99 protein-coding genes and 7 tRNA genes (1 of these 106 running past the window's edge) are annotated in these 113,669 nt (G+C 60.7%); 58 read left to right on the plus strand and 48 right to left on the minus strand.

The window, feature by feature from the left end:
* Window positions 1-31: 31 nt before the first annotated feature.
* The 3 genes from ACB028_RS16380 (at window position 32) to yjjG (ending at window position 2,469) form a co-directional block, all read left to right on the plus strand.
* Window positions 32-108 (plus strand) — tRNA-Met (locus tag ACB028_RS16380).
* A 169-nt stretch (window positions 109-277) separates the two neighbouring features.
* Window positions 278-1,777 carry a leucyl aminopeptidase family protein gene (locus ACB028_RS16385; RefSeq protein WP_371144807.1) on the plus strand — a complete coding sequence of 500 codons (1,500 nt, stop codon included), beginning with the start codon at window positions 278-280 and terminating at the stop codon, window positions 1,775-1,777.
* A 14-nt stretch (window positions 1,778-1,791) separates the two neighbouring features.
* Window positions 1,792-2,469: a pyrimidine 5'-nucleotidase gene (gene yjjG, locus ACB028_RS16390; RefSeq protein WP_201939791.1), complete on the plus strand. Its 678-nt coding sequence runs from the start codon at window positions 1,792-1,794 to the stop codon at window positions 2,467-2,469.
* Window positions 2,470-2,651: 182 nt separating this feature from the next.
* Here yjjG and ACB028_RS16395 read toward each other — a convergent pair whose 3' ends face one another.
* Both ACB028_RS16395 and dusC read right to left on the minus strand, forming a co-directional pair.
* Entirely contained in the window at window positions 2,652-3,020 is a 369-nt protein-coding gene (locus ACB028_RS16395) for a TraR/DksA C4-type zinc finger protein (protein WP_026457127.1), read from the minus strand.
* A 97-nt stretch (window positions 3,021-3,117) separates the two neighbouring features.
* Window positions 3,118-4,062: a tRNA dihydrouridine(16) synthase DusC gene (gene dusC, locus ACB028_RS16400; protein ID WP_371144750.1), complete on the minus strand. Its 945-nt coding sequence runs from the start codon at window positions 4,060-4,062 to the stop codon at window positions 3,118-3,120.
* A 176-nt stretch (window positions 4,063-4,238) separates the two neighbouring features.
* On the opposite strand from dusC, the gene ACB028_RS16405 reads away from it, so the two are divergent.
* The 5 genes from ACB028_RS16405 to nfo all read left to right on the plus strand — a co-directional run bounded on the left by ACB028_RS16405 (window position 4,239) and on the right by nfo (window position 9,661).
* The gene (locus ACB028_RS16405; RefSeq protein WP_371144751.1) at window positions 4,239-4,616 is read left to right on the plus strand and encodes a YbaN family protein; all 378 of its coding nucleotides are present in this window, start codon (window positions 4,239-4,241) and stop codon (window positions 4,614-4,616) included.
* Window positions 4,617-4,746: 130 nt separating this feature from the next.
* Window positions 4,747-5,292, plus strand: a complete 546-nt coding sequence (apt, locus tag ACB028_RS16410) for an adenine phosphoribosyltransferase (RefSeq protein ID WP_042027371.1) — start codon at window positions 4,747-4,749, stop codon at window positions 5,290-5,292.
* A 173-nt stretch (window positions 5,293-5,465) separates the two neighbouring features.
* A complete protein-coding gene (gene dnaX, locus ACB028_RS16415; protein ID WP_371144752.1) occupies window positions 5,466-8,060 on the plus strand; it encodes a DNA polymerase III subunit gamma/tau in 2,595 nt (864 codons plus the stop codon).
* Window positions 8,061-8,174: 114 nt separating this feature from the next.
* Window positions 8,175-8,504 (plus strand): YbaB/EbfC family nucleoid-associated protein, encoded by a 330-nt coding sequence (locus tag ACB028_RS16420; protein WP_041210739.1) that lies wholly within the window; start codon window positions 8,175-8,177, stop codon window positions 8,502-8,504.
* Window positions 8,505-8,818: 314 nt separating this feature from the next.
* A complete protein-coding gene (gene nfo, locus ACB028_RS16425; protein ID WP_371144753.1) occupies window positions 8,819-9,661 on the plus strand; it encodes a deoxyribonuclease IV in 843 nt (280 codons plus the stop codon).
* A 104-nt stretch (window positions 9,662-9,765) separates the two neighbouring features.
* Here the strand turns inward: nfo and ACB028_RS16430 are convergent, their stop codons facing one another.
* Window positions 9,766-10,671, minus strand: a complete 906-nt coding sequence (locus tag ACB028_RS16430) for a LysR substrate-binding domain-containing protein (RefSeq protein WP_371144754.1) — start codon at window positions 10,669-10,671, stop codon at window positions 9,766-9,768.
* A gap of 102 nt (window positions 10,672-10,773) precedes the next feature.
* Here ACB028_RS16430 and ACB028_RS16435 point away from each other — a divergent pair, with 102 nt between their 5' ends.
* From ACB028_RS16435 to ACB028_RS16450, 4 genes are all read left to right on the plus strand, one after another.
* Complete coding sequence (locus ACB028_RS16435) at window positions 10,774-11,754, plus strand: TDT family transporter (protein ID WP_042027365.1); 981 nt, start codon at window positions 10,774-10,776, stop codon at window positions 11,752-11,754.
* Between the two features lie 187 nt (window positions 11,755-11,941).
* Complete coding sequence (gene lpxM / locus ACB028_RS16440; RefSeq protein ID WP_042027363.1) at window positions 11,942-12,934, plus strand: lauroyl-Kdo(2)-lipid IV(A) myristoyltransferase; 993 nt, start codon at window positions 11,942-11,944, stop codon at window positions 12,932-12,934.
* 153 nt (window positions 12,935-13,087) lie between these two features.
* Window positions 13,088-14,074 carry a lauroyl-Kdo(2)-lipid IV(A) myristoyltransferase gene (locus tag ACB028_RS16445; RefSeq protein ID WP_371144755.1) on the plus strand — a complete coding sequence of 329 codons (987 nt, stop codon included), beginning with the start codon at window positions 13,088-13,090 and terminating at the stop codon, window positions 14,072-14,074.
* Between the two features lie 161 nt (window positions 14,075-14,235).
* A complete protein-coding gene (locus ACB028_RS16450; protein ID WP_371144756.1) occupies window positions 14,236-15,096 on the plus strand; it encodes a PA4780 family RIO1-like protein kinase in 861 nt (286 codons plus the stop codon).
* A 98-nt stretch (window positions 15,097-15,194) separates the two neighbouring features.
* On the opposite strand, the gene ACB028_RS16455 is transcribed toward ACB028_RS16450, so the two are convergent.
* Window positions 15,195-15,686 (minus strand): prolyl-tRNA synthetase associated domain-containing protein, encoded by a 492-nt coding sequence (locus ACB028_RS16455; RefSeq protein ID WP_225632563.1) that lies wholly within the window; start codon window positions 15,684-15,686, stop codon window positions 15,195-15,197.
* A gap of 198 nt (window positions 15,687-15,884) precedes the next feature.
* Between ACB028_RS16455 and ACB028_RS16460 the strand changes: the two genes are divergently transcribed.
* Both ACB028_RS16460 and ACB028_RS16465 read left to right on the plus strand, forming a co-directional pair.
* Window positions 15,885-18,314 (plus strand): DNA polymerase II, encoded by a 2,430-nt coding sequence (locus tag ACB028_RS16460; RefSeq protein ID WP_371144757.1) that lies wholly within the window; start codon window positions 15,885-15,887, stop codon window positions 18,312-18,314.
* Window positions 18,315-18,401: 87 nt separating this feature from the next.
* Window positions 18,402-18,653: a DinI family protein gene (locus ACB028_RS16465; protein WP_026456204.1), complete on the plus strand. Its 252-nt coding sequence runs from the start codon at window positions 18,402-18,404 to the stop codon at window positions 18,651-18,653.
* A gap of 225 nt (window positions 18,654-18,878) precedes the next feature.
* Here ACB028_RS16465 and ACB028_RS16470 read toward each other — a convergent pair whose 3' ends face one another.
* The 5 genes from ACB028_RS16470 to dcuC form a co-directional block, all read right to left on the minus strand.
* Window positions 18,879-19,679 carry a DUF2927 domain-containing protein gene (locus tag ACB028_RS16470; RefSeq protein WP_371144808.1) on the minus strand — a complete coding sequence of 267 codons (801 nt, stop codon included), beginning with the start codon at window positions 19,677-19,679 and terminating at the stop codon, window positions 18,879-18,881.
* 58 nt (window positions 19,680-19,737) lie between these two features.
* On the minus strand, window positions 19,738-20,241 hold the full coding sequence (locus ACB028_RS16475) for a YgjP-like metallopeptidase domain-containing protein (protein WP_371144758.1): 504 nt from the start codon (window positions 20,239-20,241) through the stop codon (window positions 19,738-19,740).
* A gap of 131 nt (window positions 20,242-20,372) precedes the next feature.
* A complete protein-coding gene (locus ACB028_RS16480; RefSeq protein WP_371144759.1) occupies window positions 20,373-22,016 on the minus strand; it encodes a hypothetical protein in 1,644 nt (547 codons plus the stop codon).
* A 147-nt stretch (window positions 22,017-22,163) separates the two neighbouring features.
* Window positions 22,164-23,819, minus strand: a complete 1,656-nt coding sequence (locus tag ACB028_RS16485) for a bifunctional UDP-sugar hydrolase/5'-nucleotidase (RefSeq protein ID WP_371144760.1) — start codon at window positions 23,817-23,819, stop codon at window positions 22,164-22,166.
* A gap of 87 nt (window positions 23,820-23,906) precedes the next feature.
* Window positions 23,907-25,259, minus strand: a complete 1,353-nt coding sequence (dcuC, locus tag ACB028_RS16490) for an anaerobic C4-dicarboxylate transporter DcuC (protein ID WP_026456207.1) — start codon at window positions 25,257-25,259, stop codon at window positions 23,907-23,909.
* A gap of 277 nt (window positions 25,260-25,536) precedes the next feature.
* On the opposite strand from dcuC, the gene ACB028_RS16495 reads away from it, so the two are divergent.
* Window positions 25,537-25,920, plus strand: coding sequence for a hypothetical protein (locus tag ACB028_RS16495; RefSeq protein WP_338609947.1), 384 nt, complete (start codon window positions 25,537-25,539; stop codon window positions 25,918-25,920).
* 181 nt (window positions 25,921-26,101) lie between these two features.
* Window positions 26,102-26,701 (plus strand): DUF922 domain-containing protein, encoded by a 600-nt coding sequence (locus ACB028_RS16500; RefSeq protein WP_026456209.1) that lies wholly within the window; start codon window positions 26,102-26,104, stop codon window positions 26,699-26,701.
* Window positions 26,702-26,785: 84 nt separating this feature from the next.
* Here the strand turns inward: ACB028_RS16500 and mnmC are convergent, their stop codons facing one another.
* Complete coding sequence (gene mnmC, locus ACB028_RS16505) at window positions 26,786-28,804, minus strand: bifunctional tRNA (5-methylaminomethyl-2-thiouridine)(34)-methyltransferase MnmD/FAD-dependent 5-carboxymethylaminomethyl-2-thiouridine(34) oxidoreductase MnmC (RefSeq protein WP_371144761.1); 2,019 nt, start codon at window positions 28,802-28,804, stop codon at window positions 26,786-26,788.
* Window positions 28,805-28,894: 90 nt separating this feature from the next.
* Here mnmC and fabB point away from each other — a divergent pair, with 90 nt between their 5' ends.
* Window positions 28,895-30,106, plus strand: a complete 1,212-nt coding sequence (gene fabB / locus ACB028_RS16510) for a beta-ketoacyl-ACP synthase I (protein WP_026457872.1) — start codon at window positions 28,895-28,897, stop codon at window positions 30,104-30,106.
* Between the two features lie 238 nt (window positions 30,107-30,344).
* Here fabB and ACB028_RS16515 read toward each other — a convergent pair whose 3' ends face one another.
* Complete coding sequence (locus tag ACB028_RS16515) at window positions 30,345-32,030, minus strand: aspartate:alanine antiporter (protein ID WP_042026458.1); 1,686 nt, start codon at window positions 32,028-32,030, stop codon at window positions 30,345-30,347.
* A 536-nt stretch (window positions 32,031-32,566) separates the two neighbouring features.
* Between ACB028_RS16515 and ACB028_RS16520 the strand changes: the two genes are divergently transcribed.
* On the plus strand, window positions 32,567-32,749 hold the full coding sequence (locus tag ACB028_RS16520; RefSeq protein ID WP_156140831.1) for a hypothetical protein: 183 nt from the start codon (window positions 32,567-32,569) through the stop codon (window positions 32,747-32,749).
* 54 nt (window positions 32,750-32,803) lie between these two features.
* On the opposite strand, the gene ACB028_RS16525 is transcribed toward ACB028_RS16520, so the two are convergent.
* Window positions 32,804-32,879: transfer RNA gene (locus ACB028_RS16525), tRNA-Asn, on the minus strand.
* Window positions 32,880-33,012: 133 nt separating this feature from the next.
* On the opposite strand from ACB028_RS16525, the gene uvrB reads away from it, so the two are divergent.
* The 3 genes from uvrB (at window position 33,013) to ACB028_RS16540 (ending at window position 36,082) form a co-directional block, all read left to right on the plus strand.
* Window positions 33,013-35,025, plus strand: a complete 2,013-nt coding sequence (gene uvrB / locus ACB028_RS16530; RefSeq protein ID WP_371144762.1) for an excinuclease ABC subunit UvrB — start codon at window positions 33,013-33,015, stop codon at window positions 35,023-35,025.
* Window positions 35,022-35,279: a YkvA family protein gene (locus tag ACB028_RS16535; RefSeq protein WP_371144763.1), complete on the plus strand. Its 258-nt coding sequence runs from the start codon at window positions 35,022-35,024 to the stop codon at window positions 35,277-35,279. Before uvrB ends, ACB028_RS16535 begins: the two co-directional genes overlap by 4 nt.
* Window positions 35,280-35,431: 152 nt before the next feature.
* Entirely contained in the window at window positions 35,432-36,082 is a 651-nt protein-coding gene (locus ACB028_RS16540) for a DedA family protein (RefSeq protein WP_201977851.1), read from the plus strand.
* A gap of 104 nt (window positions 36,083-36,186) precedes the next feature.
* On the opposite strand, the gene dsbB is transcribed toward ACB028_RS16540, so the two are convergent.
* Both dsbB and nhaB read right to left on the minus strand, forming a co-directional pair.
* Window positions 36,187-36,708 (minus strand): disulfide bond formation protein DsbB, encoded by a 522-nt coding sequence (gene dsbB / locus ACB028_RS16545; protein WP_042026041.1) that lies wholly within the window; start codon window positions 36,706-36,708, stop codon window positions 36,187-36,189.
* Between the two features lie 99 nt (window positions 36,709-36,807).
* A complete protein-coding gene (nhaB, locus tag ACB028_RS16550) occupies window positions 36,808-38,388 on the minus strand; it encodes a sodium/proton antiporter NhaB (protein ID WP_371144764.1) in 1,581 nt (526 codons plus the stop codon).
* 332 nt (window positions 38,389-38,720) lie between these two features.
* On the opposite strand from nhaB, the gene fadR reads away from it, so the two are divergent.
* From fadR to ACB028_RS16575, 5 genes are all read left to right on the plus strand, one after another.
* A complete protein-coding gene (fadR, locus tag ACB028_RS16555) occupies window positions 38,721-39,434 on the plus strand; it encodes a fatty acid metabolism transcriptional regulator FadR (protein ID WP_042026044.1) in 714 nt (237 codons plus the stop codon).
* A gap of 275 nt (window positions 39,435-39,709) precedes the next feature.
* Window positions 39,710-39,850, plus strand: a complete 141-nt coding sequence (locus ACB028_RS16560; protein WP_082037484.1) for a TIGR02808 family protein — start codon at window positions 39,710-39,712, stop codon at window positions 39,848-39,850.
* Window positions 39,851-40,029: 179 nt separating this feature from the next.
* Window positions 40,030-40,587: a YaeQ family protein gene (locus tag ACB028_RS16565; protein WP_216992421.1), complete on the plus strand. Its 558-nt coding sequence runs from the start codon at window positions 40,030-40,032 to the stop codon at window positions 40,585-40,587.
* 12 nt (window positions 40,588-40,599) lie between these two features.
* Window positions 40,600-41,484 carry an AEC family transporter gene (locus ACB028_RS16570; RefSeq protein ID WP_371144765.1) on the plus strand — a complete coding sequence of 295 codons (885 nt, stop codon included), beginning with the start codon at window positions 40,600-40,602 and terminating at the stop codon, window positions 41,482-41,484.
* A gap of 180 nt (window positions 41,485-41,664) precedes the next feature.
* Complete coding sequence (locus ACB028_RS16575) at window positions 41,665-43,500, plus strand: sigma 54-interacting transcriptional regulator (protein ID WP_371144766.1); 1,836 nt, start codon at window positions 41,665-41,667, stop codon at window positions 43,498-43,500.
* 130 nt (window positions 43,501-43,630) lie between these two features.
* Here the strand turns inward: ACB028_RS16575 and ACB028_RS16580 are convergent.
* The 7 genes from ACB028_RS16580 to ACB028_RS16610 all read right to left on the minus strand — a co-directional run bounded on the left by ACB028_RS16580 (window position 43,631) and on the right by ACB028_RS16610 (window position 46,019).
* Window positions 43,631-43,707: transfer RNA gene (locus ACB028_RS16580), tRNA-Val, on the minus strand.
* A 32-nt stretch (window positions 43,708-43,739) separates the two neighbouring features.
* Window positions 43,740-43,816, minus strand: a tRNA-Val gene (locus ACB028_RS16585).
* Between the two features lie 32 nt (window positions 43,817-43,848).
* Window positions 43,849-43,925 (minus strand) — tRNA-Val (locus ACB028_RS16590).
* 17 nt (window positions 43,926-43,942) lie between these two features.
* A tRNA-Val gene (locus ACB028_RS16595) sits at window positions 43,943-44,019 on the minus strand.
* Between the two features lie 11 nt (window positions 44,020-44,030).
* A tRNA-Val gene (locus ACB028_RS16600) sits at window positions 44,031-44,107 on the minus strand.
* A gap of 171 nt (window positions 44,108-44,278) precedes the next feature.
* A complete protein-coding gene (locus ACB028_RS16605; RefSeq protein WP_026457485.1) occupies window positions 44,279-45,658 on the minus strand; it encodes an MATE family efflux transporter in 1,380 nt (459 codons plus the stop codon).
* A gap of 154 nt (window positions 45,659-45,812) precedes the next feature.
* The gene (locus ACB028_RS16610; RefSeq protein WP_026457486.1) at window positions 45,813-46,019 is read right to left on the minus strand and encodes a YaeP family protein; all 207 of its coding nucleotides are present in this window, start codon (window positions 46,017-46,019) and stop codon (window positions 45,813-45,815) included.
* A gap of 132 nt (window positions 46,020-46,151) precedes the next feature.
* On the opposite strand from ACB028_RS16610, the gene ACB028_RS16615 reads away from it, so the two are divergent.
* Window positions 46,152-46,769: a riboflavin synthase gene (locus ACB028_RS16615; RefSeq protein WP_026457487.1), complete on the plus strand. Its 618-nt coding sequence runs from the start codon at window positions 46,152-46,154 to the stop codon at window positions 46,767-46,769.
* Window positions 46,770-46,913: 144 nt separating this feature from the next.
* Here ACB028_RS16615 and ACB028_RS16620 read toward each other — a convergent pair whose 3' ends face one another.
* The 4 genes from ACB028_RS16620 to ACB028_RS16635 all read right to left on the minus strand — a co-directional run bounded on the left by ACB028_RS16620 (window position 46,914) and on the right by ACB028_RS16635 (window position 50,430).
* Window positions 46,914-47,117 carry a CPXCG motif-containing cysteine-rich protein gene (locus ACB028_RS16620; RefSeq protein WP_026457488.1) on the minus strand — a complete coding sequence of 68 codons (204 nt, stop codon included), beginning with the start codon at window positions 47,115-47,117 and terminating at the stop codon, window positions 46,914-46,916.
* A gap of 370 nt (window positions 47,118-47,487) precedes the next feature.
* A complete protein-coding gene (gene hxpB / locus ACB028_RS16625) occupies window positions 47,488-48,147 on the minus strand; it encodes a hexitol phosphatase HxpB (protein WP_371144767.1) in 660 nt (219 codons plus the stop codon).
* 128 nt (window positions 48,148-48,275) lie between these two features.
* Window positions 48,276-49,454: a formate-dependent phosphoribosylglycinamide formyltransferase gene (gene purT / locus ACB028_RS16630; protein WP_371144768.1), complete on the minus strand. Its 1,179-nt coding sequence runs from the start codon at window positions 49,452-49,454 to the stop codon at window positions 48,276-48,278.
* Window positions 49,455-49,542: 88 nt separating this feature from the next.
* Window positions 49,543-50,430 (minus strand): DMT family transporter, encoded by an 888-nt coding sequence (locus tag ACB028_RS16635; protein WP_223380458.1) that lies wholly within the window; start codon window positions 50,428-50,430, stop codon window positions 49,543-49,545.
* 225 nt (window positions 50,431-50,655) lie between these two features.
* Between ACB028_RS16635 and ACB028_RS16640 the strand changes: the two genes are divergently transcribed.
* Complete coding sequence (locus ACB028_RS16640; protein WP_216992415.1) at window positions 50,656-51,243, plus strand: FMN-dependent NADH-azoreductase; 588 nt, start codon at window positions 50,656-50,658, stop codon at window positions 51,241-51,243.
* Between the two features lie 138 nt (window positions 51,244-51,381).
* Here ACB028_RS16640 and ACB028_RS16645 read toward each other — a convergent pair whose 3' ends face one another.
* The 4 genes from ACB028_RS16645 to ACB028_RS16660 form a co-directional block, all read right to left on the minus strand.
* The gene (locus ACB028_RS16645) at window positions 51,382-51,555 is read right to left on the minus strand and encodes a hypothetical protein (RefSeq protein ID WP_167335313.1); all 174 of its coding nucleotides are present in this window, start codon (window positions 51,553-51,555) and stop codon (window positions 51,382-51,384) included.
* Window positions 51,556-51,724: 169 nt separating this feature from the next.
* Window positions 51,725-51,913 (minus strand): DUF4250 domain-containing protein, encoded by a 189-nt coding sequence (locus ACB028_RS16650; protein WP_042026057.1) that lies wholly within the window; start codon window positions 51,911-51,913, stop codon window positions 51,725-51,727.
* 2 nt (window positions 51,914-51,915) lie between these two features.
* Window positions 51,916-52,380: a MarR family winged helix-turn-helix transcriptional regulator gene (locus ACB028_RS16655; protein WP_026458376.1), complete on the minus strand. Its 465-nt coding sequence runs from the start codon at window positions 52,378-52,380 to the stop codon at window positions 51,916-51,918.
* A gap of 170 nt (window positions 52,381-52,550) precedes the next feature.
* Window positions 52,551-53,765: a YecA family protein gene (locus tag ACB028_RS16660; protein ID WP_223377835.1), complete on the minus strand. Its 1,215-nt coding sequence runs from the start codon at window positions 53,763-53,765 to the stop codon at window positions 52,551-52,553.
* A gap of 231 nt (window positions 53,766-53,996) precedes the next feature.
* Here ACB028_RS16660 and ACB028_RS16665 point away from each other — a divergent pair, with 231 nt between their 5' ends.
* Both ACB028_RS16665 and ACB028_RS16670 read left to right on the plus strand, forming a co-directional pair.
* Window positions 53,997-54,851, plus strand: a complete 855-nt coding sequence (locus ACB028_RS16665; RefSeq protein ID WP_223377833.1) for a S1 RNA-binding domain-containing protein — start codon at window positions 53,997-53,999, stop codon at window positions 54,849-54,851.
* The gene (locus ACB028_RS16670) at window positions 54,852-55,163 is read left to right on the plus strand and encodes a DUF1289 domain-containing protein (RefSeq protein WP_042026060.1); all 312 of its coding nucleotides are present in this window, start codon (window positions 54,852-54,854) and stop codon (window positions 55,161-55,163) included.
* A gap of 48 nt (window positions 55,164-55,211) precedes the next feature.
* Here the strand turns inward: ACB028_RS16670 and ACB028_RS16675 are convergent, their stop codons facing one another.
* Window positions 55,212-55,535, minus strand: a complete 324-nt coding sequence (locus tag ACB028_RS16675) for an HI1450 family dsDNA-mimic protein (protein ID WP_026457797.1) — start codon at window positions 55,533-55,535, stop codon at window positions 55,212-55,214.
* Window positions 55,536-55,681: 146 nt separating this feature from the next.
* Here ACB028_RS16675 and ACB028_RS16680 point away from each other — a divergent pair, with 146 nt between their 5' ends.
* Window positions 55,682-55,810, plus strand: a complete 129-nt coding sequence (locus ACB028_RS16680; RefSeq protein ID WP_267884078.1) for a hypothetical protein — start codon at window positions 55,682-55,684, stop codon at window positions 55,808-55,810.
* Between the two features lie 3 nt (window positions 55,811-55,813).
* On the opposite strand, the gene mtgA is transcribed toward ACB028_RS16680, so the two are convergent.
* From mtgA to minC, 5 genes are all read right to left on the minus strand, one after another.
* Complete coding sequence (mtgA, locus tag ACB028_RS16685; RefSeq protein WP_327786504.1) at window positions 55,814-56,521, minus strand: monofunctional biosynthetic peptidoglycan transglycosylase; 708 nt, start codon at window positions 56,519-56,521, stop codon at window positions 55,814-55,816.
* Between the two features lie 53 nt (window positions 56,522-56,574).
* Window positions 56,575-56,901: an HI1450 family dsDNA-mimic protein gene (locus ACB028_RS16690; RefSeq protein ID WP_042026064.1), complete on the minus strand. Its 327-nt coding sequence runs from the start codon at window positions 56,899-56,901 to the stop codon at window positions 56,575-56,577.
* Window positions 56,902-57,094: 193 nt separating this feature from the next.
* A complete protein-coding gene (minE, locus tag ACB028_RS16695) occupies window positions 57,095-57,361 on the minus strand; it encodes a cell division topological specificity factor MinE (RefSeq protein WP_042012553.1) in 267 nt (88 codons plus the stop codon).
* A gap of 2 nt (window positions 57,362-57,363) precedes the next feature.
* Window positions 57,364-58,176 carry a septum site-determining protein MinD gene (gene minD, locus ACB028_RS16700; RefSeq protein ID WP_042026066.1) on the minus strand — a complete coding sequence of 271 codons (813 nt, stop codon included), beginning with the start codon at window positions 58,174-58,176 and terminating at the stop codon, window positions 57,364-57,366.
* An 18-nt stretch (window positions 58,177-58,194) separates the two neighbouring features.
* The gene (gene minC / locus ACB028_RS16705) at window positions 58,195-58,902 is read right to left on the minus strand and encodes a septum site-determining protein MinC (RefSeq protein ID WP_371144769.1); all 708 of its coding nucleotides are present in this window, start codon (window positions 58,900-58,902) and stop codon (window positions 58,195-58,197) included.
* A gap of 107 nt (window positions 58,903-59,009) precedes the next feature.
* Here minC and ACB028_RS16710 point away from each other — a divergent pair, with 107 nt between their 5' ends.
* The gene (locus ACB028_RS16710) at window positions 59,010-59,288 is read left to right on the plus strand and encodes a YcgL domain-containing protein (protein ID WP_042026070.1); all 279 of its coding nucleotides are present in this window, start codon (window positions 59,010-59,012) and stop codon (window positions 59,286-59,288) included.
* 613 nt (window positions 59,289-59,901) lie between these two features.
* Here the strand turns inward: ACB028_RS16710 and ACB028_RS16715 are convergent.
* From ACB028_RS16715 to ACB028_RS16725, 3 genes are all read right to left on the minus strand, one after another.
* Window positions 59,902-61,272, minus strand: a complete 1,371-nt coding sequence (locus tag ACB028_RS16715; RefSeq protein WP_042026072.1) for an L-serine ammonia-lyase — start codon at window positions 61,270-61,272, stop codon at window positions 59,902-59,904.
* Between the two features lie 273 nt (window positions 61,273-61,545).
* Window positions 61,546-62,931, minus strand: a complete 1,386-nt coding sequence (locus tag ACB028_RS16720) for an L-serine ammonia-lyase (protein WP_061477496.1) — start codon at window positions 62,929-62,931, stop codon at window positions 61,546-61,548.
* Between the two features lie 150 nt (window positions 62,932-63,081).
* On the minus strand, window positions 63,082-63,366 hold the full coding sequence (locus tag ACB028_RS16725) for a pyrimidine/purine nucleoside phosphorylase (protein ID WP_042026075.1): 285 nt from the start codon (window positions 63,364-63,366) through the stop codon (window positions 63,082-63,084).
* A 271-nt stretch (window positions 63,367-63,637) separates the two neighbouring features.
* On the opposite strand from ACB028_RS16725, the gene ACB028_RS16730 reads away from it, so the two are divergent.
* Window positions 63,638-64,879 (plus strand): dicarboxylate/amino acid:cation symporter, encoded by a 1,242-nt coding sequence (locus ACB028_RS16730; RefSeq protein ID WP_338609892.1) that lies wholly within the window; start codon window positions 63,638-63,640, stop codon window positions 64,877-64,879.
* A gap of 430 nt (window positions 64,880-65,309) precedes the next feature.
* On the opposite strand, the gene ACB028_RS16735 is transcribed toward ACB028_RS16730, so the two are convergent.
* The 4 genes from ACB028_RS16735 to elyC form a co-directional block, all read right to left on the minus strand.
* Window positions 65,310-65,597 (minus strand): hypothetical protein, encoded by a 288-nt coding sequence (locus ACB028_RS16735; RefSeq protein ID WP_371144770.1) that lies wholly within the window; start codon window positions 65,595-65,597, stop codon window positions 65,310-65,312.
* Window positions 65,598-66,299: 702 nt separating this feature from the next.
* Window positions 66,300-67,271 carry a 6-phosphofructokinase gene (gene pfkA, locus ACB028_RS16740; protein ID WP_026457843.1) on the minus strand — a complete coding sequence of 324 codons (972 nt, stop codon included), beginning with the start codon at window positions 67,269-67,271 and terminating at the stop codon, window positions 66,300-66,302.
* 147 nt (window positions 67,272-67,418) lie between these two features.
* Window positions 67,419-68,174 (minus strand): triose-phosphate isomerase, encoded by a 756-nt coding sequence (tpiA, locus tag ACB028_RS16745; protein ID WP_026457842.1) that lies wholly within the window; start codon window positions 68,172-68,174, stop codon window positions 67,419-67,421.
* Window positions 68,175-68,309: 135 nt separating this feature from the next.
* The gene (elyC, locus tag ACB028_RS16750; protein ID WP_082037486.1) at window positions 68,310-69,095 is read right to left on the minus strand and encodes an envelope biogenesis factor ElyC; all 786 of its coding nucleotides are present in this window, start codon (window positions 69,093-69,095) and stop codon (window positions 68,310-68,312) included.
* 84 nt (window positions 69,096-69,179) lie between these two features.
* Here elyC and cmoM point away from each other — a divergent pair, with 84 nt between their 5' ends.
* From cmoM to ACB028_RS16780, 6 genes are all read left to right on the plus strand, one after another.
* Window positions 69,180-69,956 (plus strand): tRNA uridine 5-oxyacetic acid(34) methyltransferase CmoM, encoded by a 777-nt coding sequence (gene cmoM / locus ACB028_RS16755; protein WP_371144771.1) that lies wholly within the window; start codon window positions 69,180-69,182, stop codon window positions 69,954-69,956.
* A gap of 185 nt (window positions 69,957-70,141) precedes the next feature.
* Entirely contained in the window at window positions 70,142-71,476 is a 1,335-nt protein-coding gene (mukF, locus tag ACB028_RS16760; protein WP_371144772.1) for a chromosome partition protein MukF, read from the plus strand.
* Window positions 71,457-72,176: a chromosome partition protein MukE gene (gene mukE / locus ACB028_RS16765; protein WP_026457138.1), complete on the plus strand. Its 720-nt coding sequence runs from the start codon at window positions 71,457-71,459 to the stop codon at window positions 72,174-72,176. Before mukF ends, mukE begins: the two co-directional genes overlap by 20 nt.
* Window positions 72,177-72,179: 3 nt before the next feature.
* Complete coding sequence (mukB, locus tag ACB028_RS16770) at window positions 72,180-76,607, plus strand: chromosome partition protein MukB (RefSeq protein ID WP_371144773.1); 4,428 nt, start codon at window positions 72,180-72,182, stop codon at window positions 76,605-76,607.
* Between the two features lie 156 nt (window positions 76,608-76,763).
* Window positions 76,764-77,153, plus strand: coding sequence for a septal ring lytic transglycosylase RlpA family protein (locus ACB028_RS16775; protein WP_185378217.1), 390 nt, complete (start codon window positions 76,764-76,766; stop codon window positions 77,151-77,153).
* A gap of 199 nt (window positions 77,154-77,352) precedes the next feature.
* Window positions 77,353-77,799: an N-acetyltransferase gene (locus tag ACB028_RS16780; RefSeq protein WP_223380456.1), complete on the plus strand. Its 447-nt coding sequence runs from the start codon at window positions 77,353-77,355 to the stop codon at window positions 77,797-77,799.
* A 350-nt stretch (window positions 77,800-78,149) separates the two neighbouring features.
* On the opposite strand, the gene ACB028_RS16785 is transcribed toward ACB028_RS16780, so the two are convergent.
* Window positions 78,150-78,353, minus strand: a complete 204-nt coding sequence (locus tag ACB028_RS16785) for a hypothetical protein (protein WP_026457241.1) — start codon at window positions 78,351-78,353, stop codon at window positions 78,150-78,152.
* A 941-nt stretch (window positions 78,354-79,294) separates the two neighbouring features.
* Here ACB028_RS16785 and ygeW point away from each other — a divergent pair.
* From ygeW to ACB028_RS16815, 6 genes are all read left to right on the plus strand, one after another.
* On the plus strand, window positions 79,295-80,482 hold the full coding sequence (gene ygeW, locus ACB028_RS16790; protein WP_026457240.1) for a knotted carbamoyltransferase YgeW: 1,188 nt from the start codon (window positions 79,295-79,297) through the stop codon (window positions 80,480-80,482).
* A 159-nt stretch (window positions 80,483-80,641) separates the two neighbouring features.
* Window positions 80,642-81,841, plus strand: coding sequence for a diaminopropionate ammonia-lyase (gene dpaL / locus ACB028_RS16795; RefSeq protein ID WP_201939671.1), 1,200 nt, complete (start codon window positions 80,642-80,644; stop codon window positions 81,839-81,841).
* A gap of 143 nt (window positions 81,842-81,984) precedes the next feature.
* On the plus strand, window positions 81,985-83,202 hold the full coding sequence (locus ACB028_RS16800) for a YgeY family selenium metabolism-linked hydrolase (RefSeq protein WP_371144774.1): 1,218 nt from the start codon (window positions 81,985-81,987) through the stop codon (window positions 83,200-83,202).
* 98 nt (window positions 83,203-83,300) lie between these two features.
* Window positions 83,301-84,713 carry a dihydropyrimidinase gene (gene hydA / locus ACB028_RS16805; protein WP_371144775.1) on the plus strand — a complete coding sequence of 471 codons (1,413 nt, stop codon included), beginning with the start codon at window positions 83,301-83,303 and terminating at the stop codon, window positions 84,711-84,713.
* Between the two features lie 142 nt (window positions 84,714-84,855).
* A complete protein-coding gene (gene arcC, locus ACB028_RS16810) occupies window positions 84,856-85,788 on the plus strand; it encodes a carbamate kinase (protein ID WP_223377811.1) in 933 nt (310 codons plus the stop codon).
* Between the two features lie 187 nt (window positions 85,789-85,975).
* A complete protein-coding gene (locus ACB028_RS16815; protein ID WP_223377809.1) occupies window positions 85,976-86,899 on the plus strand; it encodes a DMT family transporter in 924 nt (307 codons plus the stop codon).
* Between the two features lie 69 nt (window positions 86,900-86,968).
* Here the strand turns inward: ACB028_RS16815 and yqeB are convergent, their stop codons facing one another.
* The gene (gene yqeB, locus ACB028_RS16820) at window positions 86,969-88,561 is read right to left on the minus strand and encodes a selenium-dependent molybdenum cofactor biosynthesis protein YqeB (protein WP_371144776.1); all 1,593 of its coding nucleotides are present in this window, start codon (window positions 88,559-88,561) and stop codon (window positions 86,969-86,971) included.
* A 42-nt stretch (window positions 88,562-88,603) separates the two neighbouring features.
* Window positions 88,604-89,437, minus strand: a complete 834-nt coding sequence (gene yqeC, locus ACB028_RS16825; RefSeq protein ID WP_371144777.1) for a selenium cofactor biosynthesis protein YqeC — start codon at window positions 89,435-89,437, stop codon at window positions 88,604-88,606.
* A 73-nt stretch (window positions 89,438-89,510) separates the two neighbouring features.
* On the opposite strand from yqeC, the gene ACB028_RS16830 reads away from it, so the two are divergent.
* From ACB028_RS16830 to xdhC, 11 genes are all read left to right on the plus strand, one after another.
* Window positions 89,511-90,095, plus strand: coding sequence for an NTP transferase domain-containing protein (locus ACB028_RS16830; protein ID WP_371144809.1), 585 nt, complete (start codon window positions 89,511-89,513; stop codon window positions 90,093-90,095).
* 411 nt (window positions 90,096-90,506) lie between these two features.
* A complete protein-coding gene (ygfK, locus tag ACB028_RS16835) occupies window positions 90,507-93,629 on the plus strand; it encodes a putative selenate reductase subunit YgfK (RefSeq protein WP_371144778.1) in 3,123 nt (1,040 codons plus the stop codon).
* 30 nt (window positions 93,630-93,659) lie between these two features.
* The gene (ssnA, locus tag ACB028_RS16840; RefSeq protein WP_371144779.1) at window positions 93,660-94,988 is read left to right on the plus strand and encodes a putative aminohydrolase SsnA; all 1,329 of its coding nucleotides are present in this window, start codon (window positions 93,660-93,662) and stop codon (window positions 94,986-94,988) included.
* Between the two features lie 80 nt (window positions 94,989-95,068).
* Complete coding sequence (gene ygfM / locus ACB028_RS16845; protein ID WP_225632509.1) at window positions 95,069-95,845, plus strand: molybdopterin-dependent oxidoreductase FAD-binding subunit; 777 nt, start codon at window positions 95,069-95,071, stop codon at window positions 95,843-95,845.
* Window positions 95,842-98,739, plus strand: coding sequence for a molybdopterin-dependent oxidoreductase Mo/Fe-S-binding subunit (locus tag ACB028_RS16850; RefSeq protein ID WP_371144780.1), 2,898 nt, complete (start codon window positions 95,842-95,844; stop codon window positions 98,737-98,739). The genes ygfM and ACB028_RS16850 overlap by 4 nt, the downstream gene beginning before the upstream one ends.
* A 94-nt stretch (window positions 98,740-98,833) precedes the next feature.
* The gene (locus tag ACB028_RS16855; protein ID WP_371144781.1) at window positions 98,834-100,336 is read left to right on the plus strand and encodes a nucleobase:cation symporter-2 family protein; all 1,503 of its coding nucleotides are present in this window, start codon (window positions 98,834-98,836) and stop codon (window positions 100,334-100,336) included.
* Between the two features lie 36 nt (window positions 100,337-100,372).
* A complete protein-coding gene (gene guaD, locus ACB028_RS16860) occupies window positions 100,373-101,689 on the plus strand; it encodes a guanine deaminase (protein WP_371144782.1) in 1,317 nt (438 codons plus the stop codon).
* Window positions 101,690-102,048: 359 nt separating this feature from the next.
* A complete protein-coding gene (locus ACB028_RS16865; protein WP_042026467.1) occupies window positions 102,049-103,374 on the plus strand; it encodes an NCS2 family permease in 1,326 nt (441 codons plus the stop codon).
* 400 nt (window positions 103,375-103,774) lie between these two features.
* Entirely contained in the window at window positions 103,775-106,093 is a 2,319-nt protein-coding gene (gene xdhA / locus ACB028_RS16870; RefSeq protein ID WP_371144783.1) for a xanthine dehydrogenase molybdenum-binding subunit XdhA, read from the plus strand.
* Window positions 106,086-106,964: a xanthine dehydrogenase FAD-binding subunit XdhB gene (gene xdhB / locus ACB028_RS16875; protein ID WP_371144784.1), complete on the plus strand. Its 879-nt coding sequence runs from the start codon at window positions 106,086-106,088 to the stop codon at window positions 106,962-106,964. The genes xdhA and xdhB overlap by 8 nt, the downstream gene beginning before the upstream one ends.
* Window positions 106,961-107,449, plus strand: a complete 489-nt coding sequence (gene xdhC, locus ACB028_RS16880) for a xanthine dehydrogenase iron sulfur-binding subunit XdhC (protein ID WP_223377784.1) — start codon at window positions 106,961-106,963, stop codon at window positions 107,447-107,449. Before xdhB ends, xdhC begins: the two co-directional genes overlap by 4 nt.
* A gap of 80 nt (window positions 107,450-107,529) precedes the next feature.
* Here xdhC and ACB028_RS16885 read toward each other — a convergent pair whose 3' ends face one another.
* Complete coding sequence (locus ACB028_RS16885) at window positions 107,530-108,069, minus strand: glycine zipper 2TM domain-containing protein (protein ID WP_268854534.1); 540 nt, start codon at window positions 108,067-108,069, stop codon at window positions 107,530-107,532.
* Between the two features lie 446 nt (window positions 108,070-108,515).
* Here ACB028_RS16885 and ACB028_RS16890 point away from each other — a divergent pair, with 446 nt between their 5' ends.
* Complete coding sequence (locus ACB028_RS16890) at window positions 108,516-108,704, plus strand: hypothetical protein (protein ID WP_371144785.1); 189 nt, start codon at window positions 108,516-108,518, stop codon at window positions 108,702-108,704.
* A gap of 53 nt (window positions 108,705-108,757) precedes the next feature.
* Here the strand turns inward: ACB028_RS16890 and ACB028_RS16895 are convergent, their stop codons facing one another.
* The gene (locus tag ACB028_RS16895) at window positions 108,758-110,284 is read right to left on the minus strand and encodes a YfcC family protein (protein ID WP_371144786.1); all 1,527 of its coding nucleotides are present in this window, start codon (window positions 110,282-110,284) and stop codon (window positions 108,758-108,760) included.
* A 658-nt stretch (window positions 110,285-110,942) separates the two neighbouring features.
* Between ACB028_RS16895 and ACB028_RS16900 the strand changes: the two genes are divergently transcribed.
* Window positions 110,943-112,562, plus strand: coding sequence for an acyl-CoA synthetase (locus tag ACB028_RS16900; RefSeq protein ID WP_371144787.1), 1,620 nt, complete (start codon window positions 110,943-110,945; stop codon window positions 112,560-112,562).
* 45 nt (window positions 112,563-112,607) lie between these two features.
* Here ACB028_RS16900 and ACB028_RS16905 read toward each other — a convergent pair whose 3' ends face one another.
* Window positions 112,608-113,669, minus strand: partial view of a diguanylate cyclase gene (locus ACB028_RS16905; RefSeq protein ID WP_216992387.1) — the 3' portion only. The gene runs 222 nt beyond the window's last position; 1,062 of the gene's 1,284 nt are visible here — the last part of the coding sequence; its start codon lies beyond the right edge, outside the window — the gene reads right to left on this strand; it ends in the stop codon at window positions 112,608-112,610.

Raw genomic sequence — 113,669 nt, forward strand, 5'->3', positions numbered from 1 at the left:
CATCTGCTCGGTCTGCTGGTGACAATTCGGACGCGGGGTGGAGCAGCTCGGTAGCTCGTCGGGCTCATAACCCGAAGGTCGTCGGTTCAAATCCGGCCCCCGCAACCAACTCCTTCTTTATTTTCTTTTATCAATTCCCTCTGATGACGCAACGCCCACGATCTCGCTGTCGTGCAGGCGAATATTGTCGTTTTCGGCCGATGGTCAGGACAAAACTGGCCGCAGCCGCCCTTTGTTCGGTATCATCAGGCATCTCTTATGGATGAGGCGCCTTCCCGTGATCACTCCCTTTACCTATCTTCCTCCCGCTATCGATACCCTGGATGCCAACCTGAGCGAAGTGCTGGCACAGCCCCGGCCGCTGCAGCTGCTGCTTCTCGCCGAGGAGCACAAGGAGTCGCTGCTGGCTCGCCCCGAACTGGCCGGTCTCGCCACCCAGCTTGCCCTTGGCAAGAAGGCCCCTTTTACCCTGATGCAGGGTGGCAGCCTGCTGCAGATCTGCTTCGTGGCCGGCAATGTGGCGCGGGATCATCGCCTGTACAAGCAGATCCGGGAGTGGATGAGCCCCTTGTCCGGACTTAAAGTCGAGCGGGTCGGCCTACATCTGGAGGGGTTTGCCCCCGCAGAGTGCACCATGCTGGCCGAGCTGATGCTCTCGGCCTTGCTGGCCGCCAATGTCCCGCTGCCCACCAGCAAGAGCCGCAGCGAGGGGGGCTGGGCCTATCAGCAGATCCGGGTATCCCCAGCGGTGGTGCTCGATCTGGCTCGTCTTTACAGCGAGGCCGGGGGCAACGGGCTGGCGCGCCATCTGGCGGTGCTGCCGGCCTCCGAGCTGACCGCCGCCAGTTATCGTGAATTCGTCAGCCAGCTGGCCCAGGAGGAGGGGTGGCAGTGCCATCACTATGATCAGGCCCAGCTGGCCGAGCTGGGGGCGGGGGCATTTCTGGCCGTGACCCGCGGCTCGGAAGACAACCAGGGGGCCCTGGTCAAACTCAGTTATTGCCCGTCCCAACCGGTGCGGCGCCTGGCCTTGGTGGGCAAGGGAATTTGCCACGACTCCGGCGGCTACAACCTCAAGGTCTCCGGCAGCATGTATGGCATGCATCTGGACATGGGGGGCAGCGCGGTGGCACTGGGGGCGCTCTACGCCATCAGCCGGGCCCGCCTGCCCTACGAGGTGCACTGCTGGCTGGCCATCGCCGAGAACCACATCGGCCCTCATGCCTATCGGCCGGGAGAGGTGGTGACGGCCAGCAACGGCATCACCATCGAGGTGGTGGATACCGATGCTGAGGGGCGCATGGTGCTGGCGGATGCTCTGGCCATGGCGGTGCAGGACACCCCGGATCTGCTCATTGACTACGCCACCCTGACCGGTGCCTGCAAGCGGGCACTCGGCAGCCGTTACAGCGGCGTTTTCACCAACCGCAACGAATGGCTGACGCCGCTGATCGGCCTGGGGCAGCACAGTGGCGAGCGGGTCTGGCCCTTCCCGCTGGATGAGGACTATGACGACAACATAGAGAGCGAGTGGGCGGATCTGCTGCAGTGTGCCCCCGGCAGCTCGCCGGATCACATCGATGCGGCCCGTTTCCTCGCCCATTTCGTGCCCGAGCAGACTCCCTGGGTGCACCTGGATCTGAGCGGTTTTCGCAGCAAGGGGGGCAATGGCGTGGTCGCCAGCGAAGTAACCGGGTTTGGCGTGCGCCTGACCCTGGATCTGCTGGCAAGCCCCCTCGGCAGGGCACAGGCCCGCGCCGCCACACAACCTGAATGATGACAAGGATCCCCGTGAAACAACCAAGTTATGACTGGGTGCTGTTCGATCTGGATGAAACCCTGCTCGATTTCCCGGTGGCCAAGGCGCTGGAGCAGACTCTCCAGCACTATGGCGTTACCCCCGATGCGGCCGATATGGCCCGCTATCACGAACTGAACCATGCCCTATGGCAGCAATACAACAGCGGCGAGATTGATGCCGCGACCCTGCAGCAGACCCGTTTTTCCCTGTTCGCCGGGCAGGTGGCGGTTGACCCCATGGCGATGAACAACACCTTCCTGACCCGGATCATCGCCCTGAGCAACCCCCTGGATGGGGTGGTCGAGACCTTGCTGCAACTCAAGGAGCGGGTCCGGATGGGGATCATCACCAATGGTTTCAGCGTGCCCCAGCGCGGTCGCTTGGACAAACTTGGCTGGGATCAGTGGTTCGAACCGCTGGTGATCTCAGATGAAATTCAGGTGACCAAGCCGGCTCCCGCCATCTTCCAGCACACCCTGTCCCTGATGGGGCAGCCGGATCCGGCGCGGGTCTTGATGGTGGGCGACAATCCCAAGACGGATATTGCAGGAGCGGCGGCGCAGGGGCTGGCGACCTGCTGGTACAACCCGGCCAAAGCGTCGCATCCGTGCGAGGCAACCCACGAAATTCATCACTTCTCCCATCTCTCCCGCATCGTGCTGGGGTAACCCGGACGGACAACCAGCAAGCGGGGAGGCCAGAGGGTCTCCCCGTTTTTTTCGGGTGCCAGCGAGCCCGGCCAGCCATGCGAGATGGCAGCAGGGGTGTTCCTACGCAGGACGAGGCGAGCGGAATGGATTGGGGATGGGATCGCGATGGCGGTCGTGAAGGTGCACCCTAGGTGCATCCCTCACAGTTCGTGGGCGTGGAATCCCTTGCGATAACGGGCTTCACAGCGGGGACAGCGTTGCAGGGTTGGATCCTGCTCCAGCTGTTCGATGGCCAGAGGTTCTTCGCAGTCGGAGCAAAGACCATAGAGGCCGAGATCCATCTGGCAAAGCGCCGCATCGATCCGCTTGAGGCGCAGCACGCTCTGTTCCACCTTGGGCAGATCCAGCCGGCTGGTGAGTTCGACCAGCTGATCCTGTTCGCAGTGATCGACCCGTTCTGCCCAGTCGTCACGGCGTGAGGCTTTAAGCTGAGCGATCAGCGTTTCACGTTCTTGAGCCCAGTCGGACAGCAGGCGATTACGCCAGACAGCCAACTGTGCTTGCGTCATTTCACACACATTATCCCCCACAGGACATACCACAGATGCGAGGCAGTATAGGGAACGGATAAAGCTATCAAGATGACATGCGTCAAGTTAAACGTGGTTAGCCGTGGGTTTTGGCCGCTTGCAGCAAGGCATCGCGAATGGGGGCAGTCTCTTTCAGCACCCGGATATCACGAAACAGCAGATCGGCCTGCGGGTATTCTCGCTTGAGATAGCTGAACCACTGCTTGATGCGGCTGGGATAGTAGTCGGCCTTGTCGCTGGCCAGATCCTGCTCGGTGTAGCTCACCATCAGCTGCAACACTTCGCCCCAGCTCATGTGGGCGCATCCCGTCTTCATCACGTTGGCGAGGTTGGGCAATGAGATGGCGCCGCGGCCCACCATGAGGGCATCACAGCCGGAGACCCGGGCGCAGGTCAGGGCATCAGCATGGTTCCAAATCTCGCCGTTGGCGGTGACGGGGATGGGCAGGGCGCGGCGAATGTCGTCCACATATTCCCAGTGGGCGGGGGCCTTGTAACCTTCGCGCTTGGTGCGGGCGTGGACCGCGAGCTCGTCGGCGCCGGCCTGATAAACTGCCCGGGCATTGTCCAGGTAGAGTTCCTTGTCATCGTAACCGAGGCGGATCTTGGCGCTGACCGGCAGATGAGCGGGCACAGCCTCTCGCACCGCCTTGACGATGCGATAGATGGTCTCGGGTTCTTTCAACAGCACGGCGCCCCCCTTGCTCTTGTTGACCGTGGGGGCGGGGCAGCCGAAGTTGAGATCCACCCCGGGGGAGCCGAGCTCGATGGCGCGCAGCGCATTTTCGGCCAGCCATTCGGGGTGCTGTCCCAGCAGCTGAACTCGCACCGGGGTGCCGGCGCGGGTCTTGCCATCCTGCAACAGCTCCGGACAGAGGCGGTAGAACACCTTGGCGGGCAGCAGCTGATCCACGATCCGGATAAATTCACTGACACACAGGTCGTAATCATTGACGGAGGTGAGCACCTCCCGCATCAGGTGATCCAGCACCCCCTGCATGGGGGCCAAAATAACGCGCATAACCAGTTCCGAAGGCAAGAATAAAAAAGAGCGCAGATTGTAGTGGGAATGGGGGGCGCTGTCAGCCGTTGGCCGGCGAGAAAACCCGCACCTGCATCGCGAGGCGCAGGCAATTGTGCCAGCCGTGAGTCAAACTCTGTTAGGCTTGCACCGGGCAATTGATATGAGGGGTTTGCATGAAACGTTGGTGTCTGATGGCATTGGGCTGGCTGGCATTTGTGACCGGTATCGTCGGCATCGTCTTGCCGTTGCTGCCGACCACCCCCTTCATGTTGCTGGCGGCGGCCCTGTTTGCTCGCTCATCGCCGCGCTTTCATCACTGGTTGCTGACTCACCCCTGGTTCGGCCCGCCTATCATCGACTGGCAGCAGTATCGCGCCATTCGCCGGCACGCCCGGCGGCGGGCCGTGCTGTTCATCCTGCTCACCTTTTCGGTCTCCCTCGCCGTGGTGCCTCTGCTGTGGGTCAAGGGGCTCCTGCTGGTCATCATGGCTGTCCTGCTTACCTGGTTAATGCGCCTGCCGGTGCTGGAGCCAGTTGCAATGGCGAAGTGAAGTCCCTAAGCTATTGCGGCAATAATGCTTGGAGTCGGCCCGTCATTTTTGCATGACGGGCCTTTTTATTTTCCCGCAGACGGGAATTGAGAAACGGCCACTCCTGGGTCAAAAAATAAGCGGTTAACAAATGAATCCGGAAACTCTGAAATTTATCGAAGCGAGCATCAAGACCATCCCCGACTATCCGAAGCCGGGCATCATGTTTCGCGACATCACCAGCCTGGTAGAGAACGCCGAGGCGTTCAAGGCCACCATCGATCTGCTGGTCGAGCACTACCGTGATCAAGGTTTCACCAAGGTTGTCGGTACCGAAGCGCGCGGTTTCATCTTTGGCGCGCCGGTTGCCTGTGCGCTGGGCGTCGGTTTCGTGCCGGTCCGCAAGCCGGGCAAGCTGCCTCGCGAGGTGATGGAAGAGTCCTACGAGCTCGAATACGGCACCGATACCCTGCAGATGCACACCGATGCCATCGTGGCCGGTGACAAGGTGTTGGTGGTGGACGATCTGCTGGCCACCGGCGGTACCGTCGATGCGGCCGTCAAGCTGATCCGCCGCGCTGGCGGTGAAGTGACCGATGCTGCCTTCGTTATCTCCCTGCCTGCGCTAGGTGGCGATGCCCGCCTGACCGCCGCCGGCGTCAAGGTGCTCTCTCTGGTCGAATTCGACGGCGAGTAACCTCTCTTCGGGCCCAACCTGCCGGTTCGGGCCCGGTTGCAAACCGGTGCCTTGGTGGCATCGGTTTGAAAATCAAGCGATCCCTCCCGCCTCGGCCGATAGCCGATACAGCAGGCCCCGCATTTGTGTTAGCATCCGGCCTCAATGCCCTGTCTTCCCAGCATGATGGATTTATGAGCTATCAGGTTCTGGCGCGTAAATGGCGCCCCCATACGTTTGAACAAGTGGTAGGCCAGCAACATGTGCTGACCGCCTTGACCAACGCCCTGGATCAGGGACGACTGCATCACGCCTATCTGCTGAGCGGTACCCGCGGGGTCGGCAAGACTACCATCGCCCGCATCCTGGCCAAGAGCCTCAACTGCGAGCAGGGGATCAGCAGCCACCCGTGCGGCGTGTGCGACACCTGCCACGAGATCGATCAGGGCAACTTCGTCGACCTGCTGGAGATCGACGCGGCCTCGCGCACCAAGGTGGAAGATACCCGCGAGCTGCTCGACAACGTGCAGTACCGCCCAGCCCGTGGCCGCTTCAAGGTTTACCTCATCGACGAAGTGCACATGTTGTCGCGCCACAGCTTCAACGCCCTGCTGAAGACCCTGGAAGAGCCGCCCCCCTATGTGAAGTTTCTGCTGGCGACCACGGATCCCCAGAAGCTGCCCATTACCATTCTCTCGCGCTGCCTGCAGTTTCATCTCAAGAGTCTGGATCAGACCCAGATCGCCAAGCAGCTCGAGTGGGTGCTGGATCAGGAGGGACAGCCCTTCGAACCGCGCGCCTTGCTGGCCCTGGCCAAGGCGGCCGACGGCAGCATGCGCGATGCCCTGAGCCTGACCGATCAGGCGCTGGCCCACGGCAACGGCAGCGTGCGTCTGGACAGCGTACTGGCCATGCTGGGGACCCTGGATCACCGTCATCTGCACCAGTTGCTGGAGGCGATCCTGCGCCAGGATGCGCCGGCCACCATGGCCAAGATCACCGAAATCGCCACCCTGGGCCCCGATTTTGATCAGCTCCACGCCGAGCTGGAAGGGCTGCTGCACCGCATCGCCATGGCCCAGCTGCTGCCTGCCAGCGTGCAGGAGCAGGGAGCGGATGCCGATGCCCTGCTGCAACTGGCCAAGGCCATGAGCCCGGAAGAGGTGCAGCTCTGCTACCAGATCGTGCTGGGGGGGCGCAAGGACTTGCCCTGGGCCCCCGATGGCCGCACCGCGCTGGAGATGACCTGCCTGCGGATGCTCGCCTTCTCGCCCCGGCGCGAGGTGCTGCATCCTGCCAGCCTGAGCGCCTTGCCGCCCTCCATGGCGCCCGCGCCAGTGGCTGAGATGGGAACCCTGCCGGGAAAGCTTCCGGCCGCTGAGCATGGGGCGCTGCCAGCCGCCAGCGAAGCGGCGAGCGTTGCTGCACCCAACCCGCCGGCTGCGGCACCGGTTGTCGAGCCTGCTGGTGCCACCGATGCGAGCGAGGTCGCGAGCTTTGAGGAAGAGGCGCAGGCCGCCGAGCTCTTCAGCCAGCAGGATGAATTGCTGCGCGAAGCGGCCGGAATGGGGTATCAGCCTGATGCGATTCTGGCGGATGACGCCGTTTCTTCGGGCGAACTTCAGGCTCCGGCTCACGGGGATAACCCGGGGGAAGGGATGGAGCCTTTGGTTAGCGGCCCTGCCGGTCAGGTGTCGGCGATGGCTGCACCTGTGGCCTCGGCGGCTCCTCAGGTTGAGGCCGAACCGGCTCCCGTGTCGATGGTTTCGAGCATGCAGAGCCTGCTTGGCAAGCGCAACATGCTGCGCAGTCGCCAGCGGGGTCAGGATCCGGTCGCGACGACGCCCGCGCCACGAGCGGTGCCCGTGGCCCCGGCTCGCTCAGCCGCCGTGATGCCTGCCGCGCCAGCTATCCCGCCGTCGCAGCCTGCGCCTCAACCTTCACCTCAATCCCAAAGCCGTCAGTCGGCCGCTCAGGGGGGGCCCGCCATGGGTCAGTATGGGGAACTGCCGCCGGTGGATCTCTATGCCGATGGCTATGACGAGGGGGGTGATAACGGAGACTATGAAGAGTATCTGAGCCAGAGCTTTATGGCTTCGCCCATGCCGGCACCTTCTGCGGCTCCTGCCGGTGGAAACGCTGTTGTCCAGGTCAGTCAGTCGGCTCAAGCGAGCGATCTGCCCCCCTGGGATCTGGAGGGGCAGCCAAGCTATCAGCCGGGCGGGCAGGTCGCACCTGCCGCCGCCGAGGTGCCGCCGCCTGCGGCAGCCACGCCGGCACAGGTGGCCGGCAGCGAAGCGGCCCAGCCAGTGATGGAGGCCATCGACTGGGATGAGCTCGAGGGCGACGATATCCCGCAAGAGGGGGAGGCGAGCCGCCTTATCCCTTCCTCCCTGCTGAGCAATTGCGGCGACCCCTGGGCCGAGCTGATTGCCCACACGCAAGTGGGTGGACGGCTGCGCCAGCTTGCCATCAACTCGGTGATGACCCGGGAAGGGAACAGGGTGCTGCTGACCCTGAAACCCGAGCAGCGCCACCTGATCAGCGACAAGGCGCGCGCCGATCTGGCCGAGATCATCGGCCCCGCCCTCGGCCAGCCCGTGCAGGTGGAGGTGACCCTGGGTGTGGTGCCTGAGCAGGAGACGCCTCTTGAGATCGAGCATCGCCTCTATCTGGGGGTACGCGAACAGGTGACCCGGGATCTCGAGCAGGATCCCAATATCCAGTTTCTGATCCAGCGGTTTGGTGCCGAGCTTCACAGAGAGAGCATCGAGCCCCTCAACCGCTAACTTCCATGGCCGGGAGCCTGCTCCCGGTTGAAAAGCCGCTTGGCTGTCCCCATCTAGGACAGACAAGCCCACAGCCCGGCGCTGGATGCCGGATTTCAAGACGAGAGACGACATATGTTTGGTAAAGGTGGAATGGGGAACCTGATGAAACAGGCCCAGCAGATGCAAGAGCGCATGCAGAAGATGCAGGAGCAGCTCGCCCAGATGGAAGTGACCGGCGAAGCCGGCGCAGGCATGGTCAAGGTCACCATGACCGGCAGCCACAGCGTGCGTCGCATCGAGATCGATCCCTCCCTGATGGAAGATGACAAGGAGCTGCTGGAAGATCTGGTCGCCGCTGCCTGCAACGATGCCGTGCGTCGTGTAGAAGAGCAGAACAAGACCAAGATGGGCGAACTGACTGGTGGCATGCAGTTGCCGCCAGGCTTCAAGATGCCGTTCTAAGGCGCTTCTCGCCACGCATTCCCACTCCCCGTCGTGACCAGCCGAGGCTGGACAGCATAGGAGGAGATGGCCGAGAAGAGAGGAACGCAGCCACCGCCGCGCAAGCGACAGGGCTGCGTTTTTTATGCCCGCTCACCGGATTTGGCCGTTGGCGCCGCCGTCCAACCTGCATTGCCGATGCCGGCTATCGGATATCCCGGTTTGGCGAGGGCGGACGGGATCGGCATAATGACGCCTTATCAGAGAGGCCCCATCCTCCCCATGCCCGTTTGCAGGCGCAAGAGAGGATGGACAGCCACCCCAGAGGAGATCCCATGAAATATATCGGAGCCCATGTCAGCGCCAGCGGCGGGGTGGAGAACACCATCGCCCGCGCCCAGGCCATCGGCGCCAATGCCTTCGCCCTGTTTACCAAGAACCAGCGCCAATGGCAGGCGGCCCCCCTGTCCGAGGCCAGTATTCGTGCCTTCAAGGCGGCGTGCGAGAAGGGCGGTTTTCTCCCCGAGCAGATCCTGCCCCACGACAGCTACCTCATCAATCTGGGTCACCCCGACCCCGATGCGCTGGCCAAGTCCCGCGACGCGTTTCTCGACGAGATGAAGCGTTGCGAGCAGCTGGGCCTTTGCTACCTCAACTTTCATCCCGGCAGCCACCTCAAGCAGATCCCGGAGGCCGTGAGCCTGCGACTCGTGAGCGAGTCTATCAACTGGGCACTGGAGCGCAGCCAGGGGGTGACGGCGGTGATCGAGAACACCGCGGGGCAGGGCACCAACCTCGGCTGGTCGTTCGAGCACCTCGCCACCATCATCGAGGGGGTGGAAGACAAGAGCCGGGTCGGAGTCTGTTTCGATACCTGTCACGCCTTCGCCGCCGGTTACGATCTGCGCACGCCAGAATCTTGTGCCGAAGTCTTTGCCGAGTTTGAGCGGACGGTCGGCTTTCGGTATCTCAAGGGGATGCATATCAATGGCACCAAGTGCACCTTTGGCAGCCGGGTCGACCGCCATCACAGCCTGCGTGAGGGTAATCTCGGCGAGGCGGTGTTCCATCACATCATGAATGACGATCGTTTCGATCGTATTCCACTGATCCTCGAGACCATCGACGAGTCCATCTGGGGTGAGGAGATCAGCTGGCTGCGCAGTCTGGCGAAGTGATAGTCAGCGAGAGCGAATCAAAGAGAGGGAGCCGTGGCGCCCTCTCTGCTTTTTGCGTTTCCGCCATTAGCGTGTTGGTTTGCCACCAGAGCTCTGGTCAGGCGTTACTCTGCTCGGATCACCTCGGCATTGTTCACCTGAGTCCGGCAGAAGTGGATAAAGTGGCGCAGGGAGGCGGAATGGTATTTCTGCTTGTGCCAGATGAGGGAGAGCTGGCGCGGGAAGCGCTGCTCGAGGGGCAGCACGACCAGACGCCCCGCCTGCAACCGGTCCGAGACCGCGAGGCGGGAGATGAAAGAGATCCCGAGCCCCTTTTCCACCGCCAGCATCACGGCCTCCAGGGTGTTGAGTTCGAGCCCGGCCTGCCAGCGGGGCAGGGCAGGCTGGATCTGCTGGATAAACTGTTCGCGGCTGCCCGATTGCAGCTCCCGCAGCACCCAGGTTTCGTCAGCCAGCCGGGGCAGGGTGAGGGTACCCTGGTTGGCGAGGGGGTGATCCGGATGGGCCACTACCAGCATTTCGTCCTGCAGCCAGGGTTCGGCGATGAGATCCGAGTGATGGTTCTCCCCCTCGATCAGCGCCAGATCCAGCTCGAAGTTGGCCAGCGCATGGCAGAGTTTGTGGGTATTGGTGATGGTCACCTTGGGCGGCAGCCCCAGCTCCTGCTTGCGGCTCGCCAGCAGGGTCGGCAGCAGGTAGTTGCCAATGGTCTGGCTGGCACCGAGGCGCAACTGGCCGCTCGGTTTGGCATCCGGGCTGAACAGGTTTTCGATATCCTGCATCCGGGTCAGCAGCTCTTCGGCGGCGGGTTGCAGCAGACGTCCCTCGTTGTTGAGCTGCAATCCGGGATGGATGCGATCAAAGAGCGGGGTACCCAGCTGGCGTTCCAGCTCCTGCAACGACTGGGAGACGGCGCCCTTGCTCAGGCAGAGCTCGTTGGCGGCGAGTCCCAGGTTGCCGTAACGGGCGATGGTGGCGAAGACCTTGAGTTGTTGCAGGGTCAGCTTCATGGTGTTTGATCTTCCTGAACATATGATTCAATTCATTTGGATATCCTAAACGACATACGGCCATTATCCTATCGCCATCGTCTGATAGAGAAAGGTGTCGTCATGATCGCAAGAACCCGTAAATCCTTAGGCAAAGCTCCGACCCCCATGGCGGGTCTGGCGCTTGGCATCGCCAGTCTCGGTTGGTGTTGGGAAAATGCCGGTCAGTTCGATGGGCGCATGCAGCTGCTGGGTGCCGCTGTGGCCGCCGTGCTGCTGTTGATCCTGACCTTCAAGTTTTTGCTTCATCCCCGTCTCTTATGGCAAGACCTGGCTCACCCCGTGGTGGGTAGCGTGGTGCCTACCTACGCCATGGGGACCATGGTGGTGTCAAAAGCGCTGGGGATGATGGCGCCGCAGGCGGGTGAGGCACTCTGGTTGTTTGCCGTGGCCATTCACCTGATCTTCCTGGCCACCTTTATCTGGCACCGTGCCAAAGAGTTCGAAATTCACCACATGGTGCCGAGCTGGTTCGTGCCGCCGGTGGGCATTATCGTGGCCGATGTCGCCTTCCCGGGTGGCCAGTTTGCCGCGCTGGCCAACGGGTTGCTCTGGTTTGGCATCATCTGCTATGGCCTGATGCTGCCGCTGATGCTCTATCGCCTCATCTTCAGTCATGAAGTACCGGACGCAGCCAAGCCGACCATCGCCATTCTGGCGGCCCCTGCCAGCCTCTCCCTGGCCGGTTACCTGACCGTCAGCCAGGATCCCTCCCTGCTGCTGGTGGCCGTGCTGCTGGGGATCGCCATCCTGATGACCGGCATCATCTATCTGGCCTTCATCAAGTTGCTGCGCCTGCCGTTTTCCCCCGGCTATGCAGCCTTCACCTTCCCGATGGTGATCGGCGCCACCGCCTTGTTCAAGGTGGCCAACCTGGTCAGTGGCTGGCCGCAGGCAGCACACTATGTGGAGCAGATCAGATTGCTTGCCCACGTCGAGCTGGGAATTGCGACCGTGATCGTCGGTTATGTGGCTCTGCGTTATCTGATGTTCTTCCTGCCGCAGCGGGAGCCCGCAGTCGAGGGAGGCATGGCGCATCGCTAACCCCGTTTGATGCTCTGCCGCCCCTGATGAAACAATCGTCAACATGCCCCGCCAAGCGGGGCATTTTTCATTATTTTGTCGCAGATTAATGAATTCACGGCACTTTTATTCGTTTGTCTGAGAATTCACTGGTATTACCTGTCAGGCCAACTACAATGCCTCACCACTTTTCGCTTGACTCCAATCGATGACCGTCCAAGAAGACCCCGTATTTCACGCCTCTTTCAAACCCCGTTTGTTGCATCCCCGTTACTGGTTGAGCTGGCTGGCGCTGGCGATCTTGATGGTGCTGGCCTTTGTGCCGGTTCGTCTGCGGGATCGCCTGGCCGAAGCTTTGACGCCCCTGGTGTTCCGCTTTTCCAAAAAACAGATCTATATCGCCAGAACCAACCTGGCTATCTGTTTTCCCGAGAAGAGTGCGGCCGAGCGGGATGCCATTGCGATGACCTCCATCCGGGTCGGTCTCAAGAGTCTGCTGGGATTTGGCGAGTTCACCGTGCGCAGCCCCCGTTACCTGATGAAGCGGATCCAGGTCAGCGGCTGGGAACATATCGAGGCCGAGCGTCAGGCCGGCCGTCCGGTGATCCTGGTGGTACCCCATACTTGGCCGGTGGATGCGGCCGGTTACTGTTTCACCCAGCGTGGCGTGCCCATGTGCACCATGATGAAGCGGGCCCGCAATCCGGTGTTTGACTGGCACCTCAACCGGGCCAGGGCCAAGAATGGCTGCCGGGTCTACGAGCGCAGCGCCGGGATCAAGGCGGTGATCAGAACCATCAAGGGGGGGCATAGCTTCTTCTACCTGCCGGATCAGGATCACGGGCGCGAGAAGAGCATCTTCGTTCCCTTCTTCAACTATCCCAAGGCGACCCTGCCCGCCCTGCCACGACTGGTGCAGGTGAGTGGTGCCAAGGCCGTGCCGCTGCTGGCTGGCTACGATGAAGCCGCTCACTGTTACCGCTTGGAGATAGAAGCACCGTTTGACAACTATCCCACCGAGGATGTGATAGCGGATACCCGGCGGATGAACGATATGGTGCAACAGCAGCTCACTCGCCACCCCGGTCAGTACATGTGGTTTCTCAAGATCTTCGATACCCGCGAACACCAGGAAGGGCCGGACGGCCTCTATGAGGCGGGGATCCAGCGGATCCGAAAGGGGTTGTCACCCCAGCCCTGATTTACTTCGTTGCAAAAATGGCCCCATGTGGGCCATTTTTAATTATTACTAGTCCGATCAGTGCCTTGCCATCGGCGATGAGGTGCCCCCGGAGTAGAAAAAAATGTCAGGATAACTACAATAACCGTTTGTTTTTATGAACCGAGGGCAGGTATGTCCGCATCCGATCCGGTATTTGATACCTCATTCCAAACCCGCCTGCTGCACCCCAAATGGTGGGGCAGCTGGTGTGCCCTGGGACTGCTCTCCCTGCTGGCCTTCATCCCTGCCAGATGGCGGGATCGCTTCGCCGATCTGGTCGCACCGACCCTGCTGCGGGTCTCGAAAAAACAGGCCTACATCGCCGATACCAACCTCAAGATCTGCTTTCCCGAGCTGGACGTGGCCGGGCGCCAGGCGCTGCTGCTCAAGTCTATTCGGGTCGGCCTCAAGACCTTCATGGGCTTTGGCGAGCTGACCTGGCGCAGTCGTGCCAGGTTGACCCACCGCATCAAGGTGAGCGGCTGGGAACATGTCGCAGCCGAGCAGGCAGCAGGCCGGCCAATGATCCTGGTGGTGCCCCATACCTGGGCGGTGGACATGATTGGCCGCTACTTTTCCCTGATGGGGATAGAGATGTGCACCATGATGAAGAGCCCCAAGGATGCGGTATTTGACTGGTACATCAACCGCGAGCGGACCAAGGGGGGCAAGGTGTACGAGCGTAGCGTCGGCATCAAGCCCGCCATCAAGGCGATCCGCAGCGGGGCCAGCTTTTTCTACCTGCCGGATCAGGATCATGGCCGCGAGGCGAGCGTGTTCGTTCCGTTCTTTGGTCACCCCAAGGCGACCCTGCCGGCCCTGCCCAAGCTGGTGAAACTGGCCGGTGCCAAGGCCGTGCCCATCTTTGCCAGCTATGACGAGGATGCCGGTTGCTACCTGCTCGAAATTGAGCCGCCGTTCGACCCTTATCCCGGCGACGATCTGCTGGCTGACGTCAACACCATGAACCGGATGGTAGAGCAACAGGTGGCGCGCCATCCCGAGCAGTACATGTGGTTCCTCAAGATCTTCGAAACCCTGGAACACCAGGAGGGGCCCGATGGCCTCTATGAGGCGGGGATCCGGCGCATTCGTGAAGGCTTGCCGCCCGACCCTTGATCCCATGGCCCGCTTGCGGGCCATTTTTGTGGCCAAAGGTGTGCGCCGCAGTGGACAGCAAAGGGTCAAACAGGGGATAACTGTGGCCCACGAACAATCAAGGAGCGGGGAAAGAGGCGAGATGCTCTCTTTCGGCGCGCAAATAGGGTGAAAGGGCGGTCATGAAAATTCCGAATCGAATCCAGCCCCTGGTGGATGATGGCCTGGTGGACGAGGTCGTCAGCCGGCTGATGAGCGGCAAAGAGGCCGATGTTTATGTGGTGCGTTGCGGCGACGAGATCCGTTGCGCCAAAGTCTATAAAGAGGCGTCCAAGCGCAGCTTCAAGCAGGCTGTGGTCTATCAGGAGGGGCGCCGGGTGCGCAACAGCCGCAATGCCCGGGCCATGGAGAAGGGCTCAAAATACGGTCGCAAACAGCACGAGGAGGTGTGGCAGAACACCGAGGTGGACGCTCTGTTCAAGTTGGCAGCCGCCGGCGTGCGGGTACCCAGACCCTATGTCTGCCTCGATGGCGTCTTGCTGATGGAGCTGGTGACCGACGCCGACGGCAATGTCGCCCCCCGCCTCAACGATGTGGCCCTCTCCCGCGAGCAGGCACTCATCGATCACGGCAAGGTGATCCGCTACGTGGTGCGCATGCTCTGCGCCGGCCTCATTCACGGGGACCTCTCCGAATTCAACGTGCTGGTGGACGAACAGGGCCCCGTCATCATCGATCTGCCCCAGGTGGTGGATGCAGCCGCCAACAACCAGGCCAGGGCCATGCTTGAGCGGGACGTCAACAACATGCGCAACTACTACGGCATGTATGCCCCCGAGCTTCTCAAGACCCAGTACGCCGCCGAGATGTGGGCGCTGTTTGAAGAGGGAAAATTGACTCCGGATAGCGAGCTGACCGGCCTGTTTGAAGAGAGCACGGCTGCAGTCGATCTCGATGCCGTGCTGCACGAAATCGAGAGCGCCGAAGAGGAGGCGCTGGCGCGCCAGGCGCGGATGCGAGCCGAGCAGGAGGGGAGTTACTGACCCCAGCCTTGTCACCTAAAAGAGCGCCATCAGGCGCTCTTTTTGTCGGGAGTGTCACGGGCAATTGACGTCTAGACAAGATCACATTGCGAAGTGTGTCAGTCAGCCCGCTCGGGCAGTGCCATGACATTCGCCTGACGCCCCAGGTGAGCCAGCAGGCGGCGCACATCGTCGAGCTTGAGGATCAGGGTGGCGGTATTGACCAGCGGATGGCACTGCACCTGCTCGGCCTGCCAGATGGTCTCGTCCACCACCAGCTCCACCGCTTGTTCCGTGTCGCGCACCACGGCCAGCAGGGTCACCGAGCCCGGGGTGAGGCCGAGGGCGGCCTCCAGTCGCTCGGGGGAGCCAAAACTCAGGCGCTTGACCCCGAGGCGAGCGGCCAGCGCCTTCAGATCGACTCGGATCGCCTCCGGGGCCACCACCAGAAACAGCCGCTCGCTTTTCGGATCGCGCAGGAAGAGATTCTTGGTCTTGGCGGCGGGCAGGTCGGGCAGCAGGTCGCTCGCCTCCTCGCAGGTGAAGACGGGGGCATGGTCGAAACGCTGGTAGGGAATGGCCAGCCGATCCAGCAGGGCATAGAGGGCCACAATGATCTCCTTGTGTTTGAGGGTACCGATAGCTGAATACCAGAGCCGGGCAGGGGGACGCAGGCAACCGTGCCGACGTCGCAGGCGAAAGACCAGCTTACCAGCTCGCTTTTTCGCGTGCAGCCGCTCTGGCGATTGCGGGCCGATACTGTATGAACGTACAATACTCCCATTCCAGGACAGACCCCGTTAGCTTGCATGACCGAGTTCCAGCCCACGCCTCCGGCGATGCCCCCCCAGGAAGGTTTTATCCTGACCCGTCACGGGCGGGATGTGCGTGGGCGCGGCGCGCAGGGGGAGCGCACCGAAATCGTGATGTGGCTCTGGAGCGAGCAGGGGCCGGTGCGGCTGGTGGTGCCTGGGCAGGAGCCGGTCTTCTTTCTGCCGCAAAGCCATATGGCGGAGGCCGCCGAGCTGTTCAAAGGGGCCGGAGTGAGCGGGCGGTTTCGCCGCCTGCCGATGCACACCTTCGATGGTCGTGCCGTGGTGGGCTGCTACTTTGCCACCCTGAGCGCCTTCCATCGTGCCATCGAGCTGCTGCTCATTCGCGGTCTGGAGCACTTCGAGGCGGATATCCGGCTGCCTGAGCGTTTTCTCATGGAGCGCTTTATCACCGCCGGGGTGCGCTTTGGCGGCAAGGCTGTGAGAAAAGGGGGCAAACAGGGTTACTGGGAGGTGCAGGAGGCGCGCTGCGCCCCTCAAGCGGTGACGCCCGCCCTCTCCTGGGTGTCGCTGGATGTGGAGTGCGCCATGGACGGGGCGCTGTTCTCGGTGGGGCTTTACAGCCCCGAGGATGCGCGGGTCATCATGATAGGGGCCCCCGAGGCCGGTGCCGAGGAGTGGGAGACCCGTATCGAATGGGTGGCGGATGAGGATGCCCTGCTCAGCGCTCTGGAAGGGTGGTTCAGCCGCCACGATCCGGATCTGGTGATCGGCTGGAACGTGGTCAACTTCGACTTTCGCCTGCTGCTGCGCCGGGCCGAGCTCAACAAACGGCGGCTGAGGCTCGGGCGCGGGCGCGAGCTCTGCTTCTGGCGCTCCTCCCGCAGCGATCCCCAGACTGGCAACGTCATCATCCCGGGGCGCATGGTGCTGGACGGCATCGATACCCTGAAAAGTGCCACCTGGCAGTTTGCCAGCTACAGCCTGGATGCGGTGGCGAGCGAACTGCTCGGGCGCGGCAAGGATATCGAGGATGTGGCCAACCGGGGGGAGAAGATCACCGAGCTGTTTCACTCCGACAAGGAGGCGCTCGCCCGCTACAACCTGGAAGATTGCAAGCTGGTGTGGGAGATCTTCGATTTCTGCCACCTCATCCCCTTTGCCATCGAGCGGGCCTCCCTCACCGGCCTGGAGCTGGACAGGGTCGGGGGCTCGGTGGCGGCGTTTACCAATCTCTACCTGCCGCGACTGCATCGCGGCGGCTACGTGGCCCCCAATCTGCCCGCCGACGGGGGGCTCGCGAGCCCTGGCGGCTATGTCATGGACTCCAAACCGGGCCTCTATCGTCACGTGCTGGTGCTCGACTTCAAGAGCCTCTATCCCAGCATCATCCGCACCTTCTGCATCGACCCCATGGGGCTGGTGGAGGGGCTGCAGCATCCCGATCACGCCATTCCGGGTTTTCGCGGCGCCCTGTTCTCCCGCGAGCGGCACTTCCTGCCGGGTCTTATCGCCACCCTGTGGGCGGCGCGGGATCGGGCCAAGGCGGCCAGCAACAAGGCGCTCTCCCAGGCCATCAAGATCATCATGAACTCCTTCTACGGGGTACTGGGCTCGGGGGGCTGTCGCTTCTACGATCCGCGCCTTGCCTCTTCCATCACCTTGCGCGGTCACAGCATCATGCAGCAGACCCGGGAGTGGATAGAGGGGCAGGGGTTCGAGGTGATCTATGGCGACACCGACTCCACCTTCGTGCATCTCGGGCGCGAGACCAGTGCCGAGCAGGCGGACGAGATCGGCCGTAGTCTGGCCCGGATGATCAACGACAACTGGACGGCGCTGATCAGGCGCGAGTTCGATTTGCCTAGCCACCTCGAGATCGAGTACGAGACCCACTACCGCCGTTTTCTGATGCCCACCATTCGCGGGCTGGAGAAGGGCAGCAAGAAGCGCTACGCCGGCCTGGTGGCGGCGCCAGGAGGTCAAGAGGCTGAACGTCTGGTGTTCAAGGGGCTCGAATCGGTGCGCACCGACTGGACGGCGCTCGCCAAGCAGTTCCAGACCCGCCTCTATGAGATGGTGTTTCACGATGAGGATCCCGGCAGCTATGTGCGCACCATGGTGGACGAGACCCGGGCCGGCCGGCATGACGATCTGCTGGTCTATCGCAAGCGACTGCGGCAAAAACTCGAGGAGTACCAGAAAAACGTGCCACCCCATGTGCGGGCGGCGCGCCTTGCTGATGAAGAAAACCTGCGCCGCGGTCTGTCCCAGCGCTACCAGCACAGGGGCACCATCGCCTACCTGATGACCCTTAACGGCCCCGAGCCGCTCGAATACCGGCGCAGCGCCATCGACTACGAGCACTACATCGACAAGCAGCTCAGGCCCATCGCCGACGCTATCCTGCCCTTTATCGGCGAGTCGTTCGAGCGGATCTGCGGCCAGCAGCTGGACCTTTTCTAAGGGGCATTTGCCCCTTTCTCTACCAGGCTCTTTACTTTCCAAAAATACTGTATAAAAATACAGTTAATCATCATGGAGAAGTATCCTATGCGTCTGGAAATCATCATCGACAAGAAACATCAGATCCCGACCTCCACCATGGAAGCGCTGCGCCAGGAGCTGCTCAAGCAGCTGGGGGAGAAGTTCCCGGATCTGCATGTACGGGTTGCCCCGGGCAGCACCATGTCCCTGACCGTCAGCCGCGCCAGCAAGGAAGAGAAAGAGCTGGCCGAAGCCATGGTGCAAGAGGTGTGGGAGAACGCCGACAGCTGGATGCCGGAGGAGAGCCTCGCCTCCTGAGCGGGCAAACGGCCTGGCTGATGCAGGGGCTGCATGGAGCTGAGATCAAAGCGTAAACAGAGGAAAGCACAACGAACGGAGACGCCTGCGGGGCGGTTGGTGTTGTCATACGGGTTTCTCGCACCCGAGGGCGCCCCTGAGACGACATCCCTGAAACAAAATAACGCAGCCATGGGCTGCGTTATTGTTTTGAGCGGATGGGGCGGGACACGGGTTGATGGTGACTCAGAGTCCGGCCCAGCTTTTCAGGCTTTGCTGCTGTACCCGGCGGTTGGCCTCGCTTATCTCCCCCTGGGCGCGCAGCGCTTTGATGGCCACGGGCAGGGCGGCTCTGACTTCCTCGCGGTTCATTCCCGCCTTGAGCGCCGGGTGGTAGGCGAGCTTGAGCAGCACATAGTCAAGGCCGGTCAGGAAGCTGTCGACACTGTGGTCGTTGAAGATGGAGGGAAATACCTTGTCGGAGTCGTTGGGCAGCCCCATCACCTGGGTGAACTCCTCCACCACGCAATCGAGAAAGCGCCCCTTGGCCCGGCTGTAGTCTACCGGAATGATGATAGTGGCACGGCTGATCTCGTGCTGCTTGTTGGTGGCGAAGTTGGCCAGGCAGAGCCCCTCCTTGAGGGCCATGTTGACGGACGGATCTCCGCCCATGGTGCGGTTTGCCCAGCTTCTCATCCGTTGGTAATCGGTCATGATCAGGGTCAGGTTGGGATTGTCGCTGACCAGAGTGATGGGGTGGCCCGTGATGCGGGCCAGATGGGCGGCCTGCACCCTGACCACCTCGGCCTGCAGCGGCTTGTCACCCGACTCGTTGACAAGCTTGAGGCGCACGGGTTGTTGCCAGCGGGCGAAGCGGGTCTGTTTTGCCTCGCCATACTCCCGCTCCATGGCGATGGTCATGAAGCTCTCGATAAGGTAGCTATCGCTTTGCCAGCGCTCGGTGGCGCTCACGTGGGGCCAAGGCAAGGAAAGCAGTAAGGCAGGCAGCAGGGCGAGCCTGCACCACCCTCTGTGGTGAAGGGTCATCACTCGTTTTACACCGCACATCAATGCCATGATCACCCCCAGCCCTCTGCCTGGCTGATCAGCGCCCGGCCCGCTCCAGATCCCGCCAGGTGAGCCAGAGCCTCAAATCAAACTCCAGTTGATGATAGTCCGGCTCCATGTGCTGGCAGAGCTGGTAGAAGCCCTTGTTGTGAGCCTTCTCTTTGAGATGAGCCAGCTCGTGCACCACTATCATCTTCAGGAAGGCGGGATGCGCCTCCTTGAACAGGGCGGCGATGCGGATCTCGTTTTTGGCTTTGAGCTTGCTGCCCTGCACCCGGCTGACATAGGTGTGCAGGCCGAGGGCATCCTTGATGACGTTGATCTTGCCATCGAACACCACCTTGGCCAGCGGCGCCGAGCTCTTGAGGTAGCGATTTTTCAGATCCATGGTGTAGGCCAGCAGCGCCTTGTCGCTCTGGATCTGATGACTGTCCGGATAGCGCTTGGCCAACATTTCCCCGAGTTTGCCCGCCGCGATCAGCTGCTGCACCTGGGCCTTGAGAGGCTCGGGATAGCCCCCCAGATAGGTCAGTTCCACCATGTGTGTCACCCGTTACATCCAAAAAGAGCGCCATTGTAGTCATCGCGAGCCGGCTTGCCTACCGCCGGCAGGCCGCGAAACGCAATGAAAAGGGCGGCCATCATGGCCGCCCTGGTTGTATCTGAGAGCCGTCAGCGTCTGCGATAGAGCCCCGGTTCCACCTCTTCATACCGGCTTGTCAGGTACTGATAGAAGGCGAGGTGGGAGGGGGAAGTTGGCTTTTTCAGCTCCTCGCTCACCCGTTCCGGCTTGGCGATGATGAACTTGGGTTGCTGGCGCTGGATATCGGCCAGCACCCGCTCGCGCACGTCATAGGGTGGATTGACGTTGGCGAAGAAGAGGTAGGCGGATGCCGGCTGGCGATCGGTCCAGAGATAATATTGCGGCTGGATGCCGTCGACCCAGATCTTGTCGCTGGGGGTTGTTTCGGCTTTGATCCGATCGACCCGCACCTGGGCCGGTGGATTGAAGGGGCGCCCCTTCTGGGTGCCTTCCCAGGCGTTGTTGATCATCAGCATCAACATGGCCAGGGTGGCGAGCCAGGGAGTGGCGCTGCGCACATCCCAGGCACGCCACAGGGGCACCAGGATCAGCACAGGCAGCGCCCACAGCAGGCTGTTGCCAAGCACTTCGTTTACCCGCGCAAGGGACCACTCCTTGGTGCTCCAGCCATAGCCGAGCTGCTGGGCAAGCAGCCAGCTGGCGGTGAGCACCACCAGCGAGATGCACAGCAGTCCCATGGCATCTGCCTGCTGTTCGCTGCGATCCAGCAGCACCGCCAGCGGCAGCAGACCCAGCTGCAGGTAGAGCACATCGTAGTGATCGAACACATGGCCGGAGACCGAGTTGGCGATCAGGGTGAACAGCACGCCGAACAGGGTGACCAGCAGCACGGGGAGGTACCACTCCTGGCGGCGGCCCAGCATCAGCAGGATGAAGGGGGGCAGCAACATGATGAGGCCGGTGCGAAACAGCCCGACGGCCCCGACGGCGGGGGAGACGCCGTTGCCGTAGCTCCCCTCGAAGAAGATATCGAAGGCGTAGTATTTGAATGCAGCCAGCAGATCGTGCTGCTGGAAGTAGGCGTAGAGCGGGCCGCCGATGAGCGCCAGCCCCAGCAGGCTGGAGAGCAGCAGCAAGAGGGCGTCGCGCCACTTCTCGTGCAGGCACCAGTGGCAGAACAGCACCAGATACCAGCCACCCCAGAAGGCGCCATTGTTGGTGCGCATCCAGGCGACGATGGCGAAGGTCAGCGCCGCCACCAGAGCGGGCCACCACTCGAAGCGCTTGTCCAGCAGCAGGGTGATGAAGGCCCACTGGGCGATGAGGGCCAGATGAAAGGTCCAGTCCTCGGTCATGTTGCCGTAGTAGTAACGAGTGCCGTAAAGCGCCAACACCGCCAGCATGGAGCCGAGGCGCGCCCGAAACGACAACCCCAGCTGGGCAAAGGCCTGCCAGCTTGCCAATAGCCCAAGCCAGCAGAGCCCCCACTCCAGCGCCCAGATCCCGACAAAGCCACCGAGGCGATAGCCCAGCGCATCGAGGGCGAAAATCATCGGCCCCTTGATGTCGATCATGTCCCGGTAGAGCACGCCCCCCTCGCTCCACATCTTGCCCATGACCGCAAACAGCGAGGCGTCAAATCCTGGCGCCATGGCGTAAAACAGGGGGTTGCGCAAACTGAAGAGCAGCGCCAGCAGGGCGGTCATGAGCACCACGACGGATTTGACGCCCGGGTTGACGCGAGGGGGAGTGAAACGAATGGAGTGAGTCATGAAGTCGCCTGCTCCTGCAGCTGGTCTTGAAAGCGGGCCTATCTTGCCGAGGCCGCGAGTCCGATGCAATGGGGCAGGCCCGTGCAGGGCAAATATTCTCATAAATGGCCTGATCCAAAGGCGGATCAGGCCATGACTCCCCGGTTGTCAGGGTGTAGCTGTATGGTATTCCACCAGTGGTGGCTGGATGGCGAGGGTTGACAGGTGACGGGCCCAGCGGATGAAGGCGTCCGCCAGGGTGATGCCCAGCTCTTGATTGTGCTGGGTCAGGGTACGGGCCAGCGCCGTGTAGCCCTCCTTGCCGGAGGCGGTATAGGCGCTCGATACCCCGCGATAGATCTCATCGGCCTCGATTGGCAGCCAGTTGCCGGGGGAGTGCTCCCACTCCAGCCGGGTGATGCGCGCCCCCTTGGGCCGCTCGGCCCGGTAACAGAAGCGCACCCCGGCAGTGTAGGGGAAGCTGCCGCTGCCATTGCCGGCCACGCCGTTGTTGGTGGCGTTGTCAATCGCCCCCTCCAGTGCCTCCGCCAGCTCGTGACCATGGACCCGATAGAGGGTGAGGGGGATGGCGAAGGGGAGCAGACGCCCGGCGATATCGGCCTCGCTAAGGGGGCCCTGCTCCAGCGAGCAGCGCACGCCCCCTGCATTGTGCAGGGCAAAATCCACCTGACCGACCTGCTCGCGCGCCGCTGCCAGCATGGCCCGGGCGACCAGTGGCGCCACCTGGCTGCCGTTTGGCAGCAGGGCATCCGGCAGGCGCTGATGCAGCAAAGGAGTGTCGAGGTGGGTGACGATGCGTTGGGTCATGGTCTCGATCTCCGGCCGGTAGCGTCTGGCCAGATGCTGTTCCACCCTGGCATCCGGCTCGCAAAAGACCAGCCCGGCGGGGACGTCACCCGCAAACGGCCAGGGCTGCCAGGGCAGCCACTCCAGTTGCCCCCGGCTTTGTACCACGCGGCCCGCCTGGTCGAAGGCCAGTTCGCACACCCCGAGACAGAGGGCACTGTGCCCCGCATGCAGGATGGCGACCCCGTTTTGCATCAGGGGATACTCCCCTTCGCTCGGCAGTCCCAGCGGTGCCAGATCTCCCAGCAGGCTGTGGGTGTGGCCGCCGATGATGAGGCTGAGCTGGGGGAATCTCTCGGCCAGCAGTTTGTCCTGCTCCAGCCCGAGATGGCTCAGTAGCACGATATGGTGGATCCCCTCTTCCTTTATCTCGCGCAGCACCCGGATGAGGGTGTCGGCCACGGCATGGAAGCGGGTGTGGGGATCCGGGTTGGCGATGGCAGCCATCTGGGGCAGGGTGATGCCGAGCAGGGCAAACGGCACGCCGCCCAGTTCACGGCGATGCCAGGGCTGGTGCGCATCATAAAGGTGGGGCAGATCCCAGAGCCCCAGGGGCGTGTCGTCGGGCTCCTGGCTGTTGTCCAGGTTGGCAGCCAGCACAGGCAAATCGAGTTGGCGCAAAAACTCCACCAGGGGGCCATTGCCCAGATCGAACTCGTGGTTGCCGATCACCATGGCATCGGGTTGCAACATGGCGAGCAGGTCGGCGTTGGCGCGACCTTTGAAGCGGTTGAAATAGAGTGAGCCCTGAAAGGTATCGCCACCATGCAAGAAGAGGCTGGCCTGGCCTTGGCTGGCGGCCTTGGCACGCAGTTGGGTGAGCCGGGTCAGGATCCGTGCATAACCGCCGCACTGGGTGCGCCACTGGGGGTGACCGACGGGAGAGAAGCTGATCGGTGCGCCGTCGAAATGGGAGTGGCAATCACTGAAGTGGGCAAGTTGAACCGTAATACTCATCTCGGTCCTCCTTAGGGAAAGAGGCACCGAGTCTACTGCAACAGGGGGGCAAGATACCAGCCCGGCAGGTGCCGGGCTGGTAGGGGATCAGGCGGGGACCATGATCTGGGTGGCGAGGATCACCACCAGCAGGCCGACGGCGACCGGCATGCTGGTGCGTTTGACCACCTCGAACGGGGAGAGCTTGCCCATCCCTGCACAGGCGACCACCACGCCGGAGACCGGCGAGATGGTGCGGCCCAGGTTGGATGCCTGCAGCATGGGGATCACCAGATACGCCGGGTTGATGCCCAGGCTGCTGGCCAGGTTGGGAATAAGCTCCACAAAGGCGTAGAAGGGGGCATTGCCCGAACCGGTGGTGAAGGCCGCCAGGGTGGTGATCACCACCAGGGAGAGCATCATGATCAGGCCGCCCGAGCCCAGATCTTGGGCATGAGTCAGCAGGGTGTCGATGAAGCCGATGGTCATCAGGCCCTGGGCAAAGACGCCGGCACCCACCAGCAGCATGACCACGCCGGCGAAGGCATCCGCCATGTTGCGCCAGCACACCTGCAGGCCGTCCAGCAGCTCCTTGCCATTGCGCACACGGATCAGCTCCAGCAGGCTGGCCAGCACCATGCACATGACGATGATGGTGACGATATCGAGCTGCGGTCCCCATTTGCCGTCAAACACCAGCACCCCGATGATGGGAGTGAAGGGGAGGATGGCGTAGAAGGCGGGAGCCGAGGTGATCAGATCACCCGGTGCCACAGGTTCATTGTGTTCGCCGGATTTCTGATCGAGGTAGCGCTGCCAGAAGAAGTGAGTCACCGCCATGCAGGCGATGGCCACCAGCGAGATGGGCAGGGTCAGCTTGAAGGCAAAGTCCAGCAGCGGCATGTTGGCGGCCTGGGCCGCCATTACCACGTCACCTGAGGTGGGGGCCAGAATGATGGCGGCCGGGGAGGCGCAGACGGCCGCCGCGGCGCCACGGGAGATCCCCATGTTGACCATCAGCGGGAACAGGGTCGCCATCAGCAATACCCCGAGACCGGTGGCCGAGCTGACCGCCAGGGACATGGCGCAGGCGACCAGATAGGCGGCGACCAGCAGGATGTAGGGGGACTTGATGAAACCGAGGGGCTTGCTGGCCAGCTTGACCAGTATGGTGTTGGCGCCAATATGGCTCATGTAGCCGGCAAAACCGCACAGCACCATGATCAGCATCCCCAGTCCACCCCCACGGTCATTGAGCAGGAAGCGGACGTATTCGAAGATGTCGGTTGCCAGGTAGCCGGTGCTGGCGACCTTGCTTGGCAGGACGGGTTTGCCCATCAGGGCGGTGACCAGCAGCAATAGCAGGCCACCGCTGAGCAGCACGCCGGTGGCGGAGTATCCCTTGAAGATGGCACGGCCCACCACCAGGGTGACCAGGGTGCCGATAACGAGTTCCAGCATATATAGCCTTATTGGGTAGGTGAAAGTGGCATAAGTCTATTCCTATGGGGGTAATCCCGCGACAACAAGCCGGTAGTAGTTTGCTCCACATCAACATTTCCCAGTGGAAACAGCATTTTAAAAGGATAAAAGCACTTTACCTGGTGGTTATGACTGCCTAATCTGACTCTCATTGTGTGGTTTTTAGGGTTTATGTATTTTGAAGTTACAGTTTTTCAGAATTAAACTCTGCTTAATTTGTGCTTGCTTGATGTTTATGCCAAATCGAGTGTTGGCAATGAACAACGACGGTTTTCACCAGACGGGTCCTTGTCAGGCGATCGCCATGCGACACCTGACTGCAGCCCGCGCCTACGGCGTGCTGATGGTCGCCGTGGGAGAGGGTCCCCGTTTCGCGGCCCTGATCACCGGCATGACGAGTGACGATTGTCTCTCCCGGCAGGCCATGCGAGTGGATGGGGTGGTGCTGTTGACCATCCCCCAATTTTATCCCCGGCGAGGTAAGCTTGGACTTTGCGAGTTGTGGTTAAGAGATCGGGCAGATCGCCGCTTTTTTGCCAACCGCATTGAAAATGATCATTTCATTCAGATAGATGGTCATGACATCAATGTGAAAAATTATCACCTTAGCTGGCGCAGAATAGCCGGATCCAGGCGATAAAATTGTCAATTTCACCCTTGGCGCCCAGGTGACTCACGGAACCTGTGAGCGGGCTCAGATTTCTGAACAATCATGGTATTGCGCAGCATCCTGGTCGCACATAGGCTATAGCGTTATCTATGTGGCACCCGTTTCTGCACGGTTGCTGTTTCGCCCGTGCAATCAAGGAAGGTAGTCTGGCATGGTCAGCAAGTTTCATAACATGGTGGTAGGGATCGGGTTGTTGTTGCTGCCGCTGGCGAGCCAGGCGCAAACAGTCAGGCCGCAGGTGGTGCCCGAATCCCGCATCAATGTGCGCTTTTATGACGTCAATGCAACCAGCCCGGACCAACTGGCCAGCGCCATCGTTCAAAGTGCCCCCAGGGTGAATGGCAAGGTGGTACTTGGTAAGGCAAGTTATCAGGTGGATTGGCAGCTCGAGACGGAGCAGCTGCCGGGGCGCTGCCAGCTTACCCAGGTCACTGTCCTGACCCAGGCGACCGTGCTGCTGCCCCGCTGGAGCCAGAGCCGCAACAGCACGGGATCTGCCCGCGACGACTGGGCCAGGGTACTCTCCAGCATGTTCGAGTATGAGTCCCGCTTCAAGGAGATGGTACAGCGGGGCAGCAGCCTGGTGGGCGGTGCCATCGCGGCCCTGCCGAGCCACGGCGATTGCCAGGCCTTGCGCTATGCCGCCTGGGCGGCGGGCAGCAAGGAGATGGAGAAGATCAGGGAGCGCATCGATGCGTTTCAGGAACAGACCGGTTATGGCGAGCGTTTTGGCGTGCGCTGGCCCAATTAATGGATTGATATCAATGGATTGGTACCGACGACAACAAGGCCGCCCATTGGGCGGCCTTGTTGTTTATGGCTGGCAGTGCGGGATTCAGGCCAGCGACTTGCCCTTGAGCAGCTTGCGCACCCAGTAACGGGCCGGGTGGAGCGCCTCCAGCAGATCGGCTGCCAGGGGGAGGGGATCGCCACAGATCTCGCTGGCCAGCAACTCGCCGCACAGCGGTGCCGAGCACAGGCCCCGGGAGCCGAGGGCGCCCAGTACATAGAGACCCGGGTAAAGTGGCAGCGGCGCGGCATCTTGTCGATCCCCATGCAGCCCGGCGTAGTGATCCGCCAATCCCTGCAATCTGGCCACGGGGCCGACCACGGGCAGGTGATCCCGGCTGGCGCAGCGTACCCCGACCCGCGCCTCGTTACCGCTTACGTCTACCTCATCGGGCCAGGGCTGGCCAGGCAAGCAAGCTTGCAATCTGGTCCGGTTCTGGACCTGTTCATCGGTGCGAAATTCCAGACTGGTCTGGTTGCGACCATAGCTGGCCCCGATACAGTGATGCGCGTTGTGGGCCGGCGTGAGATAGCCGTCGTAGCAGAGCACGGTCTTGAGCTGGCCGAGCGCTGGGCTGGTCGGAATATGGCTCACCTGACCGCGCACCGGATAGAGCGGCAGTTCGGCAAAGGGGAGCAGGGTGGGCAGCTGGTGGCCGGCGGCCACCACCAGATTGGGGGCCTGCCAGTGGCGACCGTCATGGCTCATCACTTGCCAGCCGTCGCTTTGCTCGCCGACGCTTACCACCCGGGCGCCGTATTCCACCTGTAGCAGGCCGCTTGTTTGGGCTTCCTTGATGGCGGCGCGGGTGAGATCGGCCGGGCAGAGCCAACCTCCCAGTGGATAGCTGACCCCAGCATGACCCGAGGGCAGACCACAGGCTGCTTCGCACTGTGCCGTAGAGAGGGGGTGCATCAGCTCGGGCGGGAAGGGGCCCTGGCTCATCTTGGCCAGCTTGGCGGCGGATTTGTCGTCATAACCGAGCTGGGTCACGCCGCACAGCTCAAAGGCGATGGGGTGACGTTCTGCCAGGGCCAGCAGCCGGTTTCTGGCATGGCCAAAGGCGAGCGAATAGAAGCGCGACAACGCGTCGTGCTCGCCGTTAAGGAGCGGATACAAGGCCCCTTGCCGGTTGCCGGAGGCGCCGCAGGCCGGCTCGCCATCTTCGCACAGGAGCGTCACCTTGCGGCCTCGCTCCACCAGGGAGAGCGCCGTCATTGCCGAGGCGATGCCGCCGCCTATCATCAGCACGTCCCCCTCCCGCCCGGCCGGGCGGGCATACCAGGGAGCTATGGTCTGCTGTGGCTGCTTGTCTATCCGCTCGCCGGCCAGCATTTCCCGCTTGCTGCCGTGCCCCTTCACCTTCTTCATGGCAAAGCCGGCGGCGATGAGTCCCCGGCGCACGAAACCGGCGCAGGTAAAGGTCGAGAGGGTGGCGTTGGGGCGGGCGAGGCGGGCGAGGCCGTCGAACAGATCCTGGGTCCACATTTCCGGATTTTTGGCCGGCGAGAAGCCGTCGAGGTACCAGGCATCCACCAGACCGTCGGCCTGATGGGGCACCTGCGGCAACATGTCCTTGATATCGCCGAACCAGAGATCGAGGCAGATGCGTCCGCTGGCAAAGTGCAGGCGGTGGCAGCCGGATACCGGCAGGGGCCACTGTTTGACGAGATCCTGGCTGAAGTGTGCCAGCTCGGGCCAGGCGTCCAGCGCCTTGCGCAGATCGTCCCGGGTCAGGGGGTATTTTTCGAAACTGATGAAGTGAAGACGCAGGGCGTTACCGGATTGGGACGTCTGTTCCAGGAAGGCTTTCATTGTCGCCAGAAAGTTAAGACCTGTACCGAAACCTGTTTCACCGATCACGAAAGTGTCACCATCATGGTGCGAAAATCGCGCTGGCAGCTGATTTTGCTGCAAAAAGACGTAGCGGGTTTCACTTAGACCGTTATCATTGGAAAAGTACACATCCCCGAAGTCACTGGAGACTGGAGTACCCGCCTCGTTCCAGTCCAATCGGGCATGATGTAAGGATGTTTGACTCACGTTTTCCTCGGCTCGCGTCACAAAATCGCGGGCATTCTACGTGAAAGCAGACCAGTTTGGCAGCCGAAAGCGGGTAGACTTGGCGCCAGTTTTTCCAGACGAGATGAATTAATGAGAAGAGCAGTGATCACCGGTATCGGCGTCATCTCCAGTATCGGCAACAACAAGGAAGAAGTGCTGGCCTCCCTGAAAGCAGGCAAATCCGGCATCACCTATTCCGAGCAGTTCGAGCAACACAACCTGCGCAGCCGTGTCTGGGGTAACATCAAACTCGATCCGTCTGAACTGATCGACCGTAAAGTCATGCGTTTCATGGGTGACGCTGCGGCCTACGCCTATCTCTCCATGCAGCAGGCCATCGCAGATGCCGGCCTGCCGGAAGATCAGGTCTCCAACGAGCGCACCGGCATCGTGACCGGCTCCGGCGGCGCCTCCGGCAAGAACACCTCCGAGTCTTGCGACATCGCCCGTGAGAAAGGAGTCAAGCGCGTGGGTCCCTACATGGTGCCGCGCACCATGTCCTCCACCACCTCCGCTTGCCTGGCTACGCCGTTCAAGATCAAGGGTGTCAACTACACCATCAGCTCCGCCTGCGCGACCTCTGCCCACTGCATCGGCCACGCTCTGGAACTGATCCAGCTTGGCAAACAGGATATCGTCTTCGCCGGTGGCGGCGAGGAGCTGGACTGGTCCTCCACCATCCAGTTTGACGCCATGGGCGCGCTGTCTACCAAATACAACGACTCCCCGGAAAAAGCGTCCCGTACCTATGATGCGGATCGCGACGGTTTCGTCATCTCCGGTGGCGGCGGCATCCTGGTGGTCGAGGAGTTGGAACACGCCCTGGCCCGTGGTGCCCACATCTATGCCGAGATCACCGGTTACGGTGCGACCTCCGATGGTTACGACATGGTGGCCCCGAGCGGCGAAGGCGCTGTGCGTTGCATGAAGATGGCGATGCAGAGTGTCGGCAAGGTGGACTATATCAACACCCACGGTACCTCTACCCCGGTCGGTGACACCAAGGAGCTGGAAGCCATCCAGACCCTGTTTGGCAGCAACGCGCCCAAGCTTTCCGCCACCAAGGCGATGACCGGCCATGCGCTGGGTGCCGCCGGTGTGCACGAGGCCGTCTACTCTCTGCTGATGCTGCAACATGGCTTTATCGCCCCCAGCATCAACATCGAGAACCTGGACGAGAAGGCCGAAGGGCTGCCCATCGTGCGCGAGTACGAAGAGGCTGACCTCGACACCGTGATGTCCAACAGCTTCGGCTTTGGCGGTACCAACGCCTCCCTGGTGTTCAGCAAGTTCAAAGCCTGATCATCCGGTTGATATAAAAAAAGCGCCTCAGGGCGCTTTTTTTTTTTTGTGGCTGCGATTTGTTTGGCTGTTGCAGAGCAAGCAGAGCTTGTCATATGCCGGTCTGGGCGGGGGGGTTATGCGGTGAGTGGTCCTGCTCATGCGGTGTCACTTCATGCCAGGGTTTGATGATGACAAGAAGGGGAGCCACAGGCTCCCCTTCTTACGCTAATTGGTTGCAATGACAAGATAAGGGCGGCTAGAACCAGAAGCCGATGATAAAGGAGCCCGCCAGGGTCAACATCACGTTGGCCACCGCATAGGTGCCGGCGTAGCCGAGCGCCGGAATGGAGCTGTTGGCCGCTTCGTTGACCACATCCATGGCCGGAGCGCAAGTACGGGCCCCCGTGATGGCGCCGAGCAGCAGCGCCGGGTTCATCTTCAGCACCCAGACCCCGAACAGATAGCCCACCAGCACCGGCAGGGTGGTCACCAGCATGCCGGACAAGAGCACCACGCCACCCACTTCGCTCAGGTGGTCCAGAATGCCGCCACCGGCCTTGAGACCCGTGCTCACCATAAAGACGGCGAGGCCGAGATCCTTGGCCAGACGCAGGGCGCCCGGCGGCACATAGCCGACCGTGGGGTGGTTGGCCCGCAGATACCCCATCAGGATCCCGGCCAGCAGCAGGCCGACGGCGTTGCCGAGGCCAAACTCGATCTGGCCGAATACCAGGGAGACGGAGCCAATCAGCAGCCCCAGCACAAAGAAGGTGGTAAAGGCCACCAGATCCGTGGTCTGACTATGGATGCTTATAAAGCCGATCTTGTTGGCCAAGAGCTTGACCCGCTGCTTCTCGCCGCTGATCTGCAGCACGTCGCCTTTTTGCAGCATGATGTTGCGATCGAACGGCATCTCGATCTGGGAGCGCACCACCCGGTTGAGGAAGCACCCCTTCTCGGTGAGATTCAGCTCCACCAGATGGCGACCCACCACGGCGTCGTTCTTCACCACTATCTCTTCGGTGACGATCTGCAGGTCAAGCAGGTTGCGGTCAAACACCTCCTTGCCGTTGCGATAGTTGACGTCGAGTTTCTCGTGGCTTTCGGGGTAGCCCACCAGGGCGATCTCGTCCCCTTCCTGGATGACGGCGTCACCATCGGGACTGGCCAGAATGCCGTTGCGGCGGATCCGCTCCACATAGCAACCGGTGTGGGGATAGATGCCGGTCTCGCGCAGAGTGCGGCCGCCAATCCAGGCAGCGAGCTCGGGGCCGACCCGGTAGGCGCGAATGATGGGCAGATAGGTCTTGCGATTGTCGCTGTCTGAGAGGCCCCGCTCACGGGCAATCTTCTGCGCCTCGGTATTGAGGTCGAGGCGTGCCAGCGAGGGGAGATAGCGCACCACCAGCATCAGGCCCACCAGTCCCACCAGATAAGTCAGGGCGTAGCCGATGCCCATGTTGTCGAGCACCGACTGCATGTCGGTCTGGTGAGGGAGGTTAAGCAGGCCGCTGCGCAGGGCATCCTGGGCACCGACCAGCGCCGGGGTCGAGGTGAGCGAGCCCGCCAGGATGCCGGCGGCCATGCCTGGCCCCAGATTGAAGAATTTGGCCAGCCCTACGGTCAGCAGCAGTGCCGAGAGCAGGATCACCAGGGTCAGGGTGATGTAGTGGATGCCGTCGCGAAGGAAGACGCTGAAGAAGTGGGGTCCGGCCTCGATACCCACACAGAAGATGAACAGCATGAAGCCGACGTTTTCGGTGGAGGTGGAGAACTGGAAGCCCATCTGGCCAAACAGCAGGGCGGTGAAGAGCACCCCAATGGTGTTGCCAATCTGGAAGTTGCCGAGGCGCACCTTGCCAAGCAGCAGGCCGAAGGCCAGCACCACGAACAGGAGCAGGGAGTCGCTTTGATGTAGCAGTGTCACGAAATCTATGGTCATGCCCGGAAAAACCGAGGAAAAAAGTGGGGCGGACATTGTGCCGGATCTGTCACCAATAAAGAAGCGCAAGGAACCGATTAATCAACAGTTACGAGGGGCTGTGACGGCTTGCCAGAGAGGGATCGGGAGCGTATCGGTGCAAAGGTGGCGATTTTTGCTGTTCAGGCCCGTGTCAATGAGTGAAAAATGCTGACGCAAGGGGGAGCTGGACAGTGAGGAGGATAAGTTTAGATTCTGCTGTTGGCCCGCTTTGGAAGGAGCGGTTTCAGCAGATTCAACCGGTAGCGAAACAGGGTGATCTGGGAAGTAAACGACCATCATGTTGGCTGCTCGCCCAGCACTGCTGGGGTAGACAAAAGATATCTGCAAAAAGGAACAAAAGTGTCGTTTGGGCAGGGGAGAGAGGGGTATGTACAAAACAGCATAAAATCAGGTTGCCCCTCGGAGCATGGCCCGAAAAGCCGTGATAACGGGTGAACCCGCATCGGGACAGGGTTTGCTGCAGTTACCCACAGAATCTGTGGATAACCCTGTTTATGAATCCTGTTCATCGGCCCGAAAGCCGCGCCAATACTGGGCTGCAAGGGCTGTACAAAAAATACCGCATGAAAAATGTTTACATTAAAATCAAATACTTAGATGCAACAGAAGAAAACTCTGAAGAGCCGTGTGCGGTGAAAAAGGGGATCGTCAGCAGCAAGAAGGATCTTGTGCATTAAAATTGGCAGAAGAGAGCACTAAAGTGGATAACTTGCACCGGGATGGTGAGGAATTGGCTCCCCCGACTGGACTCGAACCAGTGACATACGGATTAACAGTCCGCCGTTCTACCGACTGAACTACGGGGGAACATCAGGCAAGGAGGAGCATCATACAGAAGGTGTCTTCACCGGTCAAGCCACCGACGGCATCATGGTGCGGGTGTACCGGTGCGGATCACTCGGTTACACTGCTCTCTTGCTGTTTCGTGTCGGGAGTCTCCATGAGCAAGTTGTTCAAATTAGCCAGCCAGTTTCAACCCGCCGGGGATCAACCCAAGGCCATTGCCCAGTTGCTCGACGGTATCGAGTCTGGCCTTGCCCATCAGACCTTGCTCGGGGTGACCGGTTCGGGCAAGACCTTCACCATGGCCAATGTCATCGCGACTCTCAACCGCCCGACCATGATCCTGGCTCCCAACAAGACTCTGGCGGCCCAGCTCTACGGCGAGATGAAGGAGTTCTTCCCCGACAATGCGGTGGAGTATTTCGTCTCCTACTACGACTACTACCAGCCCGAGGCCTATGTGCCGACCACCGACACCTTCATCGAGAAGGATGCCTCCATCAACGATCACATCGAGCAGATGCGGCTGTCGGCCACCAAGGCCTTGCTGGAGCGGCGTGACGTGGTGATTGTCGCCTCGGTGTCTGCCATCTATGGTCTGGGAGATCCGAAGGCCTACCTCAGCATGATGTTGCACCTCAAAGTGGGGGATGTGATCAACCAGCGGGACATCCTGCGCCGTCTTGCCGAACTGCAATACACCCGTAACGACATGGCCTTCCAGCGCGGCACTTTCCGGGTAAGGGGGGAGGTGATCGACATCTACCCCGCCGAATCGGACAAGCTGGCCCTGCGAGTTGAACTGTTTGACGAGGAGGTGGAGCGCCTCTCCCTGTTCGACCCGCTGACCGGCGCCATCGAGCAGACTGTGGTGCGCTACACCATCTATCCCAAGACCCACTACGCCACTCCGCGCGAAACCATCCTCGATGCCATTGAACATATCAAGGAGGAGCTTAAAAGCCGTCGTGAGCAGCTGTTGTCGCTCAACAAGCTGGTGGAGGAGCAGCGGATCAGCCAGCGCACCCAGTTCGACATGGAGATGATGCAGGAGTTGGGCTATTGCTCGGGCATCGAGAACTACAGCCGCTACCTCTCCGGCCGTGCGCCGGGGGAGCCGCCGCCCACCCTGTTTGATTACCTGCCGGGGGATGGCCTGCTCATCATCGACGAATCCCACGTCACGGTGCCGCAGATCGGCGCCATGTTCAAAGGGGACAGATCCCGCAAGGAGACTCTGGTGGAGTACGGCTTCCGGCTCCCTTCCGCGCTCGACAACCGTCCTCTCAAGTTCGATGAATTCGAGGCCCTTATGCCGCAGACGGTGTTTGTCTCGGCAACCCCGGGCCCCTATGAGCTGGAGAAATCTGGCGGCGACGTGGTGCAGCAGGTGGTGCGTCCTACCGGTCTGCTCGATCCCGAAGTGGAAGTACGCCCGGTGACCACCCAGGTGGACGACCTGCTCTCCGAGATCCGCCAGCGGGTAGCGCTGGCGGAACGGGTGCTGGTGACGACGCTCACCAAACGGATGGCCGAAGATCTGACCGAATATCTGGCGGAGCACGGCGTCAAGGTACGTTACCTACACTCGGACATCGACACCGTGGAGCGGGTGGAGATCATTCGCGATCTGCGTCTCGGTACTTTTGATGTGCTGGTGGGGATCAACCTGCTGCGCGAAGGCCTCGACATGCCGGAGGTGTCCCTGGTGGCCATCCTGGACGCGGACAAGGAGGGTTTCCTGCGCTCCACCCGCTCCCTGATCCAGACCATAGGGCGTGCGGCCCGCAACCTCAACGGCAAGGTCATTCTCTACGGGGATACTATCACCAACTCCATGAAGGTGGCCATCGAAGAGACCGAGCGGCGCCGCGCCCTGCAGCACGCCTACAACCTCGAGCACGGCATCACCCCCAAGGGGCTCAACAAGGCCATCGGCGATGTGATGGACATGGGGGGCAGCCGCAGCGCTGGCAAGGGCGGCAAGGGGAGTCGTAAGGCGGCCGAGCCACAAGGGGAGTACCATGTCCGCTCCGCCAGCGAGATCGCCAAGGAGATCAAGCGGATGGAAGAGCAGATGTTCCAGCATGCCCGGGATCTGGAGTTCGAACAGGCGGCGGCACTGCGGGATCAGATCCAGCAACTGCGCGGCGAGCTGATCGAATCATGAGTACTCGACGCTGGCTCATCTGGCGGCGCGTGCGCCGCCTCTACCTCGGTTTTCGCCACCCGTCCACCCCCTGGTGGGCCAGGGGGCTGGTGATCCTCATCCTGCTCTATGGCTTGAGTCCGGTTGATCTGGTGCCGGATCTGGTACCGCTGGTTGGCTGGCTCGACGATGCGACCCTGCTGCTACTCCTGTTGTGGGGCTGGGAACGCTGCTTGCCGGCCTCGGTACGTGATGGTCTGGAGGAGGGATCCTGACGGGCTTGTAACCCGTATCAATGCGGCTTGGGAGCCGAAAACGGTTTTGTCTGGCTTTTTTGCGAAAGGGGAAGAATGAGACCTGTCTCGTGATTGTGACCCTGCATGGGTTGGCGTAGACTCCACGCCGTTCACTTCACGAGTATCAAAAAATGGATCTGATCCTGTTTGCTATCGACTTTATCCTGCACGTCGACGTTCATCTGAAAGAGCTGTTTGAAAACTATGGCATCTGGGTATATGCCATCCTGTTCCTGATCATCTTCTGCGAGACCGGACTGGTAGTGACGCCGTTTCTGCCCGGCGATTCCCTGCTGTTTGCCGCCGGCGCCCTCACCGTCGACAGCGTGCTGGATGTGCACACCCTGGCTGGTGTGCTGACTCTCGCCGCCGTGCTCGGCAATGTGGTCAACTACACCATTGGTCACTTCTTCGGCGAGCAGCTGTTTCGCAAGCCGGATTCGAAAATCTTCAGGCGGGACTATCTGGAGAAGACCCGAGGCTTCTATGCCAAACATGGCGGCAAGACCATCATCATTACCCGTTTCCTGCCGATTGTGCGTACCTTTGCCCCCTTCGTGGCAGGCATGGGGGCCATGACCTATCCGCGCTTCCTGGCATTCAATCTGGTGGGCGGACTGCTGTGGGTGTTGTCGTTTGTCTATGCGGGCCACCTCTTTGGCAACCTGCCGCTGGTGCGCCACAACTTTACCCTGCTGATCTTCGGCATCATAGGCATCTCCCTGCTGCCCATGGTGGTCGGGGTGATCCGTGCGAAAATGAGCCCGGCGCAGGCGAGCTGAGTCGTCTCATCATAGTGCCTGGGCCAGCAAGACAAACAAAATAGGGGAGCCATAAAGGCTCCCCTATTTCTGTGGTACTTGTTCTGGCGCGCAGGCCGGATGCCTCAACTACAGCAGCGACCCTTCACCAGATTGCCGATGGCCACTACGGTAAACACCAGCAGGTAGGCGGCGAAGATGGCCACCAGCCACTGGGGCATGGAGAAGCTCAAGAACTGCCAGGTGATCTCGCCGCAATCCCCATCCGGGAAGAAGAGCCAGGGGATCCATTGATCGAGCGGCGCCCAGCTCGGGAAGTCGGCATAAGGGCTGCAGACGTTGAACGGGGAGGGGTTGACCTGATAGTCGACATGTTGCAGCGCCAGCTGGAGACCGCGAAAGGCGCTGTAACCCCATAGCAGCATGGCACTCCAGCGCAGGTACCACTTCTCTGGGGCAATCATGCCGAGCAGACCGGCGCAAAGGACACCCAGTGTCGCAAGCCGTTCGTAGACACACATCACGCAGGGATGCAGTCCAAGTATGTGCTGGAAGAAAAGCGCACACAGTTCGAGGAACAGGGCGGAGGCCGCCAGCAGTCCCCAGGCCAGGCGGTTGCTGGCCAAGCGGCGGAGAAACGCGATCATCTCATTGATCTCACAGAAGAAACAGTGGCTGAATTAGAGCAGAGCAGGGGACAAAAGAAAAGGGCCCTGGCGGGCCCTTGTCATTGGAGTACGACAGGATCAGTGTAGCGCCGGGGCGACTACGGCAGCCCCCTGCGGAACAATCAGCCAGCCCTGCTGGTAAAACCACTCGGTCAGGGGCGTCAACACGGTTTCCACTGCGGCGAAACCGACCAGACCCAGCACCAGGGTGTAGGGCAATGCCATCCACACCATGCGGCCATAGGAGAGGCGAAGCAGGGGGGCCAGCGCCGAAGTCAGCATGAACAGGAAAGCAGCCTGACCGTTCGGGGTGGCCACAGATGGCAGGTTGGTGCCCGTGTTGATGGCCACCGCCAGCAGATCGAACTGTTCGCGGCTGATGGCTCCATTGAGCAGGGCCGTTTTCACTTCGTTGATGTAGACGGTGCCGACGAAGACGTTGTCACTGACCATGGAGAGCAGGCCGTTGGCCATATAGAAGAGCGCCAGCTGGTGATCCGGATCTGCCGAGAGCACCCACTGGATCACCGGCTTGAACAGCTCCTGATCGATGATCACGGCCACTATGCTGAAGAAGACGGCGAGCAGGGCGGTGAAGGGGAGCGCCTCTTCAAACGCCTTGCCGAGGGCATGCTCTTCGGTGATGCCGGTCAGGGAAGTGGCCAGCACGATGACGGTGAGACCGATAAGGCCCACGGCCGCCAGGTGGAGCGCCAGACCGACGATCAGCCAGACTGCTATCACCGTCTGGGCGATGAGCTTGGCTCTGTCCTGTTGGCTGCGTTTTGCCTCTTCATAACGGTTGTACTCCTCCATGATCTTGCGCACGTTGACGGGCAGGCGGGTGCCGTAGCCAAACAGGCGGAAGTGCTCGACCAGCACACAGGTGAGCAGACCACAGATGAAGACCGGCAGCGAGACCGGCGCCATGCGGATGGCAAATTCACCGAAGTGCCAGCCGGCCTGTTCGCCGATGATGAGGTTCTGCGGCTCACCCACCAGGGTGCAGACGCCCCCCAGTGCCGTACCGACGGCGGCATGCATCATCAGGCTGCGCAGGAAGGCGCGAAAATTGTCGAGATCCTGGCGGTTGAGTTCAGCCACTTCCTGATCATCGGTATGGTCGTGATGATGACCAAACTCCTTGCCGGAGGAGACCTTGTGATAGATGGCGTAGAAACCGGTGGCCACGCTGATCACCACGGCAATGACCGTCAGGGCGTCGAGGAAAGCGGAGAGGAAGGCAGATACCAGGCAGAAGGAGAGGGAGAGCAGTATCTTGGAGCGCACTCCGATCAGCAGCTTGGTAAACACGTAGAGCAGCAACTGTTTCATGAAGTAGATGCCTGCCACCATGAATACCAGCAGCAGCAGTACCTCTATGTTGGCGACCAGCTCATGCTTGACCTGATCGGCCGATGTCATGCCGATCAGCACGGCCTCGATGGCCAGCAGACCGCCCGGTTGCAGGGGATAACACTTGAGGGCCATGGCCAGGGTGAAGATGAACTCGACAACCAGCAACCAGCCTGCAATGAAGGGGTCGAAATGGAAGGCGATGGGGTTGATGATCAGAAACAGCAGGATGGCTTGTTTATACCACTGTGGCGCATTGCCCAAGAAGTTCTTGGCAAATGCCTGCCCTAGGCTTATTGGCATGATGATGGGTCTCAGCGTTGTTGTTAGGATCTGCGTCTATGCAGTCAAGGGTACTTGACCTGTACGTCCGGATGTTGGCCCGTATCTATATAATTACACGTGATTTTAATCAAAAAGCGGAACGATTATATACAAAGGTTGGGCCAAGATCTTGGAAGTGATGGTTTTATCACCACATAACCAGCGCTGACTGGCACCGCTATCGATTTTTAACACAAATTAATAACATTTTCTTTGCCATATGTGAGCAGAGGACTGACCTTCTGCTTGCCAGCCTTCCTTGCTTTGATATGATTCGTGGGCCTTTTTACGTATTACAACAGAGTCATTTCATGGTCATAAAAGCGCAGAGCCCTGCAGGGTTTGCCGAGGAATACATCATCGAGTCCATCTGGAACAATCGCTTTCCTCCCGGATCCATTCTGCCTGCAGAGCGTGAATTGTCCGAGCTGATCGGGGTGACACGCACAACCCTGCGGGAAGTGTTGCAGCGTCTGGCCCGTGACGGCTGGTTGACCATACAGCATGGCAAACCGACCAAGGTAAACAACTTCTGGGAAACCTCCGGTCTCAATATTCTGGAGACCCTGGCCCGTCTGGATCAGGACAAGGTGCCGGATCTGGTCGCCCAGTTGCTGTCGGCACGCACCAACATCTGCACCATCTTCATCCGTGGTGCCATCCGTAACAATCCGGAGCAAGCCGCCGAGATCCTGCGCGGCGCCGCCGAAGTGGAGAACACGGCCGAGGCTTATGCCGAGTTCGACTATCGTCTCCATCACCAGCTGTCGTTTGCCTCCGGCAATCCCATATATGCCCTGATCCTCAACGGATTCAAGGGGCTGTATAGCCGGGTAGGGCGTTACTACTTCTCCGACAAGCAGGCGCGCGAAACTGCGGACACCTATTACAAGACCTTGCTGAACCTGGCCGAGACCCACGATCACGAAGCAGTCTTCATGACGGTTCGCCAGTACGGCATCGAATCCGGCAAGCTCTGGACGCGCCTGCGTCAGGACATGCCGATCGACCTGTGTGACAACTGAGTCACCTTGTCAGCCTCTCAAGAACGCGCCTTTGGCGCGTTTTTTTATGCCCGTTTCCGGTTTCCGTCTTCTTGTCAGGGCTGTCAATGGCAACTAATCCATTGAGTTGAAAGGAAATACACTCTAAAAATTGATCTGGCGCAAATATACCCCGCATTTATTACTTTGGTGGCATAGGACTCAGCAACGGGTTAGGGTCAAATAGACTTATCAAGAGCGGAGATACTATCCGCCGAAAAAGGAACACGCATTTCACAGGACGAAAGGACCACATTATGAGTCTGCTTGAACACACTATCTGGACCGTATTGGGATATGGGGTCATGCCCTTTATCTTCCTGAGTGGGTTTGTAGCCGTGGCAGTCACCTGCTGTGTGCTGCTCAACGCCTTCGGGGTCGAGTCCGCCGAGAAGTGAGTCGCTTCTGCAATGCCGCCAAATGCCAGTCTTCGGACTGGCATTTGTTTTTTCAGCGCCTTTCGAAGCCGGTGTGGCCAAATCTTTGATTTCTGTGGTCGAACCCTGTCGCCAATTTGATTACACTGGCGCCCGTATTTCCATTCACGTGTCTCTTACCCAGGTTTTCAAGGTTTTTTATGGCTCTCAAGGCAACCGTATTCAAGGCCCAGATCAGCTTGTCTGACATGGATCGCAATCTGTATCAGGACTTCTCCCTCACCCTGGCGCGCCACCCTTCCGAAACGGACGAGCGGATGATGATCCGGCTGGCGGCGTTTGCCTGGCATGCCGCAGAGCGACTGGAATTTACCAAGGGGCTGAGCGCCGACGATGAACCCGAACTCTGGGAAAAGAACTACTCGGACGAGATTGAGCTCTGGATTGAACTGGGACAGCCCGACGAGAAGCGCCTCAAGAAGGCCTGCAACCGGTCGCGCCAGGTCGTGCTCTATCTCTACGGCGGGCGTGGCACCAGCGTCTGGTGGAAGCAAAACCAGGGCAAGCTGAGCCTGCATGACAACCTGAGCATCATCGAACTTGCGGAGAGCCAGACCCTGGCGCTCACTGCCATGGTGGAGCGTACCATGCAGCTCACCTGTACCATCTCCGACGGCCAGCTCTGGATCAGCAATGGCGCCCAGGAAGTGACCCTGGATCCGCTGCTGCTGATGGGCAAGCCGGCCCGCGAACTGTAACGGAATCCGCCCGTGTTCAGCGCCCTGCTCAATATCGTCATTCCCGTGTTCGGTGTGATCGGGCTCGGCGCCCTCTATGGCAGGCTGCGACCGGGCGGGGCGCTTGGCTATGTCAACCTGGCCAACATAGAGTTGTTTACTCCGGCGCTGGTCTTTTCGGCACTGGTCAAGTACCCGCTGGCGCTGGGGGATAATCTGCCGTTGATCGGGGCAGGGGCCCTGGTGATCCTGCTGCCCGGGCTGCTGCTCGCTCTGCTCAGGCTCGACGGCGTCGAGCGGGCGGCCCTCATTTTGCCCGCCATGTTTCGCAACACCGGGAATTTGGGCATCCCCCTGATGGTGCTGGCCTTTGGCGAGCAGCAGCTGGGGGCCATCGTCATCCTCTTTGTGCTCTCCAACCTGCTTCACTTCTCGGTCGGCATGTTTATCCTGTCGGCCAATACCTCCCGCTGGCTCTGGCTGCGCAGCCCCGTGCTCTGGGCGGCCCTGGCTGGCTTGCTGGTGGCCAACCTGCAGATCCCGCTGCCTGAATATCTGGTGACGACGGTGTCGATGCTCGGCCAGATCTCGGTGCCGCTGATGTTGTTTGCCCTCGGGATCCGCCTGATGGAGGGGGAGCTGGATCACCTGGGGCTGGCCCTGCGCTGCAACCTGCTCTATCTGCTGGCCGGTGGCCTGTCGCTCTTGTTCGCCATCTGGCTGTTGCCTCTCAAAGCTGAATGGATCCCGCTGCTGATGCTGTCGGTCTCCCTGCCCCCAGCGGTGCTCAATTACATGCTGTGCGAGCAGTACCGCTGCCAGCCGGAGAAGGTGGCCAGTATCGTGCTGGGGGGCAATCTGCTCTCCTTGCTGGTGATCCCGCTTTCGGTTTGGCTGGCGCTGCACTTGCCATCATAAGCAGAATACAATTCTGATAATTCACCATTTTGTCGATTTTATGGCTGTTTTTTAGGCGCAAGTTCGGCCCCTTCATTTTACTTTTCGTGATCCCCTCCCAAGTTGTGTCCGTTGAAATCCCTTAGTATCTGGCCAGCATGACTCCCTTTAGGGGGAGCTAATTAAAAAAGGGAGCAATGGATGCGCGTCGTGAATACCCCCTGTCTGCTGATGCAGATCCAGCCAACCATCTTGCGCTTTGCCAAGATGCTGGCCAGCGTGCTGCAACTGGAAGTCGAGATTGTCGACGACAATCTGGTGCGGGTGGCCGGAACCGGCCCCTATGGCAAATTCTTCGGTCGCCAGCTGGAGGGCGACTCCAGGCTGCTGCGCTACGTGATTGAAAACCAGCGGGAAAAGATCGTCACCCATACCAGCGACGACCCCGTGTGTGATGGCTGCAGCTGCAAGGAGAGTTGCCGGGAGCGGGCATTTCTCGGCATCCCCATCATGGTGGAGGAGCGCTGCATCGGGGTGATCAGCCTGGTGGCTTTCAACCCCGAACAGCAGGAGCGGCTCAGCAACAATCTGCAGGATGTGTGCGACTACGTGCGCCACATCTCCGCCATCTTTGTGGCCAAGCTGTTCGACTCCCATGGCCTGTCGGACGGGGTCAACAAGGTGTTTCTCGATCTGATGGCCAACATGGATCAGGGCTGCCTGCTGCTCGATGACAAGAGTCAGGTGCGCTATGCCAACGAGGTGGCGCTCAAGCAGCTTGGCTGCAAGCAGGAACAGTTGCTGGGGCGCGAGCTCGGCATTCGGCCGCTCACCTTCGCCCAGCACGGGCGAAACGGCCATCTGCAGCACATTATCACCCTGGAGGATCGCCAGGAGTTGATCATCGGCCAGTTGCACCATGTGCAGGGGCAGCAGCTGTTCCTGATGGCGTTTCATCAGTCCCACTCCGGCCAGGTACGGGAGCCGGATGCCGATCACTGTATCGAGCAACTGATCGGCGAGAGCAAGCCGATGCGCACCCTCAAGCGGCTGCTGCACCGGATCGCTCAAAGCCCCTCTAGCGTGTTGATCTGCGGGGAAAGCGGGACCGGCAAGGAGGTGGTGGCGCGTGCCGTGCATCGGCTCAGTCCGCGCAATGGCAAGCCCTTTATCGCCATCAACTGTGCCGCCATCCCCGAGCAACTGCTGGAGAGCGAATTGTTTGGCTATGTGAAGGGGTCCTTTACCGGTGCCGCCAGCGGGGGCAAGCAGGGGCTGATCCAGGCCGCGCATCAGGGCACCCTGTTTCTCGACGAGATAGGGGACATGCCCCTCACCATGCAGGCCAAGTTGCTGCGGGTGCTGGAGCTGCGGGAGGTGACCCCCATCGGGGCCAGTCGCCCGGTGCCGGTGGATATCCGCATCATCGCCGCCACTCACCAGCATCTCGATCAATACATCGCTGAAGGCAAATTTCGCGAGGATCTCTACTACCGGATCAACGTGATCCCGCTCAATCTGCCGCCACTGCGGGAGCGGGAAGGAGATGTAGAGCTGCTGACCCACTATTTCCTCAACCTGCACACCAGCCGGATCGGTATCGTCTACCCGGGGCTGACCCCCGAGGTGATGGCCCTGCTCAAGGGCTATCGCTGGCCGGGCAACGTGCGTGAATTGAGTAACCTGATGGAGTATCTGGTCAACGTCACCCAGCCGGGGGAGGTGATCGATGCCACCCTGCTCCCCCCCAACATTGTTCGCAACCAGCTGGGGTCGCTCCCGGCCGAAGAGGGGCGGATCCCCGTCACCGTGGTGAGCCCGTCGTCCGCCAGTCTGCTGATGCCGGCGAGCGTGGATGCGGCATCAGTGGCTGCCCCGCAGCCTGCGGAGAATGGCCTTGAGAACATGGAAAAACAGATGATCGAGGAGACCCTGATGCGTCTTGGCAACAAGAAGCTGGCCGCCCAGGCCCTGGGGATAGGGATTGCCACCCTGTATCGCAAGATAAAGAAGTACGAGATCACCGTGCAGGCCTGATGGTTAGGCACGGTGCAACGAGCCCGCGTCATGAGATGGATGGCGCGGGCTTTTTCTTGGGTACACGAATGACGCAATGGAAGGGCAGGGAATGCAAAAAGCCCGCTCGATGAGCGGGCTTTTCAGAAAATGGTGCGTCCTAGTGGATTCGAACCACCGACCCCCACCATGTCAAGGTGGTGCTCTAACCAGCTGAGCTAAGGACGCAGAGTGCGCAAGGCGACTTTTTTGCAGGGGAGTGGTGGGTTTAATTGGATTCGAACCAACGACCCCTACCATGTCAAGGTAGTGCTCTAACCAACTGAGCTATAAACCCACATCTGAGTCTGCAAATTTTTCAAACTGTTATGGTGCGTCCTAGTGGATTCGAACCACCGACCCCCACCATGTCAAGGTGATGCTCTAACCAGCTGAGCTAAGGACGCATAACAGTGTTTCATGATGGTGCGTCCTAGTGGATTCGAACCACCGACCCCCACCATGTCAAGGTGGTGCTCTAACCAGCTGAGCTAAGGACGCATCATGAAAAGTGGTGGGTTTAATTGGATTCGAACCAACGACCCCTACCATGTCAAGGTAGTGCTCTAACCAACTGAGCTATAAACCCACTTTGCGAACCGGGTCAGGAACCCGTTTCACCACGCCAGCACTGCTGGCGTGGTCGGCATACTACCCATGCCCCCCAAGGCTGTCAACAGGCCGCACTCACAAAGGAGACTGTTTGCCCAGTTCTTGCGCAGCCTGTTGATTTTGCAGGCGAGTTTCGCCTTATCTTCCCTTATTGGGCCCGGGACAGGCTGGTGCAGGCCTCCGGAGTGGCAAAGCGCCCGTAGATGTAACGCAGCCTGGTTCCCAGCATCAGGGCTGCGCTGGTGAGGCCGACAATAAAGCCAATCCAGAAACCCTGCGGCCCCATCTTGGGCACCACCCAGTCGGTCAGCCCTAGGATCATGCCGGTGGGCAGCCCAAGTCCCCAGTAGGCGACGATGGTGACGTAGAAGATGGCCTTGGTGTCCTTGTAACCGCGCAGCGCGGCGGCGGCCACCACCTGCACCGAATCGGAGACCTGGTAGATGGCGGCGAAGAACAGCAGGGTGGCCGCCAGGGTGATCACCTGCAGATCCTCGGTGTAGATGCCGGCAATGGGTTCGCGCAGCAGCACTGTGAGGGCGGCGGTGGCGGCGGCCACGCTCATGCCCAGCATCAGACCGGTGCGGGCGGCGACCCGGGCGTGTTCCGGCAGGCCTTCTCCTATGCTGTGACCGACCCGGATGGTGACACCCACGCCAATCGACAACGGCAGCATGAAGACCAGGCTGGAGAAATTCAGGGCGATCTGGTGACTTGCCACTATCTCGGCCCCGAAGGGTGCCAGCATCAGGGCCACCACGGTGAACAGGGTCACTTCGCAGAAGATGGCCATGGCGATGGGGAACCCGAGCCGGAACAGGCGCCAGATCCGGCTGCCATTGGGGGCGCACAAATGGGAGAAGAGGCGGATTTCGGCGAAGTGGCGGGAGAGCTTCACATAGAGGATCATCGCCAGCAGCATGGCCCACAGCACGATGGCGGTGGCGACGCCGCAGCCGACCCCGCCAAGAGCCGGCATGCCCAGATGGCCGTAAATGAAGACGTAGTTGGCGGGAATATTGACCGCCAGCCCGACGAAGCCGATCACCATGGTCGGCATGGTGTGGGAGAGCCCCTCGCTGAAGTTGCGCAGCACCTGGAACATCACGAAGGCGGGCAGACCCCAGAGGATGGCATGCAGGTAACCTGTGGTCTTGGCCGCCATCACGGGATCCACGTCCATGAACTGCAGCGCCAGCGGGCTGAAGTAGAGTGCCACCATGGCGACGGGGGTTACCATCAGGGCCAGCCAGAAGCCCTGATGCACGGCCGGGCGCACCTCGTCCCGTTTGCGGGCCCCGTTGAGCTGGGAGACGATGGGGGTGAGCGCCATGATGATCCCCTGTACCAGCAGGATGATCGGCAACCAGAAGCTGGAGGCAACCGAGACGGCCGCGAGATCCACGGCGCTGACCTGTCCCGCCATGACGGTATCGACAAAGTTCATGGCGATCTGGGCCACCTGGGCGACCAGAATGGGGCTGGCTAGACGAACGAGTTGCTTCGCCTCGGACCAATAACGTTGCACTGACACCTCCGGGTGGATCAGAAATAAAAGGGAAAGAACGGGTATCGGAAAGGACCCCTGCATACCAGGACGCGGCATGCAGAGGGAAAGAGGGTCATTCTAGCCTGAAATCGGGCGTCGGAGAAACGTTTGGCGCTCCGGCTTGACGGGCAGATCAGGCGTCTTCGTGATCGCTGATCAACAGATTGGCGGCAGCATAGGCGGCTTGCTCACGCAGCTCGGCCGGTACCCGCTCATCGGAGGCGACGGCGTCGAGGGCCCGGATGGCGGCGGCGATGGCCTTGGGCACATAACCCTGTTCGCCGGAACCTATCTGGTTGTAGGCGATGCGGATAGCCTCACAGCATTGATATACCTGCATAAATTTTCCTTGTTGAGCCTGGGATGAATGGCCGCCACTATAGCGAGCCCGGGCCGCCTTGTCAGCCGGTGCGCTTGTCTGGCGACCAACACGAGGTTACCCTGCCATTTTTGTTGTAGCAGGAGACGAGACATGTTCACCGGCATAGTGCAGGGGACCGCCGAACTGGTGGCCATCGACGCCCAGCCCAACTTTCGCACCCATGTGATCCGCATGCCGGACCCGGACTGGGGGGAAGGGCTGGCGCTGGGGGCATCCGTGGCCCACAACGGCTGCTGCCTCACCGTGACCCGGGTGGAGGGGGAACTGGTCAGCTTCGATCTGATGCAGGAGACCCTGCGCCTGACCAATCTTGGCGCCTTGCAGGTAGGGGACAAGGTCAACGTGGAGCGGGCGGCCCGCTTCGGCGACGAGATCGGCGGTCATGCCATGTCCGGCCACATCATGGGCATGGCGGAGGTCACCTCGGTGATAGACACCCCCAACAACCGCCAGGTGTGGTATCGCCTTGATCCCGCGCTCATGAAATACGTGTTGACCAAGGGCTATATCGGCATCGACGGCATCAGCCTGACCGTGGGCGAGGTGAGGGGCAACGAGTTCTGCGTCCACCTCATCCCCGAGACCCTGGCCCGCACCAACCTCGGCTGGGTCAAGGCGGGTTGGCGCACCAATATCGAGATCGATCCCCAGACCCAGGCCATCGTCGATACGGTGGAGCGGGTGCTGGCGGCCCGCGAAGGCCAGTGAAGAGCGTGTTGCCACTGCAATGAAGAAGGGCCTGCATGATGCAGGCCCTTCTTGTTGGTATTCATTTCTGACAAATCTTGGCGGACAGGGCCTGCGCCGCGCCGTCGGTTGATACAACGGCAGCGTCCTTGGCGTCACAGCCAATCAGAACAGCTGTTCGTCGTCGGCATCCACAAACAGTTGCAGGCAGTTGCGCGCCTCATCCCGGTGCAGCCGAAGATGGATGGGGTTGCAGCAGGCCATGCAATCTTCATAGAACTCCTGATCCCCTTGGCTGGCATCCAGCTCGACCCGGGTGTGATGACCACAGTGGGGGCAGACGATGCGCTTGCTGGTGTACTCGATCATGATGACCTCCTCAGGCCCGTGGGCCGCCTCTTCTTGAGTTGATTCTAGCCCTCCGGGAGGGCGTTGACCGCGAGCAAGCGCACGTTTATGACAGGGATCAAACACAGGTGAGGGGTCTGCTCAGCAGAGGCGAAAGAGAGGGGAAGTCTGGTCAGTTAAGGCCCTTTCTTTGGAAGCGAAGGGGCGGGAAAACGCGCTTGTGAGCGTATGCCACTCAGCTGGCCAGCACCCCTTTGTGACTTATTTGACCCAGCGGGCCAGCATGTCGGCATCCAGTTCGGTGAGAGAGCGCTGCTAATGGTCGGCGATGGTCAGACGCGGATCCCCCATCAGGGCCGGGCCGATGAACGATCAGCGCCTTGTTTGTGACTTACTTGATCCAGCGGGCCAGCATATCGGCATCCAGCTCGGCGAGAGAGCGCAACTGATGGTCGGCGATGGCCAGACGCGGATCGCCCACTAAAGCCGGATCCGGCACGATCAGCGCCTTCATGGAGGCCGCCTTGGCCGCCAGCAGACCGGTGACGCTGTCTTCGATGGCGAGACAGTGCACCGGCTCCACTCCCAGTTTCTCGGCGGCGTGGATATAGACATCCGGGTGCGGTTTGCCAAAACGCTCCACCTCGGCGGAGTGAACCGCCAGGAAGCGATCGCGGATACCGAGCTTGCCGAGCACGGCCTCTACCATGGCAAAGGGCGAGGAGGTGGCAAGACCCACTTTAAGTCCTTGCGCCTCGATAAGATCGAGCGCTTCCAGCACGCCGGCCTTGGCCTGGCCTTCGCTCAGGATCAGGGCGTTGACCCTGTCCAGGATGCGCTGTACCACCTCTTCCTGGCTGGGGCCGCTCCAGGGACGCAGCCGATACCAGTGGGCCACCAGCTGATCGATGCGCACGCCTATGGTCGATTCGCAATCCTCGACCGAGTGGGGATGGCCCAGCTCGGAGAAGACGGCCATCTGGGCCCGTTGCCAAAAGGGTTCCGAGTCGATCAGAACACCATCCATATCGAAGATCACGGCAGCTAACATCTTGTACTCCAGACAAAGGTGAAGGGGGGATTATAAGGCGGACTCGCAAATGAAAAAGGGGCATCGTCATGCCCCTTGCGCTGGATCATGCTGGCAAACGTTTGATTTCGTGTGCCAAAAAAGTGGGCTTAGAACAGCACCTCGACCCCGGCCGCGACCGCTTTGGCTTTTTCTACCGCTTGGTCGCACTCTTCGGCACGCGCCAGTGCCACCCCGAGACGGCGGCGACCGGCGATCTCCGGCTTGCCGAAGAGGCGCAGCTGGGCACCCGGCACCAGGGCCAGCGCCTCGCCGATCCCCTGATAACGGATATCCTGGCTATGGCCTTCGCGCAGCACTACGGCGGAGGCGCTCGGTCCGTACTGGGTGATGGTACCGATGGGCAGCCCCAGGATGGCGCGTACGTGCAGGGCGAACTCAGAGAGATCCTGGGAGATCAGGGTCACCATGCCGGTGTCGTGGGGGCGGGGGGAGACTTCGCTGAACCAGACCTCGTCGCCCCTGATGAAGAGCTCGACCCCGAACAGGCCATAACCGCCTAGGGCCTCGACCACCTTGGCTGCCACCTCCTTGGAGCGGGCCAGCGCCAGTTCGCTCATCTGCTGGGGCTGCCAGGATTCTCGGTAGTCGCCATCCTCCTGATGGTGGCCGATGGGATCGCAGAAGTGAATACCGTCCACGGCGCGTACCGTGAGCAGGGTGATCTCGTACTCGAAGGGTACGAAACCTTCGACGATCACCTTGCCCCGCCCGGCGCGGCCCCCCTCCTGGGCATAGGTCCAGCTCTCCTCCAGCCTGGCGAGATCGCGCAGTACGCTCTGGCCCTTGCCAGACGAGCTCATCACGGGCTTGACCACGCAGGGCAGACCGATGGCATGCACCGCGGCGTCAAACTCTTCCCGGCTCTGGGCAAAGCGGTAGGGGGAGGTGGGCAGGCCCAACTCTTCGGCGGCGAGCCGGCGGATCCCCTCCCGGTTCATGGTGAGCTGGGTGGCGCGGGCATTCGGTACCACCTTGACCCCTTCCTGCTCAAGCACTGCCAGGGTATCGGTGGCGATGGCCTCGATCTCGGGGATGATGAGGTCGGGCTTTACCTCGGCGACCAGCTCGCGCAGGGCGGCGCCATCCAGCATGTCCAGCACGCGGGCATGGTGGGCCACCTGCATGGCGGGGGCATTGGCATAGCGGTCGGCGGCGATCACTTCGATCCCGAACCGCTGCAACTCGATGGCGACTTCCTTGCCCAGTTCGCCGGAGCCCAGCAGCAGGGCACGGGTGGCGCCGGGGCGGGTTGCGGTTCCAAACATACGATCTCTCCTGATGTCGATGGTCACATTGTTGCGGTCACTATTGGCGGCCAATAGCGGACAAAAAAAGAGGCACGCATGGCGTACCTCAGGAAACGGATTTGCTGGCGCGCTGCTCCAGATGAGTCAGCAGCGTGACGGCACCAATGATGATGGCGGCGCCGAGCCACAGTCGGCCCGGAGGGGCCCAGCCAAATACCAGCCAGCCTGCCAGCACGTTCATGGGCAGCTTGGCAAAGTCGAAGGGCTGCACGAAGGAGGCCTCCGCCACGCTGTAGGCGCGGGCGATGGACATCTGGGCCAGCGCCGACAGCACTCCGGCCAGGGCGACCAGTTGCCATTGAGCGGCCGTGGGCCATTGCCACTCCGGCAGAGCCAGCATGGCATTGAAGGGGGTGCTGAAGATAAGCAGGTAGACCACTATGGTGTGGGACGACTCGCTCGCCGCCTGATAGCGCACCAGCAGGGAGTAACCGGCCCAGAACAGGGCGGCGGCCACCGGCAGCAGGGAGGCCCAGCTGAAATCGTCGGTCCAGGGGGCCAGGATCACCATGGCCCCGGCAAACCCCGCCAGGGTCGCCAGAATGCGGGCCCGGCTCACCTGCTCCTTGAGCAGCAGGGCCGACCCCAGGGTGGCAAACAGGGGAGAGGTCATCAGCAGCGCTATGCCCTGCCAGATGGGGACGGGCACGGCCAGCGCCCACAGCCAGAACTGGATGCCGATCACCGCCAGGGCGACACGCAACAGGTGCAGCCGGAACTGGTTGGTCATCAGGGACTGGCGCAAGCCGTGGCGAACCAGCCAGGGCAGCAGGCAGATCAGGGCGATCAGATACTGGTGAAAGGCGACCTGGGTGGAGGCGAGGCCGAGTTTGAAGCTGACATACTGGCTCAGGCTGTTGACGGCGGCGAAACAGAGGCCAGCCACCATCATCCAGACTGCACCGGCAATGGGAGAGTGCCGTGAGGGTGCCATGGGATCCGGGTCACTGAAAAAAGTGCGGCGGATCATAACGGCAATCGTTTGTTATGCCAAGGCGTGTGGCCCGGGGAGTACGCTCTTTGGCGAGGAAGTGGGCCAATATCAAAAATTTTGAACAAGTTGAGCATCTATTTTCGCTATCTGTATAGAAGCCCAATGTTTAGAGTGACCTTCATCGACAGCCACACTGTTCAACTGACAAGCAAACGGAGCGTCATCATGGCCAACATCCTCGTACTCAAATCCAGCATCCTGGGTCAATACTCCCAATCCAACGCCCTGATCGACGGCTTCCTGGCCGATCATCAGGATGATACCGTCACAGTGCGTGATCTGGCGGCCCTGAACCTGCCGGTGCTGGATGGCGAGCTGGCCTCCGGCCTGCGTGGTGGCGAGAACCTGAACGAGCGTCAACTGGCCGTGCTGGCCCAGTCCGACGAGCTGATCGCCGAGCTCAAGGCAAGCGATCTGGTGGTGATTGCCGCCCCCATGTACAACTTCAACATCCCGACCCAGCTGAAGAACTGGATTGACCTGGTGGCTCGTGCCGGCGTGACTTTCCGCTACACCGAGACCGGCCCGGTCGGTCTGGTGGAGAACACCCGGGCCCTGGTGATCAGCCCCCGTGGCGGCATGCACGTCGGCAGCGCCACCGATCTGGTGACCCCCTACATGCGCACCGTGCTGGGTTTCATCGGCATCAAGGAGGTGGACTTCATCTACGCCGAGGGGATGGGTATGGGGCCGGAAGCCCAGAGCAAGGGGATGGAAGCGGCCAAGGCGCAGCTGGAGAGCCTTGCCGTCTAAGCCGACCTGCCCGTCGCGATGTTCGGATAATGACAAACGCAGCCATCTGGCTGCGTTTGTTTTTTAAAGGAGGCGGGTGACACAAGGGTTGGGAGAGAAGAAAAGCCCTTTAACGCCAGAGGCAAGAGAGTCGGGCCGTCAATCCATGATAAAGCGGCGACAGCCGCGGATCAGCACCAGGAATACAGCCACCAGCAGGGCGCAGAGCAGGGTGGTCAGCCACTGTTCACCATCTTGCGGCAAGTAGGGAATAAACAGGCTGATCATCAACAAGGCGGCGAGGCTGATCAGCAGGTTCTGTCGGGTCATCATCTTGGGTCATCCTTGGTTTGCTTGCCTGAAACGAATCTAATGCCCTCTTGTGACAGCCTGATGTATCCATCCATCAAGCCGTCGGGGCTTCCCTCTGTTGGGGCTCCTCCGACCATATCAGGTTTTGGCCATGGAGCCAGCGCCGCAGCCGGCTCTGTGATCCCGATCCCTATCTGAACTGCTTCTGATCAGGCTGGTAGTGGAAATCGCCGCTGGCGAGTTTGGCCTCGAGGGCCGCTTTATCGAGATCCTGCGCCTTGCAGAGATCATCCAGATCGTCATAGCGATCGCGCAGCTGCATATTGATCAGGCTCAGCAGCATGTTGACGTCCATGGTGGCGAATTTTTTCAAATCCATGGTTATTGCTCCTTGTCCAGGGATTGCAGCTGCTCGATGGCGGCACTGACGGTGTGCAGATGCTGGCGGATCGCCTCGCGGGATTCGCTGGGCAGGTAGTCGGTCAGGGTGTGCTGCCAGCTTCCCGCCTCGCTCTTGAGCTGCTGGAAGAGGGAGAGGCCCGCATTGGTGAGGGAGACCAGGCTGATGCGTTTGTCTTGCTCGCTGCTCTCGGTAAAGATGATCCCCTTCTCGGCCAGACGGCGGATCTCGCGAGAGATGCGCACCTTGTCCATGCCGCTCGCCTCTACCAGCTCTTTCTGGCTGATGGGGTAGTGGGGGCCGAGCACCATCATCAGGCGCCACTGGGGCACGGTCAGTTGATAGCGCTGTTCGTAAAACTGCTCGAAAGTATCCCGTAGCATCTCGGCGGCGTGAACCAACTGATAGGGCGGGTAGTGGGCGAGTAAAGCGATGATTTTTGACATATTACACCCTGCTGTGACAGCTGCATCTGGTGCAGTTTCTTTTGATACTTTGACAATGATGATACGAGACTAACGCGGATTTGTCTGACCCGGCAGCGATGAAATGTGCGGTGGCGCACGACATCCTGCGAAAGCCGGGTCAGTCAGGCGGGTTTTTAATCCGGGTTTGTTCAGCCTTTGCGCAACCAGAGCAGGGCCTGGTGCTTGAGCCAGGCATCGCGGGTATAGAGGGCGTAGAGCGCAGCTTCGTCACGACTGCCCGCCTGCCAGCTGCCGGGCTCCTGCTTTGGCAGCTTGCGCTGACCGAGCAGGCAGGCCGGGATGTGCGGGTTGGCATTGATGGCCGCCAGCAAATGCTCCCTGGCTGCCTCGGCGCCTTTTGTGGCAAACACCATCAGCGCCTTGTTGTAGAGCAGCCAGCTGGAGGCTTCGTCAAAGCGTACCAGCAATCCTGCCAGCGCCTCCCAGTCCCCTTGCCGGGCATAGAGGGTGGAGAGGTGATAGCGGCAACCCGGCTCGTCGGCCTGGCAGAGGGTGAGCAGATCCAGGTATTCGGCCCTGGCTTCTGCCAACTGGCCCAGCTGCAGCAAGCAGTCGGCGCGGCCGGCTCTGGCCGCCAGCAGCGGTCTGGCTTCGTGTGAACTCCAGCCATGGCCGGCGGTCTGTTGCCAGAAGGCATCGTCAAACAACGGGCTGGCATCGGCGATGATCTTGTCGAACCAGCCCAGACGCACCTTGTGATCCCGGCTGGCATCGGCCAGGGCGAACCACTTTTGCCACTGCTCGGCCTGCTCGTTGTTCAGTGCCACCTCGGCGCTGGGGGCAGCCTGGTATTGATCCAGATTGAGCAACTGGTTGAGGGCGGTCTTCATGTGCTGGCGCTGGCGTTTGCAGAATTCGGCAAACGGCAGATCGCTGGCGGCAGCGCTATAGAGCATCTGCGCCATGGGCTTGTCACGAAACAGACAGAGCTCGGCCGCGAGGCTGAATCTGTGCTGGGTGGTGAGATCGTTCAAATCCTTTGGCTTGGGCCAGGTGGCAAACCCCTGACTAAACCCGTAGCACCACTGCCCGAGGGGATGCTGTTTGTCGAATACCTGCTCGGGATCGTCACTGGGCAGGCGACACTGGCTGGGCAGGGCCAGTTGCTCTTCATCGGCCAGGCTCTCCAGCTCCGCGATCAGATGGTGCAGCGCTTCGGCGCTCTTCTCATCCAGCTCGGCATCCTGCTCCAGCAAACCGGCCAGCGGCTGCTGCCAGTCGGGCTGCTCCGGCCCCACCAAGCGGGCGCACAAAAAGCCGTGCAGGGCAGGGTAGGTCATGTCCTGTGCACTGTGTTGCTGGATCCATTGATTAAGATGGCGGGTACGAGTGGATGGGTTCATCGACGACTCCTCTGGATTTGAACAGCCGCGAAGTCTACCCAAATGTGGGGTTATTTGCAGTAAAAGCCCGCCTGCATGGCGATTTTATCGCCTGTCTGGTGGCGAAATGCACCAAAGACGAGGCCTTGCGTTGCGATGGGGACTAGGCCGGATCGCCGGTTTTGGGGTAACATGCGCGGCCATCAGGGCCCTGATCCAGCTGGCCCATCCGGTAAAGAAAAAGAGAGCACCATGATACAGATTGGCAAGATGAACACCCTCAACGTCGTTGAACTCGAAGACCGTGGCGCCTGGCTCGCGGCCGAGGAGTACGGTGAACTGCTGCTGCCCAGGCGCCAGCTGCCGGAAGGGGTCAAGGAGGGGGACGATGTGCAGGTGTTCCTCTATCTGGATGCTGACTGCGAGCCGGTGATCACCACTGACAAGCCGTTTGCCATGGTGGACGAATTTGCCGGCCTCAAGGTGGTCAACGCCAACAAGATCGGCGCCTTCCTCGACTGGGGCATGAAAAAGGATCTGTTTGTGCCAAGCCGCGAACAGAACAAGCCGATGCAGGTGGGACATACCTATCTGGTGCGCCTGATGCTCGATCACGAAGGGCGCATGGTGGGCACCAGCCGTCTGGAGCGTTTCCTCAGCACCGCCAAACCGCCCTTCAAGGCGGGGGACGAGGTGACCGCTCTGCCAGGTGAACACTCTCCCTTGGGCATCAAGGTGATCGTCAACGGCCAGTACCCGGGCATGCTGTTTCGCAACGAGATCTTCGGCCGGGTGATGACGGGGCGTCCCCAGACCGCCTGGGTCAAGCAGGTGCGCGAGGATGGCAAACTGGATCTGACCCTGCAAAAGCCGGGGATGGCCAAGGTAGATGACGCCGGTGAGCGCATCCTGGCGCGGATGAAGAAGCAGGGCGGCAGCCTGGCGGTAGGTGACAAGAGCGAGCCCGAGCTCATCTACAAGCTGTTTGCCATGAGCAAGGGTACCTTCAAGAAGGCCATCGGCGGCCTCTACAAGCAGGGCAAGATCGTCATCGAAGACAACTGCATTACCCTGACTGACGCCGCCCAGGGTGGGGAGCAGGAGTAAGTGCCGAGCCCCTGCATCGGTGCGTGTCGGGCGAAAGATGGCCTCTGTCTCGGCTGTGGTCGTACCCTCACCGAGATAGGTCACTGGTCGGCGATGGAGAGCGAGGCCCAGCTGGCGGTAATGGCCGAGCTGGATGGCTCGAAAAGTACCCATCTCTGCCCGGGCTGCGGAGAGCCGGCCTACTGCGCCGTCTCCGCTGGCGCCACCATAGATGAGTGTTGGTGCAGCCAGCTGCCGGCCCTGCCCATGAGCGAGGCCGGCGCCTGCTGGTGTCGCCGCTGTCTGGCCAAGGCCATCGCGGCCCAACCCTGAATGTGAGGGTTGACAGTAAAAACGAGAAAGGCGCCGAGGGCGCCTTTTTTATGCCTGTTGCTGGCGATGCCAGCGTATATGAACTTCATTTTCCTGCATCAGCCGGGGCAACAGGAAGGTGGCGAAGATCACCTCGAATTCATCCTGATGATCCAGCAAGCCGACCCACACCTCTACCCAGCGTTCCATGTCGACCGGTTCGCCCAATTCTGTGGACCAGTCTGCATTAGGCAGCGTCGCCTCGACGGCGCCACGCTTTTCAAACTCCAGGGTGATATCGACAATTTGCTCAGGGGCCAGCATGTCTGCAGCCTGTTCGAGAAACTGATCATAGGCCCATTCGACCAGCTGATCCGGGGTACGCTGTTCCATGAAATCACTCCAGATTCGTCGGGGTTCGCTACTGTAGCAAGGATTGGCACCGGCGGCCAGACCAGTGCGCCGGCAGACGGGCGGGTCTGTCCAATTGGCCCCAGTAGGGGTATGGTTAACACGCAGCCAGGCAGGGGAGTCAGAGGATGAAACCGCGAGGACGACGACGGCAGATCAAGCGACGGCGGGAGACCTGGTGGTGGCACTATCTGCCGCTTCACCGCGAGACGGTGGGTGGCCATCTCGGTCCCCCGGCGCCTCCCGACGCCGGTTAATCATCAATCAGCCTGCTGGACCCGGGTCAGGGTGAGCTGGCCGAGCTGACTCATCTGGCGGCGGATCCAGGCCGAGCGCTGCTGCACATAGGGTGAAGGGGGATTGACCTTGTAGCGCCAGGGGTTGGGCAGCGCCGCCGCCAGCAGGGAGGCCTCATAGCGAGTCAGCCTTGCAGCGGGTTTGCCGAAGTAGTGTCTGGCCGCCGCCTCGGCGCCATAGATCCCCGGTCCAAACTCCACAATATTGAGATAGACCTCAAGGATGCGGGACTTGTCCCAGCCCAGCTCCATCAACAGGGTAAACCAGGCCTCCAATCCCTTGCGCAGGAAGCTGCGATCGCTCCACATGAAGAGATTCTTGGCCGTCTGCTGGCTAAGGGTGCTGGCACCGCGCACCCGGCTGCTCTGCTGATTGTGCTTGAGGGCGGAGCTGATGGCGTCGAGATCGAAACCGTGATGCTCGGCAAAATGCTGATCCTCGGCGGCGATCACCGCCAGCTGCAGCTCGCGGGAGATCTGCCCAAGCGGCACCCAGTCATGTTTGACCTCAGCCACCTTGGCAGGGGGAAACAGCGCACGCTCAATGCGCCAGCTCCACATGGGCGGATCGATAAAACGCAGCAGTGCCACCGAACCGACCGACAACAGCAGGGCGGCCAGCAGCAGCTTGCCCACCCACCTCAGCAGGCGTCGCACCAGTGTCGGCCGCACGGGATCAGGCTCTGATCCCCAGTCGTAGTGATCCGGATCATCGGGATCCGGAATTATTGGGGGAGCCATTCGATGTGGCAGAACTTCTCGTCGACACGGCGGGAGAGCAGCATACGGGCAAAGAGGTGTTCGTACTCTTCTTGCTCGTTGCCAAGGCCGACCCAGATCTCGGCATAGTCGGCATCGCTGACCTCAAATCCCACGTCCGCTTCCCAGTCGTCGGCCGGATCGGTTTCCGCCAGCAGGCCCCGGTTGTTGAACTCCTGGTTGAAGAGGGTGATCTCCTGCTCCGGCAGGTTGTCGGACGCCAGCTCCATGAAGAGTTCGAGGGCGGTGTCGAGCAGTTCCTCGACGCTGTGCATTTCGGCATTCAAAGACATAAACGGTCGATTCCAGAAAAGGGGGACAAGTGACCGGACAGGGCAAACCCGATGGTCGCGGCTATTCTAGCGATCGTGCGAGCGGTTGGCGAGACGGGGCGGGTCATGAGGGGGTATTTGTGATGATAAAAGACCGGATCCCGCCAAGGATCCGGTCTTTATTGGGGAAAAAGGTCACGCATAGGGCGTCAGCTCATCCCTTCTTGTCATCGGCGAAGGTGATGTTGAGCTCGAGGACCGACAGCTCATCACTCTTCTGATCCAGCTGGACGGTGATCTTGTCCGGATCGATGTTGACGTATTTACGGATCACATCGAGGATATCCTGCTTGAGCTGGGGCAGGTAATCCGGCCCCCCTCTGGATGAACGCTCGTGTGCGACGATGATCTGCAACCGCTCTTTGGCCAGTTGTGCGGTGTTCTGTTTCTTGTTGGAACGAAAATAATCCAATAATGACATGCTTAACTCCCGAACAGTCGGCTAAAGAAGCCCTTCTTCTCTGCTTCCAAAAAACGAAATTCCTTGGTGTCGCCCAGCAGGCGGGACACCGCATCTTCATAGGCCTGACCGGCATCGGACTCTTTGTCCAGAATCACCGGCTCGCCGGAGTTGGAGGCGCGCAGCACCGCCTGGGACTCCGGGATCACCCCGAGCAGGGGGATGGCCAGGATCTCCTGCACGTCCTGCACGCTCAGCATGTCGCCGCGGTTGACGCGGGTCGGGCAGTAGCGGGTCAGCAGCAGGTGCTCCTTGATGGGGTCTTCTCCGCGCTCGGCACGGCGGGACTTGGAGGCCAGGATGCCGAGGATCCGGTCCGAGTCACGCACGGAGGAGACTTCCGGGTTGGTGGTAACGATGGCCTCGTCGGCAAAGTAAAGGGCCATCAGGGCGCCCGCTTCGATCCCTGCAGGGGAATCGCAGACGATGTAGTCGAACTTCATCTCGGCCAGCTGATCCAGGATCTTCTCGACCCCTTCACGGGTCAGTGCGTCCTTGTCCCGGGTCTGGGAGGCGGGCAGTATGAACAGGTTCTCGCAGCGTTTGTCTTTGATGAGGGCTTGGTTGAGATTGGCTTCCCCATTGATGACGTTGACGAAGTCATACACCACGCGGCGCTCGCAGCCCATGATGAGATCCAGATTTCTCAGACCGATGTCAAAATCGATGACCACTGTCTTGTGACCACGCTGGGCTAAACCTGTGCTCAGGGCCGCACTGGTGGTGGTCTTGCCAACGCCACCTTTACCCGATGTAACGACAATAATTCGCGCCATTCTCGCTTCCTTGTAACTCTATTTGATACGGTCTATTCGGAGTTGTTCATTGTCCAGCCGGATATGTACCGCTTGCTGGATCAGGCCTGCCGGCAGGGCATCGCTCAACTGGAAAGTACCCGCGATGGAGAGCAGCTCGGCCTGCAATTGTTGACAATAGATCCGGGCCTGGGTGTTGCCACGGGCGCCGGCAATGGCCCTGCCACGCAGGGTGCCATAAATATGAATGCTGTCATCGGCGAGCACTTCGGCCCCCGGACTGACTGAGCCCAGCACCACCAAGGAGGTGCCTGCGGCATAAATCTGCTGGCCGGATCGCACCGGCCCCACGTGTACCCTGGTCGGGATCAGGGGGGCTGGCTCGGGTTCGGGGGCCACCACGGGGGCGACCGGCTCGGGGGCCGGTTCACTCTTGCGGCTCTTGCCGGAGGCCATTACCGCCAGCCCTGCGGCCTTGGCCGCTGTCTTCATCTCTTCATTGCGCGCCCCAGTCACGCCCACCAGCACGAACTCCTCGGATTCCACCAACTCCTTGAGCTGCTCAAAATCCGGGATATGTTCCAGCCGGGAGACATTGATCACCAGGGGGGCACAGTTAAAAAAGTAGGGGGCCTGGGCCACCTTTTCGGCCAACAACTGACGGATCCGCTCTGGCTCGCCATCGCTGATATGCAACACAGAAATAGTGAAGGTGGACCCTTTCAATTCGTTATCGCGCTCAACCATGAATCTTCCCCGAGGCAGAGATGCTAATCCGTTATTGTTATTCAATTCCTGATGTTATAGTTTGCCCCCATCAGAGGCAATAAACTCGTCGGATTATATCAATTTCCATGTTGTGTGCAGTCTATAAAAGTCGCAAAAAAGCCGAGACCTATCTTTTTGTTGAAAGAAGAGAGGATTTTTCCCGCGTACCCGAGGCGCTGATGACCACCTTCGGCCGTCCCGAGCTGGTGCTGATGACCAAGCTGGACCCCGCCAAGCCTCTGGGGCTGGCCAATGTCAGCAAGGTGATGGCGGCGCTGACGACCCAGGGCTTCTATCTGCAGGTGCCACCTCCTCCGGAAAATTTGCTGGAACAGCACAAGGCGCAGCTGAAAAAGTCTGGTTAAATATCCAGTACCCAATCGCCGAGAATGGATGGCGAACCGGCTATTTGTATTTTTAGCGCCCCACTTCGGGGCGCGTCATCTCATGGCAAGGATGCAGATAATTCCGGCAATAATAGGTATGTCGAATTAATCAGTGCGTTGAAATATTGCCCAATACATCCAAATTAAAAGTCAATCCGGCCCGGACACAATATCATCAACTTTTGCGACCGCTCACAAAATAGCGTGAGTGGCCACCCCTGATACTTATTTCAGCGCGGACTTTTTGCCCCTTGTCCATATTTGCAACTCCCTGTTGCGGCTGAACTTCTCTTGTCTGGGCAAGTGCTCTCGTACGCAGACCCGCGCAGGCAATGAGACGGACTGTCGTATGCCGTGATACTGCGGGTGGCTGACGAGGGCCGATAACGGGCGTCCGGAGCTGTGCCAGGAGAAAGGGAAGGGCGGTGTGAAAGAGAGTATTAAAGCGTGTCTAAAAAAGGGTTAGCTGCACGAGCATAGCGGTACTGGCCGGCGCTATTGGCTTGCGTGATCCAAAAAGCTTGGCGCTGGCGTGGCGAAAAACGGCAATAAAAAAGGCGGGATAACCCGCCTTTTTTATATTCTGGACTGCTTATTCGCAAGCAACCTGCATCACCTTGATGGCCAGGCCACCGCGAGAGGTTTCGCGGTACTTGGAGTCCATGTCCTTGCCGGTGATGTACATGGTCTCGATGACCTTGTCCAGGGAGACGCGCGGCTTGGAGGTGCGGCGCAGGGCCATGCGGGAGGCGTTGACCGACTTCATGGCTGCGATGGCGTTGCGCTCGATGCAGGGTACCTGCACCTGGCCGGCCACCGGGTCACAAGTCAGACCCAGGTTGTGTTCCATGGCGATCTCGGCGGCTTCACACACGTGCTCCGGGCTACCACCCATCAGCTCGGTCAGACCGGCTGCGGCCATGGAGCAGGAGACGCCCACTTCACCCTGGCAACCCACTTCGGCGCCGGAGATGGAGGCGTTCATCTTGTACAGGATGCCGACGGCACCGGCCGCCAGGAAGAAGCGGGTGTAGTCGTCGCGGCCAACCGGCTGGATGAACTTGTCGTAGTAGGCCAGCACGGCGGGGATGATGCCGGCGGCGCCGTTGGTCGGTGCAGTTACTACACGACCACCGGCCGCGTTCTCTTCGCTCACCGCCAGGGCAAACATGTTGACCCAGTCGACGATACCCATGGGATCGTTGGAGAGGTTCTCGTTGGTGCTCAGCTGACGGAACAGGGGAGCGGCACGGCGGGGCACGCGCAGCGGACCGGAGAGCACGCCCTCGGTGCGGCAGCCGCGATCGATGGCTTCACGCATGGTGTTCCAGATCTTGCCGAACTTCTTGTAGATCTCTTCCGGGGTGTTGAAGCACTTCTCGTTCTCCATCATCAGGGAGGAGATGGAGAGACCGGTCTGGCTGCAGTGGGCAACCAGTTCGGCGGCACTCTTGAACGGGTAACGCACGGCCATGTCGCCGCTGTCGGCCTTGCCGAAGTTCTCCTCGTCGACGATGAAGCCGCCGCCGATGGAGTAATAAGTCTTGCTGTAGATGACGTCGTCTTCGATGAAGGCGGTCAGCTTCATGCCGTTTTCGTGCAGGGGCAGGGCTTCATCGTGGAACACCATGGCATCGCGCGGGAAGCTGACGGTGTGGCAGTGCAGACCGATGGGCAGACGCTCGGTCTGCTCGACACGGGAGATGAACTCGGGGATAGCGTCGATATCAACGTTCTCCGGCAGGTTGCCGGCCAGACCCATGATTATGGCGGTGTCGGTGTGGTGGCCCTTGCCGGTCCAGGAGAGAGAGCCGTAGACGTCGACCTTGATCCGGGTGATATCGCGGATCTTGCCGCCTGCGCGAAGCTCGTCAACAAACTGTTTGGCAGCCTTCATCGGGCCAACAGTGTGGGAAGAGGAGGGGCCTACACCGATTTTGAAGATATCAAAAACGCTGATCATGTCACTATTACCTCAGGGTAGAAGGGGGCGGCATGCCCACTCACTTGAATTGGGGAGATCCATGGTGCGCACAGATTGCGCGGGTCATTGAACCAGATAACCGCAGTGTAACGGTTCAAAGCCTAAAAAAAGTTGAAATAGATCTATTTTTGTTGAATCTGAGGCGCGAGTATAAAATTTATTTTGGTACTTATCCATTTTGTTAAGCCGATAAGCAAAAAAATACCCGGCCAGGCCGGGTAGTTGAGGGCTGAATGAAGCTCGCATCGCTTATTAACATTCTGTAATGTTAACAGCCAGGCCACCACGGGCCGTCTCCTTGTACTTGGTCTTCATGTCGTTGCCGGTTTCCCACATGGTCTTGATCACCTTGTCCAGCGACACCTTGTGCTCGCCGGTACCGCGCAGCGCCAGGCGCGCTGCGTTGATCGCCTTGACCGCCCCCATGGCGTTGCGTTCGATGCAGGGCACCTGTACCAGTCCGCCAATGGGATCGCAGGTGAGCCCCAAATTGTGCTCCATGCCGATCTCGGCGGCGTTTTCCACCATGGCGGGGCTGCCACCGAGCAGTTCGGTGAGGGCACCGGCGGCCATGGAGCAGGCGACCCCCACTTCCCCCTGACAACCCACTTCGGCCCCCGACAGCGACGCGTTCTTCTTATAAAGAATGCCGATGGCGGCGGCGGTGAGGAAGTAGCGCACCAGGATCTCGTCATCCACCTTGTGAACGAAGCGATCATAGTAGTGCAGCACAGCCGGGATGATGCCGGCGGCGCCGTTGGTGGGAGCGGTGACGACCCGGCCGCCCGCCGCGTTCTCTTCATTGACGGCGAGGGCAAACAGGTCCACCCACTCCATCACCATCAGGGGATCCTTGTTGAAGTTGGTCTCGCAGCTGAGCTGGCGAAACAGCCCGGGGGCGCGGCGACGCACCTTGAGTCCGCCCGGCAGCACCCCCTCGCTCTTGCAACCCCGCTCGATGCAGCTTTGCATGGTGTGCCAGATCTTGCGAAGTCCCGCCTTTATCTGTTCGTCGCTGCGAAAGACCCGCTCATTGGCGAGCAGCAGGCCCGAGATGGAGAGGCCGCTCTCCTGGCAGTGGGCGAGCAGTTGGGCTCCGCTGTCAAAGGGATAGGGGATGGGGTGCTCGGCATCGAGACGGGCCGCGTCCTCCTTGGCGGTGGCAAACTGGCTCTCCTCTATGATGAAGCCGCCCCCGACCGAGTAGTAGGTCTGGCTCGACACCATGGTATCGTCGGCGGCAAAGGCGCGCAGGGTCATGCCATTGGTGTGGGCGGGCAGGGTGGTACGCCGGTTGAAGATGATGGCGCCGCTGCGGGGGAAGCGGCTTGGTTGCTCGCCTGCCAGCAGCAGGGTTTGTTCTTGGTCGACCCGGGCCAGCATGGCCGGGATGGCGTCGATGTCGACGGATTCGGGTTCGAATCCCGCGAGTCCCAGAATGATAGCCTTGCCGGTGCCGTGCCCCTTGCCGGTCTGGCCCAAAGAGCCGTAGCACTCCACCTCGACCCGGGTGATGTGGGGTAAATGGCCCTGCAGCTTGAGTTGTTGAACGAAGGCATAGGCTGCACGCATGGGGCCCACCGTGTGGGAAGAGGAGGGGCCGATACCAATGGAAAAAAGATCAAACACGCTGATCATGACATCACTCCGGTGATGGTTTATGTCTGTTTATTCTAGGATTTTTCCCATGGATGAAAAGCGGTGATCTGCTGCGCTGTGACCTGGACAGCGATATGGGAGCCGGTAGGCAAACCGGGTTGAAGGGGAAACCCCCTTCAACCGGCAGGATCAGGAGAGAAACTCGCAGAGGTAGGCGGTGGGGGTGGCCACTTGCAGCTTGAAGGAGGAGTGGCCCGCGACCACGAAAGAGTGGCCCTGGCTGTAGGTGTGCCACTCCTCTTCACCGGCCAGTTGAATGGTCAGGGCGCCCTTGATCACCGTCATGCGCTCGGGGGCGGCAGTGTTGAACAGGTAATCACCCACGTTCATGACGCCAACCGTGGATTTCTCGTCATTTTGCTCAAAACCGATGGATTTTACATTTCCGTCGAAATATTCGTTAACTTTCAGCATCTTTACATCCTTGTTTATTCGTTGATAGGGTCAAACTAGCACACTCTTTCGCCCGTTGTCATGGCAAGATGCGGGAAAAACCGACAAGACCGTATTGAATCTTTACTTTTTAGCAAAATTATTAATAGCTTCGGTTAACGATTTGCTGATTTAAAACAGCAATTAAATATGAGATAAAGCGCCCAAACAGGGGAATGAGCGGATGCTCATTCCCCTGTTTGGTTAATTGCACTGGGAAAAGTGTGAATTTTGCTACATAAAGGAACAGATTGTGTTAACTAAAGGACTCATTAGAAATATCGGCTTCCAGGTGATGGTTGCCATGGTACTGGGTGTGCTGGCCGGGGTGTTCATGGGTGAACAGGCGGCCATCTTCGCTCCACTCGGTAGCCTCTTCATCCAGCTGATCAAGATGCTGGTGATCCCCCTGGTGGCTGTGGCCATTCTCTCCGGTGCCGCCAACCTGGGGACCAGCCCGGCGGCCGGCAAGATAGGTGCCGCCACCCTGGGCTTCTTCCTGTTGACGTCTGCACTGGCCGTCTCCTTGGCGCTGGTGATGGGACAACTCTTCAAACCCGGCATCGGTGTCGACTTCGGTGCCATGTCCACCCTGTTCAGTGGTGACTACTCCGACAAGGGCGCACTGCCCGATGCGGTGGCTACCGTGCTCGGGATGATCCCGACCAACGTGTTCCAGTCTTTGAACGAGGCCAACATACTGCAGATCCTGGTGTTCTGCATGTTCCTCGGCATCGCGCTGGCCAAGCAGCCCCGTGAACGGGCCAAGCCGCTGGTCGATGGCCTCAATACCTTGGTGGATGCTTTCGTCTGGATGATCAACAAGGTGATGCTGATTGCGCCCCTGGGGGTCTTCGGCCTGATGGCCGACGCCATCGGTACCTATGGTTTCGATGTGCTGACCCTGGTGCTCAAGCTGTTCCTGGTCTATGTCGGCGCCATCCTGATCTTCGGTTTCGTGGTCTATCCGCTGCTGGTGGCGATCTTCTCCAACACCCCGGTGATGAAGTATCTCTCCGCCATGAAGAAGCCGCAGATCGTGGCCTTCTCCACCGCCTCTTCCATGGCGACCCTGCCGGTCAACATGGAAACCTGCGAGCGGGAGTTGAAGGTGAGCAATGCTACGGCCTCGTTCGTGCTGCCGCTGGGTGCCACCATCAATATGAGCGGTAACGCCATCTATTACGGTCTGGTCGCTATCTTCTTCGCCCAGATCTACAACATCGATCTGAGCGCCGGTGCCTGGGCGGCCATCATTGTGACCTCCACCCTGGGGGCTATCGGTCAGGCCGGCGTGCCGGGCCCGAGCTTCCTGGTGGTGGCCGTGCTGCTGGCGGCCGGCATTCCCATCGAAGGCTTGCCGCTGCTGTTTGCCCTGGATCGTCTGTTCGACATGATCCGTACCGCTCTCAATATCACGGGTGATGCGGCCTGTGCGGTCATCGTCGACCGCTTCAGCCCGGAATATGACTCGCAGCGCTGGAACAAGGCGTAACGACGCCATCTGCCAGCCTGACGGCATAGCTTGAAAGACAAAGCCCCCACCTCGCGGTGGGGGCTTTTTTGATCCCAGCTGGCAGGCAAAAGTTCATTCAGACGAGGTGAGCGAGCATGGTCAGGCCAGGGGAGGGAAATTCAGATTGGGGGGGCAGGCCGCGGGGGGATGGCAGCGCCCATGGTCATTCAGGATTGAAGATGACGTGAGCAAATAACGGGCAGCAAAAAGGGGAGTCATGCTCCCCCGGATATGATTGGACACTTCGTCCTGCTGTCCTGTCACCCTGGCGGTGAAAAAAACGACGCCAAGATGATGAAATCATATTTAAGTGGCTTGTGATGGCATCAAGGCTGAAAAATACCTGTTAGTGGCGATTTATCAGGCTTGGCTGACACAAGCGGTCCGGATTGATGTCTCCCTATCCGGCTCAGAACTGTGACAGTGAGGGCAGAGAGACAGCAACCAGGGTGAAAAAGACGGTGAATACCGCAGTCACAACAAATTCTTTCATTTTTTTCTCCCCAAGTCGTTGATTGATGATGTCAAGATACCATACATCAGCCTTAAAACAAGGGTTAAATTTGAGAAAATGATGTCTTTTGTCGTCTGTGACGATGAAGGCTGTATTTTTACAATATGGAGCTCGTTTAATGGGCATGGTAATAGTTGGGGAACATCTTTCTTGTTTGATGATATTTAATTCTTTTGAATTCATATGCTTATGCGCTCATTTATCCTTCTTTTTTGTGGGTTTTATATGATTCCTATTCGTTAAATGGCACTTATCTAACTGAAAAGGAGTGCTTTTGGTTGACTAAAAGTGCGTATGAACTGGATTTGACAGGGTGTGACATGGATATCTCATCCACTGGATATCACCGAGCGTCATTTCACGGTCAGGCCTTGTCATATCAGGCTTCTATTCGCAGTGAACTGCATCCGAATTTGCAGAAAAGGGCCCGTTTTCAGGTGCGTTGACCGCATAACAGAGGCTGCGGAGGTGTATGTGTGCATTTTATCGCCACCAATATAGTGGTGAGACCGGTTAGCCTGTCTAGTGTGTCAGGGCAAGTCGCTGGTAGTGACTGATTGGCACGGAAGGTCAGGCTGGAATGCTCTGCCTTACATTGGGTCAGCATAAGCAAGGTGGGCGTCTTGGCTGTCGTGCACAGCGGTACGCAAGAGAGCAGGGGGAGACATAGTTGGTGATGGGGAGCGCGTCTTTGTTGAGTCGCGAATGTTGAGCCGCGAGCCTGACAGGTACAAGCGCTTGGCGCTTTGCGTTTCTCCTGAGCAGAGGCAGGCACATGTTGTGCGGATAAGAGCTCGGCGCAATGGGGTTGGCCATCAGGAAGAAATAAAAAAACCCTCCGGGTGGAGGGTTTTTATCAGACTGGCCTGTTTGGGCTGATATGCCTTAGAACAGGGTGGTGGAGAGGTTGTAGAGCTCCTGATCGAAGGGGCGCTTCATGTTCTCGATGCAGTCGATGATGTCGTGGTGAACCAGTTCGTTGCGCTGGATACCGACGCAGCGACCACCGTGGCCGGCCAGCAGCTGTTCGACGGCATAGGCGCCCATACGGCTGGACATGATGCGGTCACGGGCCGTCGGGGCACCGCCACGCTGGATGTGGCCCAGGATGGTGGCTCGGGTTTCGCGGCCGGTCATGGCTTCGATATCCTTGGCCAGTGCATTTACGTCGGTAACGTGTTCACAGATGGTGATGATGGCGTGCTTCTTGCCTTTGACTTCACCTTCCTTGATCTGTTGCAGCAGCTTCTCTTTGTCGAAAGCCACTTCCGGCACGATCACGTATTCGGCACCACCGGCAACGGCGGCAGACATGGCCAGATCGCCACAGTGACGGCCCATGATCTCGACTACGGAGATGCGGTGGTGGGAGCTGCAGGTGTCGCGCAGACGGTCGATGGCATCTACGACCACGTTCAGGGCAGTATCAAAACCGATGGTGAAGTCGGTGCCGGCGATATCGTTGTCTATGGTGCCCGGCAGGCCGATGCAGGGGAAACCCTCTTCGGTCAGCTTCTTGGCGCCCATGTAAGAACCGTCACCGCCGATCACCACCAGAGCGTCGATGCCGTGCTTTTTCAGGTTCTCGATCGCTTCAGCGCGAACGGCCGGATCTTTGAAGGCGGGGAAACGGGCAGAACCCAGGAAAGTACCACCACGGTTCACCACGTCGGAGACGCTGTGGCGCTCCAGCTTGACGATGCGATCCTGGTGCAGACCGAGATAGCCATCATAGATGCCGTACACTTCCAGGCCATGATGCAGGCCGGCGCGCACCACGGCGCGGATGGCTGCGTTCATACCCGGCGCGTCGCCACCACTGGTCAGAACACCAATACGTTTGATTTGTTTGGTCATGAGTGCCTCTGGATCTGAGTTGTCAAATACGAATGTTTGGAAATAGACAAGCCATTTTTACTATATCGGCTTTCGTATGGGATGCGGGGGCCACCATAGGAAAAGCGATACGCAGGAGGGGGCAAGCGCCCCCTCCATGGCAGCCGATTACTTGGCCGCGCCAGCAATGATCTGGGAGAAGTCGTCCACTTTCAGGGACGCACCACCCACCAGGCCACCGTCGATGTCCGGCTGACCGAACAGGTCGGCCGCGGTCGCGCCAGTCACGGAACCACCGTACAGGATCTGTACCTTGGCAGCCACGTCCGCGTCAAAACCGGCCAGGTACTGACGGATGTGAGCGTGAACGGCCTGGGCGATTTCCGGGGTGGCAGTCTTGCCGGTGCCGATGGCCCATACCGGCTCGTAAGCGATGACGGCGTTGGCGAAGGAGGCGATACCGCAGCGGTCGATAACAGCCTTCAGCTGGGTCTCAACCACCTGGTTGGTGGTGCCGGCCTCGAACTGGGCCAAGGTCTCACCGATGCACAGAACCGGTACCAGACCGCCTTTCTGGATGGCTTCGTACTTGGCAGCAACCACGTCGTCGGTCTCTGCGTGCAGGGTGCGACGCTCGCTGTGGCCGACCAGAGAGTAGGTGCAACCGAAGGCTTTGAGCATGGAGGGGGCGTTTTCGCCGGTGAAGGCACCAGATTCGTGCACGTCAGCGTTCTGGGCGCCGTAGGCAATCTTGGTGCCGGCAGTCAGCTGTTCAACCATACCCAAAAAGATAACAGGGGGGCAGACGGCGACTTGAACAGAAGGATGAGCGGCAGCCGCCGGGGTCAGTCCTTTGATCAGTGCTTCGACGGAAGCCTTGGTGCCGTTCAGTTTCCAGTTACCCATTACCAGGTGCTGTCTCATCTTCTATATCTCCTAGGCATTTGATTGCGCGACATTATATGAATTGAACCGAGCCCAAGATAGCTGACCCGGCGGCAAATGACGTAATTTTTTTTCGCTTTCCTGATCCAAATCAGGAATGAAACGCTTGATCGCTCATTCGTTAACCTGCCCCCGCAAGCGTGCCCACCATACCCCAATCCATTCGTGAATGGCAGCCTCGGAATACATCAGATAACGCCCCTTGGGCAGATAACTATAGAGAGGCTGGGGCTCCTGGCTCTGCTTGGCGGTGTAATCGGTGGGGGCCGGCACGGCATTGAGTCCCTGTCCCTGATAGAGGGCCATGGCGCGGGGAAGATGGGTGGCTGAACTCACCAGTGCGACCCGTTTTCCCTTGAGATGGCGGCTGATACTGACGGCTTCATCATGAGTATCTTTGTTGTTTTCAAACAACGTGATCCGTGTACGCGGTATGCCGAGGCTCTGTGCCATGCGGGCATTGACCTCGGCGTTGGAGAGGGGATCCCCCGACACATAGCCTGAGAAGATCAGCTCGGCATCGGGATAGGCCTGGGCCAGGCGTACTCCTTCCAGAGTGCGGGCCAGGGCAATGTTGTTCTGCCAGGAGCGCTCGGGGATCGCCGGATCGCTGACATGACCGTTACCCAGTACCACGATGGCCTGGATGTCCGGATGCTGGCTCACCTCGAAGGGGGGGAAGGTCTGCTCCAGCGGGCGGGCCAGCTCATAGCTTATTGGGCGCGAGCCCATCAGGGCGACGATGAGCAGGGAGAGGGTTGCCAGCAGCTTGCCGGTTTTCTGAAAGCGTGTGAACCAGAGCAGCAGCAGGGCCAGCAGCAACAAGGAGAGAGAAAAGGGGAGCGGCATCAGCAGCTGGCCAAGCCACTTCTTGATGGCAAAAAAGTTGAGCGCAAACACGGCACTATCGTCCTTGAGTTTTCAGCAAATTCGGGATGTGACAGAATACCTTCCTTTTTTTGTATGGCCAGAGTTGAGTTTCTCTTGAAGCAAGATCAGAGTTTTGACGGTCGCGCCGACAAGTTCGCCCGCAATATTTATGACTCCACCAAGGGGCGCATTCGTACCACTATCGTCTGGAGTGACATCGAGGCCTGTCTGGCCCGTCTTGGCAACCGGCCCCTGCGCATCCTGGATGCGGGGGGCGGATTTGGCTACTTTGCCCAGAAGCTGGCGGCCATGGGCCATCAGGTGGAATTGTGCGATCTCTCCGCCGAGATGCTGGCGCTGGCCCGCAGCCAGATCGCCGAGCAGGGGCTGGAAGACAGAATCCGTCTCATCCATTGTCCCATTCAGGATCTGAAGCAACACGTGACCGGCACCTTCGATCTGGTGCTCTGTCACGCGGTGCTGGAGTGGCTCGCCGAGCCGCGCCAGACCTTGCTCGGTCTGTTCCCTTTCGTCAATGCCGGGGGCATACTGTCGCTGCTTTTTTACAACCGCCATGGCCTTCTGTTTCAGAGCTTGGTGGTGGGCAACTTTGACTATGTGCGCCTGGGTCTTCGCAAGAAGCGCCAGACTGCCCTGACCCCCACCAATCCCCAGCTGCCGGAGCAGGTCTATGACTGGATTGGGCGGGGTGGGCTCAAGATAATCGGCAAGACCGGGGTGCGGGTGATCCACGACTACATGCGCCACAAGCAGGATCAGGTGGAAAAATTCGACGATCTGCTGGCCATGGAGCAACAATATTGCCGCCAGGAACCGTTCGTTGCCCTGGGGCGCTATATCCATGTGATGGCGCAAAAGCCCGCCAGCTGATAGACGTGTCCCTGTTTTTATCGGTGGGATGCTGCCAAAGGCAGCTGTGAACGGGTTGCCGCTTGCATTTGATAGCACGACGAGATGGCCGGATTGTTCTGATAAGGCCATCCAATGGATAACAACGAGATGGCCGGATTTTCCGATAAGGCCATCCAAATGGATAACAACGAGATGACAACGTCATGATGAGTACATCCCGTACCCTGCCCGAGCGTTCTTTGCCGGAGATAGTAGGGTGGGTCAGGCAGGAGGGGTTGGCGCTAAACCTGCCCACCGACCGGCTGGCCTTTCTGATTGCAATCAAGACCCTGTCCGAAGATGAGTCGGATCTGTCGGAGGCGGCGTTGCACGACGCCTTTGGCTACGTCAGCAGTGCTTTTGGCCAGATGGACGAGACCCTCACCGGCCGCGCCAACAACGCCATCAACGATCTCATTCGCCAGCAGTTGCTGTCGCGCTTCAACACCGACATGGTGGCGGGAGAGAGCCTCTACCGCCTGTCGCGCCTTGGCATGAGCATCGTCGATTTCTTCCTGGATCAGCGCCAGGTCGACTCCATCAAGCTCTCCATTTTGCTCGAGCACCTGGCGGCCGAGCTCGACACCGCCCGCAAGGCGGCGCTCGAGACCAATACCCGCGAGCAGTGGGATGCGGAGGTGCTGCCGCGCCTCACCTTCTCCCTGGAAGAGACCCTGGGACGCATCGATCTCACCCAGCGCGCCATGGATGAGCAGCAAAATCAGGTCAAAAGCGAGATCGCGGCCCTGCTGACCCAGAACTGGGTCGATGCCATCCACAGCTGCGAAAAACTGCTGCACGAGACCGGCCAGACCCTGCGCGAGTTGCAGGATACCCTGGACGCCGCTGGCCACCGCCTGCAGGCGGGGCTGCTCAACATTCAGGAAGCCGCCCAGGGGCGCGAGGATCTGTTCCACGTCGAGGAGCTGACTCACGCCTTGCAAGGACGGCTCGACGTCATCACCTCCTGGGGCCAGCAGTGCATCGAGCTGTGGGCCCGCTACGACAGGCACGTCCACAAGTTCATCCGCAACGCCATCGACATGGACAAGAACCGCGCCTTCAGCCAGCGGCTGCGCGAGTCCATCCGCAATTTCGATCAGCACAACTGGCAGCTGCGGGTGGCCGAAGAGCCGCGTTTGCTGGAGCTGCGCGACGAGACCATCGCCATCCACGACGAGGAGGTGACCGGCGAGGTGCCCCTCGAGATGGAGTACATGGAGATGGTGGACATCAACCAGGAGCTGGCCGAGCGTATCGAGCGCTACCTGGCCCGCTATCCCGAGCAGGGTCAGCAGCTGGATTTGGCCGACGTGCTGCGGGAATACCTGCTGGACTACCCGGCCCACGCCCACTTCGACGTGGCGCGTCTTCTGATTGACCAGGCCGTGCGCCTGGGCCATGCCAGCGGCGAGCGCGAACTGCATCGCCAACCTGCATGGAAACCCATTAACCAAGCTGGATCCAAGGTTCAGGCCTATGTCATTGATCAATACTGAGTTTCCCTTGCCGCTGCGGCTCGCAGAGGCCATTGCCAACCCCTTGTTTCCGCGCATCGATACCGCCTTGCGCTCCGGTCGTCACATCAGTGCCGACGAGTTCGAACAGCACTCGGCACTGGTGGAGTATCACCAGGAGCTGGAGATCTTCTACGGCCGCTATCAGGTCGAACTCATCAAGGCGCCGGAAGGCTTCTTCTACCTACGTCCGCGCCCCAGTGCCGACATCGGCACCACAGTGCTCTCCGAGCTCGATATGCTGGTGGGCAAGGTGCTTTGCTACCTCTATTTGAGCCCTGATCGCCTCGCCTCGGAAGGGGTGTTTGCCATGGGCGAGCTGCAGGAGGAGGTGCTGAGCCTGGCCGACGAGAAGCAGCTGCTGCGGATGGTCAACAGCCGCTCCGGCGGCACCGATCTCGACAAGAAGAAGCTGCTCGAAAAAATTCGCACCTCCATGCGCCGGCTGCGTCGCCTTGGTATGATCACCGCCCTTGGCAACGGGGACAAATTCCGGGTCAACGAATCCGTGTTCCGCTTCGCCGCCGATGTGCGTTCCGATGAGGATCCCCGCGCCGTCCAACTGCGGATGATCCAGGAAGGGGAGGCCATCTTCCACGACGACGAAATGCCGAGCAGCGACTCGCTGTTTGACGATATCGAGGCGGACCTCGATGAAGAACAACTGGATCTGGAGGTATAAAAGGTGCGAGGCAAGTTCAAATCCCTGACCATGGTCAACTGGAACGGCTTCTTCGCCCGGACCTTCGATCTCGACCAGCTGGTCACTACCCTCTCCGGCGGCAACGGCGCGGGCAAGTCCACCACCATGGCGGCCTTTATCGCGGCCCTCATTCCCGATCAGTCTCTGCTCCATTTTCGCAACACCACGGAGGCTGGATCGAGCAGCGCCTCCCGTGACAAGGGGCTCTACGGCAAGCTGCAGCGCGGTCACTGCTACTCAGTGCTGGAAGTGATGAACAGCCGCGAGCAGCGGATCTGGGTCGGCGTGCATCTGGAGCAGGTGGCCAACCGTGACAACAAGGTCAACATCACCCCGTTTGCGCTGGTGGATGTGCCGGACAATCTGGTGCCCACCGATCTGCTGCTGGAAAAACTCGAGGATGGCAAGGGGCGGGTGCGCGCGTTTGCCGATCTGAAAGGGGCGGCGGCGGAGCTCGGCGCCATCAAGGTCGCCAAGTTCAATACGGTGACCGACTATCACAACTTCATGTTCGAGTTCGGCATCACCCCGAAGAAGCTGCGTGATCAGAAGGATCGCGGCAAGTTCTACCGTCTGATCGAGGCCTCCCTCTATGGCGGTATCTCTTCGTCCATCAGCCGATCCTTGCGTGAATACCTGCTGCCGGAGAACTCCGGCGTACGCAAGGCGTTCCAGGACATGGAGGCGGCCATCTACGAGAACCGCCGCACCCTTGAGGCTATTAAAGAGACTCAGGGTCAGCGGGATCTGTTCAAGAACCTCATTACCGAGACCACTCACTATGTGGCGGCGGATTATGTGCGCAATGCCGCCGAGAAGAACCGCCTCTCCGAGCTGGCTCTCAAGGCCCGCCAAGAGCTGGCAGGTAAACGCCGCCTGCTGGCCGAAGAGAAGCAGCGCGCCATCTATCTGGCCGACGAGGTGGAGCAGCTCACCAACCGCGAGAAACTGCTGACCGACGAGCTGGAGTCCGCCGCCGAGCACCTGGCCAAGGTGCTGGCCGCCGTGGCACTGCAAAAGAAGATCGAGATGTACCGCGCCGATCTGGCGGATCTGTCTGACAAGCTGGAGCAACAGCAGGCGGTGGTGGAGGAGATCCACAGCCAGTTGCTGGAGGTGGAAGAGCGCAAGGAGCTGGCCCAGACCGAGGTAGACAGCCTCAAGACCCAGCTGGCCGACTATCAGCAGGCGCTGGATATTCAGCAGACCCGCGCCATCCAGTACCGTCAGGCGGTGCAGGCCCTGGAAAACGCCCGCGAGCAGTGCGAGCTGCCTGGGCTGACTGCCGAACAGGCGAGCGACACCCTGCACCAGTTCCGCAGCTCCGAGCAGAGCCTCACCAGCCGGGTGCTGGGGGCCGAGCAGCAGCTGGCGCTGGCCAAGGCGGCGGTGGCCGAGCACGAAGCCGCGCTGGCGCTGCTTTTGAACATTGCCCCCGAGACCGCCCGCGAGGCAGCCTGGCCTACCGCCCAGGCACTGCTCAAGCGTCATATCGAAGACAAGGCCCGCATCGCCCAGGGGCAGGGGCTGCGCGCCGCGCTGGCTCGCCTCGAGAAAGAGAGCGAAAGCCAGCAGGCGCTGCTGCGCCTGCGTGACGAGCTGCAGCAGGCCTCCGGCCAGCTGATCGCGAGTCAGGACGAGCTGGAGTTGTTTCTTGAGGCCCAGCGTACCCGTCAGGAGGAGCTGGCCGAGCAACAGGCTGAAGTCAATCAGCGCCGCGCCAGCCTCGAGCATCAGGGCGCTCAGCTCGGCCGCGATATCGCGGAGCTGACCAAGCTTGCCCCGCGCTGGCTGAAATCCTTCGAAAAGCTCGAGCAGCTGCGCGAGCAGAGTGGGCTGGCGCTCGCCACCGCCGAAGAACTTTCTTCCGGCATGCAGAGCGTGCTCGACAAGGAGCGTGAGTTCGAGCAGGAGAGCAACCGCATCGCGGCGCAGAAACAGGCGTTGGAGCTGCAAATTCGCAACTTGCAGCTGGGGGCCGGCGAGGCCGATCCGCGGCTGGCCCGCATTGCCGAGCAGGTGGGGGGCGTGCTGCTCTCCGATGTTTATGACGACATCTCCATCGACGATGCCCCTTACTACTCCGCCCTCTACGGCCCGGCTCGCAGCGCCCTGGTGGTGCTCGACCTGGAAGGCGCCATCGAGCGGCTGAAAAAGCTGGAAGATTGCCCGGAGGATATCTACCTCATTCAGGGCAACCCAGACTCCTTTGACGAGGATCTGGTGGAAGCGGACGAGCTGGGTGACGCCGTGTTGGTGCGCACCAGCAAGCGTCAGGTGCGCTTCTCCCGCTACCCCGAGCTGCCGCTGTTTGGCCGCGCCGCCCGGGAAAAACGGATCGAACAGCTCGACCTTGAGCGCGAAGAGCTGATCGAGGGTTACGCCAAGGCCGCCTTCGAGCAGCAGAAGTACCACCGCCTCTACGGCCACTTCCGCGACTTTATTGGCCAGCATCTGGACATCGCCTTCCGCCCCGACCCGGAAGCCGAAGTGCAGGCCAAACAGGCCGAGCAGCGCAAGTTGCAAGAGACCATCGCCGAGTGCAACAAGCAGCTGACCGAGGCCAAAGCGGCTGCCGCCCAGCTGACCCGCCATATCCAGCTGGTGCAGGGGATGCTGCCCTTTGCCCACCTGTTTGCCGAGACAGAGCTGGCTGCCCGCCTCGAGGCGGCTCACGCCGATGTGGAAGCGTTGAAACAGGCCGAAGCCTTTATCGCCAAGCACGGCAAGTCGCTGGAAAAACTGGAAACCATGGTGCAGGTACTGCGCCAGGATCCGCAGGATCTTGCCGCGCTGCAGGCGGCCTATGATGAGGTGAGTGACCTGCTGGCCGAGCAGAAGCGCCGTTGCTATGCGCTCGATCAGCTGGTGGCCCGCCTGCCGCACTTTGCCTATCAGGATGCGCAAGACCTGCTGGGCAAGGCGTCCGAGATGAGCGAGCGGCTCAAAGAGAAGCTTAAAGCCGCCGAGCTGGCGGCCCGCACCGCCGGTGAGCAGCACAAGCAGATTACCCAGCGCCACACCGAGGCGTTGCAGCTGCGCACCGCGCTCAACTCCAGCGTCGAGGCAAAGCGCCAGACCCTGACCGAGTTCGAGCAGGAGCTCGCGGCCATGGGGCTGACCCTCTCTGACGACATGGAAGAGAAGGCGCGTGCCCACAAGAAGGAGATCGAGGAGCTGCTCATTCGCACCCGCTCCCGTCGCACCAGCGCCGAGGCCCAGCTGCAGGTGACCAAGCGCGAGATTGAATCCCTCGGTGGTCGTCTCAAGCTCGAAGGCAAGGATTACTACAGCGCTCGCAAATCCCTGGTGGGTCACAAGGCGAGCTGGTCGCGGGTGGTGCGTCTGGCGCGGGAGACCGACGTCGAGAAGCGTCTGAACAAGCGCGAGCTGGCGTACCTTGACAGCGACGAGCTGCGCTCCATGTCGGACAAGGCCCTCGGCGCCCTGCGGGTGGCGGTGGCCCACGACGAGGCCCTGCGCGATGCGCTGCGACTGTCGGAGGGCAACCGCAGCACCGAGCAGAAGGTGGCCTTCTACGTGCAGGTCTACCGTTACCTGAAAGATCGCATCCGCAACGACATCATCCGCTCCGATGATCCGGTGGAGGCGATCGAGGAGATGGAGATCGAGCTGGCCCGTCTGGCCGATGAGCTCAAGCAGCGGGAAACCCATCTGTCGCTCTCCTCCCACGAGGTGGCGGCCAAGATCACCAACATCATCCGCCGCGAGCAGAACCGCATCCGGGTACTCAACCAGGGCTTGCAGAACATCGCCTTCGGTCTGGTGCGCGGGGTGCGCCTCAACGTCAATATCCGCGAGGCCCACACCCGTCTGCTGACGGCGCTGGCCGACCAAACCGCCATGCATAACGACCTGTTCGCCGACAAGGAGCTTAGCTTCTCCGAGGCGATGGCCAAGCTGTTCCAGCGCCTCAACCCGCAGGTGGAGCAGGGGGATCGCAGCTATCAGGTTATGGGCGACGTGCTGCTCGACTATCGCAACTACCTGGAGCTGGAGATCGAAGTGCAGCGCGGGGCCGATGGCTGGCTGCGGGCCGAGAGCGGTGCGCTCTCCACCGGCGAGGCGATCGGTACCGGTCAGGCCATCCTCTTGATGGTGCTGATCAGCTGGGAGGAGGAGTCCCGCCGTCTGCGCGGCAAGGACATCGCCCCCTGCCGCCTGTTGTTCCTCGACGAAGCGGCCCGTCTGGATGGCAAATCCATTGCCACCCTGTTCGAACTGTGCGAGCGGCAGGATATGCAGCTGCTTATCGCGGCGCCGGAGAACATCAGCCCCGAGAAGGGCACCACCTACAAGCTCATCCGCAAGGTGCAGGGCAAGCACGAACACGTGCATGTGGTGGGCCTGCGCGGCTTCGGCTTTAGCGATGACAAGCTTATCGCCTGACAAAGGTTGACGGGTGAATAAACAAAACGGGAGGCTTGGCCTCCCGTTTTCTATGGAAAATATGCGAAAGTGGACGACTCGTGCGCGAAAGCCGCATTTTGGCAACGAAGCGCCAGCCTGCGGGTCAGGTGGCGCCATCAATATCGGGGAAACAGGATGAAAAGGGGAGTGCAAAAAGGGTTGCTGTTATCGCTTAGTCTGCTGCTGGCAGCCTGTAGCAGCCAGCCTGATGCCGGTCGTGGCGGCAACTGGCAAGGTTATACCGAGACGGGGCTCGCCTCCTACTACGCCGACCGCTACCACAACAAGCGCACCGCCAGTGGCGAGCGCTATCAAACCAATCTCAACACCGCCGCCCATATGACGCTGCCTTTTGGTTCCATGGTGCGGGTCACCAATCTCGCCAACGGCAGGAGCGTGGTGGTTAAGGTCAATGACAGAGGCGCCTTTAAGCGCGGGCGCATCATCGATCTCTCCCGAGCTGCGTTCAGCGCCATCGGCAATACGCGCGCAGGTCTTATCAAGGTAAAGATCGAGGTGATGTAACGAGTGGCGTGAGCCCAAAAATGGTTTCGCTCCCTGCCTTTGACCAACCTGCTCATTTTTCTGTGGAGTTTACTGGCGCCGGTTATGTCAGTTTCGATGGCTCTCGGGTATCGTCCTGATGGACTCGTTCTCTGACTGATAAAGAGGACGGAGTATCCGATACCTATTTTGATGATGTTTCTGGGATGGAGCAGAGTTGATGGAAATTATCAGGGCCGGCATGGATGATCTGGATATCATCAGCCCCTTATTTAACGCATACCGGATCTTTTACGGCCAACAAGAGGATATGACCCTGGCTTGTCATTTTCTGGCCGAGCGCCTGTCACAACAGGAGTCCGTGATCTTTTTTGCCAGAGATAAGCAGGGTGCCGGCATCGGTTTTACCCAGCTCTACCCCTCATTTTCATCCGTCGCCGCCAAACGGATATGGGTTCTGAACGACCTGTATGTCGCGGCGCAGGCCAGGCGCTTGGGAGTTGCCAAAAAATTGATGGATACGGCAAAGGAGTTTGCCATGGCGACAAACGCCAGGGGGCTGGCCCTGGAAACCGCGAGAGACAATTCGGCCGCGCAAAGATTGTATGAGGCCCTGGGGTATAGGAAGGAAGATGGGTATCACTATTTCCTGGCGCTCGATAAATAGCCGTTCGCAGGCGTGTAAAACCAAATACCGGGCAGCCTCTCCTCAAGATGAATGGGGAGGAAAACAGAGCAGGGGACAGAGATGAGGCGATGGCCGGGGATATCAATTCACCAGCGTCCCTTATCGGTATGATTGTGACGTGACCGTGATAGGGGAGCCTGATAGCCCGCCCGGGATGCTGGTGGTCTATAAAAAAGGTGTCGAGATAGTGCGCCAGCCGGTGTTAAAGAGCGAATAGCCATCTCAATGCCATGACGGCGTTTCTCGCCATAACCCGCGGCCAACAGGCCGCTTTTCTATTTGCGTGCGCGATGTGCTCGACAAGTTGTTTGATATGACCCACATGCCCGTCAGCCCTGCGGCACCCTGACTCCTTTATCGAGATAGAGACTGCTGTAGTGGGCGCGGTGGGTGATAAACATGATCTGATGGCGGCTGCCGTCGGAGAGAATGATAAAGTCCCCGGCGAGGGCGGGGCTTTGCAGGCTGATCTCCTGTTCGGGGGCTGTCAGGCGATCGGCTTCATCCTTGAAGGTGAGGGTGTAAGAGTACATATGGCGCTCCACAACAGGCTCATATCAAACACATCATCAAGGCTAGTTCGTGACAACGCCGTGCGCGGCGCCCGTTCGGCGCTCTTACCCTTTATTTAAGGGCAACCCGCGGGGACCGGTGTTATTTGAGGATATGCGGCAATAAAAAACCGCCAGCTGGCGGTTTTTCTTATCGCGTAGCCCTTACTTCAGGGCCTTCTTCAGCTTCTTGATCTTGCTCTCGTGCTTGGCAATCTTGTCGAGGCGGGCGTCGATCTTCTTCTTGATCTCTTTCTTGCTGACTTTGGCCATCGGTGGCGCTCCTTTGCTGTGATGACACCTCGGTGTCGTGGTGGATCTTTCCCTGAGATTGGCCAGAGTGCCACAAGCGGGTTGCCCGGGCCACCCATAGCCGTTTCTTTTTGTTGAAAAAGTAGTCTATTTCGCAGCTGTGGGAGGATTGGGTCAGGGATGTTGATTGTCGTGTACCTGTGCTTTTTCCGGTTGTCAGGGGGCGCTGCGGTTGTGGTCAGCTCTGGTCCGACGCTTGATCTGAGCCATATGATGGACGCCGGAGTACGGCTACCAGGGATGAGGCTCTTATTCTCATAATGATAATGGCGGCCCCGCCCATATCATTTATGTTCCCCACCGCGGGGCCTTGATGATAATTCCTGGTTGGCAAGGGGCGTTTTTATCAATCTTGATTCATGCATTATTCACGGCAAATGACAGAAGCCGCCGACGTGACTGGATAACTCGCTGAAATAATCGTTATTTTTGTGCCTTGCATCACATACTTTTTCCTTTTCTTATTATTCCCCCGCCTTTTTTTAATCTGGCACGCTTATTGATTATCTCTTGTCGACGCTAACCGATGAGCTCACCCACAACCGTGACGCTGGTGACATCGTGAGTGAAAGGGGAGCTATCCATATATCATCCAATGATTGGGGCGAACGATGAAAGCAGTTAACGATTTAATCAAAGAGATAAAGGCACTCAACTCCAACCTGCACGAAAAAGATTTTCTGCTGACCTGGGAGCAAACCCCGCAGGAATTGGAATTGGTATTGAAACTGGCCGAATCCCTCAAGACCCTGCGCGCCGAAAATATTTCCACCAAGCTGTTTAACAGCGGGCTCGGTATCTCGGTTTTCCGCGATAACTCCACCCGGACCCGCTTCTCTTACGCGTCCGCCCTGAATCTCCTTGGCTTGGCCCAGCAGGATCTGGATGAGGGCAAATCCCAGATAGCTCACGGTGAGACGGTGCGCGAGACCGCCAACATGATCTCGTTTTGCGCCGACGCCATCGGCATTCGCGACGACATGTATCTCGGGGCCGGCAACGCCTATATGCGCGAAGTGGGGGCGGCGCTCGACGAAGGGTTCGAGAAGGGGGTGCTGCCCCAGCGTCCGGCCCTGGTCAACCTGCAGTGCGACATTGATCACCCGACCCAGTCCATGGCTGATCTCGCCTGGCTGCAGGAGCATTTCGGGAGCCTCGACAACCTCAAGGGCAAGAAGATTGCCATGACCTGGGCCTATTCCCCGAGCTACGGCAAACCGCTCTCGGTGCCGCAGGGCATCATCGGTTTGATGACCCGCTTCGGTATGGACGTGACCCTGGCCCATCCCGAGGGGTATGACCTGATCCCGGACGTGATCGAGGTGGCCAAAGAGAACGCCAAGGCCTCCGGCGGCAGCTTCCGTCAGGTCACTTCCATGGAAGAGGCGTTCAAGGATGCGGACATCGTCTATCCGAAGTCCTGGGCCCCCTACCAGGTGATGGAGCAGCGCACCGAGTTGCTGCGCGCCAATGACCACGCCGGCCTCAAAGAGCTCGAGAAACATTGCCTGGCGCAGAACGCCAAGCACAAGGATTGGCACTGCACCGAAGAGATGATGAAGCTCACCAAGGGGGGCGAGGCGCTTTATATGCACTGCCTGCCGGCGGATATTTCCGGCGTCTCCTGCAAGGAGGGGGAGGTGACCGAAGGGGTATTCGAGAAATACCGTATCGCCACTTATAAAGAGGCGAGCTGGAAGCCCTATATCATCGCCGCCATGATCATGGCCCGCAAATTCTCGGCGCCTGCCGAAACCCTGGAAAATCTGATCAAGGAAGCGCAAAAGCGCGTCAAATAATGGCAAGTCGGGCAGGGTGGTTATTTCACCCTGCCCATTGCAACAAAGAATTTATTATCGCGAGTCTTCTCCCCGGATAGCCCCTTTGAATAAGGTCTCTCCGGCGAGATGGCTCTTGGTGAAGTCACTCTTCGTGTGGTCACTCTTTGTGAGGTCACTATGTCCCAATTTTCTCTGAAGATGGATATTGCGGATAACCGCTTTTTTACCGGAGAAACATCCCCGTTATTTTCCCGTGTCGAAGCACAAAAGGCCCGTGCATTTCATAAAAAATTGGCCGGATATGAACCGACGCCGCTCTGTGATTTGAAAGCACTGGCGGATTATGTCGGGGTGAAAAATATATTGGTCAAGGACGAATCCAAACGCTTTGGTCTCAACGCCTTCAAGATGCTGGGGGGCGTCTATGCCATCGCCAACCTGCTCTGTGAAAAATACGGGGTGGCCATCGAGGATTTCACCTTCGATCTCATCAAGCGCACCATCAAGGAGCCGATGACCTTCGCCACCACCACGGATGGCAACCACGGCCGTGGTGTCGCTTGGGCCGCCAAACAGGTGGGTCAGCATGCGGTGGTCTATATGCCCAAGGGCTCGGCCCAAGAGCGGGTGGATCACATTCTGAACCTCGGCGCCGAGTGCATCGTCACCGACATGAACTATGACGATACCGTGCGCCTCACCATGAAGATGGCCGAAGAGCGTGGCTGGCACATAGTGCAGGACACCGCCTGGGAAGGGTACACCAGGATCCCGACCTGGATCATGCAGGGTTACTCCACCCTGGCCGATGAAGCGGTCGAGCAGATGCAGACCATGGGCATCCAGCAGCCCACCCACGTGCTGCTGCAGGCCGGGGTCGGGGCCCTGGCGGGCGGCGTGCTCGGCTATCTGGTGGACTGTTTCGGGGCAAGAAACCTGCACAGCATCGTCATCGAGCCGGATCAGGCCGACTGCCTCTACCGCTCCGGCGTGGCCGGCGAGATGGTCAACGTGGGGGGCGACATGCGCACCATCATGGCCGGGCTCGCCTGCGGTGAACCCAATCCCCTCGGCTGGCCGCTGCTCAAGCACTGCACCACCCAGTTCATCTCCTGTCACGACAAGGTGTCGGCGCTCGGCATGCGGGTACTCGGCAATCCCCTTGGCGACGATCCCCGCATCATCTCGGGCGAATCCGGCTCGGTCGGCACCGGGTTGCTGGCGGCGGTGCGCCACCACCCGCAGCGGGATGCCCTGATGGCGCGGCTGGGGCTCAATCAGGATTCAGTGGTGCTGCTGATCAACACCGAAGGGGATACCGACGTGGCCCACTACCGGGAAGTGGTGTGGGAAGGCAAGCATCCCGCCTGCGAGTAACCCCGGTTGCGAGCCACTTCCTGCAAGAGCAGAGACACGAATTGAAGAACTGATCGCGCCCTGTCACGGGGCGTGGTGAAGGGTCAGGGCGGGGCTGGCAAACAGGCCGAACCTCGCACATCAGGTTGTTATGGAGGATCACAATGAGCAAGCAAATTCCGTTTGAAATGGTGTTGGAGAAGGCCTACCAGTACAAGGCCGAGATGAGCCAGTTCCTGCGCGACATGATCGCAATCCCCAGTGAAAGCTGCGACGAGAAGAAGGTGGTGCTGCGCATCAAGCAGGAGATGGAGAAGGTCGGTTTCGACAAAGTCGAGATTGACCCCATGGGCAACGTGCTGGGTTATATCGGCCATGGCCCGCACCTGATTGCCATGGATGCCCACATCGACACCGTGGGGGTTGGCAACATGGCCAACTGGACCTTTGACCCCTATGAGGGGATGGAGGATCACGAGATCATCGGCGGGCGCGGCGCCTCGGATCAGGAAGGGGGCATGGCCTCCATGGTCTATGCCGGCAAGATCATCAAGGATCTGGGGCTGGAAGATGAGTACACCCTGCTGGTGACCGGCACCGTACAGGAAGAGGACTGCGATGGCCTCTGCTGGCAGTACATCATCGAACAGAGCAAGATCCGCCCTGAGTTCGTGGTCAGTACCGAACCGACCGACTGCAACATCTATCGCGGCCAGCGCGGGCGCATGGAGATCCGCGTCGAGGTGCAGGGGGTGAGTTGCCACGGCTCGGCGCCCGAGCGCGGCGACAACGCCATCTTCAAGATGGGCCCCATCCTTGGCGAGTTGCAGGAGCTCAGCCACAACCTCGGCCATGACGACTTCCTCGGCAAGGGTACATTGACCGTCTCCGAGATTTTCTTCACCTCCCCGAGCCGCTGCGCGGTGGCGGACAGCTGCGCCGTCTCCATCGACCGCCGCCTCACCTGGGGCGAGACCTGGCAAGGGGCGCTTGACGAGATCCGCGCATTGCCGGCCGTGAAAGCCGTCGGTGCCGAAGTCTCTATGTACCAGTACGACCGTCCGGCCTATACGGGTCTGGTCTATCCCACCGAGTGTTACTTCCCGACCTGGAAGGTGGAAGAGGATCACATCACGGTCAAGACCCTCTCCAAGGCCTACCGCGAGCTGTTCCGCAAGGAGCCGGTGGTCGACAAGTGGACCTTCTCGACCAACGGCGTTTCCATCATGGGTCGTCACGGCATTCCGGTCATCGGCTTTGGCCCGGGCAAGGAGCCGGAGGCCCACGCCCCGAACGAGAAGACCTGGAAGGAGCATCTGGTCAAGTGCGCCGCCATGTATGCGGTGATCCCCATGCTTTATCTGGCGGAGCTGGATAAGTAAGCAAGAGGGCAGGGATGCCGGCATCCCTGCTACCAACGATATGCCCCGCTCAGGCGGGGCTTGGTGCGTGAAGGGCAACAGGAGTTGAGGGGGAGTGGATGAAACGGCTCATCAAGAACGGCACCCTGGTGGATGCGCAGGGGGAATATCGCCAGGATCTGCTGATCGATAACGGGGTGATCCGGGCCCGCGCCGCCCATATCCAGCCCGATGACGAGACCGAGGTGATCGAGGCCGACGGCTGCTACGTGATGCCGGGGGGGATTGACGTTCATACCCACTTCAACATCGATGTGGGGATGGCTCGCAGTTGCGACGACTTCTTCAGCGGTACCCGTGCCGCCGCCTGTGGTGGCACCACCACCATCATCGATCACATGGGATTTGGCCCGGCGGGGTGCAACCTGCATCACCAGCTGGCTCGCTATCACGATTATGCCGCCGATCAGGCGGTGATCGACTACGGTTTTCACGGCGTCATTCAGCATGTGGATGACGACATTCTCCGCGAGATGGCCGCCATGGTGCAGAAGGAGGGGATCAGCAGCTTCAAGCTCTATCTCACCTACCAGTACAAGCTGGGGGACCACGACGTGCTGCGCGCCCTGGCCCGCCTCAAGGAAGTGGGGGCGCTTGCCACCGTGCACCCCGAGAACGATGCCGCCATCGCGGCGCGCCGGGCTGCCTTGCTGGCTGCCGGCCACTGTGAGCCCTGGTATCACCCGCAAAGCCGCCCGCTGGAGTGTGAAGCCGAGGCGGTGGCTCGGATGATCAATCTGGCGGGGCTTGCTGGCAATGCGCCCCTTTATATCGTTCACCTCTCCAATGGCCTGGGGCTGGAGTACCTCAAGCTGGCGCGCCGTCAGGGCCAGCCAGTCTGGGTGGAGACCTGCCCGCAATATCTGCTGCTGGATGAATCCTGCTACCACCTGGAGAACGGAGTTGACTACCTGCTAAGCCCGCCGCTGCGTGGGCGTTGCGAGCAGGACAAGCTGTGGGTCGGGCTGGCGGCCGGGGATATCGATACGGTGGCCACCGATCACTGCAACTTCTCCCACGCCCAGCGCATGACCCTCTCGGGGGGGGATTTCAGCCGCTGCCCCAACGGCCTGCCCGGGGCCGAGAACCGCATGCTGCTGCTGTTTGCCCACGGGGTGCTCGGCGGGCGCATCACGCCGTCCCGCTTCGTGGCCTTAACCAGCGCCAACCCGGCGCGCCTGTTTGGCCTCTGGCCGCGCAAGGGCAATCTGCAACCGGGGGCCGATGCCGATTTGGTGGTGATGGATCCCCGCGGTGAAACCCTGATTTCCCATCAACAGCTACATGACAACGGCGACTACAGCCCCTATGAGGGGATGCGCTGCCAGGGCCGGATCAGGCTGACCCTGAGTCGCGGCGAGATAGTGGCCCGCGACGGCGAGTTTCTGGGGCGGCGCGGCCATGGCCGTTTTCTGGCCCGCGCCCCCTTTGCCCCCGAGCTCAATTCGCTCCTGTATCCGGCGCCGCACTAGCATTTTGAGAACACCGCCCAGGGGCGCCTGCCCGTGGGGCGAGAGCCCCGCATGTTGGCAGAACAGTTTTTTCATAAAGAGATAGATGAACACAAAGGGAGCCGACCGCGCGCCGGCTTCTCCCATCACTGGAGAGCACAAGATGAAACAGCGAATCGTACTGGCCCTTGGCGGTAACGCGCTGGGCAACAACCTGCCCGAACAGATGCAGGCGGTGCAGGGCACGGCGCGCACCATCGCCGACCTGATTGCGAAGGGGCATGAAGTAGTGGTGACCCACGGCAACGGCCCGCAAGTCGGGATGATCCAGCAGGCGTTCGAGGTGGCGGCCCGCCACGACGAAAAGGCGCCCCATCTGCCCATGTCGGTCTGCGTGGCCCTGAGTCAGGGGTATATCGGTTATGACCTGCAAAATGCCCTGCGCGAGGCGCTGCTCGAGCGCGGTATCCATAAGCCGGTTGCCACCCTGGTGACGCAAGTTGAGGTGGATAAAAACGACCCCGCCTTCCAGGACCCGAGCAAACCCATCGGCGGCTTTTTCAGCAAGGAGGAGGCCGAGGCGCTGATGGCCAAAGGCGAGCGCCTCAAAGAGGATGCCGGTCGCGGCTATCGCCGGGTGGTGGCGTCCCCCAAACCCGTCGACATCATCGAGAAGGATACGGTCTCGGCCATGCTGGCGGCGGGGCAGGTGGTGATCACGGTCGGTGGCGGCGGCATTCCGGTGCTGCGCGAGGGGAATCATTTGCGCGGTGCCAGCGCGGTGATCGACAAGGATTGGGCCAGTGCCAGGCTGGCGGAGCTGATTGATGCCGACATGCTGATCATCCTCACCGCGGTGGAGAAGGTCGCCATCAACTTCGGCAAGCCCGACGTGCAGTGGCTCGACACCCTGAGCGTGGCGGATGCCCGGGGCTTTATCGAGCAGGGGCAGTTTGCCAAGGGCTCCATGCTGCCCAAGGTGGAGGCGGCGCTTTCGTTTGCGAGCTCCATGCCGGGGCGCAAATCCCTCATCACCCTGCTGGAGAAGGCGGCCGAGGGGATCGCCGGCAAGACCGGCACCCTGATAAGTCAGTAGGCTCGATCTTGTCAGCACAACCAAGGGGGCCATCGGCCCCCTTTCTGTTGGCTGGCGCAAGGGATTGGCAGACGGGAAAAATAAGTCGGCAAGTTGTGATCCGCGATGGGCAGGGTGACAGGAGCGGCGTAAGATGGCTCCCCCAAAAGCGGGCTGATTGGCGATAGAAGAGGCAACAAGGCAAGCAATGAGTAGCAAGATCAACATGGCGGCGCTGGGGGGATTGGTCCTGCTCACCGCCATCTGGAGTTACAGCTGGATCGTGATGAAGCAGGTGATGCTCTACGCGGGGGCCTTCGAGTTCACCGCCCTGCGCTGCCTGTGCGGCTCTTTGGTGTTGCTGCTGGTGCAATGCCTGCGTGGCCGCAAATATCTCACGCCAACCCCGTTTCGCTACACCCTGGCCATCGGGTTGTTTCAGACCTGTGGCATGGTGGGGCTGGCCCAGTGGGCCCTGATCAGCGGCGGGGCGGGCAAGGTGGCGATCCTGAGCTACACCATGCCGTTCTGGGTGGTGATCTTCGCGGCGCTCTTTTTGGGTGAGCGGATGCGCCGACTCCATTACGTGGCGGTCGGGGTGGCCGCCTGCGGTTTGCTGCTGGTGATCGAGCCCTGGCAACTGCACCTCGACTCCATGAAGAGCGCACTGCTGGGGATTGCTTCCGGCATCTGCTGGGGGATCAGCGCCATCATCGCCAAGCGGATGTATGCCCGTCATCCCACCGTGGATCTCATGTCCCTCACCACCTGGCAGATGATTTACGCCACCCTGGTGATGGCGCTGGTGGCGGCCATGGTGCCGGAACGCCCCATCGACTGGCAGCCCTATGTGTTTGGCGCGCTCGCCTACAGCGCCATCTTCGCCACGGCGCTGGCCTGGAGTCTCTGGCTGTTTGTGCTGAAAAAACTGCCGGCAGGGATTGCCGGGCTCAGTACCCTGGCGGTGCCGGTGAGCGGCGTGTTGCTCTCCTGGTGGTTGCTCGGCGAAAACCCGGGGCCGGTGGAGGGGAGCGGCATCGCTTTTATCGTACTGGCGCTTGTCGTCATCAGCCGCAAGGGCAAACGCTCCGTGGTGTCGGTGGCGGGGGAGACCCGGGTCAAGCAGGGTTGAGTCGTATTGCTGGTAAAGGCATAAAAAAGGGCCCGCCATTATGGCGGGCCCTGTTGTCTTTGTGTCTGCTTATCTGCGCTGGGCCAGGTGCATCATGGCTTCCAGCACGGCGCCGCCAATCGCTCGGGCCTTGTCCGACACCGTAGTGGCATCGGCCCGCTCGCCCCTGGGGTCGATATCCCCGATCTTGAAGCCTACCGGTACCTCTATGCCGTCACTCAGCAGGCCCCGCACCATGCCTGACAGCGGCGCGATAATGGGAGCGTCCCCCACGTGGGCGATCACGTCCCCCTCCTGCACCAGATCGCCGAGCTTGATCAGGCTCTTCATTACCCCGGGGGCGGGGGCACGCACCACCCGGCGGGCGGAGTGCCCCTCGATGACCCCGGGAATGCCGGTATTGGGCTGGGCGGGGCCCTGATAGATGACCCGGCCCAGATGGTGGCCGCGGTTGGTCTCGATCACCGCATCGCAGTCGCGCCCCGCCTCAAAGCCCGGGCCAAGGGCCACCGTGATGGGGGCCATCTCCCTGTGGGTGCCGAGGTTCTGCTTGGCGAGGATGGCATCCACCAGGTAGCGGGGCTTGAGATCGCGCAGGGTGGCGCCCTCGGGGTCCACCAGCAGGGGGATGATCCCCTGCTCCAGCAGCGCAAAGGCCTGCTCGACACTCTCGGCCCGCTTGGCGCGCACTCCCTCGACGCAGGTCTCGCCGTCAAACATCCCTTGGGCGAAGGCGACGGTGCGGCGGATCACCGTGGGCTTGTCGAGATCCAGCATCACCACCTTGAAGCCCGCATTGTGCAGGCGTAGCGCCACCCCGGTGGCGATATCGCCTGAGCCGCGCATCACCACCAGCCGATCCTGTTTGAGGCGCACATCGTCCTGCATCAGGCCGCCCGCCTTGCCGTTTTTCACCTGCAACAGCTCGGCGAGGATGCTGATAGCGATCTCCTCCGGAGTCTCGGCCCCTATGTTGTAGCCGATGGGGGCGTGCAGCTGCTGCAACTGCTCCTGACTCACCCCTTGCTGGCGCAGCGCCTGGGTGAAGGTTTGCACCTTGCGCTTGCTGGCGAGCAGCCCCAGGTAGGCGAGGGGACGGGTGATGAGCCGATCCAGCGCCTCCTTGTCCTGATGGTTGGTGGCGATGATGACGAAGTTGGCGGGCTCGATGGCCAGCGCCTCGATGACGGCGCTGATGGTGTCGGCCTGCTGAAGATGAGTGCCTGCGGGGAAGAGATCGGGGTTGAGGCTCCCCTCGAAGCAATCCCCCACGTGGATGTCAAAGCCCAAGGGGGCCGCCGCGTGAGCGAGCGCCCGATTGACATGACCGGCGCCGATGAGCACCAGCCGGGGACGCAGGCCGTAGACATCGATATAGACCGACATGGCGCCGCCGCAATCCGAGCCCACCGCATGTTCGCCGTTGCGGGCCATCCGACCGTGGAAGATGCGCGGCTTGCGCTCGGCAATGGCGGCGATCGCCTCCTCGATCACCCGTCGCTCTATCATGCCACCGCCGATGGTGCCGTGGATCCGGCCATCACCCTCGATCAGCATCTGGGCCTGATGGCGCGGGGTGGAGCCGCGGCTCTCGATGATCCTGGCCATGGCGAACGGGGTGTTTTCTTGTTCCAGCCGGGCGGCGTGTGCAAACAGATTCATAAGGTACCTCTTGTTATCCTTAACCAAACCGGGACCTGGTGGCTAAACCGGCTCTCCGGGTATGAGCGCGATGGCGTGGCGGATGGCTTGCGGTTCGCGCACCGCCCCCTGCCAGATGGCATGAAGTTCGGGATGACGGGCCAGCAGGTTTATCAATGGCGGCTGCCATGACGCCTCATTTTGATAATCACCGTTGATAAACCAGATCCGTCGCGCCCTTGCAGGGGTGCCCTTGAACACCCCGTCGGGGTGGGAGAGCAGCCTATCGAACAGCAGCCAATCCAGCGGTTCACCTGGCGCAATCCCGCATAAAGCCTGAAGCTCGGCCCAGCGGTGGATCTGCGCCGGGTCGGCCTTTGCCCCTACCATGGCGCCGCCCACCAGGGCTATCACCCAATCACTGCTTCCTGGAATGCAAGGTTCGTGCAAAGCCGGCACTTTCAATAACTTGTGATGGGCGCCGTCCGCCTCGACCAGGATGATGTCGAAGCGCTTCTGCCCCTTGATGAGATCAAGCTGCTGGGGTGTGGGGCCTGCTACCTTGCCGCTGGCCTGCTCGATATGGCTGAACAGGGCGACCAGGGTCGGGCCATCGGGCAGTTGCTGACAGCGGGTCAGCTGACGGACCGGATCCGCTTCGATGATTAGCTCCCGATAGTGGGACGGGGAGGGCAGAAACATCCGGGTGGTGGTGGTGATCAGCACTTTCTTGCCCTGTTGATGGAAATAGTCGGCCAGCCAGAACAGGGTGCTGGTTTTACCGCCGGCCCCGCACAGACTAATTAATGTGGTATGGCTATCACTATTTTTTATGAGCTGGCCTAATAATGAGGAAATATCCGGAAAGGGGATCGATACAGGAGCAGGTAATGACATGGTGATGTCCGAATTAAATAAAGAAGGAAGCGAGAAACAGTCTGCCAATCGAAAAGAATCGTGCGACTGCGTAATGACGGCGGCGGGATTGTCCTCCCGAATGGGTAGCTGGAAAATGATGCTACCTTACGGTTCGGGGACAATACTTGATGCAAGTCTCAAAAATGCCCTGGTTTGTTGTGAGCGGGTCATTCTGGTGGTGGGATATCGCGGCGACGAGCTGATGGCCCGTTATGGCGGGCGGCGCGATATCCTGATCGTGAATAATCCCGATTATGAACAGGGGCTGGGCAGTTCCATCCGCTGCGCCCTGGCGGTGAGCGAGGCGGACTACCTCTTTATCAGCCACGGGGATCTCCCTTGCATTCCTCCCTGTGTGTTCCAGACGCTCTGGCAGGGGCGGGGAGAATATGCGCTTTTTCCGACCTGGCAGGGGGAGGCGGGTCACCCGGTATTGTTGCCAAAATCCCTTGCCAGGGCGCTGGCGGCGGCTCCGGCGCAAGGTTCGGTGCGGCGCTGGCTGCAGCAGCATCCTCACCGTCTGGTGCCGGTCGAGAGCCCCGCCATCCTGTTTGATGTGGATACGCCGGACCGTTATCAGGCTCTGCTGGCGCAGGCGCCGACAGTAGGTGCTGAGATGCCCGCATCCACTCTTTAAGCAAGCCTGCCTGACAAAGTAGCCGCAGCTCATCTCTTGCTTTTCCTTTATTCCGGCAGCATCCGTGCATCTATATATGGCGGCCGACAGGGGCGCCATTATCGTGATAAAGGCGATAATTTTGGCCGTATCAAAGTGATATGGACACCTGCCTGATTTGATAGCCATCATTTTTTATCACGGTATGCCTGAATATATTTTCGGGTGAGTGATAACCACTCTCATTTAATATGGGGGGCCAATTGCCTGTCACTTTCATTAATTGGAGCTGCCTCACGCTTTTATCGCAAAAAAATCATTTGCAGCCGCGCTGGCCTGATAGTTGCTCCTCTCCTTTACAAGGGGCGATCCCGCAGGAAAACCCCAGTTATTCACCATGTAAATGAGCAGAGCCGCTGCAAGGAGATCATCATGGGCGATATTATGCGACCCGTTCCCTTCAAGAACCTTCTGACCCGAATTTTTGCGGAATATAAAGAGAGCCAGTCCATCTTCGGCATTCCCGCCGCGCAATTCTATCGCAAGCAGGACGAGCGCAAGATCAAGGTATTCGGTGAAACCTGTGAGACCCCCATCGGCCCGGCAGCCGGCCCCCACACCCAGCTGGCCCAGAATATCGTCACCTCCTGGCTGACCGGCGGGCGCTTTATCGAGCTCAAGACGGTGCAGATCCTGGACCGTCTCGAACTGGCAAAGCCCTGCATCGATGCCGAGGACGAGTGCTTCAACACCGAGTGGTCCACCGAGTTCACCCTGACCAAGGCATTTGACGAGTACCTGAAGGCCTGGTTTGCCCTCTATCTGCTGGAGGAGATCTTCGATCCACGCCTCGACGGGGAGGCCAAGTCCTTTATCTTCAACATGAGCGTGGGTTACAACCTCGATGGCATCAAACAGCCCCCCATGCAGCAGTTTATCCACGGCCTGATGGACGCAAGCCAACGCCCGGCATTTGCCGAGTATCAGCAGCAGCTGCGCGAGTTCGTGGCCGACGAGCAGTTTATCGCTGCGCTGGGGCTGGAGGCGCGCCGGGATCGCCTGCAGCAGCTGGCGGACTGCATTCCGGCCACCTTGGTGCACGGGGTGACCCTCTCCACCATGCACGGCTGTCCACCCAACGAAATCGAGGCCATCTGCCGCTACATGCTGGAGGAGAAGGGGCTCAACACCTTCGTCAAACTCAACCCGACCCTGCTGGGCTACCCGCGGGTGCGCGAGATCCTTGATGGCTGTGGCTTTGATTACATTGGTCTGAGCGAAGAGTCGTTTGATCACGATCTCAAGCTGGATCAGGCCAAGGGGATGCTGACCCGTCTGATGGCGCTGGGGGCCGAGAAGGGGCTCACCTTCGGGGTCAAGCTGACCAACACGCTCGGGACTATCAACCGCAAGGGGGCGCTGCCGGGGGATGAGATGTACATGTCCGGCCGCGCGCTGTTCCCGCTCTCCATCAACGTGGCCGCCGTATTGTCGCGCGCCTTCGATGGCAAGTTGCCCATCTCCTACTCGGGCGGTGCCAGCAAGTTCAATATCTGCGAGATCTTCGAGACCGGCATCCGCCCCATCACCATGGCCACCGATCTGCTCAAACCGGGGGGCTACCTGCGCCAGCTGGAGTGTCTCAAAGAGATAGATGCGTCCGACAGCTGGGCCATGACCCGGGTGGATGTCGCCAAGCTGGAGGCCCTGGCCGCCAAGGCCCTCACCATGGATTACACCCAGAAGGAGTGGAAGTCCGAGGATCGCATTGAGGTAGGTGGCGGCCTGCCCCTGACCGACTGTTACGTGGCGCCCTGCGTCACCGCCTGCGCCGTACATCAGGATATCCCCGAGTACATTCGCCTGATGGGCGAGGGGGAGTATGTGGCGGCCCTCGAGCTGATTTACCAGCGCAACGCTCTGCCCGCCATCACCGGCCATATCTGCGATCACCAGTGCCAATACAACTGCACCCGTCTGGACTACGACAGCCCCCTCAATATCCGCGAGCTGAAAAAAGTGGCCCTCGAGCGCGGCTGGGAAGGGTACAAGGCGCGCTGGCACAAGCCGGCCGGCAGCGGTGACAAGCACCCGGTCGCGGTAATTGGCGCAGGTCCGGCGGGTCTGTCCGCCGGTTACTTCCTGGCCCGGGCCGGTCATCCGGTCACCATCTTCGAGCGCGAGGCCGACGCCGGCGGTGTGGTCAAGCACATCATCCCCGAGTTCCGTATTCCGGCTGAACTTATCCAGCATGACATCGACTTTGTCGCCGCCCACGGGGTCAGGTTCGAGTTTGGTTGCGATCCGGCGCTCACCGTCGACAAGCTGCAGGAGCAGGGCTTTACCTATGTCTTCGTCGGGATCGGTGCCGACAAGAACGGCGGCATGCGTCTGGAAGGGGATCACGAACGCATCTACAAATCCTTCCACTTCCTGCGCAGCTTCAATCAGGGCAAGCCGCTGCCGCTCGGCCGCCATGTGGCGGTGATCGGCGCCGGCAACACCGCCATGGACTGTGCCCGCGCCGCCCTCAAGGTGCCGGGAGTGAGCGATGTGACCGTCATCTACCGCCGCAGCGAGAAAGAGATGCCCGCCTATCGCGAGGAGTATCTGGAAGCGGTGGAGGATGGGGTGCGTTTTTGCTTCCTCACCAATCCGGAGCGCTTTGATAAAGATGGCAAGCTCACCGTGCGAATGATGTCCCTCGGGGATCCTGACGAGCAGGGGCGCCGCCGCCCCGTGCCCACCGAACAGACCGAGGTGATGCAGATGGATGCGCTGATCACCGCCATCGGCGAGCAGCCCGATTGCGAGGTGTTGCAGCGCATGGGGATTCCCCTTGGCAGCGATGGTTGGCCCGAGGTGGATGCCCAAAGTGGCGAGACCCGCCGTCGCAACGTCTTCCTCATCGGCGACGTGCAAAGCGGCCCGTCCTCCATCGTGGCTGCCATCGGTGGTGCCCGCCGCGCCGCGGATCTGGTATTGGCCCGCGAGCACATTGCCGGCCAGCCGTGCGATGTGACCAGCCAGCCGTCTGACAAGGAGGAGATCTACCGCCGCAAGGGCAATATCGCCGTCACCCTGGTGGACAAGGGGGAGCGGGATGCCTTCGTGGCCCAGGAGGCGCATCGTTGCCTCGAGTGCAACTACCTCTGCAGCAAGTGCGTGGATGTCTGCCCCAACCGGGCCAACGTCGCCATCGCGGTGCCGGGCTTCAAGGACCAGTTCCAGACCTTGCACCTGGACGCCTACTGCAACGAGTGCGGCAACTGCGCCCAGTTCTGCCCCTGGCAGGGCAAGCCCTATCAGGACAAGGTCACCATCTTCAGCCTGCCCGAGGACTTCGACAACAGCCGCAACCCCGGTTTCTATCTGGCCGAGGGCCATGACGGAGGCGGTGAGCTGCGGGTGCGTCAGGGCGGCGAGACCTATCGCCTGACCATAGACGCCCAAAGCCGGATCCTGGATGTGCCCGAGGCCCTTGGTGACATGTGCCGCATCATCAGCCATGTCCATGCGCACCACCACTACCTGCTGGGGGCCGTCGCGGCCTGAGCGAATAACGAATAAGCGAAGGAGCAAACCATGTTTATTCTGAAAAACGTCACCGCCGTCCAGCTGGAGCCGACCCGGGTGTTGGAGGGGGTGGATATCGCCATCGAAGGTTCCCTTATCAAGGCGGTAGGCCCTAATCTGCGGGCCCTCTACCCGGAAGCGAACTATCGGGAGATGGGGGGCAAGCTGGTGATGCCGGGCATTGTCTGTGCCCACAACCACTTTTACTCCGGCCTGTCGCGGGGGATCATGGCCAACATCGCCCCCTGCCCGGACTTTATCTCCACCCTGAAAAACCTCTGGTGGCGCCTCGATCGGGCGCTCGACGAGGAGTCCCTCTACTACAGCGGTCTCATCTGTTCGCTCGAGGCGATCAAGAGCGGCTGCAGCGCGGTGATCGACCACCACGCTTCGCCCAATTTCATCAAGGGCTCCCTCAATGTGCTGCGCAAAGGGTTCATGGAGGCGGGGCTGCGCGGCATGACCTGCTTCGAGACCACGGATCGCAACGGGGGGTTGGCCGAGCTGCAGGCCGGGGTAGAGGAGAATATCCAGTTCGCGCAAGCCATCGATGCCGCCAAGGCCAAGGGGGACGAACCCTATCTGGTGGAGGCGCACATCGGCGCCCACGCCCCCTTCACCGTGCCGGATGAGGGGCTGGCCATGCTGCGCGAAGCGCTGCAAGTCACCGGCCGTGGTCTGCATATCCATGTGGCGGAAGACCGCTACGACCTGGCCCATGGCCACCACCGTTATGGCAATGAGCCCATCGCCCGGCTGGACGCGTTTGATCTTGTCGACAGCAAGTCGCTGATTGCCCACGGCATCTATTTGAGCCCGGCTGACATCGAGCTGCTCAACAGCCGCGATGCCTTCCTGGTGCACAACGCCCGCTCCAACATGAACAACCACGTGGGCTACAACATGCACCTGCCACAGTTTCGCAACCTGGCCCTTGGCACCGACGGCATCGGCGCCGACATGTTCGAAGAGCTCAAGTTTGCCTACTTCAAGCACAGGGATGCGGGCGGGGCGCTGTGGCCAGACAGCTTTGCCCGGTTCCTGTGGAACGGCAACACCCTGCTCGAGCGCAACTTTGGTGCCCAGTTTGGCCGACTGGAGGCGGGTTACAAGGCCGACCTCACCATCTGCGACTACGCCGCACCGACCCCGTTGGCGCCGCGCAACCTCGGCGGCCACCTTGCTTTTGGCATGGGCTCATCCTCGGTCAACAGCGTGATGGTGGAGGGGCGCATGGTCTATCAGGATCGCGAGTTCGCCTTTGACGTCGAGCCCATTTATCAGCAGGCCAGCCAGGTGGCAAGCCGCCTGTGGCAACGGATGGACGCGCTGGCCTAGGGCCGCCGTTTGCAGATTTGCACCGGATTGCCCGCCCTGTGGAACGTCCCGGCGGCGGGCAGCAAGAGTAAGGACGACACATGATTGAACAATTCTTCCGACCCGAGCAACTGGGTCAGGCGTTGGCCCTCAAGGCCCAGTTTGGCAACGACGCCGTCTACATGGGGGGCGGCAGCAAGCTCAACGCCGCCCCGACCCGCACCGACAAGAAGGTCGCTATCTCCCTGGAGCGGCTCGGCCTTGGCCAGATTGAACAGCAGCACGGCCAGCTCCATATCGGCGCCAGCGTCACCCTGCAAACCCTCAAAGATGATCCCCGCACCCCGGCCGCATTGGGCGAGGCGCTGGGATTTGTCTACTCCCGCCATCTGCGCAACCAGGCCACGGTCGGCGGTGAGCTTGCCTGCCAGCAGCAGGACTCCCCCCTGCTGCCGGTGCTGCTGGTGCTCGAAGCCGTGGTGGTGCTGGAAAATAACCAGCTGCAGCCCATCGACGCCTATCTGGCGGGCCAGCGCAAGGAGCTGGTATTGGGAGTGGTGCTGCCGGAGCCCGATCTGCGCTGCGCGACCCGTCGCATCAGCCGCAACGCCGACGGTCTGGCCGTGATGACAGCGGCGGTGGCCCTGGATGCCCTTGGCGAGATGCGGGTCGCCCTGGCCGGCGTCACGCCGCAGCCCATGCGCTTGCGTGATGTGGAGCGGCGCGATCTGCACGATGCGGCGCTGGAGGCGGCGGTGAGCGAGCTGGTCACCCCGCGCGCGGATCTCGGTGGCAGCGTGGCCTACAAGCGCTATATCAGCGGCGTGGTGGTGGCGGATCTGCTGGTGGAGTGCCAGCAGCAGGAGGTACAGGCATGATGGAACTCAACTTCACCCTGAACGGTGCCCTGCGCACCGTCATTTGCCCCGCCGGCGAGAATGCCCAGCGGGTGCTGTTCAACCAGTGCCGGATGCATTCGGTGCGCAACAGTGACGACGGTTTCGGCTTCGCCGGCTCCGACGCCATCCTCTTCAATGGCAAGGTGGTCAACGCCTCCCTGCTGATCGCCGCGCAACTGGAGGGGGCCGAGGTGCGCACCGCCGAGTCGCTGGGCACCTGGAATCAACTCAGTCTGGTGCAGCAGGCCATGGTGGACGTAGGCGTGGTGCAGTCCGGTTACAACGATCCGGCCGCCTCCCTGATCGTGACCGACCTGCTTGATCGCCACCCGAACCCCACCCGTGATCAAATCGACGATGCGCTCTCGGGGCTGTTTCACCGTGACGGCGGTTACCAGCAGTTCTACCAGGCCATCGAGCTCGCCAGCTCGCGCCTCAAGGATCCCGATTACCTGTGCCAGATTGCCCCCGAGTTTCGTGACGATCTGCGCCACATCGGCAAGAGCTGCCCGAAAGTGGACGCCGCCAAGATGGTGCAGGCCAAACCCTGCTACGTGGAGGACAGGGTCAGCGAGGATGCGCTGGTCATCAAGATGCTGCGAAGCCCCCATCCCCATGCGGTGATCACCAAACTCGACGTGAGCCGCGCCGAAGCCATGGCGGGGGTGGTGCATGTCATCACCCACCTCAACTGCCCGGATGTCTACTATACCCCGGGTGGCCAGAGCGCCCCCGAGCCGTCACCGCTCGATCGCCGCATGTTTGGCCGCAAGCTGCGTCACGTGGGGGATCGTGTTGCCGCCGTGGTGGCCGAGAGCGAAGCCATCGCATTGGCGGCGCTCAAACTCATCGAGGTCGAGTATCAGGTATTGCCGGCGGTCATGAACATAGACGAGGCGATGGCCCCCAATGCGCCGCTGGTGCACGACGAGCCCATCGTCTACATGGCCGGGGCGCCGGCGGATCTGGAGGCCCAGAACGCCAACGCCGTCTATCGCGATGACGAGCACATGATCATCAATTTCCCCATCGGGGCTCGCCCCCACGAGAACCTGGCTGCCAGCGTCCATGGTCAGATTGGCGATGTGGCCAAGGGCTTTGCCGAGGCGGATGTGGTGCTGGAGCGCACCTACGAATCCACCCAGGCCCAGCAGTGCCCGACCGAGCCGCACATCTGCTTTACCTATATGGATGGGGAGCGCCTCATCATTCACGCCTCCACCCAGGTGCCCTGGCACGTGCGTCGTCAGGTGGCGCGCATCGTCGGCATGAAGCAGCACCAGGTGCACGTCATCAAGGAGCGGGTAGGGGGCGGCTTTGGCTCCAAGCAGGACATCCTGCTGGAGGAGGTGTGTGCCTGGGCCACGAAAGTGACTGGCCGTCCGGTCACCTTCCGTTACACCCGTGAAGAGGAGTTCATCAGCAACACCTCCCGCCACGTGGCCAAGGTGACGGTGAAGATAGGGGCCAAGAAGGATGGCACCCTCACCGCCATCGACATGGATTTTCGCGCCAACACCGGCCCTTACGGCAACCACTCATTGACGGTGCCAAGCAACGGCCCGGCGCTCTCCCTGCCGCTCTATCCGTGCGATAACGTGCGTTTCACCGTCAACACCTACTACAGCAACATCTGCCCGACCGGGGCCTATCAGGGTTACGGCGCGCCCAAGGGCAACTTCGCCCTGACCATGGCCATCGCCGAGCTGGCGGAGCAACTGGGCATTGATCAGCTCGAGATGGTGGAGCACAACCGGGTGCACGAAGGGGACATCCTCAAGGTGCTGGGGGCCATCGGCGAGGGCAAGATGCCCACCTCGGTGCCCCACGCCGCCAGCTGCGCCCTCGAGCCCATCCTGAAACAGGGGCGCGAGCTCATCGCCTGGGACAGCCCCAAACCCGCGGACGGGGATTGGCGCATCGGCCGTGGCGTCGCCATCATCATGCAAAAATCGGGGATCCCGGACATCGATCAGGCCAACTGCATGGTCAAGCTGGAGTCTGACGGTACCTTTATCGTCCACTCCGGTGGCGCCGATATCGGCACCGGCCTCGATACCGTGGTGGCCAAGCTGACCGCCGAGGTGCTCGGTTGCCCGCTCGGCGATGTGCATGTGATTTCCGGCGACACCGACCACGCCCTGTTCGACAAGGGGGCCTATGCCTCTTCGGGCACCTGCTTCTCCGGCAACGCGGCCAAGAAGGCGGCCGAGAACCTCAAGGAGAAGATCCTGTTCCACGGCGCCGCCATGCTGGGCGAACCGGTGACGGATGTCGAGCTGGTCTACCCCGGGGTGGTGCGCGGCAAGCTGGGAGAAGTCTCCCTTGGCCAGATCGCCCACAAGGCGGAGACCGGCACCGGCTTTGGCATCCTGGTGGGCACCGCCAGCTACATCACCTCGGAGCTGGCCTTCCCTTACGGGGCCAACTTTGCCGAGGTGGCGGTCAACGTGCGCACCGGCGAGATCCGCCTCGACAAGTTCTACGCCCTGCTCGACTGCGGCACCCCCATCAACCCCGAGCTGGCCCTCGGCCAGATCTACGGCGCCACCATGCGGGCCATCGGCCACTCCTTGACCGAGGAGATCTGCTACGACGGCAAGGGGATCCCGCTCACCCGGGATCTCAAGAGCTATGGCGCGCCCAAGATTGGCGACATCCCGCGCGACTTCAGGGCCTTCCTGGTACCGAGTGACGACAAGGTCGGCCCCTATGGTGCCAAGTCCATCTCGGAGATCGGGGTCAACGGCGCCGCGCCCGCCATCGCCACCGCCATTCACGACGCCTGCGGGATCTGGCTGCGCAAATGGCACTTCACGCCGGAGCAGATCCTGCGTGAGCTCGGCAAGCTGGAGCAACAAACGGTGGCATGACAAGAGAAAAGGTGAGGGGCGGGCGCAGGCTCGCCCCGACACCTGACAGCGGAATGAGTACTCCGCCCATATTCTGTGTGATGGGACAATCAAGATGTCTAAAACAACACGCAAGCACTCGGATCTGATCTACGAGCTGGAAGACCAGCCCCCCTTTTCGCAAACCCTGATGGGCGCAGTGACCCACCTGCTGGCCATCTTCGTGCCCATGGTGACCCCGGCCCTCATCGTCGGCGGGGCCCTCGGCCTCTCCACCGAGACCACCGCCTATCTGGTCTCCATGGCGATGATCGCCTCCGGCATCGGCACCTGGTTGCAGGTGAACCGCTACGGTCCCATCGGCTCGGGCTTGCTCTCCATCCAGTCGGTCAACTTCTCCTTCGTTACCGTGATGATTGCGCTCGGCAGCGCCATGAAAAAAGATGGCCTGCACGAGGAGCTGATCGTCTCGACCCTGCTCGGGGTCTCCTTTGTCGGCGCCTTCCTGGTGATGGGCTCCTCCTTCGTACTGCCTTACCTCAAGCGGGTGATCACCCCGACCGTGAGCGGGGTGGTGGTGCTGATGATCGGCCTTAGCCTCATCAAGGTGGGGATCATCGACTTTGGCGGTGGCTTCTCCGCCATGAGCAGCGGTACCTTCGGCAAGTACGAAAACATCGGCCTGGGGCTGCTGGTGCTCTGCGTCATCGTCGCCTTCAACTGCAGCAAAAGCCCGCTGCTTCGCATGAGCGGTATCGCCATCGGCCTGCTGGTGGGCTATGTGGTGGCCCTGATGCTTGGCATGGTGGATTTCTCCCCGTTAAATGATCTGCCCCTGGTCACCATTCCGGTGCCGTTCAAATACGGTTTTTCCTTCGATCTGCACGCCTTCGTGCTGGCTGGCACCATCTATCTGTTGAGCGTGCTGGAGGCGGTGGGGGACATCACCGCCACCGCCATGGTCTCCCACCGGCAGATCCAGGGCCCCGAGTTTCAAAAACGGCTCTCCGGCGGCGTTCTGGCGGACGGCCTGGTGTCGGTGATCGCCTCTGCGCTCGGCTCCCTGCCGCTCACCACCTTTGCCCAGAACAACGGCGTCATCCAGATGACCGGGGTGGCCTCGCGCCACGTGGGCAAGTTTATCGCCGTCATCCTGGTGCTGCTGGGACTCTTCCCCGTGGTGGGGCGCTTCTTCACCACCATCCCGTCCCCGGTGATGGGGGGCGCCATGACCATCATGTTCTCCATGATCGCCATCGCCGGTGGCCGCATCATCATCAGCCATGGCTTCGATCGGCGCGAGACCCTGATCGTCGCCACCTCGCTGGGGCTGGGGCTCGGCGTCTCCTACGACCCGAACGTCTTCAAGGTGTTGCCCGCCGGCATCTACATGCTGGTGGAGAACCCCATCTGCGCCGGCGGCATCACCGCCATCATCCTGAATCTGGTGCTGCCCCAGAGCCGCAAGCGCAAGGTGCTCAAGGGCGCCGAGGGGGTGGAAGTGATCCAACTCAGCGACAAGCCGGACAGCGCCTTGCAGACCGCCCCCGCCAGCCGGGAGGCAGTACCCCGGGTAGAGGAAGCAGGGGTGAGTGAACCCGGGACAGAGCGGGTCTGAATCTCATTACAGAACGATAAAAACAGGGACAAGGTTATGAACTACGACAACTCAGTCAAAGCCATCCGTGGCAGCTTTTTTGACATCACCCGGGTGGTGGATCACCCGGAGGAGATAGAGGCTCACGCCCGCCTCGTCGAGGATGGGCTCCTGATCATCCGCAACGGCTGCATCGACTGGTTCGGCCAGTGGGAGGAGGGCAAGGGGCGCATCCCGAGCGAGGTGCGGGTGCGTGATTATCGCGGCAAGCTCATCGTGCCGGGCTTTGTCGACACCCACATTCATTACCCCCAGAGCGAGATGGTGGGGGCCTATGGCGAGCAGTTGCTGGAGTGGCTGAGCCAACACACCTTCCCGGCCGAGCGGCGCTACAACGATCGCGAGTATGCCCGCGAGATGTCCACCTTCTTTATCAAGCAGCTGCTGCGAAACGGCACCACCACGGCGCTGGTGTTTGGCACCGTCCACCCCGAGTCGGTGGATGCCCTGTTCGAGGCGGCCAGTCGCATCAATATGCGGATGATCGCGGGCAAGGTGATGATGGATCGCAACGCCCCCGATTATCTGCTGGATACTGCGCAGAGCAGTTATCTGCAGAGCAAGGCGCTCATCGAGCGCTGGCATGGCAACGGTCGCCTGCTTTATGCCATCACACCACGATTTGCCCCCACCTCGACACCCGAGCAGCTGGCGATGGCAAAACGACTGCGTGAGGAGTACCCCACCACCTATCTGCACACCCATCTGTGCGAAAACAAGGAGGAGATCGCTTGGGTCAAATCCCTCTTTCCCGAGCATCAGGGCTACCTCGACGTCTATCACCAGCACGGTCTCACCGGCCACAACTGCGTGTTTGCCCACTGTATCCACCTGGAAGAGCAGGAGTGGGACTGCCTCAAGGAGACCGACTCCACCATCGCGTTTTGCCCCACTTCGAACCTGTATCTCGGTAGCGGCCTCTTCAAGCTGCACAAGGCGTGGCACAAGCAGGTGAAGGTGGGGATAGGTACCGACATCGGTGCCGGCACCACCTTCAACATGCTGCAGACGCTGAACGAGGCCTACAAGGTGATGCAGCTGCAAAGCGAGCGGCTCTCGGCCTATCAGGCCTTCTATCTCGCCACCCTGGGGGGCGCCCATTCGCTCGGGCTGGACGAGAAGATCGGCAGCTTTGCCACGGGCAAGGAGGCGGATTTCGTGGTGCTCGACCCGGTCGCCACTCCGCTGCAGCAGCTGCGCTATGACAACTCCACCACCTTGCGGGACAAGCTCTTTGTGCTGTTGACCCTGGGGGATGACAGATCCATCTACCGCACCTATGTGGATGGCCAACTGGTGCACGAGCGAGGGTAGGGAAGGCAACGGGGCGGCGTGAAGTTGCCCCAGAGAACACGAAGGCTGGCGAACCCGCAAGGAGCGCCAGCATCGCAAACACCGGGGCCAGACCCCGGGACACAAGGGGAAATGGCCCGGTTTAGTTGACCAGCAAGGCAAACGTTTGGCTCTGCCTGCTATCTGGTCTTGGCGCTGCGACAGGCCCGCAGGAGAGACCCGCAGTGAGTACCGCCATTTCGTCACGACACGCATGTCGTTACGACACATTCAGGTGTTTTCGAAAGGAGTTGGGTATGACCCAGGCAAACAGCAGGATACGCAGTGTGCAAGAGCAGGCCGGGCAGGAGGTTGGCGAGGCCGGATCAGGACAAACACCCATGGGGGCGCTCGATCGCTTCTTCATGATCAGCGAGCGGGGCAGCAACGTGCGCCAGGAGGTGCTGGCCGGGCTCACCACCTTCCTCGCCATGGTCTATTCGGTGATCGTGGTGCCCAGCATGCTCGGCAAGGCGGGCTTTCCCCCCGGCGCCGTCTTTGTGGCTACCTGTCTGGTGGCGGGCTTTGGTTCGCTGCTGATGGGGCTTTGGGCCAAGCTGCCCATGGCCATCGGCTGCGCCATCTCGCTCACCGCCTTTACCGCCTTCAGCCTGGTGCTGGGGCAGCAGATCTCCATCCCGGTGGCCCTCGGCGCGGTCTTTTTGATGGGGGTACTCTTTACCGCCATCTCGGTGACCGGAGTGCGCAGCTGGATCCTGGATAACCTGCCGATGGGGATCGCCCACGGCACCGGCATCGGTATCGGCCTCTTCTTATTGCTCATCGCCGCCAACGGGGTGGGGCTGGTGATCAAGAACCCGCTGGAAGGCTTGCCGGTGGCGCTCGGGGCCTTTACCTCCATGCCGGTCATCATGTCTCTCATCGGCCTTGCGGTGATCTTCGGCCTTGAAAAACTGCGGGTACCGGGCGGGATCCTGCTGGTGATCATCGCCATCTCCATCTTCGGTCTCATCTTCGATCCGGCGGTGACCTATCAGGGGCTGTTCGCCATGCCGAGCCTGGCGGATGCGCAGGGTAACTCCCTTATCTTCAGCCTCGACATCATGGGGGCCCTCTCGCCCCTGGTGCTGCCCAGCGTGCTGGCGCTGGTGATGACGGCGGTGTTCGACGCCACCGGCACCATACGGGCGGTGGCGGGCCAGGCCAATCTGCTGGACAAGGATGGCCACATCATCAACAGCGGCAAGGCGCTCAGTGCCGACTCGGTCAGCAGCATCTTCTCCGGCCTGGTGGGGGCGGCGCCGGCCGCCGTCTATATCGAGTCGGCGGCGGGCACGGCAGCGGGCGGCAAGACGGGGCTCACCGCCACCGTAGTGGGGTGTCTCTTCCTGCTGATGCTGTTCCTCTCGCCGCTCTCCTATCTGGTACCGGCCTATGCCACCGCGCCGGCCCTGATGTACGTGGGGCTCCTGATGCTGAGCAATGTCACCAAGCTTGATTTCAGTGACTCTGTCGGGGCCATGTCCGGTCTGGTGTGCGCCGTCTTCATCGTGCTCACCTGCAATATCGTCACCGGTATCATGCTGGGCTTCAGCGCCCTGGTGATCGGCCGCGTCTGCTCCAACGAGTGGCGCAAGCTCAACCCGGGGACCGTCATCATCGCCCTGGCCTTGGTGATTTTCTACGCTGGGGGGTGGGCCATCTAGGGATGCCTACCCGTTTCGGGGCCGCCGCCAGGCGGCCCCGTTTTTTTGTGGGGAGAGGGGCATTTTTGGCAACAGTGGTTGGCTTCTCTTGCCGGTGTGGCAAGAGAGCGGGGGCCTCTTTTTGTTATGTGAAAAGAGAGTCAGAGCCCCTTTGGCTGCAAAGATCTGGCCGCTACCATTTTGATAAAGCCGGCTACCAGATTGATACGCCCGCTCTTTCTGCTCCCCTTGTTTGCCACCCCGCTTGCCTGCCAATAACCGCGTCGGGGGCGAGAAATTCAGGCAGATGGGATCCCCTTCACACTTCTTGCCATCCTCGCGCTCCCATGGGGAAACGGGCGCATATCTTGCTGTTTTTCATCTGGTTCTGGAATTTTCCCATCTGAAAAAGGACTGGATCATGTCCATTGGATTACCCCTCAAGCGGGTGGATGCCGAGGCCAAGGTGACCGGCAGCGCCCGCTATACCGATGACAACATCATGCTCGGCATGCGTCACGCCAAGTACGTGCGCAGCAACATCGCCCACGGCAGGGTGCTCGCTATCGACGCCTCCGAGGCGCTGGCCCTGCACGGGGTCGAAGCCGTGTTTACCCATGAGGATGTGCCCGCCACCTGCTATCGCACCGCCGGCCACGCCTGGTCCCTTGATGAGGCCAAGCGGGATGTCAAAGACAGGCGCCTGCTCACCGATCATGTGCGCCACTTTGGCGATGGCGTCGCCATCGTGGTAGCCCGCGATCCCTTGGTGGCCGAGAAGGCCGCCGCCCTGGTCAAGGTGAGCTACGAGCCGCTGCCGGTGATGACGGATGCGGCCAGTGCCCTGGCTGACGATGCTCACCCCATCCACCCCGGCGGCAACCTGCTGCGGCAAAGCCAAATTCGGGCAGGGGAGCCGGAGCAGGCCATCGCTGCGGCAGATGTTCAGTTCAAAGGCCACTATCAGACCCCTGTGGTGCAGCATTGCCATCTGGAGACGGTCACCTGTTACGCCTACATGGATCAGCCGGATCATATCGTGGTGGTCTCCAGCACCCAGATCCCCCAGATAGTGCGCAGCCGGGTGGCCAAGTCCCTCGGCCTGCCCTGGTCGAGCGTGCGGGTCATCAAGCCCTACATGGGGGGCGGTTTTGGCAACAAGCAGGATGTGCTGGAAGAGCCGATGGCGGCGTTTCTGAGTTACAAGCTCGGCGGCGTGCCGGTCAAGGTGACCTTGAGCCGGGAAGAGTGCTTCTTTGCTTCGCGCACCCGCCACGGCTTTGCCATCGACGGCACCCTCGGCATCGACCGGGATGGCACCCTCAAGGGGTATCAGCTGGACGTGCTCTCCAACACCGGCGGCTATGCCTCCCACGGCCACTCCATCGCCAGCGCCGGCGCCAACAAGATAAGCTACCTCTATCCGCGCAGCGCCTTTGGCTATGACGCCAAAACCTTCTACAGCAACCTGCCCACTGCCGGCGCCATGCGCGGTTACGGTGCGCCCCAGGTGGTGTTTGCCCTCGAATGCATGCTAGACGATGCCTGCGCCGAGCTGTGTCTGGATCCGCTTGCGGTGCGCATTGCCAACGTGGCCCGCGAGGGGGACGTCAATCAGGTCAACCAGAAGACCATCTACAGTGCCGGCTTGCCCGAGTGCCTGCGTCGGGGTGGCGAGCAGTTCGAATGGGCGCGCCTGCGGGCCGAGTGCCTGGCGCAGGATCCGGCGAGCCGGGTACGGCGCGGCATCGGGGTGGCTTGCTTTAGTTACGGCTCCAACACCTATCCGGTGGGGGTCGAAATTGCCGGCGCCCGCATGCTGCTCAACCAGGATGGCACCGTCAATCTGCAGATCGGCGCCACCGAGATAGGGCAGGGGTCGGATACCGTCTTTGCCCAGATGGCGGCCCAGACATTGGGCATTCCGTTTGAGCAGATCCGGGTCATCTCGACTCAGGATACCGACATCACCGCCTACGATCCGGGCTCGTTCGCCTCGCGCCAGAGCTATGTGGCGGCCCCCGCCATCCATCAGGCGGCACTCCAGCTGCGGGCGCGCATCCTCTCGCTGGCGGCCCAGCTCTGCCATCAGGATGTGGGCTCGCTTACCCTGGTGGATGGTTACGTGGTGCTGGCCGGTGCACCGGACAAGGTGCTCATCAGCGTGGCCGAGGTGTCGGTCAACGCCTATTACCACCTCACCATCGGCGGCCAGATCACCTCGGAAGTCTCCCATAAGACCACCACCAACCCGCCGAGCTTTGGCTGCACCTTTGTCGATCTCAGTGTCGACATCGATCTCTGCAAGGTGACCATCAATCGCATTCTCAACCTGCACGATGCGGGCAAGATCCTCAACCCGCAGCTGGCGGAGGGGCAGGTGCACGGCGGCATGGGGATGGGGATCGGCTGGTCGCTGTTCGAGGAGATGATCATCGATGCCAGGACTGGTGCGGTGCGCAACCCCAACCTGCTGGACTACAAGTTCCCCACCATGCTGGACTTGCCCGAGCTCGAATGCGACTTCGTGCAGACCCATGAGCCCCAGTCGGTCTATGGCCACAAATCCCTGGGCGAGCCGCCCATCATCTCCCCCGGCCCGGCCATTCGAAACGCCATCAGGATGGCGACCGGCGTGGCCATCAACGAGCTGCCCATCACCCCCAAGACCCTGTTTCGGGAGTTTGTCGCTGCGGGTTTGATCACCGAGGGCACAAGGGAGGAGCAACCCCATGTTTGATATTGCCCGTTACTACAAGGCCCACAGCGTGGCCGAGGCCATCGCCCTGCGCCAGGCCGACCCCGAGGCGCGCCTCTTGGCCGGTGGCACCGATGTGATGATCCAGCTTCATCACCTCAACGCCGCCTATCGCCATATCGTCGATATTCACGACTTGCCCGAGCTCAAAGGGGTGTGCGAGTTGGCCGATGGCGCGATACGCATTGGTTCCGGCACCACCTTTACCGAGCTCATCGAAAACGAGCTGGTGCAGCGCCGCCTGCCCATGCTGGCCGAGGCTGCCGCCACTATCGCCGGCCCGCAGATCCGCAACGTCGCCACCTATGGCGGCAACATCTGCAACGGCGCCACCAGTGCCGACTCGGCGGCGCCCACCGTGGCGCTGGAAGCAGAGCTGGAGATCGCCGGTCCCGATGGCACGCGCCGCATCCCCATCGCCGGTTTTCACACCGGCCCGGGCAAGGTGGCGCTGCAACCGGCAGAGATCCTGGTGGCATTCCACTTTGCCCCGGACGTGCACCTCCATGCGGGATCCCACTACTTCAAGTACGCCATGCGGGGGGCCATGGATATCGCCACCATCGGCTGCGCCGCCTACTGCCAGATTGAGGATGGCCACTTCAAACGTCTGCGGCTGGCCTACGGGGTAGCGGCACCGACGCCGGTGCGCACGCCCCACGCGGAAGTGGCGGCCGAGGGGCAACCCCTGACCCGGGCGACGCTCGCAGCGATCGCCGAGGCGGTGGTGGCCGATGTGGCGCCGCGCTCCTCCTGGCGGGCGGAGAAAGAGTTCCGCCTGCACCTTATCAAAACCCTGGCGCAGCGGGTGGTCGCCTGCGCCGTCGAACGGGCCGGAGGCCAGATCCTATGATGCAACCGCAAACCTGTCCCGCTGTGGAGATCCAGTGCGAGATCAACGGCAAGCCCTACTCCTATGCGGTGTCGCCCACCATGTCGCTGCTTCACTTCCTGCGCGGGCTGGGGCTTATCAGCGTGAAAGAGGGGTGCAGCGTCGGCGAGTGCGGCGCCTGTACCGTGCGGGTCGATGGCGTGGCCCTCGACAGCTGCCTCTATCTGGCGGTATGGGCCGATGGCAAGTCCATCCGCACCGTGGAGGGGGAACGTAAAGGGAGTGAGCTCTCCGATGTGCAGCAGGCCTTTATCGACGAGGGGGCGGTGCAGTGCGGTTTTTGCACCCCGGGCCTGGTGATGGCGAGCGCCGCCCTGCTCGACAAGACCAAGCGTCGCCCGTTGACCGAGGCGGAGATCCGCCGCGGCCTTGCCGGCAACCTCTGCCGCTGCACCGGCTACCAGAACGTGGTGCGGGCGGTGAAAAAGTGCTGCAGGAGTGAATGACCAGGCGCTGTACCTGCAAGCCGGATAGCAAAAGGCCCGCCTTCATCAGGCTGGCCTTTTTATGGGGGATGGCAGGGGGATCACCCTTTTTGCTGGTCGATCACCAGTTTGCCATCCTTGACCGGGATGGTGGCCCCCGGCGCCTTGTCCATCCGGATCACCCCTTCCTGCCCCGCAAGGCGGTAGGTGACGTCATAGCCCAGAGTGCGGGTGCTGCTCTCCTGCACGGTTTTGCAGCGCTGCTCCGTGGTGGTGTAGGTATCTCCCGCCTGCATGTTGCCCTGCACCTGGTTGCCGGCATAGCCACCCGCGACCGCACCGGCGGCGGTCGCCACCTTCTTGCCGCTGCCGCCGCCAAACTGGTGTCCGAGCACGCCGCCCAGCGCCGCCCCCACCACTGTGCCCAGCACCTTGTGTTCATCCTGCACCGGTTTACGGTGGGTCACGGTGACGTTGCGACACACCTGACGGGGCGTCTTGATGGTTTCGGTCACCGGCTTGCTGGCGATCACCTCGGCGAAAGTGGGCTCGGGGGTGAAGAAACCACCGCTGGCCGCAGCCGACAACGCCAGTGCCGATGTAATGCCGATGCCGATCCCCGCCATCATGGACTTGTTCATCTTCTCTTCTCCTGCAATCTCAATCTGGGTGCTTGGCTAGCCTGTATTCATCTTGTCAATAGCGCCCTGGTCGGACAAGGCGAGCCGGGGCTGGCTGCGACAGCTGCTGACAAGGTCAAAAAAACGCCACTTCAAAAAGTGTCTGGCTTTGGCGACAACGGCGAAAAAATCGCCGCGAAATGGCGATGTTGAGGGAACAAGAGGGGGCATGGGCCTATTGTGAGTCGCATTTTGCAATCATCTGGCATAGAGGTGGCCTCGGGCGAGGCTTGTTGGGCGGATCGAGAGCCCTGGGCGTGGGGATTGGGGGCAAGGTGTCAATCCGGCAAGGCTTTTGCAGCGTATGTGGCAAGAAGCGGAAAGGCGTCAGGGGAGATGGATGGCGCGTTGATGCAGAGCCACAGCCAATCCGGGACCTGATACTGAAAGAGTGAGAAGGGGGACTTATGTCACTGTTACCCAGCTGGATCACCCCGGCCATCCAGGCCAACGTCATCACGACGCAGCAAGCCGAACGACTGCTCGCCTCCCTCTATCGGCCGCTGGCGGCAGACGGGGAAGAGTTGCCCGCCGACCTCGCCGACATCAGCCTCAAGCTCTACTGTTTTCGCCAGCAGGGGCGGGTGCGTCACTAACGCCGGCATAAAAAACACGCCGCCCTGCGGCGGCGTGTCACGGCATTGGCCGATCAGGCCAGCATCACCTGCAGCACCAGCATCAGGGCGCCAAAGCCCAGCACGAAGCCCACCATGGGCAGCACGAACTTGACCCACTTGTTGAACTGAATGCCGAGCATCTGCAGGGTGACCAGCACCAGGCCGGTGGGGGCCAGGAACAGCATGGCGTATTGTCCCCAGTTATAGGCCGACACCACTATGTAGCGCGGGATCATCACGGTATCCGCCAGCGGCGCCATGATGGGCATGGAGAGCACCGCGAGCCCCGAGGAGGAGGGCACCACCAGTCCCAGCAAGGTGAAGACCAGCATCTGGCTCACTGCGAACACGGCGCCGTGCATGCCGGAGACCAGATCGGAGGCATAGGCCAGTATGGTGTCCGAGATCATCCCCTGATCCAGCACCAGGTTGACCCCCCGTGCCAGCCCTATGATGAGGGAGACGGCCACCAGCTCGGAGGCTCCCTGGGTGAAGGCTTCAACCGCCTCTTTCTCCTTCAGCCCCGAGATGAAAATGATGATGATGGCGATGGTGAGGAAGGAGGCGGCCATCTGCGGGAACCACCAGCCGGCCATGGAGACGCCCCACACCATCAGCGGGAAAGCGAGGATGAACAGGGTCAGGATGATCTTGCGGCGCAGGGTGAAGGGCACGCCCTCATCCATGGAGCCCTCTTTCAGGAAGCGGGCCCGGAAGCTGTCTCTGTCCTCATAGGTGTAGGAGAAGGCCGGATTGGCCTTGAGCTTCTTGCAGTACCAGTAGAGATAGGCGATCACCACCAGGGTGCCCACCAGGCAGCCGACCGCACGGAAGATGAGCCCCTCGGTGAAGGGGATGCCGGCGGCATTGGAGGCGATCACCACGGAGAAGGGGTTGATGGTGGAGAAGGTGGTGCCCATGGAGGCGGCGAGGAAGATGGCCCCCACACAGACGATGGAGTCATACCCGAGCGCGAGGAAGATGGGCACCAGGATGGGGTAGAAGGCAACCGCCTCCTCTTCCAGCCCGCAGGTGGTCCCCCCCAGCGCCATCACCAGACAGACCAGGGCCACGAACAGGAACTCGTTGCCTTGTGTCTTGCGCGACAGTGCCACCAGACCCGCACTGAAGGCTCCCGTCTTGTTGATGACGCCGATAAGCCCGCCAAGTACCAGGATGAAGACGATGATGTCGGCCCCCTCTATGGTGCCCTTGACCATGCTGACCGCTACGTCACCAAGCCCCTTGGGGGCCTGCTCCAGCCGCTCATAGGTGCCGGGAATGGCGATGGGCTTGCGAATGGTGCCGTTGATGAACTGGGCAACGTCGATATTGATATTCAATTTTTCAAGCTCGGCCTGGGTGGCGGGCACCCGGCTGGTTTCCCCCTGCGGTGTGTTGACCATCAGGGTAGTGCTGGCGGGATTATAGGAGAGTTTGGCATAGGCACCCGCCGGAATAATCCAGGTGAGGGCAATAGCCAGCAACATGATCAGAAACAGAATGGTAAACGCAGTGGGGAATTGTCTCCGGGTCTTGGTATTCGGCTCGGCACACATAAAATGCTCCTCGATAAAGCAGGTTAAGGTTCGGCGGAATATCGGGTCGATAGGGTTCCTTCGTCATGACAGAGAAGTGCGCAGTTTGACTGCCAGCTGCGCACTCGTTGGCGAGAAATCTGGCCTGATATTGAACATCCGGTGGATTGTTTCAGGATGTAACCATAACGTGCTGGAAAGAGGATGAACATGGTACTCACTCGGCTTTATGGGCTGGTTCACAGAATATATTTCCGGCGATCACAAACGTTAATTTTATGTTATTTGGTACATCGCAATACTTATTTCATAATTATTCCTGACGTCGCCTTTTAATTTATTGTCGGATGATGGCTTGATGAAAATAAATATATCTGGAGTGCGTATTCGGCTTGCTCCGAACCGCTCGCGCTATATCAATATTCAGCACAGGGAAAAGGCTTGGGGGTTGCCCGAATGAGAGCTTGAAAAAAGACCCGCTCAAGATGCCGCACTCACGCTTTTAAAGCCTCATACGGATTCCAATACGACGTTTTGCTAATGGTTGCAGCCCCCCCTCCCTGATACCCTGCCATTTTCGCAAGAGACCCACCCGAAGCATGATGCCCGGGTGTGGTGCCCGGCCCGTACCGGGACCGTATGAGTCCCCTCTTTGTGCCATATGTGAGGAAGGAACCCGATGACAAAGCAGAACATCTATGAGATGGGCCTTGAGCAGACATCCGCCAATTTCGATCCCCTGACCCCCATCAGCTTTCTGGCGCGGGCGGCCCGCGTCTATCCCGACTATCCGGCGGTGATCCACGGCCCCTTGCGCCAAACCTGGGCCCAGACCGAACGGCGCTGCCGTCAGCTGGCCTCGGCCCTCGGCTTGCACGGCATCGGCGAGGGGGATACGGTATCCATCGTGGCCCCCAATACGCCAGCCATGTTCGAAGCCCATTTCGGGGTGCCCATGAGTGGCGCCGTGCTTAACACCATCAACACCCGGCTCGACGCCGATGCCATGGCGTTCATCTTCCAGCATGCCCAGAGCAAGGTGGTGCTGGTGGACCGGGAGTTTGGCGCCGTGGTGCAAAAGGCGTTGGCCCTTATCGAGAGCAAGCCGCTGCTGGTCGCCATTGATGATCCCCTCTATCAACAGGGGGAGATGATAAGCGAGCTCACCTATGAGGCTTTTGTCGCCATGGGGGATGGCGAAGCGCCCGGCTGGCTGCCAAAGGATGAGTGGCAGGCGATTTCCCTGAACTACACCTCGGGCACCACCGGCAATCCCAAGGGGGTGGTCTATCACCATCGCGGCGCCCACCTCAATGCAGTCAACAACGTGCTCTCCTGGGAGCTGCCCAAGCATCCTGTCTACCTCTGGACCCTGCCGATGTTCCATTGCAACGGCTGGTGCTTCCCTTGGACGCTGGCCGCGACCGCCGGGGTGAGCGTCTGTCTGCGCCATGTGCAGGCGGCGGCCATCTATGAGGCACTGCACGAACACAAGGTAAGTCACTTCTGCGCGGCGCCCATCGTGCTCAACATGCTCAATAACGCCGATCCGGCCCTCAAGCAGGGGCTGGATCACCCCATCAAGGTGATGACAGCAGGTGCGGCGCCTCCCGCCACCGTGATCGCTGGCATGGAGGCGATGGGGATCGCCGTGACCCATGTCTATGGTCTGACCGAAACCTATGGCCCCTGCGTGCTGTGTGAACCGCAGCGAAGCTGGCAAGGGCAGGATGCCACTTCGCTCTCTCGCCTCAAGGCTCGCCAGGGGGTGGCATCGCCGCTGCAGGGGGAGATGCGGGTCATCAATCCGGTTAGTGGCGAGGTGGTCCCCAAAGATGGCAAGACCATGGGGGAGATAGTGCTGCGCGGCAACGTGGTGATGAAGGGCTATCTCAAGAACCCGGCGGCCACCGCAGAGGCGATGGCGGAGGGGTGGTTCAGGAGCGGCGATCTGGCGGTGTGGCACCCGGACGGTTACGTGGAGATCAAGGACAGATCCAAGGACATCATCATCTCGGGTGGGGAGAACATCTCCAGTCTGGAGGTGGAGGATGTGCTCTACCGTCATCCCGATGTGGATGAGGTGGCGGTGATCGCCATGCCGGACGAAAAGTGGGGAGAGGTGCCTTGCGCCTTCGTCAAGCTCAAGGAGGGGCGTGAGGCGAGTCAGGCCGAGCTTATCGCCTTCTGCCGCGAGCAGATGGCCCACTTCAAGGCGCCCAAGCGGATCATCTTCACCCCGCTGCCCAAGACCTCCACCGGCAAGGTGCAAAAATTCATGTTGCGCCAGCAGCTGTAAGAAAAGTGACGGGGTGGGGGGCTTCCCCTCACCCCCGGTTATTGCTCAGCAGGCGATGCAATTGCGGCCAATCTGTTTGGCCCGATAGAGCATCTGATCGGCGCGGGCATAGAAGCTCTCCATCTGCTCCCCATGCTCGTTTTGCACCAGACCCGCGCTGATGGTGATGACGAGGCTGCTGCCATCGGGCAATGTCAGCGGTTTGTTCATGACAGTATGCCGTAACCGCTCCGCCAGGGAGGCGGCTGCCGTCAGGTGGGTTTCGGGTAGCAGGATGGCAAATTCGTCCCCCCCGATCCGGGCCAGCACATCTTCACTGCGCAGTACGGGTTGCATCACCTGACTCAGATGGATCAAAGCCCTGTCCCCCAGCGGGTGGCCGAAGCGATCATTGATGGTCTTGAACTGATCCACGTCCATCAGGATCAGCACAGAGTGACTGTGATGGCGGGTATTGAAGTTCAGCTGCTTGTCGCACAGCTCGAAGAAAAACCGGCGGTTGTAGAGCTCGGTGAGGCTGTCGCGCACCGACTGGGCGTGCAACTGCTCCTTGAGATGGTGCAACTCCGTGATGTCGGATGAAAAACCGATCAGAGTAGGGGTGCCATTGGCCAGGACAAAGGGCACTTTCACCGACCAGTAGTAATGCATCTTGCCCTGCTCGTCGAACAGGCACTCCTCGCCGGCCTGGGTCTCACCGGTCGCAAACACTTTCCCATCCATCTGCTGCAACTGGGCGGCGATCTCCGCCGGCAACAGATCATCGTCGCGCATGTTGACCATCTGCTCGGGGGGCATGCCAAACAGCTCAGAGGTCTTCTGGTTGACGTAGAGGTAACGATGCTGGGTGTCCTTCATGTAGATGTAGGCATCGACGTGGGCGAGGATGATCTCGAGCAGTTGGTGCTGCTCCGCCAGCTTGGCCTCGATGGCCTTGCGCTCCGTGATGTCGGTGGCGATGCCGCACAGGCCGATCAGGCGCGCCTCCTCGTCGTACATCGGCTTCTTGACGCTCAGATAAATGCGCGGCTCACCGGTCGCCTTGATGTAGTTGATCTCCTCGTCGGCGACGGTGATCTGCTGCTCCAGCACCTGGCGATCGTTGCG

This window comes from Aeromonas sp. S9(2024) (assembly GCF_041403185.1).
Lineage (GTDB): Bacteria > Pseudomonadota > Gammaproteobacteria > Enterobacterales > Aeromonadaceae > Aeromonas > Aeromonas enteropelogenes.

Excerpts from the sequence above, each read along its gene's own strand:
- ACB028_RS16395 (WP_026457127.1), bottom strand. The coding sequence starts at position 3,020 with ATGACGCAAGCACAGTTGGCTGTCTGGCGTAATCGCCTGCTGTCCGAC.
- dusC (WP_371144750.1), bottom strand. The coding sequence starts at position 4,062 with ATGCGCGTTATTTTGGCCCCCATGCAGGGGGTGCTGGATCACCTGATG.
- ACB028_RS16405 (WP_371144751.1), top strand. The coding sequence starts at position 4,239 with ATGAAACGTTGGTGTCTGATGGCATTGGGCTGGCTGGCATTTGTGACC.
- apt (WP_042027371.1), top strand. The coding sequence starts at position 4,747 with ATGAATCCGGAAACTCTGAAATTTATCGAAGCGAGCATCAAGACCATC.
- dnaX (WP_371144752.1), top strand. The coding sequence starts at position 5,466 with ATGAGCTATCAGGTTCTGGCGCGTAAATGGCGCCCCCATACGTTTGAA.
- ACB028_RS16420 (WP_041210739.1), top strand. The coding sequence starts at position 8,175 with ATGTTTGGTAAAGGTGGAATGGGGAACCTGATGAAACAGGCCCAGCAG.
- nfo (WP_371144753.1), top strand. The coding sequence starts at position 8,819 with ATGAAATATATCGGAGCCCATGTCAGCGCCAGCGGCGGGGTGGAGAAC.
- ACB028_RS16430 (WP_371144754.1), bottom strand. The coding sequence starts at position 10,671 with ATGAAGCTGACCCTGCAACAACTCAAGGTCTTCGCCACCATCGCCCGT.
- ACB028_RS16435 (WP_042027365.1), top strand. The coding sequence starts at position 10,774 with ATGATCGCAAGAACCCGTAAATCCTTAGGCAAAGCTCCGACCCCCATG.
- lpxM (WP_042027363.1), top strand. The coding sequence starts at position 11,942 with ATGACCGTCCAAGAAGACCCCGTATTTCACGCCTCTTTCAAACCCCGT.
- ACB028_RS16445 (WP_371144755.1), top strand. The coding sequence starts at position 13,088 with ATGTCCGCATCCGATCCGGTATTTGATACCTCATTCCAAACCCGCCTG.
- ACB028_RS16450 (WP_371144756.1), top strand. The coding sequence starts at position 14,236 with ATGAAAATTCCGAATCGAATCCAGCCCCTGGTGGATGATGGCCTGGTG.
- ACB028_RS16460 (WP_371144757.1), top strand. The coding sequence starts at position 15,885 with ATGACCGAGTTCCAGCCCACGCCTCCGGCGATGCCCCCCCAGGAAGGT.
- ACB028_RS16465 (WP_026456204.1), top strand. The coding sequence starts at position 18,402 with ATGCGTCTGGAAATCATCATCGACAAGAAACATCAGATCCCGACCTCC.
- ACB028_RS16470 (WP_371144808.1), bottom strand. The coding sequence starts at position 19,679 with ATGACCCTTCACCACAGAGGGTGGTGCAGGCTCGCCCTGCTGCCTGCC.
- ACB028_RS16475 (WP_371144758.1), bottom strand. The coding sequence starts at position 20,241 with ATGGTGGAACTGACCTATCTGGGGGGCTATCCCGAGCCTCTCAAGGCC.
- ACB028_RS16480 (WP_371144759.1), bottom strand. The coding sequence starts at position 22,016 with ATGACTCACTCCATTCGTTTCACTCCCCCTCGCGTCAACCCGGGCGTC.
- ACB028_RS16485 (WP_371144760.1), bottom strand. The coding sequence starts at position 23,819 with ATGAGTATTACGGTTCAACTTGCCCACTTCAGTGATTGCCACTCCCAT.
- dcuC (WP_026456207.1), bottom strand. The coding sequence starts at position 25,259 with ATGCTGGAACTCGTTATCGGCACCCTGGTCACCCTGGTGGTGGGCCGT.
- ACB028_RS16495 (WP_338609947.1), top strand. The coding sequence starts at position 25,537 with ATGAACAACGACGGTTTTCACCAGACGGGTCCTTGTCAGGCGATCGCC.
- ACB028_RS16500 (WP_026456209.1), top strand. The coding sequence starts at position 26,102 with ATGGTCAGCAAGTTTCATAACATGGTGGTAGGGATCGGGTTGTTGTTG.
- fabB (WP_026457872.1), top strand. The coding sequence starts at position 28,895 with ATGAGAAGAGCAGTGATCACCGGTATCGGCGTCATCTCCAGTATCGGC.
- ACB028_RS16515 (WP_042026458.1), bottom strand. The coding sequence starts at position 32,030 with ATGACCATAGATTTCGTGACACTGCTACATCAAAGCGACTCCCTGCTC.
- ACB028_RS16520 (WP_156140831.1), top strand. The coding sequence starts at position 32,567 with ATGAATCCTGTTCATCGGCCCGAAAGCCGCGCCAATACTGGGCTGCAA.
- uvrB (WP_371144762.1), top strand. The coding sequence starts at position 33,013 with ATGAGCAAGTTGTTCAAATTAGCCAGCCAGTTTCAACCCGCCGGGGAT.
- ACB028_RS16535 (WP_371144763.1), top strand. The coding sequence starts at position 35,022 with ATGAGTACTCGACGCTGGCTCATCTGGCGGCGCGTGCGCCGCCTCTAC.
- ACB028_RS16540 (WP_201977851.1), top strand. The coding sequence starts at position 35,432 with ATGGATCTGATCCTGTTTGCTATCGACTTTATCCTGCACGTCGACGTT.
- dsbB (WP_042026041.1), bottom strand. The coding sequence starts at position 36,708 with ATGATCGCGTTTCTCCGCCGCTTGGCCAGCAACCGCCTGGCCTGGGGA.
- nhaB (WP_371144764.1), bottom strand. The coding sequence starts at position 38,388 with ATGCCAATAAGCCTAGGGCAGGCATTTGCCAAGAACTTCTTGGGCAAT.
- fadR (WP_042026044.1), top strand. The coding sequence starts at position 38,721 with ATGGTCATAAAAGCGCAGAGCCCTGCAGGGTTTGCCGAGGAATACATC.
- ACB028_RS16560 (WP_082037484.1), top strand. The coding sequence starts at position 39,710 with ATGAGTCTGCTTGAACACACTATCTGGACCGTATTGGGATATGGGGTC.
- ACB028_RS16565 (WP_216992421.1), top strand. The coding sequence starts at position 40,030 with ATGGCTCTCAAGGCAACCGTATTCAAGGCCCAGATCAGCTTGTCTGAC.
- ACB028_RS16575 (WP_371144766.1), top strand. The coding sequence starts at position 41,665 with ATGCGCGTCGTGAATACCCCCTGTCTGCTGATGCAGATCCAGCCAACC.
- ACB028_RS16610 (WP_026457486.1), bottom strand. The coding sequence starts at position 46,019 with ATGCAGGTATATCAATGCTGTGAGGCTATCCGCATCGCCTACAACCAG.
- ACB028_RS16615 (WP_026457487.1), top strand. The coding sequence starts at position 46,152 with ATGTTCACCGGCATAGTGCAGGGGACCGCCGAACTGGTGGCCATCGAC.
- ACB028_RS16620 (WP_026457488.1), bottom strand. The coding sequence starts at position 47,117 with ATGATCGAGTACACCAGCAAGCGCATCGTCTGCCCCCACTGTGGTCAT.
- hxpB (WP_371144767.1), bottom strand. The coding sequence starts at position 48,147 with ATGTTAGCTGCCGTGATCTTCGATATGGATGGTGTTCTGATCGACTCG.
- purT (WP_371144768.1), bottom strand. The coding sequence starts at position 49,454 with ATGTTTGGAACCGCAACCCGCCCCGGCGCCACCCGTGCCCTGCTGCTG.
- ACB028_RS16635 (WP_223380458.1), bottom strand. The coding sequence starts at position 50,430 with ATGGCACCCTCACGGCACTCTCCCATTGCCGGTGCAGTCTGGATGATG.
- ACB028_RS16640 (WP_216992415.1), top strand. The coding sequence starts at position 50,656 with ATGGCCAACATCCTCGTACTCAAATCCAGCATCCTGGGTCAATACTCC.
- ACB028_RS16645 (WP_167335313.1), bottom strand. The coding sequence starts at position 51,555 with ATGATGACCCGACAGAACCTGCTGATCAGCCTCGCCGCCTTGTTGATG.
- ACB028_RS16650 (WP_042026057.1), bottom strand. The coding sequence starts at position 51,913 with ATGGATTTGAAAAAATTCGCCACCATGGACGTCAACATGCTGCTGAGC.
- ACB028_RS16655 (WP_026458376.1), bottom strand. The coding sequence starts at position 52,380 with ATGTCAAAAATCATCGCTTTACTCGCCCACTACCCGCCCTATCAGTTG.
- ACB028_RS16660 (WP_223377835.1), bottom strand. The coding sequence starts at position 53,765 with ATGAACCCATCCACTCGTACCCGCCATCTTAATCAATGGATCCAGCAA.
- ACB028_RS16665 (WP_223377833.1), top strand. The coding sequence starts at position 53,997 with ATGATACAGATTGGCAAGATGAACACCCTCAACGTCGTTGAACTCGAA.
- ACB028_RS16675 (WP_026457797.1), bottom strand. The coding sequence starts at position 55,535 with ATGGAACAGCGTACCCCGGATCAGCTGGTCGAATGGGCCTATGATCAG.
- ACB028_RS16680 (WP_267884078.1), top strand. The coding sequence starts at position 55,682 with ATGAAACCGCGAGGACGACGACGGCAGATCAAGCGACGGCGGGAGACC.
- ACB028_RS16690 (WP_042026064.1), bottom strand. The coding sequence starts at position 56,901 with ATGTCTTTGAATGCCGAAATGCACAGCGTCGAGGAACTGCTCGACACC.
- minE (WP_042012553.1), bottom strand. The coding sequence starts at position 57,361 with ATGTCATTATTGGATTATTTTCGTTCCAACAAGAAACAGAACACCGCA.
- minD (WP_042026066.1), bottom strand. The coding sequence starts at position 58,176 with ATGGCGCGAATTATTGTCGTTACATCGGGTAAAGGTGGCGTTGGCAAG.
- minC (WP_371144769.1), bottom strand. The coding sequence starts at position 58,902 with ATGGTTGAGCGCGATAACGAATTGAAAGGGTCCACCTTCACTATTTCT.
- ACB028_RS16710 (WP_042026070.1), top strand. The coding sequence starts at position 59,010 with ATGTTGTGTGCAGTCTATAAAAGTCGCAAAAAAGCCGAGACCTATCTT.
- ACB028_RS16715 (WP_042026072.1), bottom strand. The coding sequence starts at position 61,272 with ATGATCAGCGTTTTTGATATCTTCAAAATCGGTGTAGGCCCCTCCTCT.
- ACB028_RS16720 (WP_061477496.1), bottom strand. The coding sequence starts at position 62,931 with ATGATCAGCGTGTTTGATCTTTTTTCCATTGGTATCGGCCCCTCCTCT.
- ACB028_RS16725 (WP_042026075.1), bottom strand. The coding sequence starts at position 63,366 with ATGCTGAAAGTTAACGAATATTTCGACGGAAATGTAAAATCCATCGGT.
- ACB028_RS16735 (WP_371144770.1), bottom strand. The coding sequence starts at position 65,597 with ATGAATTCAAAAGAATTAAATATCATCAAACAAGAAAGATGTTCCCCA.
- pfkA (WP_026457843.1), bottom strand. The coding sequence starts at position 67,271 with ATGACCAAACAAATCAAACGTATTGGTGTTCTGACCAGTGGTGGCGAC.
- tpiA (WP_026457842.1), bottom strand. The coding sequence starts at position 68,174 with ATGAGACAGCACCTGGTAATGGGTAACTGGAAACTGAACGGCACCAAG.
- mukF (WP_371144772.1), top strand. The coding sequence starts at position 70,142 with ATGATGAGTACATCCCGTACCCTGCCCGAGCGTTCTTTGCCGGAGATA.
- mukE (WP_026457138.1), top strand. The coding sequence starts at position 71,457 with ATGTCATTGATCAATACTGAGTTTCCCTTGCCGCTGCGGCTCGCAGAG.
- ACB028_RS16775 (WP_185378217.1), top strand. The coding sequence starts at position 76,764 with ATGAAAAGGGGAGTGCAAAAAGGGTTGCTGTTATCGCTTAGTCTGCTG.
- ACB028_RS16780 (WP_223380456.1), top strand. The coding sequence starts at position 77,353 with ATGGAAATTATCAGGGCCGGCATGGATGATCTGGATATCATCAGCCCC.
- ACB028_RS16785 (WP_026457241.1), bottom strand. The coding sequence starts at position 78,353 with ATGTACTCTTACACCCTCACCTTCAAGGATGAAGCCGATCGCCTGACA.
- ygeW (WP_026457240.1), top strand. The coding sequence starts at position 79,295 with ATGAAAGCAGTTAACGATTTAATCAAAGAGATAAAGGCACTCAACTCC.
- dpaL (WP_201939671.1), top strand. The coding sequence starts at position 80,642 with ATGTCCCAATTTTCTCTGAAGATGGATATTGCGGATAACCGCTTTTTT.
- ACB028_RS16800 (WP_371144774.1), top strand. The coding sequence starts at position 81,985 with ATGAGCAAGCAAATTCCGTTTGAAATGGTGTTGGAGAAGGCCTACCAG.
- hydA (WP_371144775.1), top strand. The coding sequence starts at position 83,301 with ATGAAACGGCTCATCAAGAACGGCACCCTGGTGGATGCGCAGGGGGAA.
- arcC (WP_223377811.1), top strand. The coding sequence starts at position 84,856 with ATGAAACAGCGAATCGTACTGGCCCTTGGCGGTAACGCGCTGGGCAAC.
- ACB028_RS16815 (WP_223377809.1), top strand. The coding sequence starts at position 85,976 with ATGAGTAGCAAGATCAACATGGCGGCGCTGGGGGGATTGGTCCTGCTC.
- yqeB (WP_371144776.1), bottom strand. The coding sequence starts at position 88,561 with ATGAATCTGTTTGCACACGCCGCCCGGCTGGAACAAGAAAACACCCCG.
- yqeC (WP_371144777.1), bottom strand. The coding sequence starts at position 89,437 with ATGTCATTACCTGCTCCTGTATCGATCCCCTTTCCGGATATTTCCTCA.
- ACB028_RS16830 (WP_371144809.1), top strand. The coding sequence starts at position 89,511 with ATGACGGCGGCGGGATTGTCCTCCCGAATGGGTAGCTGGAAAATGATG.
- ygfK (WP_371144778.1), top strand. The coding sequence starts at position 90,507 with ATGGGCGATATTATGCGACCCGTTCCCTTCAAGAACCTTCTGACCCGA.
- ssnA (WP_371144779.1), top strand. The coding sequence starts at position 93,660 with ATGTTTATTCTGAAAAACGTCACCGCCGTCCAGCTGGAGCCGACCCGG.
- ygfM (WP_225632509.1), top strand. The coding sequence starts at position 95,069 with ATGATTGAACAATTCTTCCGACCCGAGCAACTGGGTCAGGCGTTGGCC.
- ACB028_RS16850 (WP_371144780.1), top strand. The coding sequence starts at position 95,842 with ATGATGGAACTCAACTTCACCCTGAACGGTGCCCTGCGCACCGTCATT.
- ACB028_RS16855 (WP_371144781.1), top strand. The coding sequence starts at position 98,834 with ATGTCTAAAACAACACGCAAGCACTCGGATCTGATCTACGAGCTGGAA.
- guaD (WP_371144782.1), top strand. The coding sequence starts at position 100,373 with ATGAACTACGACAACTCAGTCAAAGCCATCCGTGGCAGCTTTTTTGAC.
- ACB028_RS16865 (WP_042026467.1), top strand. The coding sequence starts at position 102,049 with ATGGGGGCGCTCGATCGCTTCTTCATGATCAGCGAGCGGGGCAGCAAC.
- xdhA (WP_371144783.1), top strand. The coding sequence starts at position 103,775 with ATGTCCATTGGATTACCCCTCAAGCGGGTGGATGCCGAGGCCAAGGTG.
- xdhB (WP_371144784.1), top strand. The coding sequence starts at position 106,086 with ATGTTTGATATTGCCCGTTACTACAAGGCCCACAGCGTGGCCGAGGCC.
- xdhC (WP_223377784.1), top strand. The coding sequence starts at position 106,961 with ATGATGCAACCGCAAACCTGTCCCGCTGTGGAGATCCAGTGCGAGATC.
- ACB028_RS16885 (WP_268854534.1), bottom strand. The coding sequence starts at position 108,069 with ATGAACAAGTCCATGATGGCGGGGATCGGCATCGGCATTACATCGGCA.
- ACB028_RS16890 (WP_371144785.1), top strand. The coding sequence starts at position 108,516 with ATGTCACTGTTACCCAGCTGGATCACCCCGGCCATCCAGGCCAACGTC.
- ACB028_RS16895 (WP_371144786.1), bottom strand. The coding sequence starts at position 110,284 with ATGTGTGCCGAGCCGAATACCAAGACCCGGAGACAATTCCCCACTGCG.
- ACB028_RS16900 (WP_371144787.1), top strand. The coding sequence starts at position 110,943 with ATGACAAAGCAGAACATCTATGAGATGGGCCTTGAGCAGACATCCGCC.